This window comes from Paenibacillus wynnii (assembly GCF_030812855.1).
GTDB lineage: Bacteria > Bacillota > Bacilli > Paenibacillales > Paenibacillaceae > Paenibacillus_AQ > Paenibacillus_AQ wynnii_A.
The window spans coordinates 1-102,023 of the sequence record NZ_JAUSTK010000017.1 but is presented as its reverse complement, the minus strand read 5'-3'; the positions used below and the strand labels follow the sequence as shown (position 1 = coordinate 102,023).

The window sequence follows — 102,023 nt, the reverse complement described above, 5'->3', positions numbered from 1 at the left end:
ATGGATTGAGTAGTGAAAACAAATCATAATTATACATTTTTAGTAATTTATTTAAACTATATTTTTCATGTCAGCATTTGTGCATGTCTAGTGCAGAAAGTGCAACTATATGAGCTACAAGGTTCTAACGCGTGGATTTAGTTGTAGAAAATACACTTATAACTTGTACGAAGGAGAATCACAATTTGAGATATTTACATAAAAATAAGAACAACAATCATGAAATTACTGTATTCGAAACGAACAATCTGTATGGTGAGAAGGGCAACTTTCGAGTCTTGCAGTTTTCTAACGAGGCCGTACAAGGGGCACTGGATTTGGAGAATTTGGATCGTATCGTTTTAGAATACCCACGGGCTATCATTCACTTATTAAAGTCTAATAACCCTGAATTTGAAGATGTCTTTGTGATCGGGCATGGTATAGGGACTATTTCAGGGTATTTTGCGGATAAAAGCTTTAAAATTGCGGAGCTAGACCCGGAAGTCGTGGAGTTAAGCCGAAGGTTTTTTGTTTATAAACTAGACAATGTGACAGTAGGTGATGGACGGACTATTCTCGAAGGCGAGGACAATGAGGTTTATGATTATGTGGTATTAGATGCCTTTAACAGCAAAGGGACTCCCAAGCATTTAATATCAAGAGAATTCTTCACAATTATCACTGAAAAGCTTAACCCCCAAGGATCTCTCATCATGAATGCGATCGGGAAAAGTGAGAATGACACCTTAATCAATGCCATACATACGACTCTTAGAGAGGTTTTTCCCTATCTAAAATCTTTTGCCCTTCCGGTAGAAGGGGCCAACGACCATCAAAATATCCTGATCATGGCTAGCAAGCAGCCCTTAAAGTTCCAGGAACGGCATATGGCCGGATTCCGAGAGATCCAAGGGGGACATGGATATATCATTACAGATAAATATTAAAGAGGTTAGAAACCTGAAGCTGCATTGAAGGTATCTCCATCTACTATAGTCCTTAAAGGACGGACAATAAAAGGGACCGACAGATGAACCGCCTACCCCGCAGGCTGACTCCACACTCTCTGTATATAGTACGAGCTTTGGATTTTCATAGAATTTATTCTCTTGCTTGAAAATATCTGTCCATACTTCCTCAGCGTCAGCCAGTACAACAGATACAAAATCAGCAAGTTCTTTCTCTTGAGTAGTCTCAGTATTGGAGCCTCTCCATTGCATGGTTTAACCTCCTTTAGTCCCTGACAAATTTTACGCTTCTTTCAAAATCGTATAATTCAAATAGCTGAGGTGACAGGATCATCCTGCCACCTCAGCTATTTGAATAAGGATCAGTCTTTCAAATCAACAATCGGCGGATCGATATGTAAGTCCTCATCAGTTCGGGTACTTAACCAACGAGTAAATGCGACTTGAAACCCGGATCGTGTAGGTGCACAAAGGAAGGGACCCGCCTTTTTGCCAGTAGTGAAGGGAAAACGCGACACACGGATCGTCCGCCAAGGATGCTCTTCAGTCCGGGCACGTAAAATTACAGCATCATTGAATCGGGAAGCGCGAAGCGTAACCATTTTACCTGCCCAATCAGGTATAGGAGATAATGACCAGTCGGAGTATTCATTAGTGACTACAGCCCCTAAGTGAGGGATGCCGTCATTTATTTCGATACCCGCCTTTATCCACTGAGTTGGACTGTACCATAACATTATTCCTGCTTGATCATAGAGTTCTGTTAAGCTATCCAGCTTGAACGAAACTTCAACTCCGTCAGAATCCTCCCATGGGGCTAAAAGAGCGTGACCATTGTCGTGTTGAAATTGGTACAACGTCTTTTCCCAATAATCGCTTCCTTCCGCAGCTTCAACAATAAGTGTGTTCCCCTCAATTCGAATCGATTTGGGGTCATTACTCCAACTCCCTAAATTCCAAGGGATTGATGTAAAACTCATATTAACATCCTCCTTTTACTTAAGAGCGTCTTTCCCGCACCACCGCCGTTTGTAGCACCCCCATCTCCCCTATAACCGTTATTTACGTGACATTGCCAAGGTCCATAACGTCTTATATTCTGGAAAACGTTCTGAGCCAACATATGCGAGGGTATCATTACACTCAGCAGCAAATATTAATCTACTTCTTAATTTGGTAATCTATTCAATGTTTTAAAATTCAACAATGCTCCTTAAGTATCCTTCCTGTTTGTCTGATGATTCAACAAAATGTACATATATATCAGAAAAATTCACCTCCGAATTTTAATCATGCAGTTAATTGTTAATATTATTAATCATTGAATTTCAGCAAAAAAAAGCCCGATTTCTCAGGCTTTCTACTTCAAAGCTTAGTTCTTTATCCTTTTATTCATTACCTATTTTTTCAAATAGAATCGGCGATATCTCATTACTTTTTTATACACGGATTTATCCTTCAGCTGATTAAATATATAGGGGTCAGGGTTCATGTTCACTTCTATGATCCATGGGGTAAGAGAGCGGTCTAACCCAACATCAACGCCGATTTTATTTATTCTTGAGTAGGTCCTTTGAAGCTGAACTGCCATTCGAACTCCTAGTTCATTCAGCTCTTTGGTGAGGAGGACTATCTGACGTTCTGAGAGATGGGTAGACAGCAATTTTTCAATGGCCATCGGTTTACCACCGCTATGGTAATTGGTTACGATTTTACGTGGATGTCCTAGACGGCCAATAATCCCGGTAGCCTCCCAATTTCCCTTGGGACTTAGTTGAACCATCACACGAATGTCGAACCGGCGGTTGTTGTGCTTAAGAAGATGAATTCCTTTTTGTATCAAATAACTTCTTCCCCCCGTGCGCTTCGCAAGACTCTTACAAAAGGCATCAAAGGTATCAAAGTTTCTGATGGTCTCTTCATATTGATAAGTGAATCCGTATCGCTCCCCTCGTTCGGCACGAATAACTCCATTTCCGTAAGTTCCCCGCTCGGGTTTTACAAATACCATTCCATAGCTGTAGATCATCTGTTCCAAGTTCTTTCTGTTAAATTTACGCGTGTCCGGTATAAATCGTTTGATAAAACTGTTGCGAAGCAGCAATTTGGTCTTTATCCATTTACTTTGCACTGGGTTTACGGTTTTCACCTTCACACCTGCACTCTCCTGTCCCGATAGGATGCACTACTGCCAATAGCACCTTGCAAATTTCCAAACGTCACTGCATCCTATGCAAATTTACGAACAGAAGAGTAAAACATATGCCCTGCTTAATAAGATATATTTTCCGGTAACCTTCGCCCGTACATAAGCCAATGAATCCACATAACTTAGTGCAGACGCATAATGCGAATTTGTGCTTGGAGATGAGTATATATGTCAGCTACCTTCTTAGGCAACGCGCCTGGCAGCCCCGCCATTGATGTCCTAATCCCCGCAATCGAAAAGGACTTAGCCACATTGCCTTTTGTAATTGATAGTCTTCGCCGTTATGTTAAACATCCAATCAGTAAAATTTACATTGTTTCTCCCAATAACAGCAGAATAAAGAATCTTTGCTCCCGAAAAGGATGTACCTTTGTCGATGAAACGACCCTCCTGCCCTTTACCAAAAAAGATATTCATTATTCCTCGACCCGATGGAACCGTTCAGGATGGCTTTACCAGCAGCTGCTTAAAATGAATGGGGATAATCTATGCCGGGAGAAATATTTTCTTGTGATTGACGCAGATACAATTCTGATTCGGCCGCATCGATTCCGTTCGAACGGGAAGTCAATTTTCTACTGTAGAAATTGGAGTCAGCCCGAGTATTTTCGCACCTATCGCAAATTATTGGGCACCAAAGCCCCTTCCCCCAGATCCTTTGTCACGCATTACATGTTGTTTGAGAGAAATAAGCTGGCTCAATTAAAACGTAAAATAGAATCCAAGCACGGACTTCCCTGGTATACCGCGATTATCCGCAGCATTAATAAGAAACAACAATTTGGATTCTCAGAATTCGAAACGTATGCCAACTATATATACAGCGAGAAACCTTCAGGTGTTATTCTAAAAAACGCGCAAAATAAATCCCTTAAAACCTCTGCTTCATCCTTAAGTAAGGATAAGACCACTAAGTTGTCAAAGACATACCGCTCTCTTTCCTTTCATCAGCGTAAGGGTTACACCCGTATATCAAGACCCTAAGGAGGATGATATCCGTGCATACCTTATTACTGTGCGGCGGTTCCGGACAGCGCTTGTGGCCGTTATCAAATCCTATTCGATCTAAAATGTTTCTGGAGTTGCTTCCCGCACCGGACGGTGGGCTTGAATCCATGATTGGACGGGTATGTCGTCAGCTGTCTGGGCAAGGTCTCGGTGAATCCGCTTTATTCATCACTCATCAGGATCAGACGGGTCTAACCAAAAGATATACGAAGGATTGTTATCCGGTGATTGGGGAGCCATGGAAACGAGGTACTTTTACTGCAGCCGCTCTTGGGTCCCTTCATCTTCACTCCACGGGGAAAGCGAAGCTTAACGATACGATTTGCGTAGCACCTGCGGATATGTTTGCGGACGATAACTTTTTTGGACATTTCCATACTTTCCCCGAAGTTCTAAAAGCTTCTCAGGCAGATATCGTGCTGCTTGGGACAAGACCCACCTATCCATCGGATCAGTATGGGTATATCCTGCCCGGCGATGCTGCTTCCATGGAATATACATCGGTGAACCGGTTTGAAGAAAAACCTGATTCTGCACGGGCTAAACTTCTGATTCAACAAAATGCCTTATGGAACTGCGGGGTGTTTGCATTCTCCCTTCAATTTATGCTGTCCTACTTGAAGCAAATTGGACTGCCCGTAGACTTTGATGAATTTGTAGCTCTATACCCCCATTTGCCAATTCGCAGCTTTGATAAGGAGGTTGTGGAACGTACAGGAAAGTTGGCAGTTATCCGACATGAAGGAGATTGGCGCGATCTCGGTAGTTGGGATACCTTAACAGAACAGCTGCGGGATCCGATTGTAGGTAAGGGTGGGACATTGGGAGAAACAATCAATACCCATATTATTAACGAATTGGACGTTCCGCTGTACGTCATCGGAGTATCCAATATTGTTGCCATAGCAAGTCCAGATGGGGTTCTTATTGCTAATAAGGTTCAAGCAAACGGGATTAAAGAAATAATAGGCAGTCATTCGATGACCCCTGTATATGGAGAAACTCAATGGGGAAGTTATTGTATTCTGGATACAACGGATAACGATGAAGATATTATTGTTACGCTTAAATTAACCATACTACCCAATCACAAAACGCAAGAGCTTTGCAGCAAATATTCCAATAAAATATGGACAGTTGTAGCCGGGAGTGGAGAATTGATTTTGGATGGTTTAGTTCATCCAGCAAGGGTTGGAGATATTTTCACAGTTGCCAAAGGTGTAATCCATGAAATCCGGGCGTTTACAGCTATGGAATGGATTGAGGTTCGGATGGGTAATGGGAGCATAAATGAAGCGATTTACTCGGGATGAGAGACAATAAAGAGGTGGGGCAGCTTGAAGAATTAGCTAAATGCCCACACCTCTTCTACTTTCAAAATGCAATTATACATCCATCTCTTGGAAATCGATCTCTAGGAAACGCTCTACCTCTACGACCCAACGAGCCTGTACATACTCTACATGCAAAGGGTGATTATTATATATGTCATAATCAGCAAGGCTGGCAAATTCCATGCTAAATCCATAATCATAATCGTTCTTTACACTCATCTGGCGCAGGACCTCGAAGTTACGGACAACAGGTATAGTTACGAGAACCGATTTACTTTCCTGAAGAAACCGCTCGGCTTCCGCTGATCCTAGCTCATGCTTTAAATTAAAAATGACCATGTGTTTGATAAAGGGGCTACTCATTGTTACCCTCCTCAGAATGATTATATTTAAATTATTGGTTTGATTTAGAGAATCATCCAGTGAGACGGATGTTGGAGCGACGAGGGCACTATAGTAGTAGCATCACCCTTGGCTGAATTGAGCTGAGGCTGAGTAAGAAAGATGCTCCCGGAGAGATTGGCCCCTCGCAGGTCAGCGTCACGGAAGTCAGCACCAATGAGATCAGCCACTCTCAGGTCAGCGCCTCTGAGGTCAGCGGCAATAAGGAAAGCCCCCCGCAGGTTGACGCCTCTCAAGTCAGCTCCCTTGAGCTTGGCTCCGATAAGATCCGCACCACGGCCGTAGCTCTTTTTCGCGCGGCTTTTGGATTTTTTCTGCTCTCGTAAGGCCTCCTCTCGAACCAACTCGCTTGTGCGCAGGAGCAGTGTGTTCACTTCTGCCCGATGAGCAACCACGTCTAAACCAAGGATATCATCATGACTAAGCTGAGTAAGCCGTTCCGTATCCTCTAGTACAGAGCTAAGCTCTCTATGAATTGGGCGGGCAGCAGGCAGCGTTAACGCTTCTGTCAAATACCTAAGCAGTTCATGCAGCTGACGCATGATGCGGAATACCTCGAACATTTGCTTAGCAGACTTAGGGACTTGACGCCAGTCACGTCCGCCATAAGTGACATTGGAAACCTTTTGACCCGCCCCAAAACAGTCATATACCGTACAACCTCGAAAACCACGCTCTCTTAAGGATGTGTGTATGCCGCATCGAAAGTCCGATTGCATGTTGTGGCAAGGCTGATCAGCATCCTTGTCCATTGCGAAGTCTGCTGATGATGCGAAAGGCAAGGCGGCACAACACAAGCCGAAGCAGTTCTCGCAATCCCCTTGTAAACTTAGAAGGCTAGTCTCGTATGATGACTGTGAATACTCGTATTCGTGGTTCTCAGACAAGGAAAGACCTCCCGAAATGGTCTTGCCTTTGAATTTGGGAGATAATGACTCCAATATCCTCAACTTGATCCGCAATTTGATCAGCCCCGGCGTTGTTCAACTCACTTTCCGAACCATAACCGAAGGTTACGCCAATTGATTCAACACCACAAGCTTTAGCTCCAATAATATCATGCTCCCGATCACCAACCATTAGCGCCTGTTCAGGAAGAATATTGTTATGGTCCAGTACGTACTGAATTACCTCTTGTTTCTTGGAACGTGTTCCATCCAGATTACTTCCTGCAATATGTTGGAAATAAGAATCCAGCTTGTAATGCTTCATTATCTGCTCCGCAAAAACCGTTGGTTTTGAAGTAGCAACATACATAAGATATCCCTGATTTTGCAGATTCTCAAGTAATTGCGGTATGCCCTCTATGACTTTGTTCTCGAACATCCCTAACTCGCGGTATCGCTCACGGTAGTAACCCACTGCTTGATGAGCATTGGCTTCAGTGAAGGAACTAAGCTGAATAAAAGAATCATACAAGGGCGGCCCGATATATGGGATCAGCAGATCAAGATGTTCTACCTGAACACCAAATTTATTCAAGGCATACTCCACACTTTTGGTAATTCCCTCTTTAGGGTCAGTTAAGGTACCGTCCAAATCAAATAAAAGATATTTTAATCGATTCACTACTCTGTTTGCTCCCTTCATATATGCTTTACCAATTTTTTTCTAAAAAAGCGTCTCTACCAGACTGTTCCCGATCTTCCTTGTAGTGCTTGGGACTTTTTTTATGATAATCCTGATGATATTCTTCTGCACGGTAAAAGGTTGACGCCGGAAGAATTTCCGTCACGATAGGGCTTAAGAATCTGCGACTGATGGTGACTGCTGCCTTTGTGGCAAGTGCTGCCAATCGCTGCTCTTCCGTGTAGTAAAAGATAGCAGTACGGTACTGAGTCCCTCTATCCTGAAATTGTCCCCCATCATCCGTTGGATCAATTTGCGGCCAATATAATTCAAGCAGCTTTTCATAGGAGAAAAGTGCGGGATCATAGGTGATTTGTACAACCTCATAATGACCAGTAGTTCCTGTTTTCACTTCTTCATAAGTTGGATTGTCGGTTTGTCCACCTGTATAGCCAGATACAATTTCATGAATTCCCGGTAAATCCTCAAACGGTGTAACCATACACCAAAAGCAGCCCCCTGCAAACATAGCTTGTTCCATTGGATTTATGTCCTCTCTCTCATTTCATCTATGATCCTATTTAACACAGCTGTTGATTTAAAATAAAGTTTGATAATTTGTAAAAAAGTTCGATAATTTCGAAAAAAGATTGATAATTTGTAATAAAGTTTGATTAAAAGTCCTGTATTGATATTGTTATGCAGGATTTTTTTGTTCCGAAATCGGGCCATATTCTTGAATAACACTCCATAAAATAGATTGGATATTCATGTTAATATATAGAAGATTATGAAGGAATATACTTATGTTAACGTTGCAGGATTGTTAATCTACCAAGTCAAAAGGGGAGGGTGCTTAATGTCCAAACTACTAAATTTGTGGCACCCTTATTTTGTTTAACTTATAAACTTCTATTAATGAAAAACAATTGAGATAGCACTATATACCAATAACAATGCCATAATTATATTAAATAATTGTCTATACTTTGCTAAAAAATTTTGAAAAATAGAGCCAAATAAACTCCAACTTGATGCACTCAATAAACCAACAATCCCTAAAAAAAGTGAAAAAATAAAGTAACTAAAGTAAGAAGTATAATAAGGCAATATGAAGGTTGATACTACCATAATGCCATAAAGAATACCTTTTGGATTTATAAATTGTACCAATGCACCTATTAGGAAAAGATTTTTATCACTACTGTCATCTCTTTCATTATTATTGTCATTACTGGTAATTGTTTTAAAAGCCAAATATAACATATAACCTACACCTAAAATGGTTAAAGGTGTTTTTATCATTGGCAAGAGGTTTATAAGCAAAAGGTTAAAAAAACTACACAATAATGCAAGAACAAAAAATCCAAAGGCGACTCCTAAACAAAAATTAATTGTTTTTTTAAATCCATATTTATTTGCAAATGACATTGCCATAAAATTGTTTGGACCTGGAGTAAAACTGCTAACAAAAACAAACAACAAGAATGGAAATAAAGGCACCGTTAAAACTCCCCTTTCATATTCTGTCTGTTATAATGTATAAAGTGAACAATATAACATATTTACGTTATATTTTACGATATGTACGTTATATTGTAAATAGAGTAGAGGTGATTTTATGGAAGAAATTCAAATGATTTTGGCAAGAAATTTAAAAACTATCAGAGAGAAAGAGAAACTTAGTTTAGAGAAAGTCTCTGAACTAAGTGGTGTCAGTAAAGCTATGATCGGACAAATTGAAAGGGGAGAATCAAGTCCAACTATTACAACCATTTGGAAAATTGCTAATGGATTAAAGGTCTCCTTTACTTCTCTAATTAATGTTCCTCAACCTGATGCTAAAGTTGTTTTACGAAGTGAGATACAAGTATTAACTGAAGACAATGGAAGGTACAGGGTATTCCCCGCATTTCCCTTTCAAGAAGATAAACGATTTGAAGTTTATTCAGTTGAAATTGATACAGAAGGGCATTTAAGTTCAGTTGGACATAGAGAGGGGGCTGAGGAATTTATTACTGTTTTTGATGGAGAAATCACTGTTACAGTGAACGAATGTAAGTATAATTTAAAAAACGGCGATTCAATAAGATTTAAGGCTGATAGACCTCACACATACTATAATTCTGGGGAAGTATTAACTCGTCTGAGTATGACAATATATTACCCAGATTAATACACATTATGGAATATTAGAGCTGATAGCTTTTAGAAAAAAAGGAAAGTATAAATATGATGCTAAGATAATTTGGAATGCGTTTATTAACAACTGACGAAGCTCTATATGTTCTTTATTATGACATACACTTATTTCAGAATCGGGCGCGATTATGGAGCAACACAAGTAGAAAATGATCAATCTTTTTTATAAAACGGAATGTTCATTCAAAAAGAAAAGAATCCATTTTGATCAATCTTTTTTTCAAAATAGATTCTTTTTATTTATTTTAAAATATAGGTTTGTAGGATATTTTTGATCAAACTTTATTCCAAAGCTACAACAGCTTTGCTAGCAGAGGTCAATAGAAAGAGTGCAGCGGTTAACATAAAAACGACTTTTCGCCAAAGCGAAAGAGCCGTTAATCATTTTAAATCAAGATTCATTTGGATCTTTATTTGTTTTTTTCGGAATAACTCTGGAAGGTCTGACTACCCAATTTTCACGATTCATACGTTGAACACTATGAATCGGATTGCCGGTATTTCCGGCGTTACTGTCCACAAGCTCAGCTTCTATAGCTTCAGGATCGCTGCTTTCTATTGAACTTCCTGGTTTTTTATTTACCCCTGCTAAACCGCGGCCGTTGTGCTTCCCTTTATTCCAAACTCTGTCTTTACTCATTGATACACTCCATTTCTCTATGTGTGTTACCTAAACCATATCATACAATTTACACATAGGAAAGATAACCTACAACCTACTTAAACTTAGGCAGCCAATCCCCGTGAGCAGTAATCAGTTCATCACACATACTCACAATATCATCCATGGACAGCTCAGCTGCCGTATGCGGATCAAGCATTGCTGCGTGGTAGATATGATCTTTCTTACCCGTCATAGCCGCTTCAATCGTCAGAAGTTGGGTATTGATATTGGTCCGGTTGAGAGCCGCACATTGAGGAGGCAGGTCACCCACATATGTTGGAGTCACTCCGGTACTGTCCACAAGACACGGTACTTCGACGCAGGCTTCTTTAGGTAGATTCGTGATTAATCCTGTATTCATTACATTGCCCCCAATCTTGAAGGGTACGTTGGTTTCAATGGCTTCTAAGATGTACGAGGCATACTCATGTGAGCGATTATGTTCAAGTACCTTATTGCTGACCAGTTCATCACGCATTTTCTCCCAACCGCTAATTTGCTCTACACAACGGCGCGGATATTCATCCAAGGGGATTTGGAACCGTTCGATAAGCTCTGGATAATTCCGTTTGATAAAGTAGGGATGGTATTCTGCATTATGCTCCGAAGACTCGGTAATATAGTAACCGAACTTCAGCATCATTTCATAACGAACCATGTCCCCGTGAGGCTCCAGCTGCTTCTCCTTCGCCCGGCGTTTGATTTCTGGATACAAGTCTTTGCCGTCCTTAGTTACCTCAAGCAACCATGCCATGTGGTTAATGCCGGCGATCTTGGCTTGCACACCTGTCTGATCTATTCCAAGATGGTCAAATAAATTAGGGATACATTGCTGAACACTATGACATAACCCAATAGTCTTAATACCGCCGTAGGTATTCATTACATTCGTTAAAACAGCCATTGGATTAGTATAGTTCAGGAAGAGCGCATCCGGGCATACCTCTCTAATATCAGCTGCAAAATCAAGCATGACCGGAATCGTCCGAAGGTTACGAAAAATCCCTCCTATACCGACCGTATCTGCAATCGTTTGACGCAAGCCATATTTCTTCGGGATTTCAAAATCAGTAATTGTGCAAGGATCGTATCCGCCAACCTGAATCGCGTTAATAACATACTTAGCGCCCCGTAATGCTTCCTTACGGTCAGAGTAGGCCTTTATTGTACAGGTGCTGCCAGTGCTTCTTTTAATATTATTGAGCATATTTTCCGAATCTGAAAGACGCTGAAGATCAATATCATACAGAGCCAGTTCAAAGCCCTGAAGGGCCGGGGTTCCCATGCAATCACCCAATACGTTTTTGGCAAAAATGGAACTACCTGCTCCGATAAATGTAATTTTAGACATGTGTAATATTCCTCCTTAAGTTTGAGGCATACTGTGCTGATATAACAAATCCTCTTTCTTTAGCCGAGTGTAAAGGGAAAGAAATGCTGTAATATCAATCACTATCCGCTGCTCTCTTCACTATTCACTATAAATTAAACCAGTGATTGTGAGTATGGAGGAATACAAGAATGATATGGACATTTGTTGCATAATAACTGTTATAATAGGTTTGTTTGTATTACTATTTATGTAGGAGGCTTCTATGAACCCCGATCACTCACAATTTAGCATAGGCATTAATTTATCACCCGAAGACCATGATCCTACCGTGTTGTTCAGCGGTGAAGGTAAACCCATACACGGACATAAGATTGGACCCTCCGTACATGACTTTTTTTTAATTCACACTGTGCTGGATGGTGAAGGGCTCTTTCAAACCGGAGGATTCTCTCAGGTATGCCGAGCTGGAGATACCTTTGTTATTTTCCCTGGGTCATTATTCAGTTATCAGGCTGATAGGAATACACCTTGGCATTATGTATGGGTTGGATTACAAGGGGAAGCAACAGCGAAGCTGTTAAGCGAGATTGGAATTACGCGGGATAAGCCCTTGCTGCACTCGGAGAGCATCACTGAAATATATGCCGTGTATGAAAGGATTCGCACATCGTTTCTGCAGTCTGCTTATCCCCGACTAGAGAGTTTAGAGGCATCCGGCTGGATGAGGTTGTTATTCCATCATTTCGGGATAGCTAATCGAAGCATTTTGCCTGCATACCCCAAACAACTGCCGGAGGTGATTGACCGTCAAATTGATCAGGCCATTCGCTGGATTACACTACAGTTCCATCAACACATCAGCATAGATCAGATGGCTTCAACGCTGGGTTACCACCGGGCGCATTTATCCAAAGCCTTTAAGCAAAAAACCGGATTGTCGCCCAAGCAGTACCTAATGAAAGTGCGAATGGATAAAGCCAAGGAGCTTCTGGGAGGTACACTTACCATTGACCAAATCTCTTCCTCTGTAGGATTTAACGATGCGCTTTATTTCTCAAAGCAGTTCCATAAGTGGAGCGGAAAATCACCAAGCGAATACCGTAATCTTCTGCGTTCTTAGGCATAAAGGGTAAAGTATATAACAATGCTGGCGGCTATTCCGAAGAAAGCACCCGCTAAAACTTCGATTGGACGATGCCCCAGTAGCTCTTTCAACTCTGTTCCTGTCGAACCATGATCCTTAAGCAGAGAGGGAGTCGATCTCACTAACCGGTTTAAAAAAGAGGCATGCAACCCGGCATGTCGGCGAACTCCCGCTGCATCGTACATGGTTATGGCACTAAGCACTGCTGCTACCGCAAATGTAGATGAATCTAGGCCTTCGCTTATCCCTATGGCTGCGGTTAACGAAGTGACTGCCGCCGAATGTGAACTCGGCATTCCTCCTGTACTGAAGGCACGGGCTACATCCCAATTTTTGCTCCAGATCAGGTTAAGCGGTACTTTGATGACTTGCGCAGCAATCATTGATATCAGGGCCGCCATTAGCGGAAAATTATGAATAATCTGCATGCTGTTCTCCGCTCCTCTAGGGCCGATCTATGTATACTTGAAAAAGACAACCCGTAACATTACAGGAATGTTCTGAATTGTCCAGGTTTAACGGTGTAATCTTAGTGGTTCCCCTTTAACTAAGAAACTACTCTCTTGAATAAAATTCAACTCTTTATTTATTCCGGATCATTATTTCCCATTAGAACATTAATATATTGTTGCTGGCGGTACTCTGTAGGGGTCAAATGGTATCTTTTGCGAAACATTTGAGTGAAGTGCCGCATGTCCTGATAACCTACACGTTCGGCAATTTCCGCCAACTTTAGCTTGGGAATCAAGAGCAGCCGCTTCGCCTGCTCAAGCCGAAGAGTCGTAACATACTCCTTATATCCCTGCCCTGTCTTCTGCTTGAACAACTGACTGAAGTAGGCTGGATTCAGAAAAATGACAGATGCCATTTTTTCTAAGGTAAGGTCCTCAGAATAGTGCTCTTTAATATACTGCAGAGCAACATCGATCGCCTTCTCTCCGCTCCCTTTATTAGGTTCAGGCTCAAATGCTTGTGAAGCGGAAGCCGTCCTCATACGAATAACTACTTGCGGAACGATATTGAAATCGGAGCACTGTCCCGAAAGAATAACTTGAAAGGGTACCTTCAAAGAATGCATCAAATGCACCTTTGCGTTCTCTTGGAACTGCTCAATCTGTGTGTTTTCTTTCAGACTAATCAGACCCAGCAGACTCTGGCGATCATAACTGACGACAAATCCCCGTCCATTCCGAGCAATGAGCTCAGAGAGTACATTTTCAACAATAAAATGCTCCAAGCGAACGCTTTTATCGCCGGTATCCAGCTGCACCATAATTAAATAAAAGTTGAGGTAGTTTTGAATAAAGGGGCTTAAGTCTAAATTCCCGATATCCAGACCGGAGGCAAGCCTTTGGAATACCCCTTCACGTAAATATTTCAGGCTAGTCTTTAAGCGCTCCCCTTCAAGCGACTTTTTACTATCCTGTTGAATCTCTGCCACAAGGTTATTGATAACCTCCTGTAAACGGTATTTACCGATCGGCTTGAGCAAATAATCCCTCGCACCAAGACGAACTGCCTCCTGAGCATAAGAAAATTCACTATGCGCCGAAATAACGACCCACTTCACATGGGGATACCTGCGTTTAGAAATTTTCATAAACTCCAAGCCGTTTAAACCCGGCATAAGAATATCGGTCAGCACCATTTGGATCTGGTGTTCTTCCATCACTTTAACCGCTTCCTCCGTAGAGGATGCCAAATAAACTTCGTAGTCGGGACATATTTGTCTGATCGTGCGCTGTATGCCTTCCCGTATTACACGTTCATCATCGGCTATAAGTATGTTCACTGCGTATTTTCTCCTTCCTTTGGAATGGGTAATACAATGGCCACCTGAGTTCCTTCCCCAAGGAAGCTTTGAACCTGAAGGCCGTAAGGCTCTCCGAACATATGCTGCAATCGGCGATGCAGATTCTGGAGACCGATGCCCCCTTTGCCCATCTCCTTGGGACTCTCCCAGTTCAACGTGTGAATGAGACGATCTAATTTTGTTGCATCCATTCCGCTTCCATTATCCTCGACTATTATTTTTAGATCCGAGCCTACTACACGTGTGTAGACCTTCAGAATTCCTTGACGATTCAAAGATTCCAAGCCATGCTTTACAGCATTTTCTATAACAGGCTGTACTGTCATTTTGGGAAGACGAATATCCAACCATTTCTCATCGATGTCTGTTAGGATTTGTAGTCTTCCTTCCAGCCGGATGGATATGATTTTTAGATAGTGTCCTATCTGTTCCAATTCTTCACGCAAGGTTACCTCTACCCCGTCTTCCCAATAGCTGCTGTATCGGAACATGGATGAAAGTGAGAGTACAAGTTCTCCCAGATGATCGTTTTCCTTCTCATCAAGCATCCAATAGATCATATCCAACGTGTTATATAGAAAATGAGGATTCACTTGGGACTGTAAGGCATGAAGCTCGGCGTTTTTCTCACTGACAGAAGAGAGCTTCACCCGCTCGATCAGATCTTCAATCTGTTTAACCATTCGGTTAAAGGAAGCTACGAGAATATTGATTTCCTGATAAGAAGCTACACTAAGCATCCCGCGGAAGTTCCCAATCTCCACCTGCTTCATCTCACGAATCAGCTTCTTGAGCGGAGAGGAAATCGTCTGGGATACGATAGAAGCAATTAGAGTGGAAACAATAATAAGAATCGAAATAACGATTAACAGATACCTCTTCATTTCAATTACTTCTACATTTAAATCGCGATCTGGAGTGCTGCTAATCACCCACAAGTCTGCAAAGGACAGTTTGGAAGCAACAACAAGCCGATCGGAATCTTGTTTGACTACGACATTCTGGGAATTCTCCAAATTAGGCAATTGATCCAGAGCAGGTGCAGAATCTGTTGTTGATGATAACACTTGGCCGGTTTGGGACATCAAAGAAACCTGACTGTGCACACCAAGCTTTAAGTTGTCTAGAGCATCTAATATCGGCTGCGGGTTCGTCTCATATAGTACGATACCAATGGGTTTATGTTCATTTAAATCGTAAATTTGCCGTCCAAAGGCAAACACAGGACTATCTTCTACTTGATCAATAAGTGAATGCTCAAAGACCCCAAGCCACACCATTTTTCCTGAAGAATCCTTGATTTGCCGATACCAATCCTTAGTTTGATACTCTGGATCGACCACATTCATGTAATTTCCGTAGTTGTATATTCTCCCTTTATCGCTAATCACGTGGATACCCACCAGATCATCTCGGGAATAAAATATCGCACCAATAATATTCGTAATAGATTGCTCATTAATGTAGGTTATAGCCGGTTCCTCGCTAGTTTCATTAAGTAAACGAATCATCTCAAAGTTATTACTTAGTGATTTCGAAAGGCTGTCATAACCTTTATACAGCAAACTGAACAATCCGGCTGTCTGAGCTACATTTTTTTGAGACAAATCACTGATTTTATCATGTATTTGGTCCGTAGTTCGGTTGTAGTACAGCAGACTGACGATCAAGAGTATTCCTGACATGCAAAAAAGAAACAGCAGGAACAACCGATGATGTATGGAATGAAAGCCGCTTCGCAAAGGACTCCCCCCTTTCACATCTTGTGTGTCCTGCTGAATCCTTATTATAAATCCATACTGATTTTAATAGCAAACCTAGAACTAACCTTTTACTGCTCCAGCAACCATACCCTTAGTGATTTGGTTGGACAAGAAGAAGTAAATAAGGATAACCGGCAATGCGCCCATGACCAGAAATGCTCCAATTGCCCCGTAGTTAACGGAATATTGGCTGACGAAGGTGTAAACCCCGAATGGCAGGGTCTTCAGTTTCTCGGAAGAAATAAAAGTTGCCGCCAGGATGTATTCATTCCAAATGTTGATGAAGGTCAAGATACAAACAGTCATCATCGGCGGAACGGATACGGGAAGAATGATACTGCGGAATATACGGTATACGTTTGCCCCGTCGATAAAGGCCGATTCCTCAATTTCGTGGGGGATAGCTTTCATGAACCCACTTAGAATAAAGACAGAGACCGGTGTTGAGAAAGCGATATAAGGTAATATCAGAGACAAATGCGTGTTAAGAATATGCACGTTCTTAAAAATAATCATTAGTGGAAGTAAAGTGGCCTGCATTGGAATCATCATTCCCATCAAGAAGATGGTCATGACCAAATTACCGTACTTCCAGCGGAACCGCGAGATTGCATAAGCAACCATCGAACTAAGTAGAATAACGCAAATCATAGTTACTGCTGTTACAAATACGCTGTTTGACAAAAATTTAAGGTAGCTTCCGGATTCAAAGGCAGTCTTATAGTTGCTCCACTGCACCGCACGGGGAAAGGCGAAGAAATTACCGTCCAAGATTTCTTCATTGGTTTTCAAAGAATACATAAGCAACCATAACAGAGGATACAGTTGAGTGATAACAGGTATCGCAAAAAGAAGATACACGAGCCCTTTATTAAATTTTCGCATGATCGCGCACTCCTTTCCTAATTATATTTTTTCTCAAGCTTGTTAAAGAAGAAATTGATAAATCCGGTAAATACGAGACAAACAGCTACCAGGAATGTAGCGATGGCACTTCCGTAACCATATTTGAAGGATAGGAATGAACTGTTATACATATGTGTGGAGATAACATCAGTAGCGTGTGCCGGTCCCCCGCCAGTCATAACCATGACTAAATCGAAAGCCTGCAGTGATCCAATAAAAGCAAGTACTATCGATATTTTAAAGATTGGGACAATCAGCGGTAACGTTATGTAGCGATCCGCCTTAAATCCGTCTGCACCGTCGATTTTTGCTGCCTCATATAATTCATCAGGTATATTCTGTACTCCTGTAAATTGAATCAGCAGATGATAGCCAAAATACTGCCAAAGTGATACAAAATAGAGTGCAAACATGGCGATATTAGGTTCAGTAAGCCAGTTATGAGTCCAACTCTCCAGACCAAGTGAAGTCAAAACTCCGTTCAGCATGCCTCCCATGGAGGCCGGGTTATAAATCGTTTTCCAAAGCTGTCCAATGATTACGACCGATAGAATAACCGGTGTAAAATAGATAGACACCAAGGTATTAGCTTTTCTCAAATAACGATTTAGAAGAATTGCCATTAGCAAGCACAATGGAATTTCCAGCATGGATGCTACAGCGTAGAGCAAAGTCCTTCTTACAGAAGGCCAGAATATTGGATCATTAAAAAACATGTCTTTAAAATTGCCAAGGCCGATAAAATTTGATGGAGTCAATCCATCCCACTTCAGTAAACCTGTATATATTGAAACCACTATAGGTACAAATACGAGGCACACATACAGCAGCAGACATGGCAATACGAAGACGGCTATTGTGCGTGCTGGCACCTTCAGAACTTTCATCATTTCCGCCCCCTTAATATAAACTCGATGCGAAGAGGCTTTCAGCCACCTCGCATCGATTTGGACAATCTAATTACTTATTTATTTGCTTCAAAAGCTGTTTGGTGTTCTTTTGCAACTTGTGCAGCATCAACTTTTTGTACGAAGAGGTTTTGGATACTGCTCAAATGCACTTGTGCTGTTGCAGGGTTCATAGTGTTATCAAACGCCAGGTCGCCGCCTTTAACATTGTTGAACAATTCTGCTACTTCGATTGCCAGGTCAGAATATCCGGCAGCTTTCAGGTCGCCGTCCACTTTTTGGCCAAGACCTACAGCATTTTTCAATTCAAATTGTTTCTTAGGCAGGTTCAGTGTGAAGAAGTTCAAAAATTCTTTAGTAGCGTCAAGGTGTTCGCTGTTTGCAGAGATTGCAAAACCGCTACCTGGAGCCAACATGAATTCATTTGGATTTCCTTTGCCGTTAACTGTAGGGAATTGGAATGCTCCAACTTTACCGCCTACGGAAGAAGCATCAACTGCGCCTGTTTCCCATGATCCGATTACCCACATAGCAGCTTTACCGGTTTTGAAGATGTTACCGCCTGCAGTTGCATCGATGGAAGTTGCTCCATCAGGGAATGCTCCAGCTTGCACCAGTTGTTGGAATGCATCTACTGCTTCAATGAAAGCAGGATCTTCAAATGTTTTCTTGCCATCCATTACATCTTGCAGGAAGCCAGGGCCGCCGTTAGTACGAAGCAGGATGTTCATGAACAAGAACGAACCGGTCCAGGAATCTTTTTCGCCGATTGCCAGCGGTGTGATTCCTTTTTCTTTCAGGATCTTAACATCCGCGAGCATCTCGTCAAATGTTGTTGGCGTTTTTTCGATACCTGCTTGTTTGAACAACTCTTTGTTGTAGTAAACAACTTCGATGTTATTTCCATCCGGCAATGCGTATACGTTGTTGTCGAAGCTATAGTAATCAAGCAAACCTTCTTGGTAAGTATCTTTCAGACCATTTTGATCGAGCATATCGTTCAGTGGAGCAAATAGTCCGGCATCAACGAAAGGTTTCATTTGTGCAGCCGGGTTAACGATAGTGATATCAGGTACTTCTTTGGAAGCAGCCTGTGTTTTCAGCTTCACTTTTTGTTGGTCAGTGTTCAACGTATCCAGTTCAATGGTTACATTTGGATGAGCCGCTGTGTACTCTTCTACCAATGCTTTAAGCATTTGTGTAGAAGGTGCCGCTGGATCCGGGTAAATATTTTGGAAAGTGATTGTTACTTTTTCTTCACTAGGTGCTTTTGTTGCAGCAGCAGTATCGTTAGTTGATGCTGGTGCCTTAGTGGCTTCTGCGTCTTCTTTGTTGTTAGCGTTTCCACATGCAGCCAAACTCAGTGCAAGTGTTGCTGACATTACAAAGCTGAATGTTCTCTTCGTTTTTTTATTGATCATTTATTAAAGCCCCCTATAATGTGATAGGTCAATTATCTCCCCGTAAAGCGCTTCCATCAATACGCGAAGTTAAGAATTAAGGTTTGTTTTTTCTAGGGAATCTATTAAAGCTTAGAGATAAATGGCAACTGAAAAGTCCATCCCACACAAAAAAGGTGGATAAGAGATCCCTATGGTTCCACCTTTGTGAGACGACCTTCTATTAAGTTAGGGAGTGCGTCTGATTGGCCAAATATGAGACTACAGCCGCTTCAGCTTCATCCAAATTGTTCACTTTAAAACACACTCGCTCGGAATCTTCATACTGTGTAGATGTGTAATCGTATCTTGGATCATAATAATGTTCCAGAAGCAATGCTACGGCCTCTCCGAATTGATCAGCTTTCAAATGGCGTTCAATTTCTGCGGCTACGGGAATATGAATACGGGACTTGATACTGAGGAACGCTGAGATATATTGGTCTTTGAACTGCTCCGGTTGATAATCCTCAAGAATCTGACGCACTCTGGATTCGATAGGCATGTCAATCCAAATTTGGATGGCTCTTTCTTTCTGCTGCGCCATAAAAGGTGGCATAACAACTTTACCAATTCTTTTGCTCTCTGCTTCAAATAGTACATAAGGAGATTGCTCCAGGGTGTTCAATTCCTCCAAAAGTAGGCTGTCAAAGGTTTTTTGATTGTTGGCACGGAGTCCAATTTCCCCAAATATAGAGCCTCGATGTCCAGCCATTCCCTCCAAATCCAGAACAGGATGACCCAGAGCCTTCAGTCGATGTAAAAGACTAGTTTTGCCTGTGCCGGTATTCCCGTGAATAACGTAAGATTTCGGTTTGAAATCATAGTTCTCCAGTTCGTCTAGCACCCATTTCCGGTAAGCTTTGAAGCCGCCTACCAATCGATAAGCATGAATATCCATTAAGGAAAGTACCGTTGCCGTCGTCCGGCTGCGCATACCTCCCCTCCAGCAAAAAACAACCTTGTCCCCTTCAATCTCACCAAACTCTTTAATGAAAGCCGGCAGTTTGGCAGAGACTACCTCCAACCCGCGTTCCTTGGCAGCCTGAACACTAGTCTGCTTATATAGTGTACCAATCTCGGCCCGTTCCTGATCATCAAACAAGGGGATATTGAGGCTGTCTGGCAAAGTTGATTCTACATATTCTGAAGGAGATCGCACATCAATAACGGTTATCTTTTTCCGAGCCCTAAGTGATCTTAACTCTTCTAGTGTAATGTCCTGAAACAATGATCTCTCTCCTCTTATGTGTAGCTTTCCTATCTGTGTTTCTCCCCTGCCCTCTTATCGGGCAGCTATAACAGAAATCTGACCCGGGTGAGCATCAGTTACTTCTCCGATTTGTGCAGCTTCTACACCGGCATCCATAAGCTGATTAAGTAGTTGCTCGCTTTGATCGGCAGCAACAGAAATCAATAACCCGCCAGAGGTAACAGCGTCGCATAGGATATAGCGGTCAATCTGATCCATTTCTTCAGGATAGAGGATTGAGCCTTCCAGATGAGCAAAGTTATTTTTAGTTCCTCCGGGTACAAAACCCTTCTCAGCAAGCTCTCTAACCCGCGGCAGCATAGGTACAGCTTCTTGATGGATAACCAGTCCCAACCGGCTTCCCTTAGCCATTTCCGAGGCATGACCCAGCAGTCCAAATCCGGTTACGTCCGTGCAAGCATGTACATCATAGGAAGACATAATTTCTGCAGCCGTTTTATTGAGGGTAGACATAACGGTTGTTAAGCGAGTGGTCTCTTCTTTAGATAGCTGATCCTTTTTAATGGAAGTAGTCAAGATTCCCACACCTATCGGTTTCGTTAAAATCAGCTTGTCACCCGAGCGTGCGGCAGCGTTCGTTCTTACTTTATCAGGATGAACCAGTCCTGTTACGGCTAAACCAAATTTAGGCTCTTTATCGTCAATGGAGTGGCCCCCTACCAGAGTGGCTCCTGCTTCCTGCACCTTATCAGCGGCCCCGCGCAAAATATCGGCCAGGATGCTTTTATCCAAAACAGAAATCGGAAAAGCAACAATATTAAGAACGGTAAGAGGTTTTCCACCCATAGCATAGATATCACTTAACGCATTGGCTGCGGCGATCTGACCGAAAGAATAAGGGTCATCTACTATCGGGGTGAAAAAATCGACCGTCTGTACCAACGCCAGCTCGTCACTTAAACGATATACTCCCGCGTCGTCACTTGTATCAAGCCCTACTAGCAGATCAGGATTAGGAACAGTTGGAGGTAGGCTTCGCAGCACCTGCATGAGATCAGCAGGACCGATTTTACACCCGCAGCCCCCCTTTGAAGAAAGTGAAGTTAGCTTTATAGTTTCAGCTTGAGACATCACGGCTCAGCTCCTTGTTATGATTTGAACATCAGTATTTATCTTACACGAAGAAGCTTCCATTGTACAAAACTAAACTGACTATCCTTTTTTCCCTATGTTATAATTGTAATCTTGAAATTTATAAATTTATGGGGGTCCTCATCGACTATGTCTGCTTCTAACCATTCTTCACTTGGAAATAAGCCTCCTATAAGCTACAAAGCGCTTATCATGGCGGTAATTTTTCTACTCATTGCGCTTGCAGGTTTGTCTTATGTGAAATGGTGGCCTTACTATCACAAGGCGATCAAAGCCGCAACTGAGCACTCCATTGGTTCTTCCATTTTGACCGGAGATCAGGCTACTGGACCAGATCCTTCGATCCAGGCTGCATGGGATTATGCCGCAGGTTATTTTAAATCCGTGTGGAAAGCAGCCGTTCTTGGTATATTGCTAGGCTCATTGGTACAGGTACTTCTTCCTTCACAATGGCTCTTTCGTGTTCTTGGAAAAGCAAACTTCAAAAGCACCGCTCTTGGCGGACTCGCATCCCTTCCGGGGATGATGTGTACTTGCTGTGCTGCTCCAATTGCTGTGGGTTTGCGGAAAAAGAATGTCTCCGTAGGTGCCAGCTTAGCTTTTTGGCTTGGAAATCCCGTACTTAACCCGGCAACGCTTATCTTTATGACCTTCGTTCTATCGTGGAAGTTCACATTGATGCGATTAGGGTTTGGATTGATACTCACTTTTGCCGTTAGTTATTTCGCGGAGCGATTTGCTGGCAAGTCTGAAATCCCAGAAACCGTTGTCGAAACTGTAAATACTACTGTGGAACCGGAAGGGTCACTTCTTCTGCGCTGGATTCGTAACGTAAGGTCAATGTCACTAACGGTAATTCCAGCGTACTTCTTGAGTGTCCTCCTTCTAGGGGGAGCAAGAGCCTGGATGTTCCCAGCTCTAGGTGAAGGTGCTATGAACGGGATTCTAGCGGTTATCATATTCACGATTGCCGGTACCTTGTTTGTTATTCCAACGGCTGCGGAAATTCCGATTATTGGAACGTTCCTTTCCTTTGGATTTGGTACAGGCGTTGCAGGAGCCTTACTTGTTACCCTTCCTACGATCAGTTTGCCATCCTTGCTGATGGTTTACCGTTCCTACCCGCGCCGTGTGGTTTGGTTCGTATTTTTCTCTGTGATCTGGTTGGGTTTGCTGAGTGGTCTAGTGGGTTCATTCATTTTATAAAATGCACAGAAAAAAGGCTCTCCTTCAACAAAATGAAGAGAGCCTTTTTATTTGAGAATGCTGCATTCACTTCCTACTGAGGGCTGTCCCTTTTTGAAGGAAATCCGTTTTCTCTTGCGCGCCACGCTACTAGTAACGCAAGGATAAGTAGAATAAACAATGCCCATGGGAAGGAACCGACACCAAGTGTTTCGATAAGAATACCGCCCATCACACCGCCGCCCCCGATGGCTAGGTTCCATGCCGTCACCAGCATCGACTGGGCCACGTCTGCACTCTCGCCAGCAGCTTCAGCAACTGCTGTCTGCAGCAATGTCGCCGCGCCCCCGAACGTTAACCCCCACACAGCAACCACTAGGTATATCACGACGGGCTGACTGCTACTTATAACTAGTGCAACGGACGCCAAGGTGAAAGCAGTGAGGCTGATCAGAACCAATGGCCGCAACTTCTCGTCGATCAAAACACCGATGACCCAGATGCCAACAAACGCTGTAACACCAAAAATAAGCAGTACCAAGTCAACGCGCTGAGTAAGACCAACCTGAGCAAGATACGGTGCAATATAGGTATACAGGATGTTATGTGCTAGCACCCATGCCAGAACGACAAACAGTACCGGCCGCACCCCAGGTATATTAAAGACCTTGTAGAGAGGGAGCCGCTTATCGGCGGCCTCTCCTGGATAGTCCGGCAGCTTCCATAGCACCCAGGCAACCAGTATCAGAGCCAGCAGCGACATGATCCCGAAGACAGAACGCCAGCCCACAAGGGCACCGAAAAGTGTTCCAGCAGGGACACCAAGCGCCAGAGCGAGAGGCGTCCCGACCATCGCCACCGCCATAGCTCGTCCCTTGAGTGACTCCGGCACCATGCGCCGGGCATAACCTGCTATCATACCCCATAAGACACCAGCGGATACGCCCGCGAAGAACCGAGCTGTCAGCGTCAGTGTATAATTGGAAGAAAGAGTAGTGACGGTGTTGAATACGAGAAAACCAAGGATGCACATTAGCAGCAGTGGTCGCCGACGCCATCCGCGTGTCGCAGTGGTTAAGGGAATCGCGGCCAACAGTGAACCAAGGGCGTACAAGGTGACGAGTTGACCCGCAAGGGCCTCCGAGACTCCAAGCCCCTCACCTATCTGGAGCAACAAGCCGGCCGGAATCGTTTCGGTAAGAATACAGATAAACCCCGTCATAGCAAGGGCAAGTAATCCAGTCCATGGGAGACGTTCAAAAGAGGGAGTGCTGGAGGCACTCTGTGTGACAAAAGTTGTGTTTTGGCTCATCTCAGAAGCACCTCTCTTATATAAATTGTAGATTATATGATTCACTGCAAATCGATTAAACGCCTAATTATAGGATCCCATCATAAACGGCTTTACAGAGGTCAATAGTAAACTGACCCGACATGCCTTCCAGTGCAGTATTGGTGAACGCCACGACACTGAGCCGCTGCATGGGATCGACGAACCAAGAATGACCATAGGTGCCACCCATGCGCCATGTACCCGGGGATTCCGGAGTGACTGCTGCGACAGGATCCTTTAGAAGTGTAATACCCAGGCCGAAGCCTCTTCCTGGCCAAAAGGCCATTGGCAGATCACCGATCTGGTTGGTAGTCATCTCTCGAACCATAGACTCCGGCAGCAGAGGCGAACCGCCCTTGCGTAATGTTTCCAGCAGTTGCAAAAAGTCCCCGGCACTGCCGACCATACCGGCTCCTCCAGAGGGGTAGGCAGTCTTATCAAATGCCCGACCAGGGGCAAGCCGGAAGCCCGCTGTGCCCTCCAAAAAGTCAACGCTGTCGGGATCATGTAATCGCCGTGGCTCCGGAGCTTCATTGGCATAGGCAGTAGCAAGTCGCTCTGGGTCGGCTGCAGTAAAACCGGTGTCGCTCATGCCTAGCGGCTTTGTCACCAGCGAAAGTATGGCTTCGCTGAGTGGCATTTCTGTAGCCTTCGCAATCACTGCCCCCAGCACATCTGTCGCGATGGAATATTTCCACTCGGTGCCTGGAGCATAAAGGAGTGGAACAGAGGCGATGCGACGCAGGTTCTCTTCCAACGTAATATCGGAGTGATCCATGCCATCCGATACCCCAGCGCGCTGATATGAACCATTCTCTTCCTGAAAGAAGCGGTAAGTCAGACCCGCGGTGTGCGTCATCAAGTGACGAATTGTCAATACGGCAGATTCACCGTTTTGCAAGCGTGGCCGAAACTCTGGAAGCCAACGATCTACACGGTCGTCAAGCTTCAAGTGACCTTGCGCAACTAGTACTAGGGCAGCCGTTGTCACGATAGGTTTAGAAACCGAGGCTAACCGGAATAAAGCATTTTCTCGCATGGACAGGTTCATCTCGCGGTCGGCAAGACCGGCAGCACGGCTATATACCATTTCCCCGTCTATTGCCACTTTAATGACAGCGCCGACCAACCTCTTGTCGGCAAGCGTTCGATTGATTACTTCATCGATGCGACCTGATAAAAAGTCTGGATTAACTTTGTTTGAATACGACATACTCAACATTTTTCATCCTTTCGGAATAGTTAAAGCCTCAAACACTTTACTATTGTGAGTTTATTATATAAAATAAGTTACCTTCATTACATAAGGCAATTAAGTTATATTAGCCTTGTAACAATTAAAATCAAGCTAGTTTGTAGAAAAATCCTTATATTTAAAGGAGTCGATTTCGATGGACCATGTTGACAAGCAAATCCTTTTCCACCTTCAATCCCAAGCGAGAATTTCTATGACTGAACTAGGTAAATGTGTCGGTTTATCACAACCCGCAGTAACGGAAAGAGTTAGGCGTATGGAGGAAAAGGGGATCATCCGTGAGTATCGCACCATTGTTTCCCCGGAAAATATCGGAAAACATGCTGCTGCCTACATCCTATTTCGTTCAAGCGATTGTCACGCATTCCTTGATTTCTGCCGCTCAACACCTGATGTCGTCGAATGTTACCGTATAAGTGGAGAACACAACTACTTATTAAAAGTAATATCGGACTCAACACGATCCCTCGAGGAGTTCGGAAATCTATGTGATAAATACGGGACCTACACGATTCTAATCGTGATGTCATCGCCTATCGATCATAAATTTCTTATACCTGCGCTTGATGAAGCAAACGTAAATATACTGAACTAGTTAAAACGTTGCTCATAGGCGAAAACAAACCCAACAAAAATGAGGGGTTCGCCGCCCCTCTTTGCTCTATATCCGCCACTACATCTCAAATACTAGTTTTTTCAAACCAACAGTGCGCAGAGTCAACACAAATTAGAATGGTAGCGATTACAATTCATCCCTGCCTAAAAAACCCAGATGCCATCTATCAGCTTCAAGGTTAACATATTGATTAAATTATTGATTTGTAATATTCCGATATTTCTTACGACTTTATATCCTTTAAAGAAATACATAAACAGCGCGCACCCAATGAATATCGGCACGCGCTGTTTATGTATTTTAACACCTTACATGTTTGCGTTTGAAACCAAGTTGATTTTTATCTACTGCCTTTTGAATATTATCGGAAGCTAGCAGGAACTTGCTTTTTGCCTTATCCCGATTGACTTCTACCGGGCCTACAGCCTTGGCGGTCTCAACCGCCTTATCATGAAGTGGCAAATAGGATACACCCACTGTGTAAATAAAACTATTCATAGAAAATTTAGTTCGTTCAGGACAATCATGTATCGTATTTTCCACAAGTTCAAGCAAATTGGCTAATTTGCTTTCGGAAAACTTTATGTCTGGACGACTACCCAAAAGCCAGCAGTAACAACTCCAGCCTGCTGACATTTTAAGCTCTTCACCGCTTGCGATCCATTTATCGGCAACTTCTTGAGCAATATCAGTTTCTGCCAAGGTTACTGCAACCACAAAATCGGACAACATATAAAAATATGCCGCATCTATCCAACGCTCAAAATCCGCTTCAGTCATAGCTTTTGGATCTGCAATGATGCCGGCAAAGTACATGGCGTCATAATTCCCTGAGCTGTAAAGCTCCTCAGCCAAAGGCTGATTTATTTTAGTTTTCTTGAAGATGGGCTTCATTGCACCTGTAGCCACGCCAAAAAGCGGTTCATGCGCACCATTAGATTCGTATATTTTCTTGGTTCGTTCCTTGCCGAGAGCCTCAAGCTCCTGCATAACCATTTCAAAATTCATAATTTTAACGCTCCCTTCAACACCTCAATCAACCCAGGTACATCCAGCCCATCTAACGAATACGCCTTACGCAGCAGCTCATGAGGAATGAACTCATCATACTTGCCAAGGTAAGGCGCTTCATCCGGTGACAGCAAGGATAAGGGTTCGGTGGCAGCGGTACATTCCGCGATAATCTCTGCTTCCAGTGTTTCCGCATCTGTACTTCCGGCAACAACCATGTAATAGGGCTCCATGGGTACAATTGAACGCAATTTCAGCGGACCTTTTAGATTGTTCTTAAGCAATCTTTCCAGGGTACGGAATTGTCGACTGCCTGCCCATGGCAATATGAACATAGAATCACCGCCTGCGGGAAGAACAGATCGTTCCAGTAGACCGCTTTCCTTAGCCAATCGGCGAGCCCGTTCCAAACGTGCCGCGGCACTTGGAGCTAAATAGGGATAGAGTGCGGTTTCAGCCAAAATTTCGCGAATTTTCCGCATGATACGGGTATGCACATCTCCACCTGCTCCAAGCCATAGAGTATCTACTTTCCCGCGTGAAGTCTTGACATATACGGCCTTATGACGTGTGTCTACTTCCTCTACCTTCCAAAGCTTACCTGCCAGTGTAAAGCAATAACCTGGTGGCGGAACCGTTGTAATGGAGCCAATTTCTTCTGTACCATTGTAGACAACATGCTCCTCGTCATCCTTGAACACAGCGTAAAACCGGAAGTTGTTCACGATTTTTTCTCCAGCCATGCCAATGATTAGGCTTCCTTCATCCATCCGCTCGATTTGACCCATTCCGATCATGTAAGTCATGAAGGTCTCATAGTCTGTCTGATCAATACTCCTGAAAGACGGTAGGCTAAGTACAGCCTCTCTTAAGTCGTCAGGTTCGGCTTCCCCCATGCTTTTCAGGATACTCATGGTCTGATGATAGAGTAATCCCACGGGCAGCTTTCGAACAACTAGAGGTTCAACCCATTTCTCTCGAACGTACAGCTCGATCACCGCAATCGCCCGAAGCAGGGTCCACGGCATTCTTGCAGGCAGTTGTGCCTCCTCGTCCTCCTCTTCAGGAGTGACGAAGATCATCTCAGACGCGGCATCTCCGCGCCTTCCGGAGCGCCCCAGACGCTGTACAAAGCTGGCACAGCTATAAGGTGCGCCAAGCTGCAGCACCCGCTCCAACTCGCCGAGATCGATGCCAAGTTCCAAGGTTAAGGTTGCTGCCGCAACCGCAGGCCCTTGTCCTTGGCGAAGCGCAGCTTCGGTCTCTTCGCGCAGCATAGCGGAGATACTGCCGTGATGTACGTGAAATACATCCCGTTCCCCCCGCTTCGCTGCCGTTCGCCGCAGCTCCAGTGTAGCTGTCTCGGCATCCGAGCGACTATTCGTGAAGATCAGAGCTTTTTTAAGATGGGTATGGTCGTAGATATAATCAAAGTAAGCTTGTCGTGCACGCTCCAAATGTTCTGCCTGCACTTCATCCCGTGCATCGGGAAAGGAGAAATGCTCTACACTGAGACGAAGCTTACGTCCCCCTTGTGGTGCGGATACCTCAACCTTTTCTCTTGTTCCCGCAGCAAGCCACTCCGTAACAGAAGCGTAGTCGCTAAGTGTGGCAGAGAGGCCAATTCGGCGTGGAGAGCACCCGGACATACGGGAAATTCTCGCCAATTGACTTAGGACTTGAATGCCGCGGTCGGCTCCCATGAACGCATGGACTTCATCGACTATAATGAAGCGTAAATCATGGAATAACGCCGGAATTGCATTGGGGCGGTTCATGAGCAGGCCTTCAAGTGATTCCGGTGTAATCTGCAGGACACCCGAGGGATTCTGCATCAGCTTGGTTTTATCGGCTTGAGGTACGTCACCATGCCAATGCCAAACGGGTATCCCGCCTTCCCGAAGCAAGTCATTTAAACGGGTAAACTGATCGTTAATTAACGCTTTAAGCGGAGCAATATATAGAATTCCTACAGAAGTTGATGGACGTTCATGCAGATCGGTAAGTGCCGGAAAAAAAGCCGCTTCTGTTTTGCCGGAAGCCGTACCCGAGGCGATCAGCAAATGATGCGGCGTATCGAACAACACACGGCAAGCGTCCACCTGTGCCTCACGTAAGGTTTCCCAACGATTTTTGTAAATGAATTCCTTAATAAAAGGAGCCAGCCGGTAAAATGGATTATCGCTCATAATTCAAACTCCGCCAGGAAACCGTCTAGCTCATTTTGCTCCGGATCTACGGGCTTCGAAGTACGTTCTCCCACCAGCTTCTCGAAGGAAACTTCAGGGTGCTGGTGCAGAGTGTGTAGCAAATCCATGAAGTCGCGGATGACCTCGCGCGGAGTCAGAAGCTCTTCTGCGCCCAATCTACCGACAGCCTCTTCCATAAAGTGTACTAACTGTGTCTGGGAAAGTTTAGCCTCATAGCCGTAATGCATGGCATGAATATTCTTAAGTTTCTGCAGCAGCACTAGTATTTCTTCATGGGAGAGCATGTCCAACGCAATAATAGGTCCGGTGAAATTGTTCAGACCCGATCCGCCATAACGCCCAGCCACCAGTCTGGAGCGGAGCGCCTCATAGCTGAATAAGCCACGCCGCCCATCCTCTACGAACTGCGGTGTTCCGCCGATAAAGATTCCGAGACTTTCAGCCTTCCCCTGCATCGTATCGTTGAACATGGTGAGCAGCTTCTCATAATTGCTTTGACGGGAAATACTGTTCGTTATTTTATATAGATTTACACCTTCGTCTATAAAGAGCAGCAGCCCCTTATATCCAATGGTAGCCGTAAATTCCGCCCACAGCTTCATATAATCATACCAATTGTCATCATCGATAATAACACCCACACCCAAGGCCTTCCGTGCTTCTGTTCGGGTGGCAAATTCACCGCGAAGCCAACGAAGCGCATCCTGCTTCATATCATCGTCGGCTAGCTTATGTCCGTTCCAATAAGACGCTAATACTTTTGCAAAATCAAAGCCATGAACAAGTCCACGCATCTCGGAGGTAACCGCATAAATTCTCTGCTCCACCTCTTCTCCAAGCTGGGGATGATCCGGGCCAATGCTCTTTTCCTGCATGACATTCTGTTGTAGCGAAAAAATCCACTTTTGCAAAATAATCTCCAGTGCCCCGCCGTCCGGGCGTGTCCGTGTCGATAAATGACTCATCAACTCCCGATAAGTCCCAAGTCCCTGTCCCTTTGTTCCCACCAAACGTCTCTCAGGAGACAAATCAGCATCTGCCACCACAAAGTCCCGATCCATCGCGTAATTGCGGATCATTTGGAGCAGGAAGCTTTTGCCGCTGCCGAACTTTCCGGTAATCAGCTTGAAAACAGCACCCCCTTCAGCAATATTGTCCATATCTCGTAATATGGCTTCAACCTCTGGTCTTCGTCCGACGGCGATATGCTCCAGTCCTATACGCGGCACTACACCTGCTGTCAGTGAGTTGACGAGTGCTGTCGTCATCCGTTTGGGTATTTTAATATCATTCATCTTTCATTCACCTCATTAAGTATTGCAGCATTGGAGCATATTCCTCAGAGATTTCTTCCCCGTCTATAAGCAGGTCACCTAAAGTGTCCATGGCCAGTTCATTAATCTCATCGATTAACAATTCAGGCATAGTCCCGCTGGATACAGCCAGTTTTTGAAAAGGAAGCCAACCCTCTACTTCATTAAGCAGGAGTATTGCTTCTCGTTGCAACGGACTAAGCACTGCAGCAAATTTCTCCCACCCTGTGGCTCTCACGATCTCAAAGTCCGCATCTAGGTTGACACTTACAACAATCTCCTTCGGTTTCTCATCGTCAGTCGTGGCTGCGATCTCGTAATCATCCTCAGACATTTCATCTGGAATGACGACTTCCTCCACCATGAGCAAAGTTCGAACGATTTCGGAATCCGTCTGCAAACGTTCCAGCTTCTCTTGATCAATTACTACAACCGGACCCTTCTGCTCCTGCTCTGACTTACGGAACTCCCGATGCAGAAAGCGGGTCACAAGATCGTCCATATCCGCATCTACTTTAACGCCCTTAAGCCTTCCCCGATATCCCATTAACTCTCTAAGCTTATTCTCGGTCAGGCGAAATAATCGTGTGATAAGACTACGAAGCGGTAGAGACTTGCTGACTCGAACGACAGGAATAAGTATGGAATATCCATAGAGAGAGATGTCGTATACAGCACTGCGGAATAAGTATCGCTCCCGATTCAGCGGCGGACTTGGCGGGAACATCTGCACCAGGTTCTTGCCGTGTTTACGGGTGACATAGGCATCGATTAGAGCTACTACCTGCGGGATGTAACGTTCAGCAGCTTCTTTACCTTCACCTAGGTAGAACTTGGACTTGCTAATATCATAATCGGACATCACCGTTAATCCTGCGAAGGACAGCAGTTCACGATAGGATGACAGGCAGCGCATCAACTCAAGCTCCGCCAGATCACCCGCCAGACCGCGTGAACGGGCGACGATTGTAGATAGCGGCACTTCCAGGTGATGCACAAATGAAAAGTCTGCAATCCAGCCTCCCAGATATTGATCCAGCCGTTTATATGTATCCCGATATGCTTCCCACAATTGACACAGTTGTCTATATCCCTCAGAAGGTGTGTCCCATCCCACTCCATTAATAAGCTCGTACACATGCAAAAAGATATAAGAAAGATCTGTTTTATGATATCTACCCGACCTAACTTCATCACGCCAATAGAAATACCATCTATTCTGCGCTCCAGTCATATGACCATAGGTGGGCCAATAGCTTTTAAAGGGTACAAATAGTGCGGGTGCTTCCTTGCGATGCTCAAGCTCTCTGGCCCGTTTCACGAACTCCCCTTCTGTAGTTGTTACCGGCTCTTTAACTTCTGACTCTATATCCCAGAGCTGCAGCTGTACCGAGGTGTCAGAGGCCGCTTTAATTGATCGAATCTTATTCGGCTTCACTTCTTCAGATGAATTACGCGGAGGGATGGCTACATTCTGTTCCGTACTTTCCCAGACCAACTCCGTAAAATGAGGTTGTTTCTTGTCATTCCCCATGTTCCATCCCTCCATCCATTGTCGAAGATTACAGTTTAATACGAAAAACGGTCCTGTTCACAAACGTGAAGGAACCGTTTATTCATTATATAAGTTAGGTTCATATTAGCATTGTTGCTAGAGCAACTTCAAGTTAAAGTATACAAAGATTTGGGGATTAGATAAGCTCCGTTCCTTTGGTTTCTTTTCCAAGAAAGAGCACAGCAAGCGCACCGATAATGATGGTAACGAAAAAAATCATAAAGATAGATCCGATGCCCACAGAGCGCCCTACAAGCACCCCGACCCAAAGCGGCGCAATAATACCGCCAATTCTCCCGAAGGAAGTCGCAAGGCCTGAACCCGTGGAACGTATTGCCGTAGGGTACAACTCCGGTGTATAAGCATACATTCCACCCCATGCCCCTAGGTTAAAGAAGGACAAGCAGATCCCTGCTGCCATAAGCATACCCTCTGTCGTAGAGTTTCCGAACCACGCGGCGCTCACTGCTGTTAATAACAAATAAACCACTAATACAAACTTACGTCCAAATTTCTCAATAAAATAAGCAGCTGTAAAGTAACCTGGGAGCTGGGCAAGCGTCATAATTAACACATACTCAAAACTTCTAACCAAGCTGAAGCCTTTAAGTACCATGACGGTTGGCAGCCACAGGAACATACCATAATATGAGAATATAACTGTGAACCACAGAATCCAGAGCATAATCGTAGAACGTCTATATTCCGGAGACCAGACGATTGCTACGCGTTTCTTTAAAGACAAAGGAGCCTTTCGGATTTCCGCAAACCGTGGAGAATCATCAATCGCACGCCGCAGGTAAATGGCATACAAGGCAGGAAGCGCACCAATAGCAAAAGCCACTCGCCATCCATAATCTGGAATTACGAAGTAAGCAATTAAAGCCGATGCGATCCAACCAAGCGCCCAAAAACTCTCCAGCAGAACAACGGCTCGTCCTCTCTCCTCTGCGGGCATACTCTCCGAAACCAAAGTAGAAGCAACCGGCAGCTCTCCACCCAGACCGAATCCGGTAACGAAACGCAACACACATAATACGGCAAATCCCGTTGCAAAAGCGGATAATCCGCTCGCCGCAGAAAAAATCAACAACGTCCAGAGCAGTACCGATTTACGTCCAAAGCGGTCTGCCATGATCCCTGCCGCCGCCGCACCAACTGCCATTCCTACGGAGTTGATGCTGGTTAATATTCCAATCTGCTCCGGCCCAAGCTTCCATTCTTTTGCTAATGCTGCCACAACAAAAGAAATCATGCCAACATCCATTGCATCAAACATCCAGCTTATGCCTGCACTGAACAACAGCTTTCTTTGCTTCGGATTCCGCAGCAGTGTCATTTGATTCACCTGAAAAACCTCTCTTTCCTACATAGCGACTGTGAAACATGTTGATATAGCTTGTTTTACCTACATATATTAAAATTGAAACGCTTAAAAATCAAGGAATAACGCTGCGTGAAAGGATTGTCTGGCAAGAGACTGAAAATAACAGGTTTGAACGGAAATCGCGGCTATGAATATAGTGTTCCAGACAGCCTCGCTTTGTGTTCGTGTAAGATGAGCCAACCTTTTTATCATTCCCTCTGTAGAATCCTCTATAACACAGTCCTTCCATGACTTTTCTCCCGTAATATTCCGAGCATTCATTTGATGATTCTGGAAAGATGGATTACATTTGATGGTTTCAAAAAGACCCGCATATGCCTTATATAGCTGGGCAGGCTCTATCAGATCATCATCATCACGTTCAGGCTTCAGGAATAACTGGTGAAACAGCTGGCGAATGCTTTCGAAATCAAGGGCTGATTTTAAATCATCTATCATGAACAATAACGCCGCCTGATTCATGGAGTACTTCTTCCCCTGACGCGGCGAGCCCAAATATTCCTTGAAGTCTCGTTTTACCCAATTCTGCATGGCGGTTACGGAAAGTGTGGAATACTCTATATGGCTGCCCAATGCCGCAATGTCTCCAAGAGACAAACCTTTTGGGATTCGACCTTTCATTATTTTTTGCACAATCACTGGAAGTTCATTCTGATTCTCACTTTGATGAAATTTCGTCCATGCTTCCTGTAAAAGTTTCGATGGTTTTTGTTCCAAATTTCCGGTTAATGAGAGCAGTAGATAGGACATTTCTTTTCGGGTCAAAATAAATGATTCCATGCTTGGGATGCCTCCCCATTTGATATTTTAACGAATATTTCGTAGAATAGGTTCATAAGAACTCATAATTTGAGTATAACCTACTTATAGAATGAAAGGGATGGTAAAGATTTAATGGGTATAGGACTCAGTTTAACGTTGGTAGCTGTTTTGATTGTTTTAACTGCGTTTTTTGTAGCTACGGAATTTGCGATGGTAAAGCTAAGGAGCAGCCGAATTAGTCAAATGGTTTTGGAAGGGCGTAAGAACGCCGTAGCAGTTCAAAGGGTTGCAGCTAATCTTGATGGTTATTTATCCGCTTGCCAGCTGGGGATTACGATTACAGCGCTCGGAATCGGTGCGCTTGCTGAGCCGGCGTTTGAACAAATGCTACTTCCGTTATTTGATTGGTTAGGCATAAATGTTGATTTAAGTCATTTTCTAGCTTTCGCACTTGCTTTCTTCATTGCGACTTTCTTACATGTTGTTGTCGGGGAACTTGCTCCGAAAACCGCTGCTATTAACAAGCCGGAAGAAATCAGCCTGATGACAGCCTTACCGATCATTTGGTTCTATAAAATCCTGTATCCTCTGATTTGGCTTCTGAACGGTTCTGCGAATCTACTAGTCCGCCTATTTGGTATGAAACCTGCAAGCGAGCATGGGGACGCGCATTCCGAAGAAGAAATTCGACTCATCCTTTCTGAAAGCTATGAGAGCGGTAAGATTAATAAGGCTGAGTACGGATACGTAAACCGAATCTTTACTTTTGACGAAATGTTAGCCCGTGAAATAATGGTTCCTCGAACGGATATGGTATGTCTCTTTACGGATCATTCTTTGCAAGAAAACTTTGCTATAATCCGCAAGGAACAGTACACTCGCTTTCCCGTTGCTGAAGGCAATAAGGATAACATTATAGGGATGATTAATACAAAGCAGCTTTACTTGGAGTATGACAACAATCCTGATTTTAATTTCAAAGGTTTGATTCAACCGGTATTAACGGTCTCCGAAGTTACACCTGTTAAGACTGTCTTGACCCGTATGCAGTTGGAACGTGTTCATATTGCCCTTTTGCTTGATGAATATGGCGGAACGTCCGGCCTTATAACGATTGAAGATATATTGGAAGAAATTGTGGGAGAGATCCGTGACGAATTTGACGGTGATGAGCGTAGAAATGTAGAAAAACTGAGTGATTTCAATTATTTATTCGATGGCAAGGTATCTTTGCTTGAGATCAAGCAGTTAACGGGTCTCGATTTCGAGGATGATGAGGTAACAACAATCGGTGGATGGTTATATAGTCACCTTACCGACCCTGCGGTTGGTAAAAGTGTATTGCGTGAGCATGTGAAGGTTATTGTTCGCGAAATGAACAGACATCGAATTCGGAAGGTCGAAATCATTATAGATTCACCTAATAACCCCGAATAATCCGAGAAAAAATTTCATTATAAAGATTGAACTTAAGATTTTTATAATAAAGGATTAGTCGCACTGCGGTGAATGTTTGGACTTCCGGCCGCTGTTGTAGTAAGACTTTCTTTGATTTAACCCGCTTTTAGCGGTTGAAATCCGGATACAGCTTATGCTTTCGAAGCGAGCTTTCCTACGGAAAGCTTTCGGGCGGTCGCTACCGCTCCTCCAGTTCCAAAATTCCCCTTCGTCACTCCGTTCCTTTTTCTCTAATTTTAAAGTTCAATTTAGGCTCTTTCTCGAAATCAGTGCTTGATTTTCCGTTTACGTCACTGTGCCGGGAACGATTTCGATTTAACTTCGCCTGATGTTTCACCGGGTTTGGGGCAACTACGTCTTACAAGTAGCGAATCCGGGTTGCGGACCAGTCCTTCGGTGAATTAGAGGGGAAAATGCCTGCTAATACCGACCGAAACGCCATGAATATGAGATTAAAGGGAAAAATACCCCTATAATCTTACCCATACCGTCCCAAAGAGGTATATCCTCAAAATTAGCGGGCAAAATTCCCTCTAATTGCCCAAACGGGGTAACGGGAGCAGAAATAGAGGGAGAAAATTCCTCTATTGGGCGTAACGGATTTCTGTCTTTCTCGTCACCTGTCAAGAACTGATTTTAGTGTTGAGCCTCAATTTATATAGATTAAAAAATGACGTGCAAATTGACAATCAATTTGACACGTCATTTTTGTTGTTTAATCAAGGTTTTACAGCAAAAGTATTCACTGTTGCGTTAATTCTTCCCAAAATTGATCAAACAACTCGGGATCCATTTTGAAATACAAACTGGAAAATCCGTAATAAACATAACCATCTTTTATGATTACCAAACTTACTTTAGAACCGTCCTTTAATTGAATGGTCATTTGTCTGTACTCGTCATTATTTCTAAAATCGCCTAATTCTTTTTCAACGCTTTGACTTAAATGGGGAATCGCAGCATTTAGTTCTTCTACGAAAGTATTTAACAAATCTACATTTTCAATTGGATAAAATTGATCTACGCTATTATACCAATCACTATAAATTTGGTATTGTGCACGTACGACATTTCCAATCATGTTCAGTTTACCAAAGACATCTCCGCCGTCACGTACAGTAATTCCATTTAAGCATTCAAAAAATTCAGAATAAATAATCCCATCGTGTTCACTATACGTCATAATCCTGAAATCCTTGTCGTACCCAATAACCGCATAAACATCTGATTTTCCAATGGTCGAGGCTAGCTCAATATCAAATGCAGCCTGCTGACTCCACTCGTCAATATTTCCAATAGTCGTTCCAAGCTTTTCTCCTACAAGATCTTTTACATCTTCACTATCGATTTCTGTTGCTGTTTGTGTATATATCTTTCCGTTATACACAATAAGTCCGATCATATCCGCAATCTCATTTACTGTATTTTCAGGAAGCTTAAGGGTTGGCACTTGTACAGCCCCATTTTCAATTGCATGGATTGATTCATTATTTGGCGATGGCTCCATGTATTCTCGAATATAGTTGAAACTGACCAATAAGATAAGTAAACTGGCTGCAACTGCTAGTACATTCGACCATTTCCGTCTCGTTGAAATCTCTATTTTTGCTTTCTGAACACCCATTTTACTTCTTTCATGAAGCTCTCTTGGAATTTCAATTCTATCTATTTCTTGTTTTATTTTATTGCCCATACACATCATCTCCCTTCAATTCTTTGCGGAGTCTTTTTAAAGTTCGGTATAAGATTGTTTTGGCTGTTCCCAGTGGAATATCTAAGCATCCCGCAACTTCCTTGATGGTCATATCGTGATAAAATCTTAATACGATGACACTTTTTTCATCATCATCCAACAACTCAATTAATTCTTGAAGCGTTACTTCCAAGTCAATATCTTCTTTAACATCTTCGGAAATAAGCTCCATAACACTTGGTTTCATTTGAACAACTTTTTTTTGTTTTCGAAGCATATCAAGCGCACAACTTATCGCAATTTTAATGAGCCAAGTTTTAAAGTATTTAGGTTCGTTTAAATTTCCAATGGATTTGAATGATCGGTATGCCGTTTCTTGAACCACATCTAGTGCATCATTTTGATTTTTAACATACATAAATGCGGTTCTAAAAATATCGGCTTCATATTGTTGAAACAATTTTATAAATGCTTTATCATTGCCTTTTCTAGCTTTGTCTATTAGCCGCAGAATTTTAACCACCCCCATTGTATGGCTTACATCTATTAGACGTACAAAGTTTTAATTTGGCTTTAATTATATGTTTGAACTCATTCCCACAAAAAAAAGGCGGCAATTATGCCACCTCCTTTACGATTTCGTCTCAATTTACTGATGAGTCTTTCTTGTTTGTGTGGTCCCCTCACAGGACCCCAGATTATGTATTCAGTTTGAAGACTATTCTATAATTTTACCCATGTAATACTCATCCACCCATTGTCCATTCACTTTAAGCGACTTCACTCTTGTTCCTTCGATCGCAAAACCGCTTTTAACATATAAGGCCAAGGCTCGATCATTATGGGTCATGACTGTAAGCTCAAGACGAATAACTTGATGTTCTAAGGCCCATTCGTCCATTTCATGAAACAATGCTGTTCCAATACCTACACCCTGATATTGCTTCAGAATTCCGATTACAACGTAAGCACTATGTCGATTTCGGCGTACGGTGCCCCCTCTTAGGGATATGAATCCAACAAGCCCCCCGTCTACCTCTGCACCAACAAGGACTGAGGTCTCTGCCATCATAAAATTTTCTATCATTTCCCTAACCTGCTGCAGACCGCTCTGTCTTTCATCAGGCTCAAGCAGCATGAAGGAAGATTCCTCATCCAACTGATGCTGTAAATGTAGTAACTGCACCGAGTCCTCTGGCACCAGTTTTCTAATGGTAATCATCATTTAGAGTCATCTCCTAGGATAAATCATATCAGCAGCGGCAAATCATCAGTACATTCCCATCAGGATCCTTGAAGTTGAACCAATGGTCATGTTCGATATCCGTCAGAATCTCTGCTCCGCATGCCTTCACAAAATCATAGGCTGCATCAATATCTCTGGTGTTCAAATGAAAGGCTGGAGCATTCAACACACACTCTCTTGTAAAGATTCTACTATCAAGCACAATTCCCGGCCCTTCCATAGGAACCACGTACAAATGTCCGAATAGGACTTCTTCTTCAATCGGCAGCCCCAATAGATTGCAATACCATTGCTTGGATCTTTCTATATCACTTACAGGTATAAAAACTGCACCGATCTGATTGAGAATTGGACTTGTCACTGTATAACCTCCTATTGGAAGATCAGGCTGGCATTAGCTTAACCAATTCGATAAAAAAAGTCATTTTCCTTCTATAAAAATAGAACGAGATAATACCCGGCGACTGGTTGCCGCCGGCATGTGTTATTCCCCTTCAACTTCCTGTGCATCCAAGGCTGCGTCTAGTAACTCATTGTAGATATCATCATTAGTTTCGAGCAAAGCATCCGTCTGCAGCATCTCTTCCTCACTTCCAGGTTCACCAGCGAAGCTAAGACTGTAATCCCACTCCGTGCCTCTAGTACTGAAAAAGGTGATTTCATAGTTCGCTTTATGATTGTCCATACTGAATATGGTCTTCCCAACAAAGCTTCTATCCTCGTGACGACGCATTTCCGAACCTAATATCTTAATTGTCATACCTAATATCTTCCCTTCAAATATGATCACTTACCACTCACAGTATATCATTGAAATGATCGTAAATCCCTCCCCTTGTCCTCAATTGACTTTTTTCTTCCGGCGGTTAATAATTTAGTACAATGCTTACTATTTAGAAATTGGAGGAAACTTTCATGAGTAATTTTCAAATTCAGCTGCAAAAATATGCCGATCTAGCCATACAAATCGGTATTAATGTTCAACCGGGTCAAACACTGGTAGTGAGTGCACCGATTGTGGCTGCGGATTTCGTACGTCTAATTACTGCCAAAGCGTATGCTGTGGGAGCCAGTCTTGTGAAAGTAAATTGGAACGATGAAAGTATAACTCGCCAGCAGTTCGAGCATGCAGCCCCGGAAACGTTTACTAAAGCGCCGACCTGGTTCGCAGGTGAAATGACAGAATTGGCTGAGAACGGTGCGGCATTCCTAACTGTGCTTGCAGAGAATCCCGATGCGTTGAAAGGGATCGAACCAGAACGGATTGCTAATTTTCAAAAAACACGCGGAGCCGCTCTAACCAAATACCGTGAGATGCAAATGTCTGATAAAGTGAGCTGGTGTCTTGTTGCCATTCCATCGCAAAACTGGGCGGATAAAGTATTCCCTGATATCCCTGCAGAGGAACGTGTAGAAAAACTATGGGAGGCCATTTTCCACACCGTAAGAATTGACCGTGAAGATCCAGTGGCTGCTTGGCACGAGCATTTAATCAATCTGGAGCAAAAATCAAATGTACTCAACGCCAAAAAGTATAAAAAATTGCACTACATAGCTCCAGGTACCGATCTAAGCATTGAACTTCCGGAAGGACATCTGTGGGCCCAAGGAGATAGTATTAACGCTAAGGGGCATTCCTTTGTGGCCAACATGCCTACAGAAGAAGTATTTACGGCTCCACTCAAGACCGGTGTGAACGGCGTAGTACGAAGTACAAAACCGCTTAGCTATGGCGGAAACATCATTGACGGGTTTTCGATTACTTTCGAGAACGGCCGGATTACTCATGTAACGGCAGAGAAAGGTCAAGAAACCCTTGAGCATCTGATCAGTCTCGATGAAGGTGCTAAATATCTTGGTGAAGTAGCGCTGGTTCCTCATCGTTCACCGATCTCGGAATCTAATATTTTGTACTATAATACCCTCTTTGATGAAAATGCTTCTAATCATCTGGCTATTGGTACCGCTTATGCCTTTTGTTTGGAAGGCGGCAAGGAAATGACCCAAGAACAGTTGATTGAGCACGGTCTTAACACTAGTGTTACCCATGTAGATTTTATGATCGGTTCAGCAGAAATGAACATCTACGGCATTACAGCCGACGGTGTTGAAGAACCGGTGTTCCTTAACGGAAACTGGGCATTTTAAAATAGGAGGGTTCCTTATGTTGGATTTCAAACAAAAGCTGGAGAATTACGCATTACTGGCGGTAAAAATAGGTGTGAATATCCAACCTGGACAAAAGCTTGTTGTAAATGCCGATATAGCCTCTGCGGAGCTGGTTCGTTTAGTTGTAAGAAAAGCTTATGAAGCCGGGGCACAGCTTGTGAAGGTTAATTATAGCGATGAAATCGTTACTCGTACGCGATATGATTTGGCCCCTTCGGAGTCCTTTCTTGAGCCTCCAAAGTGGCAGGCTGATGAATTGGAGGATATGGCGCGGAATGGAGCCGCCTTTCTTACCATCATCTCTGCTGATCCGGACCTGCTAAGCGGTGTTGAATCCAGCCGGATCGCTGACCACCAGAAGACTACCGGCCAAGCTCTGTCCGGTTATCGGGAGCTGCTCATGGGCAATCATGCCAGCTGGAGCGGTCTGGCTTTCCCTTCCCCATCCTGGGCAGCCAAAGTGTTCCCTAATGCACCTAAGGAACAGCAAGTCGACCTTCTGTGGGATGCTATTTTCAAAGTTGTACGCGCCGATCAAGCAGATCCGATAGAAGCTTGGCGCCTCCATTTGGAAGGTCTGAAGCATAGATGTGATCTTCTAAATGATAAGAAATACCGCAGTCTTCATTATATTGCACCCGGTACAGATCTCACTATAGAACTTCCTGAGGGTCATATCTGGTGTCAGGCCGGGACTGTGAACGATCGCGGTATTCCTTTTCTCGCTAACATCCCTACCGAAGAGGTTTTCACTGCGCCGCTTAAGACTGGAGCCAACGGTACGGTTTCAAGCACCAAGCCGCTCAGCTATGGCGGTAATATTATTGACCGCTTTACTTTGACACTCGAGAGCGGCAAGGTTACAGCCTATACCGCAGAGGTAGGTCTAGATACGTTAACTACCCTTTTATCCATGGACGATGGAGCCTCTTATTTCGGTGAGGTTGCCCTTGTCCCCTTTCATTCCCCTATTTCGGAGAGCGGAATTCTCTACTACACGACGTTGTATGATGAAAATGCATCTTGTCACCTGGCTCTTGGAGCTGCTTATGCCTTTACCCTTCAAGAAGGCACTGCAATGAGCAAAGAGCAGTTGCTGAATAAAGGGATGAATCAAAGTCTCATTCATGTAGACTTTATGATGGGTACATCAGACATGAATATCGATGGAATTACAGATGATGGTACTGCTGAACCGATCTTCCGTAATGGGAATTGGGCCTAATCCATTCATTTGACAAATGAAAGTTAACACAAAACAACCCGTTCACGTCCCTCTTTTCTAGGGGTTGAACGGGTTGTTTTTGGCCTAAATACGTATTTCACACGCATATTAGTCCAAATTTGAACTTTTGTTCAAACTTTATTCACAAATCTGTTGAAATTTATTCACAAAAGTGTCACAATAGAGTCAAGGAATAACACTTCTAAGGAGGCGGTTGACATGATGAAAGACCCGTACAAAAATGAAGTCGAAAGAGTAGAAATGGAACGTAAGGAAGAATACCATACCACTGATTCCAGCATTGTAGCTTCCAATGCGATTAAATACACCGCCTATGTCATCCTGTTTTTTGGATTTCTGTACTTTCTGGTTCAGTATATCCTGCCCATGCTATAAGTTCATGAACAATCAACGGTTCAAATTCGAAAGCGCTTACGGCTAATCCTAGCTCTATTCGTACAGAGCAGTGAGTAGCCTTTTTTGTTTGCATTGAGCAGCCTATTTACTTACCATTTCCATGCTTTATACATCCATGTCTTAGCCGCAGGAGACCATACTTTATCCATCTCCGATTTCAGCCACTCTTTGGCTTCCGTTCGAGTCCCTTTGAAGGGCGAAATTCCGCTATCTTCCATCCAATGCGAAACTGTCTCAAAGGATGTACTGTTCCATCCGCTCTTCTCACCCTCTGCATTCTTTCGTTCATCTACACCTGATATTACAATGTCCAACGTGCCCTGGAGCTCCGTAACCGCGTTGTCGAACGCCGTTTTCTTTTCCGTGGCTTTCATGTCGGCTTCTGTACGAAGTCTCCGAGTCTCAATACCTTCATCCTCACGAATGATACGGAATAAAGTCAAGGCTTCTCTGCTGCAAAGTCCATTCTTATAACGTTCTTCAAGGGTAGATCCACTTCCTAAAGCTGCGACATAGGCAGGAAACCACTCCTTCGAGATCAGGATCGCTTTCTTCTTAATAAATTTGCCATAAGCCGCAATTCCTTCCCCAGGAAAACGAGCGCGCCAAGCCCACGGGTCCAACTCAGAGCCAGTGTGCCAGTTCTCTGCTTTTGTTAGACTATTCAGCGATGGGTGGTCCGGGAGAAGTGTAGCCAGCGGTAAAATGCCGATCTCCGATATAATATTTGCTGCCTCATCATAGGTCGTAATTCCGCCCTGTTGAGCTTCACTGTTTATCAATAGATTGTCATCTCCTTATTAACGAATATTGTGTCACTCTGACTTAGATCATTCACCTTCAGAGTTCATCCTGCCAATTCCAGCGATAAATGTGTCAATTAGGCGGGACAGGCTTACATTAGAATCCAGCGGCATGCCGAAGCCTCCCTTATGCTCAAGAGAAGCGAATCCGTGCAATATGCTCCTTAAACCTCTTACTGCATGAATCGTACCCTCTTCTCCCAAATGATAAACCTGAAGGACAAGGATTATTAACGATAAAATCTTATCACTTATGGCTGCCAGCTCTGCATTCTGTCCCTCAGGCGCTCTTAAGGTGGTCTCATATAGACCTGGATGACTCCGGGAAAAATTCACATAAGCTAGTCCCATGGCATGAACAGCCGTTGAACCGTTCGCCCCCTTGGCTGCTTCAGACATCATTTCATAGAGCTGCTCTAATCCATAAATGGCAAGCTGCGTACGCAAGCTCTGTAACCCACTGATATGATTATACAAAGATGGTGAACGAACTCCTAACTTGGCTGCAAGAGCTGCTAAGGTAACTTCCTCTATTCCAAATTCATCAGCAATTTGCGCTGCGGCACTAACTATAGTCTTTGTATCCAGACCTACGCGGGGTGACATAAGCTTTATTTCACTCCTTTTTTCATAGCTACATCAATGGCTGCCTGTAACTTCTCACGCGGCTGCTTGAGTAAATTCCCGTGTCCCACTGCAAGTAATGAGGGCGATGCGTCAAGAATCTTGAATGCACTGGCTAAAGCAGCTTCCTTATTCCACGTTGCCATTGCCGGGAAGGGAAACCAAGGGACAATCGTACCGGATACAGCCGTTCCCCGAAAGGTCTGAAAAGCATCACCAGTAATAATTGCCCCGCTTCGACTGTCTAGAAATGACATAGATCCTGGAGTATGTCCGGGAGTACTTATTGATAGTAAAGAACCTACTTTATCGCCATCGTGTAAAAGAATATCAGGTTTTGTGGTGACCTTTTTTGGAACTCCCCCCCGGATAGGAGTCGAAGGCTCACCGGGTCGAAGTGATATATCTCCTTTTAACAATGCTGAATCCCGTTCTGAAATGTACACTTTCGCTTCCGGAAATTGTTGTTTCACTCCGTCCAACGCACCTACATGGTCTTCATGTGCATGCGTTAATATGATTCTCGTAATTTCCTTATCCAAACCCTTCACCGTGCGAAGAATTCCCTTTACACTGAAGGGCAGTGCCGCATCAATAAGAGTCAACCCATCCTCTTCCTCAATAAGATAACAATTCACTGGAAAAAATCTTGGCATCCAAGTTAGCTGTAGCAAATATCCTTCACGAGTAATGCGCATTATAATCCCTCCCGTAACTAATGGTATTAGTTACAATATAAACTAATGACATTAGTTTTTCAAGAGGCAGTTAAGTAAAGCTAAGACTCATTCTTTTTATTTGAACATGTTATTCGAGCTCAAACTCAAAATTAGGAGTTGACCAAGAGACATGTCTAACTTAAAAGAGAGAACCTGGGCTTAAACGGACAGAGAAGACCCTATTTGAGCAAAATTGGACGATTAATAATTTATACGGACTCCAGGGACGCTATTGAGTAGTTTTCTTACCAAAAGAGGCTGTTTTTAATTAAATAGTGTCTCCTGAGTCCGCATAGGATTCGCATGACCCTTTAAGAATTAAATAGCGGCTATACAGTCCGCATAAAGGAGTAGGGTATTTCATCAACCACTAGTTTTGGATTTAAACCGTTATTCGAGGTTTTTATTTGCATTTTTATTAGACTTTTTGATCATAAACCACTGTAACCAGGTAAATCCAACATAAAATATAATAGCTCCAACAAGTGTTTTCATTATGATTTGTGTAGTGTTCATATTTCCACCCTCGGTAAGATCAGAAAAAAACATGATACTAGCCCATATTAAAGTTGCAACAGCCCCTCCAATATAATTACTCTTCTTCATTTTCTTGATATTTTCTTGTTTATTGGGGAGTAGATACAGACCATCTTTTATTTTACGAAATTCTACGTATAACCCTGAAATCACAAGCATAAGCATCGTGTCTACATAGTCTTCTACATCCCATTTTAAAATAAATACCTTCACAACTAAGCTGGCCATCAATAGTGCGCTAAGCAGCTGAAATCCTTGTGCTTCATAACGCTTTATACTCGCTGTAATCCGCTCATCCTTAATCCCTTTTTCCCTCATTCTTCTTCCTCCCAAAATAGATCATTTAATTTGGTGTTAAGTGTCCTGCAAATTGCAATACATAACTTGATGGAAGGATTGTAGGTTCCTGCTTCAATTAGACCGATCGTTTGCCTAGTAACACCCACTTCTTCTGCCAGCTGCTCTTGGGAGAGATCCTTCTGGATGCGTGCCAGCTTCAATTTCATATTCTTATGTTCTCCCATGTAAGGACTCCCTTTATGTATAAATTATCCATCTGAACTCATTGTAATCTATAACTACCAAAATGTACAATATATATTGCATTCTTTACTTAAAAAAACACTTTCCAAAGGGAAAGTGCTCCGTCTTCAATCTTCTACCTAACTTCAAACATCAACCGAATCGGCCCATGATATATTCCTGGGTCATTTGATTCTCCGGATTCGTAAAGACCTTGCCTGTCTTATCATACTCCACAAGTGAGCCAAGGTAGAAATAGGCTGTATAATCTGAAATCCGTGCAGCCTGCTGCATGTTATGGGTTACGATCACGATCCGCAGTTCTTCCTTGAGTTCCTTGATAAGTTCCTCAATTTTACCTGTAGAAACCGGATCAAGCGCAGAAGCAGGTTCGTCTAACAGTAGGATTTGCGGATTCACAGACAACGCTCTTGCAATACACAGACGCTGTTGCTGACCGCCGGATAGTGCCAGCGCTGAATCCTTCAGACGATCTTTGACCTCATCCCACAGCGCAGCACGTCTTAGGCTACTCTCAACTATTTCATCTAAAGCCTTTTTACCTTTTATGCCATGATATTTGGGTCCAAAAGCAATATTATCATAAATAGATTTATAAAATGGATTTGGCTTCTGCCAGACCATGCCGATCTTTTGACGAAGCTTGATAACATCAGTACCCGGTGCATTAATATCAATGCCGTCGATCCAAATGCTCCCTTTCGTTGTGGATCCGGAAATTTCATCATTCATCCGGTTCAGTGAACGGAGAAATGTTGATTTCCCGCAGCCGGACGGGCCAATTAGTGCAGTCACTGTATTCTCAGCAAAGGGTAAGCTGATCCCTTTTACCGCTTCATATGTGCCGTAATAAATACTTAAATGCTCCGTTTGAAAAGACTTCCCAACTGCCGTTGCGGTCGCTCCCATTTCATACGCCTCCTACAAATGTCTTCTAGTTCCGCAATACTTGATCTATCTTTAGTTCATTCTTTTTGAGGCCGTAAGCTTACGGTAGATATATCTGCCGAAGAATCGGGCGGCCAGATTGAATATCAATATCGTAATTACGAGAACAGCTGAGGCTCCGGCAGCAATTTGGGCAGCATCCGGTGCTAGTCCTTCACTGTTGATCTTCCAAATATGTACGGCCAGTGTTTCTGCCGGACGGAAAGGATTCAGCGGCGAAGTAGGACTAAGTGGATTCCAGTTATTAAAATTCAACCGCGGACTGCTCATTCCTGCAGTAAACATCAATGCCGCTGCTTCACCGAATACACGGCCGGCTGACAAGATGGTACCAGTGATGATGGTCGGCAGTGCAACTGGGAATAATACCGATGTTACAATTTTCCACTTGGACAGCCCTAGCGCAAAGCCGGCTTCCTTCTGCTGCTTCGGTACGGTGCGGAAAGCCTGCTCCGTAATTCGTACCATCAGAGGTAAATTGAATACCGTTAACGCCAAAGCACCTGAAACCAAGGAGAAGCCGAGATTAAAATAGTTCACGATGAGTAACAGGCCAAACAATCCGACTACAATGGACGGGAAAGAGGATAATACTTCCACAATTAAGCGGATAAACCCAGTTATTCTTCCAGGTCGTGCATATTCAGCCATATAAATTCCGGCACCTAAGCCGAGTGGCACTGTGATAAGTAAGGTTAGTACAAGTAGATAGATCGAGTTGAAGAGCTGTGGACCCACGCCTCCGCCTGCACGGATCTTCTGCGGTGGTGAGAATAAAAAGTCCAGACTCACATGACTTAAGCCCCGCATTAGAATGTATCCCAATAAGCCCAACAGAATACCTACAATGAGTAAAGCGAAGAATACGATAACGCCTGTGGCAATTTTATCAACCGTTCTGGGCTTCAAATCTTATTCCTCCTTTCAAGAAGGCGGACGAGGAAGATAAATACAAAGGTCATCAACATAAGCACAAGCGCCATACTCCATAGAGAATTATTATGTGCTGAACCCATTGTTGTATTTCCCATACCGAGTGTAATAACACTTGTTAAGGTAGAAGCCGATTCGAATAATGACCGCGGAACAAACGGTGCATTACCGATAACCATTTGTACAGCAAGAGCTTCACCGAATGCGCGTGCCATCCCCAAGACAATTCCCGTCATGATAGCAGGCAATGTTGTGGGAATAATCACACGGGATATCGTCTGCCATCGGGTGGCACCTAGTGCAAAGGAGGACTCCTTTAAGTTTTGCGGCAAAGAAGACAGCGCGTCTGCAGCCACGCTTGTAATGGTAGGTAGAATCATAACAGATAAAACAAGCGCGCCTGCAGCAACCCCGATACCCTGACCGGGAAATGTATTACGTAGAAACGGTACAATTACACTAAGACCGATGAAACCGTACACGACAGAAGGAATACCTGACAGCAGTTCGATGACCGGCTGCAGCAGTTTTTTACCCCATCCCGGAACAATTTCCGTCATAAAAAGTGCAGCGCATATACTCAGCGGACTGGCAATAAGTGCAGCTAGAAGTGTAACCAGAAAGGAGCCCGCTATGAAGGGAAATGCCCCATAAGATGCAGGTTCAGCTTCAGGAGACCATTTCGTACCGAATAAAAAGTCGGAAACGGTAACATCGCCGCTTATAAAAGTAGAAACACCCTTGGACGCTACAAAATAAACCATTGATATAATAATGACTACCAAGAGCAGCACACACAAGGACATATAAGAACGCCCGATAAAATCTTCAATATGATGTTTTTCAAAACGTGATTGTTTTAATTTACCCCTCAAGAAGGCTCCCTCTTTCTAAAGTGAAAAGAGAGGCAGAAGATTCCGCCTCTAATCACATGAAGTTCTGATGAATTTTAGCTTGGAAGTTGTATTTACTTGGTTGTTACGTTTCCTTCAAGATCCCGTGAGACCTGCATTTTCGAAGCTGGAATGTAACCTAGTTCTACAACATCGCCAGTTTGTACTTCGTCTGTCAGGAAGTAATCAAGGAAAGCTTTTACGGCTTCAGTAGGCTCACCATTTGTATACATGTGTTCGTAAGCCCAAACCGGATATTTACCAGATATAACATTATCTACTGAAGGTTCAACACCTTCATAACTGATAGCTTTTACTGAATCATCAAGATAAGACAGACCCAAGTAACCAATTGCACCCGGAGTTTCTCCAATCATTTTCTTAACGGTACCGGATGAATCTTCTTGAATGGAGCCTTGAAGATCTTCAGTTTTCATTCCCAGGGCAAAACTTTCATAAGTAGCACGTGTTCCGGAGCTGCCTGGACGGTTAATGATTTGGATCTTTTGATCTGCACCGCCAACTTCCTTCCAGTTCGTTACTTTACCTGTGAAAATATCAACCAACTGCTGCTTCGTCAATCCGTCTACACCAGCATCTGGGTGAGTTACTGTAGCAATCCCTACAACAGCTACCTGATGATCTACAAGAGCTGCGGCTTTCTCAGCATCAGCATCTTTCAATTTTTCTTCTGCGAATACATCAGAGTTACCAATATCCACTTGCTTCTCAGCAACCTGTGTTAACCCTGTTCCGCTGCCTCCGCCTTGTACTTGAATATCCACACCTGTATTAGTTTCCATGAACTTCTCTGCTACCTGTTCTACCAGCGGTTGCAAGGCTGTTGAACCGGAAGCTAGAACGGAACCACTCAGATCTGCACCGCTGCTTGCTTCTGTTGGTGCATTTGTAGCTGCTGCGTTGTTACCACCGTTATTGGTCGTTGCATTATTTCCACATGCCGCAAGTGCGACTACACTAGTTAAAGCCAAAGTCATAATCCATGATTTTCTAAATTGCATTGTTTTTTGTCTCCCCTTTAAAGTTTTGTGTCGCTTCTGACTCTTCTTATTCTAGAGCTCGTTCGTCAGATAAAAGTCATAGTTATGTAAAACGAAAGATAAATAATCTAATATAAATTGTATATTGTTATAGATATAATCTATACTCAGAAGACAATAAGTTAGTATTACGTTGATCTTATGGAGGTATGACCATGAATTACATGAAATTGCATGTCCTTGTTCTTATCGAAAAGTATAAGAAAGTTACGGATGTCGCTTCGGAATTGGGGTTGAAACAACCCACAGTAACCTTTCATATGAAAAGCTTGGAAAGTGAGCTTGGTACTCCCTTATTCCAATATAGAAGCGGCCGGGTATTGTTAACGGAAGCCGGAAGAACACTTTACCAATATGCCGTCAAAATTGTATATCTGACTGCGGAGGCCGAACGAAGTATAAAACAATTCACCTCGCCTTTCGATGGAGAATTGGAAATTGAGGCCGGTTATATTCCTGGAACTTATCTTCTGCCAAAAGCAATCTCATCATTCATGAAAATGTATCCCGGATCGAAGTTGTCTTTAACCATTCAGCCGGATGCACTGCTTCGAGAACGTTTACGTCTTCAGGAAATACATTTTGCCTTGCTCCATAGTGTGGACACTAGCGATAAATCCTTTAACTATCAGCTGTTAGATGACGAGGATGCTGTACTGATATATGCTCCCGGGCACCCTTTTGATGGAAACCATGATCTCACAGTTGAACAAGTGGCAAGTGCTCCTTGGGTACAGCATATTGAAGGTTCAACACTTCGTACGATTGCGGACAAATGGGCTCAGCTGAATCAGGTACGATTATGGAACCGGACGGAGCTCAATGCCCCGGAAACGCTCAAAGCCATAATTAGTGAGGGGGATGCGGTAGGGATTTTTTCGAAAAAAGGTATTGAAGCAGAGTTATCCTCAGGGCGATTACGTTATTCTAACTTGCCGGGGATTCAGACGGAGTTCGGCGGGTTTATGCTGGCGTGGCGGAAGGACTATGCCCTCTCTCCTCTTCAACAGGCTTTTGTGAAGATGATCTAATCCGAGAGATAATAAAACAAACATGATTAAATTAAAAAACCCGGTACGTCCACAGTCACTTCAAGCGACTTTTAGACATACCGGGTTATCCTTTTTTCTCTATTTGTTTGATAAGCTTTTCCCTGCTACTAAGGTAAATGTCTTAGGGATACCTTTGTCATATACATCGGAGGATAGATTAGGTTCCTCTACAAGCTTGCTTATAATAAGACCGCTGCCGGCTGCTGCCGTAACGATTTCGCCTAATGTCCACCGCCGCCAATACACGACACTTTGCTGCTCACCATCTCCCATTGTACCGGATGGAGGCAAGTATTTAGAATAGGATACTTTCTTTTCTTCTAGGCCGGTATCGAAGTAGTCTCCGGTGACTTTATGCTTGCGGACTTTAGCCGTAGAGCCCTTGGATGAAATAAGCTTAGTGGTTACCGGGTGGAAATCCCGTAGTACAAAGATGCCTCCAGGAGCGAGTAAACGATAGGCTGTATTCATAAACTGACTAAGATCGGTAAAATAATGAACGATCCCCTGTTCAGCAAAGACAATATCATATGACGCATTTAGAGTTACTTCCGGTAACTTCAACACATCTGATACGATGTATGTTAAAGGGATTCCAGCCTCTTTAGCCAAATCCGCAGCATAACGGGCATTGGCCTCCGAGAAATCCGCAACAGTAACTTCTGCCCCCAACAAACCAAGCGCAACAGCTTTCATACCGTTTGAACCCATCAGATTCATGATTCTTTTTCCTGATACTTCTCCAAAATAAGAAGAGATCGGAAATAGTTTATTGGCCGGATCTTTACGCAGCTTAACTGCTGCTTCGGCAGGAGTCCCGAAACGGCTAGTCCAAGCGCTGTATGTATCTTCATTCCAGAGTTCTTCACTGCTGGGGCCAGCTTCTTTCCTGAAGTCTGGTTCATTTTCTTGACTATGTTCTTTCATGGTTGTAACCCCTTTTTCTAAAATTATCTTATGAAGCATTGTCGAGCACAGGAGCGATATCTTTACCTTTTTTGCGTCCTGCATATAAATAAGCAGCCAAACCGCACATTACCAGCATACTGCCTGTCCATTGAAGACCTGTTAATTGTTCACCCAGAAGTAAGTAAGCAAGAATACTTGCACCAACAGGCTCTCCCAGAATATTCATGGAAACCGTAGTAGCCGAGACAAATTGCAGCAGCCAGTTAAATAATATATGACCAAATACAGTCGGGACCACAGCCAGCAGTATAAAGATCCCCCACTCACGAGGCGGATAGTCAAAGAAGGGGATGCCCATCGCCAAATTGTAAATCGCGAATACTAATGAAGCTGAAATAAAGACGATCAGACTGTACAGATATGAAGGCATGCGAACAACAACCTTTTGACCAATCAGCATATGGACCGCAACGGCGGCCGTTCCCCCAATAGATAATATATCACCTTTTAGGTTATTCGCAGAAATACCTATATCTCCCCAGCCGATAAATATTACCCCTGCAATGGCAATTCCCATCCCTAAGAGAGCCGAAAGAGCTGTCTTTTCTTTGAACAGGAAATAAGCACCCAGCATAATAAAGACCGGTTCCAAAGCCATAATCATGGTAGAACTGGCTACAGAAGTGAATTTCAAGGAGCCCATCCACAGCAAAAAATGCAAGGCCAGCATAATACCTGAAGCTACAAGCATGATCCAATCCTTTTTACGCAAACTAAATAATGCTCCACTGTATGGACGGGCAAAAGGCAGCATAAGCAATGAGGTGAACAATAATCGGTACATCCCTTGTATGGATGCGGGAGCAGATGACCATTTAATGAAGATAGAGGAAAAAGAGATAGCAATAATCCCAATTATCATAAGCATGGGAATAGGAATAGGTGAGGGTTTACGGTTCATTGGAATAGGGTTCCTTTCAGACATCTTTAAAGTCACTCATGATAATGTAACTCAGAAGACGAAAAAATGCAGCCCTTTTCATGAAAAATTTCAACTCTTAGTTATCTTGACTACTATGTTATAGCCCTGTTGCCTAATCCAAAAAACCCGTGATTTCGGTCCATAACGGACATTCCAAAATCACGGGCAGATTGAACTGATTTATTTCATTAGTTTTTGGATATCATCTTTGATTTGCTCGGATTTAGGGCCAAATACAATTTGTACTGCACCTTGACCCAATCTCATAACACCCGATGCACCCAGTTGTTTAAGAGCAGAATCTTTCACTGCCTTCTCATCATTAACGATCAGACGCAGACGAGTGATACAAGCATCGATATTGCGAATATTCCCTGCACCACCGATGTTTTCTAGAATTTTAGCAGCTTTAGATGCATCTGAGATTTTAACTCCGCCTGCATTCACAGTTTCAACTACATCGTCCTCATCATCTTCTCGACCCGGAGTTTTCAAGTTGAATTTCACGATGATAAAGCGGAACAGAACATAGTAGAGAACAAAGAATCCAAGACCCACAGGGAGCAGAATCCATGCATTAGTCGAAAGCTTCATATTAAGAAGGTAATCTATTAATCCTGCGGAGAATGTGAATCCGAGCTTAGCATCAAGAACATACATAAGAAGTCCAGCAAAACCGGTCAATAGAGCATGTATTAAATAAAGCACTGGTGCAAGGAACATGAAAGAGAATTCTAACGGCTCTGTAATACCCGTTAAGAAGGAAGCGATTGCAGAACCGATAAAGATGGACGCTACCATTTTCTTTTTCTCAGGTCTAGCCGTATGGATAAATGCAAGTGCCGCACCCGGTAAAGCGAACATCATTATCGGGAAGAAGCCTGTCATGAACATTCCCGCAGATTTATCTCCTCCGAAGAAACGCCACAGATCTCCATGAACTACTTCTCCAGCTGCATTAGTGAAATCACCGATTTGGAACCAAGCAATCGCATTGATAACATGGTGAAGACCGAAAGGAATCAAGAGACGGTTAGCAGTACCGAAGATAAATGCTCCAATAGCTCCGAGACTTACAACCCAGTTACCGAAGTCACTGATAACATCTTGTACAGGGCTCCAGATCATACCGACCAATACCGCAAGCACCATTGTTGTTACTGCTGTAATGATAGGCACAAAACGTTTGCCTGCGAAGAATCCGAGCCAATCCGGCATTTTAATATTGTGATATTTCTTGTAGAGGAATGCGGCCCATGCACCGGCAAAAATACCCCCGAGCACACCCATATTCAGCTTAACGTCATCGCCAATGAACGGCATTTGAGCTGGAATGACCTTAAGAACATTATCAAGAATCTGATATGCAATCAATGCTGAAAGTGCCGCAACCGCGTCGCCAGCAAAGCCGATGGCTACCCCAATCGCGAAGATTAATGCCAGGTTAGCAAATATTGCACCTGCACCCGCATTCAGAAAGGGAGAGACATAAGTATTTAAGAATCTACCCGCCGCACCCATGTGGAAATCTTTCTCATAGTTAATTAGTGCGAAGCCTTGCATAATCGCTGCTGCCGGTAATGTTGCGACCGGAAGCATAAGTGACTTGCCTAGTTTTTGCAGAAAAGCCAACATAATAAATCATCCCTTCAATTTATAATTGTGAAGCTCTATAGGGTTGTTGCTTTGAAACCGATGGTAAGAATATTGTCCTTGCTAGAAGTTACCTGACCATAATGTTCTTCCACCTCAAAGGTGAATTCCTCACTGCTGGTTACAATTACAGGTGTAATGGTACGCAGGCCCGCTGCACGAATGGCTTCCAGATCAAATTCAATCAGTATTTGCCCTGCTTTGACAATGTCTCCAGTGGCAATATGGCTGGTAAAAGCGCTTCCTTTTAAGCTTACGGTATCGATACCGATGTGAAGGAGTAGTTGTAGACCCGTTGAATGCTCAAGAATAACGGCATGACTTGTTTTGACGATATGAGCTACTGTTCCATCAAAAGGCGCAATCAATTTCCCATCTACAGGTTCTATGGCTATTCCCTTGCCCATATGTCCACCTGCAAAAGTTTCGTCTGGAACTTCTGATAGCGGCACGGATTGCCCACTCACTGGAGCTATAATCTTGATGATATATTGCTCAGCCTGTTTCTCTGCTTTTTTGGATTTCCATTTGGAAAACATAGTTGTCACTCCTAACCGCTGCTATTTGTTTTTCTCTAAGGTCTGGAATAAGCGGCGCAAATGCATGGCAAGGAAGCAAATTTCTTCTTCCGGAACATCTGCACCCAAGGTGGTTTGCATAACCTTCCCTAGCTTCTGGGCCAGCTTATATTCCTCTTTGTACTCTTTCTTAATATGTTTTACAAAAGGATTGTCGACTAGTGATCCCTGTAAGATTCGTTCGATCGAGAACCTTAGGTGAATCATTAGTCTAACGTGGTTCATACTGCCATGTTCAAAAGTGATGTTGCGTTCCTTCTGGATCATATCAAGCAGTTCACTCACTATGTTGGACGCTTTCACAAGTTGTCCTATGGGTACATTGCTGACCGCCGAGTATACATGATAGGTGAGAAAACCAACCTCGTCTTCGGGAATTTCCACCTGAAATTCTGAACTGATTTTCCCTGCTGCCTTGTAAGCGATCTCAAATTCCTTCGGGAAAGTCATTTTGGTTTCCTGCAGGAAGGGATTGACAATGTCCATACCGCTGCGCAAACGGAAAATGGTAAACTGGATATGGCTCGGGAGCGCCAAATATATTTTGTCGTTCAACTTGCCGGGAAACTCACGGGCGATATCTGTAATTATTTCATCTGTTATTCTCATGACCTTAGGATCAATGTCCTCCAGCAGAATCTGATACTGGCTCCATTCGTCCCGGTCTTCCAGACGGAACAGTTTCTCTATCCGGTGATCATTGCCTTCAATCACACCAGAACCTTTAACTGCAAAGCCAATGCCCTTGCCTATAATCACATATTCTTTTCCGTTCTTCCCGCCTTGAACCATCACAACGTTGTTTCCGATAACACGTTGCACCTGAAACTGCTCGCTTTCCCGCGCCAAGTTCTCCCTCCTTTCCATTCATTGTCATTAGATAAGTTTACACAAAAAAGAGCCAAGGCAGACTCAATTGAATGAATCGTCCCTTGGCTCATGCCCTTTACGGTAACACGCCACTAACATATAAATGATCATTTATGACATCATCATAAATCATAGAGCATAATCTCGTCAATGGTATTTTTTTAAAAGTCAAGTTTACTAAACTAAATGTTACTCGGAGTGAATATCAAACCATCTGCACATACGGGTGACCACCTCTTTGATGACTACAGGCTTGCCCATGAAGTCCGTTGCACCGGAAGCTAGACATTTCTCTCGTTCTTCCTTCATCGTTTTAGCGGAAATCGCGATAATTGGGAGCTCCACAAGCATGAGTTCTTCACGTATAATACACAGAGTATCGTATCCGTCCAAATTCGGCATCATGATATCCAAAAGAACCATATCCATATGAGGATGTTCCCTAAGAATCTGTAGGCATTCATAACCGCTCTGAGCGGTCAACAAGTTCATGTCGTACGGCTCCAAGCCTTTTTCCAAGGCGAAAATATTACGTTGATCATCATCAACGAGTAATACTGTTCTACCTTTGAGTTGTTGATAGTGAGCTTCTGTAACCGTGTTAAGATCGGAATCCATGTGCATCCCTTGAATTTCAACAGCTGACGCAGCTTCCATGTACGGCAGCAAAAGTGATGTTTCCAACTCGCTTTCGTTCTCCCGACAAGGAAGGTACAGCGTAAATGTACTGCCTTCATTAGGTATGCTCTCCAAGGTGATATGTCCACCAAGCAATTTAGCCAGCTGCAGAGATATTGAAAGTCCTAAGCCGGTACCGCCAAACTTACGTACAGTTGAACCGTCTGCTTGGCGAAATGCTTCAAAGATCAGTTCACTCTTCTCTTCAGATATACCGATACCGCTGTCTTTCACAGCGAAAGCTAAAAGCGGCATTTCTGAGATGAAATTTGCCGTTGAGAAGGAATTCAATTTCGTAACTGCCAACTCCACACTACCCTCTTCTGTAAACTTAAAAGCATTAGAAAGTAGATTACGCATAATTTGGTGAAGACGCATTTCATCTGTATAGAACAAATCCGGTACATTCCGGGCTATAGATACAGTGAATTGCAGATTCTTCTTCTGGGCTGTCTTGTCAAAATAACCGTAAAGCATGGATGGGAGCTCTGTGAGGTTCACAGCATCCATTTCCACGAGCATCTTACCGGCTTCAACCTTTGATAAGTCCAAAATATCGTTTATTAATCCTAGCAAATCAGTCCCTGAAGAATGAATAATCGCAGCATAATCCTGTTCTTCATCACTCAATGTTTCGTTCCTATTCTCAGTTAGAAGTTGTGAGAGAATAAGCATACTATTCAAAGGTGTGCGAAGCTCATGTGACATATTTGCCAAAAACTCGGATTTGTAACGGGAGCTCTGCTCCAGCTGCTCATTATATTTTTCCAGTTCGATCGCCGCATTTTCAGCTACAAATTTTTGAGATTCCAGCTCACTGTTAAGAACAATCAGTTCATTGGTATGGTTTTGAAGTTCTTCAGATTGTACTTGAAGCTCTTCGGATTGCACTTGGAGCTCTTCATTCATAACTTGGGATTCCCCGTACAGCTTCTGAATTTCCATTCGTGTCATTACAGAATTAATTGAAACCGCCATCATTTTCATCAACTGATTTAGTAGTTCATAATGGTAGGAAGCCCACTTGTTAAGCGAAGCTATTTCTATAACAGCAACGACACCATTCTCAAAAACAACCGGTGCGATCACAGCATACCTAGGTGCAGTTTGTCCCAAACCTGACTTAATACTGATATAGTCCGTTGGCAACTCCTCAACTACAATAATTTGTTTATCGAGAGCACACTGTCCTACCAGACCTTCACCAAGCTTTATTGGGGCGGATAGATCACTCTTGTCTCGATCCCCATTGCCTGCATAAGAATAAATATGTTCCAGTTCTTCCTCATTAGTTAAAACAAATACAGCTCCGTACTGCATTTCAAGTATCGAGGCTAGCTTATTCATAAAAATCCGGCACAGTGAAGAAATATCTGCGGTTTCCTGCAAAGCGATAGACATATAGTTAATTTGATCCTTGCTCCACTGCTCCCTTTCTATCGTATCCAAAAGGAGATTGGTAGCCTTTCCAAGATCATAAATTTCATCTCGAGTCCTAACTTCTATTCGTTCTCTCATATTCCCACCGACGGCAATATTGTTAATGGCCTTGGTTACAAGGCTGAGAGTACCGACAATGCTCTTAGAGATAAGAACAGAGGCCCCGGTAGCTGCAAGAGCAACCAAGCCCCACAAGACATACATTGTGATGAAGAGTTTTTGATTGCTTTGCGTAAGATCGTCTATCCGATTCATAGTCAAAGCCTTTTCATTGCTGCGAAAATATTCTGATTGGTCACGGATTAAATCAAATATGGCTTTACCCGTACCGTTCTTGAAGTATGTACTTAACGCTTCCTCTTGACCCGTTCTTTTAAGGTCGACAGCGTGTTGTCCGCCTTGGGAAATCCACTTTTCGATCGTAGCTTTTATATTACTCAAGTTCTGAGTCTGGACAGGGTTATCTTGAATTAAGTTGTAGAGCTTAGCATAATTAAGGCGCCATTTAACGATCCCGTCATTATATGGAGCGAGATAGTCCAAATTACCAGTAAGGGCATAACCTCTCATTCCTGTCTCCATATCAAGTAAATTTTTCTCAATGAGGTAGGTAAGCTCGTGAACCTGCATATCGTGGTCGCTTAGATAGCGTGTTTCTTGTTCCAAATCCACAACTCTACCAGAAACCATGAGGAGGAAAACACCTAATAGGAATAAAATGACAAAGTAACCGAGTGCGATTTTCCCGCGAATTTTCAGGCTCCATTTGTTGTCCGTCAAAGTCCTACCTCCATAACTGTCTAATCTACAACGCATACCATTAATACTAGATGTTGGTATTTGAGTTAGCAAGTGGGCTTTAGAACTATAGAATCGGGACTCATTAATATTTAAATTCTTCGGTTTCCAGAAGCTTTTCCTTTAGTTGTTTCACATTCATCTCCAGCTTCAGAATTGATTCTTCTAGAATTTTGGGATCAATGCCTTTGACTGAAGGTACTATATTCTTAGCGGCTTTCAAATCCCGCAGCTCCAGCTGCTGCTCCTGCCATTTATCCATAAGATCAGCAATTGTCGCATAAAATCTTTCATAATCTTTGATCACACTATCCAGAAATGTATCTACTTCCTCCGGATCATAACCACGTAGCTTTAAGGAAAATTCCTTCTCATGAATCGTCAGGGCATCAAGACCAATACCTAGCTGGCTAAAGAGTTTTTTCTGCTTATCTAATCTGCGTTTCATGTGTTCATCCATCTTCAATACCCCCATATGTATGCTAGTTCCCGTTAGTTGTATCCATTATAACAGTACGCAAAGAACCTGAAAATATCATATTAACTATTAAAAGATAAAATGAAACCCGAGACACCATTAGAAAGGCATTCCGGGATTTGGGGTTGCATTTAAAAATTGTCAGAGACAGCCTTATTTAACATCCCCAGACATCGGTCCAGGTCAGTCTTCACCTGCTTCTTATACAGCTTCGCCTTTTCGGCCCCGTCTGGTGTGAAATGATAGAGGACAATTTCTTGAAAATCGACTTTGGGATCATTCCCTTTCAACTGCTTCGTCCGATATAAAATGCCCTGTTGTACTAATTCATGCAGTGCGCGGTAAATTTCGCTTTGTGGAGGTGAGTAGCCGTGACTTCTGAAATCGCGTCGTAAATCCTCAAGCATTTGATAACCATAACCACGATGCTTTTCCACCATTGTAATAAGATACACCTTGATAAAAGCCCGCTGGGCAATCATAAACGCCATATGGCACCTCCTTGGATATTTCTACCTTTAACCTCATCATACTCTAGTAATTCACTATTTTTCAAGTTTCACAATATGAAATTTTGATAGAGTAGCACCCATTTTTCCTGATTGATTTGTTACTTGGAAGAGTATACAGATGAATATTTGTGAGTGTAAATGAGTATGTAATTTTGATTTTCTATTATGAATTTTTCATATGATGAAAGATTGTACTCTTTCCTGATTATGGTTGGAAATAAAACGGGCCATGGCTAAACGCGGTACAAAAAGAAAAGACAACATCTCTGTTGGTACCAGAAATGTTGTCTTTCTTTTGGCTCAAAACCATACGGACACCAAAGCACTTATTTGCTTTAAAAAGGTTAAATTTAGATAATAACGGACTCCAATGACGCTATTGTCCACTTTCTTCCTCACCGTTCCACTGATCAATTACGGATGAATACTCAAATAGCGGCGATACGGTCTGTTAGAGGCTAGATCCAAGCTAACTTTCTTTTAAGAAATTCAGGCTCAACACCAAAATCAGTGCTTGACAGGTGACGGGAAGGACAGAAAGCCGTTATATCCAAATAGAGGGATTTTCCCCCTCTATTTCTGTGCCCGGCACCCCGTTTGGGTAATTAGAAGGGATTTCGCCCGCTAATTTTGAGGATTTACCTCGTTTGGGCGGCATGGCTAAGATTAGAGGGATATTTTCCCTTTTATCTCAAAATAAAGTCGTTTCGGTCGGTATTAGCGGGAATTTTCCCCTCTAATTCGCCGAAGGACTGGTCCGCAACCCCGAATCGGCTACTGTAAGGCGTAATTCCCCAAACCCGGTGAGCATCAGGCGAAGTTAGATCGAAATCGTCCCCGGTACAGTGAAGCAAACGGAAAGCCTAGCACTGATTTTGAGAAAGAGCCGAAACTCATATATGAAAGGATTATTTTTTAGTATTTATCACGGTTATATAGGTCTTGATCCGTATCAGCGTTCATGGAACCACGGTTACCCATTGCATTTCCGACTGTTGTCTCATCGGCGATGACATCCGGATTTGTTGCTCCTCTATCCATTGAAGTTGTATATCTATGGGCATTGAGCGAGCGGTTACTGCGGAATACATCATATATATCATTTCCACGGCCATTATCATCTACCAGCACAAGGATCTTGCCACTCTCTACGTACCTTTCATATTCTTTGGCTTCGTCTTCCGGAATTCCCAGTCCGATTAATCCGCCAACCAGTCCACCGGCACCTGCGCCAATGGCTGCTCCTGTCAATGTGGCCACAATGGGCCCCGCTGCTAAAATAGGTCCTATACCTGGGATGGCCAACGCGCCGATACCTGCCAACAAGCCGGTAACACCACCTAATACTCCGCCTGTCGCCGCACCAGTAGCTACACCCTCGGGCGCCATGGTTCCGGTCTCATCTGAAATATTTCTCAGTTCATCCCGATCACGTGTAATTACTGAAATCTCTTGATTAGTAAAGCCCTGATTTTGTAGTCCTTCAATTGCTCTGGTTGCCTCATGTTCTGAATCGAAGATTCCTACGATTTTTTTGTTCACTTGAAGCCCTCCTTCGTAATTGTGGTACGCTACATTATTACCCCTTAAGCGCAGGACAAAACATCAGGAGGAAATTATATAAAATTTAAGGGATTTCAAACCCTTCAGTTACTTCTTTGGTCGAGTTCGATTTGTGGGTGCAGCTTGCAGCGGATCATCAGGCCAATAATGCTTAGGATATCGCCCTTTCAGGTCTTTTTTCACCTCAAAATAAGTACTTCGCCAAAAGCTGGCTAAATCAGAGGTGACCTGCATAGGACGTCTAGCCGGTGATAATAAATGAAGAACAACTGCGATACGACCGCCGCCCAACATAGGGGTATCCACCTGCCCGAACATTTCCTGAAGTCGTACGGCCAGAACTGGTGCTTCCGGATTCTCGTAATCTACAGGAACTCTTGACCCGCTAGGTACTGTAATATGTGTTGGAGCTTCCTTGTCCAGAATTTGCCGCTGGTTCCAGTCCAACATACCCTCTAACGCGCGGTTTAGAGGGATACGGTTGAGATCCCGCATGCTTCTCATACTCTGAAGATAGGGCTTCAACCACGTATCAAGTGATCCGATAAGCGCCTCATCAGACATCTCCGGCCAATCTTTTCGAAAAGCCTGCATAAACATCATCCGTTGGCGTAACTGAAGAACACCTTTCTCCCAAGGAAGCACATCTAGACCTTTCTCAGCTATAACCGTCAAGAGAACCTCTTCTGTTTCTTCCGGCGTGGGCCGATTGTGGCTCGTTTCTTTTAGAATAAGATTTCCAAACATAGTACGGCTGCGTGCTTTCACACTGCTGCTCTCCGAATCCCAGTAGACCTCTGTTGCTTCCGTAATGTTCTCGGCGTGAAACTCCAACAGTTGTGTCTCCTCCATAGCTGCCGCAAGTATGATTTTGCCTTGTACTACTCTATCGTCAACCGCTGCGGCAACAATATAGGGAGAACGCTCCATCGGCTGTCCTTTGCTCATCGCAGCTCCGCGACCACCGGAGAGAACAAAAGCACCCTCGTCGCGTTTCTGCCCTATTCTGTCGGGGTAGGCAAAGGAAAGGAGCAGCCCGGTTAGCGAGAAATCAACCGGTGAGGACATAGAGAGCCGATCCGCCTGTGACGGCGTGTGCCGATCTGGGGGAGACGGTGAGTGTCGATCCTGGGAAGACGGCGATTGCCGTTCCGGGGAAGGCAGCGAAAGGTGCTCCGGGGAGGACAAGGCATAAGTTGCTGCTGCGGACCCAACGGACAGCAGCTGCTGAAGATAATTGCGGCTCTCGCGCTGAATCACGCGCAGAGCTGCAGGGTCCACTCCGCCCGCGTCGGCGGCGGAGTGCTCAAAGCGCAGCAGCGACTCTACGCGCAGCGTGAGGTCGCAGTCCAGCGCGGCGGGACCCCGGAACGGGTCCCGCTCGCCGAGCAGCGCCGCCAGCCGGCAGGCGAGCGGCGCTGCACCAAGCTCTAGCGCACGCAGCAGCATGTGCGCGATGCGCGGGTGTGCCCCGAGCGCGGCCATGCTGCGGCCGTGCGGGGTGATGGCGCCGCGGGCATCCAAGGCGCCAAGCTGGCGCAGCAGCGCAGCGCCCTGCGCAAAGGGCGCCGCGGGCGGCGCGTCCAACCATTGCAGCGCGGCGGGGTCGCGCACCCCCCAGACCGCCAGCTCTAATGCCAGCTGTGCGAGGTCGGTCTCCATCATCTCCGGAATATTATCATCCGGAAGACGATGGTGCTCCTCCTGGCTCCACAACCTGTAGCATACACCGGGTGCTGTCCGACCCGCTCGTCCTCGCCGCTGGTCTGCCGATGCCTTCGATACCGGCACCGTTTCCAGACGCGGCATCCCGGTTCGTGGTGAGAATACCTGCGTCCTGCGTAAGCCTGTATCTATTACCGTACGTACACCTTGAATGGTTAAGCTTGTCTCTGCTATGGAAGTAGCAAGTACCACTTTGCGTTGTCCTTGGATAGCTGCTGCTACTGCTAAATCCTGCAGTTCCTGTGAAAGTTGACCGTACAAGGGGCGCAGCACAGTCCTCTCGGGAAGTATGCTCAACTCCAGCTCCCGCTGCGTACGGCGTATTTCACGCTCTCCAGGCAGGAACAACAGGATGTCTCCTGACTGCTCGGCTAACGCTCGGCGGACAGCAGCTGAAGCATGTTTCTCCAGCGGCAGGTTCCCTGATGTAGGCGCATAAATCGTCTCCACGGGGTAGCTTCTACCCGGACAATCCACAACCGGAACACCACCCAGGAAGGCTGATACTCTATCACCATCCAGAGTTGCGGACATTATGAGAATCCGCAAATCTTCGCGAAGTACCGATTGGGCCTCAAGTGCAAGAGCAAGCCCCAAATCAGCATGCAAACTGCGTTCATGAAACTCATCAAAGATAAGCAGACCCACATCGCCCAAGGAAGGATCACTTTGCAGCATACGGGTCAGAACGCCTTCTGTGACCACAATAATTCGTGTGTTTTTGCTCACTTTACTATCCATACGCATGCGGTAACCTACGGTTTGCCCTACACGTTCACCCAGAGCAGCCGACATAAATACGGCCGCCGAACGAGCTGCCAGTCTCCTTGGCTCAAGCATAAGTATGGTTTTACCTTCTAACCAAGGTTCATTTAAAAATGCCGGCGGGGTTGCAGTTGTTTTCCCGGCACCGGGTTCAGCTATTAGAACTGCGGCCCGGGAGGAACGCAGAATATGAATTAATTCAGGAAGTACTTGCATAATCGGAAGGTTATCCATCTATTTCTCTCCATCAACGGTTAATTTAGTTCAGTCATCCTGTAATCATGGTCGAAACCTTCGCAAAGATCAAGAAACTTCGTATAGGAACAACAAAAAAGGGTATCCTCTCAGTCTTTTCAGACTTTGAAGGCCCCTAGTCACCTAAACATTTTTTCTATTCCCGCTCGAACTACCTTAGTTTATGATAACCTTGTTCACCATAAGGGGACAACTTCTCCATCCACTTTTCCTCCAGATCAGGCAGCACTTTTTTATATTTCTCAAGATCAGATACATCTAGTACAAAATCTTCCTGCGGCTTAATTAGCTCTAAGACTTCATACCGAAATGCATCCTTCCCATACTTCTTCCAGTCTTCCTGCAGCTCCTTATTCATATGTCCGCCCATATCCAGCATGAATATATGCTTGTTCCAGACTCCATTCAAATTCATAGCGCTTCCTACAAAAGATTTGCCATTCAGAGTATTTAAAAGCCGGTAGACTCCCATCTCCCTGTGGGAATGTACATAATTATACGAAAGTTCCTTACGTCTTGATTTCTCCATGTTCCCTATTCTCTCCTTTATCATTCTGTCTTCTATAATCCTGCACTCTATAATTTCACCCAATAATAGCTTCCATCTTCCTCGCGTTCCAACAACCCGTAATCGATCAGATACCTGCGCAGAGTTATATAATCCGAAAAGGCCTCGCTGAGAATCTGATTGACCTCCTTCTCGTTGTATTCCCGGCCCGGTTCAAAACGCTTGATTAATTGGCGCAGTATCGCTGCCTTCCGCTTTTGCTTCTTAGGAAATTCGAATATTGGACCCTCTGGACCTTGTTTGAAGTACGCGTTAATAATCTCAGCATTTTCTTCCTCAGTGATGGCGAATCGTTCATCAACCATTGAGGCCGAGCGCGGTATAGTGACAAAAGAGGAGGATACCATAGGTTTCTCTTCTACAAGATCCATCACAGCCAAAAATAGCTTCGCCTGCTTAGCCTTTTCACGGAGAGAGAACCGGTGATTTCGAACAGTGGAAGTACTGCCGATTCCTAGCCCCTTTGCGACTTCGCCGTCATTTTGACTCTGATGAAAAGCATTCAAGAGCCCTTTCTGCAGGTCGGTCAACCCTGTTAGCTTCTTATCCAATCCGAGCAGCCATTTGAACATCCCGCCGTGAACACGTTCCACATGAACAGAAGCAGATTTCTCCGCGTCATAGAAGATGCTTCCTTCCTTATAGATAACTCCCTTTTCAAAAGCTTCTCCGCACACCAGACATACAAAATAGCCGGACTGTTCCCGAACCTCATATATAAAACCAGTCTTTAATTCTTCTATGGAAGCATTCCAAAACTTCTCCGAAATGCTGATTGCTTCGATCCCCTCTGACATTCAACCACCCACTCTTCGTTTATATAGACATATTATCATTTTGTTTACTTATTTACAACCGTTTCATAAATTCGTTTACCTTTTTCATCAATTCTAAATGAAAAAACACCACCAAAAGGCAGTGTTCTCCATCCATATTGAACTTACAGTTCCTCATGTATTACCTCGATTGCAAATATATTTCAGAGTTAGGCGAAGAACCCCGGTCAGCATATCCCGTAAAATACGCGCAAGCACCATACTATATACGAGCCCATTATCACCGTATGCATTAAGGAAAGTACAGCGGGGAAATTCGTCATAGATTCCGAGGATAGGCAAACCATCATGAGTCCCCCCGTAAAAGGCACCCAAATAAAATTCCGCCTCCACCTGAATATTAGGAAAACGCCGATTGAGCTCTATGAGAAGTTGATCTTTTTTGCTGTGAAGATGCTTATCCCGTTCCTCTGCTATGGTAGTCGCCTCATCTAACCCTCCGATAATAATTCGATGGTCTGGAGTGGTTCGCAGATAAATATAAGGACGGGCAGTCTCCCAGATCAGTATTCGATTCGGCCATGATGAAAAGTCAGCAACGGGTTTTGTAACTATATTATAACTACTGGTTAGAACAGCATTCTTATCCGGCTTTATGGACTGATTGGCGTACCCGCCCGCAAAAATGATATGATGGGCTTTAATCGAATGATGATTTTTGGTGTAAAAAATAACGGTATCCTTTTCTTGTTTATGTCCCTTCCATTCGGTTTGCTCGTATAAGCGAACTTTTCGGGTATACGCCGATTCAAGTAGTCCCAGTGTGTTGTATAACCTGTTCACCCGTCCAATAATCCGCCTTAAAGCCGTGCTTTTGAAGAAGCGTTAACTCCTTCTGCAGAGTCGAAACATCCTCTTTAGAGCTGGCATAATATAGACTGTCCCTACGCAAAAAATCAGCAGAGAACGGTAGCGTGCCGCAAACAGTTTCAATAATAAAAGGGGGATTGTTCCTATTTGATTTTGGCCAGTGTAGCGATATCTTGGTTTTCCAAATGAGTTTGCGGGTAACCCTGGATTACCGAGTGAATCATTGCAAGCCCCACTTCATGTAAAGTAGTCACATGTTTGGGGAATAGTGATCTTAATAAGGGGTACATCCAATTTATTGCATAATAATAGTTATGGGTTTGGGTCAGTCCCTTAATGGGTTTAATGAAGCCTGGACGGAACATATAAGCTCTCTTGAAAGGCAGCTTCAGTAAATCATTTTCCGTCTTCCCCTTAACTCTTGCCCACATACTTCGTCCCTTTTCTGTACTGTCTGTACCTTCTCCAGTTACATAACAGAATACCATTTCCGGATTTTTCCTAGCTAGTATTTCTGCCATATGAAGTGTAAGATCGTAAGTTAAGTGTCTATAGGCTTCTTCTTTCATTCCGGCAGAAGATACCCCTAGACAAAAATAACAGGCATTATAACCTTTTAACTGCTCCTCTATAGCTGACAAATCGAAAAAATCATTGTGCAGGATTTCAATCAACTTGGGATGCGTAACTCCACAAGGCTTTCTGTTTATTACCAATACTTGTTCAACCTCGGGATGTTGAAGACACTCATGAAGAACCCCTTCCCCGACCATACCCGTAGATCCTGTAATAATCGTTCTAACTTTTCCTTGCAGGGTAGCATGCTTTGGTGACATATTCAAACCTCCTGGTTACCATCATAGGAATTAAACTTTTGCTGTAAGAAATTGAAGTGACTATGCTGTTATATTAAATGATCGTTCGTTTATTGTCAAGGAAAAACATCTGTATCCAAACTACCTCGATCTTTGAATACAGATGTTTGCTTAACCATACCCTTATGCTCTTTCCCTTAGCTTAATAAAGACTCTGCTCCATCAATTACGATTTGCGCTCCCGTAATATGAATGGATTCATCAGAAGCAAGGAAAGAGACCAGCTCTGCCACATTCTCCGGTTTACCTGGACCTTCTGCCAGCGGCTGAGCCCCATCCGGGAATTCAATCGGAATAACGATTGCTCCCATGTCTTCACTCATCTCTGTACTCTCATCAATATTAGTAGAAATGGCACCCGGGCAGATCACATTTACTCGAATCTTAAATTTGGCTAATTCCAGTGCGGCCATTTTGGCAAACGCCACTTGTCCAGCCTTTGTCGTACTGTAAGGAGACCAGCCGAAACTGGCAAACCTTGTGTTTCCGTTAATGGAGCTGGTGATAATAATGCTGCCTTTCCCTTTGCTTTTCAAATGAGGAATACTATACTTCAAGGTCAAGAACATTCCAGTTAAATTGACGTTTATCGTATGCTGCCAGTCACTGAGACTTAACTCCTCAATAGGACCAACCGCACCATTTATTCCCGCATTAGCAAAAACAATATCCAGTCCTCCAAAATGCTCCACCGTTTTACGAACGGCTTCCTCCATCCGCTTCTCATCTGATGTATCCACATCAATGGCAAATGCACAATCCTTGCGAAGCTTGTTCAACTTCTGCTCCAAGGCAAAGGTGCGATCATTCACCAGATCAAATAAAGCAACGTTGGCACCTTCTCGAGCCATCTGGATGGCTGTTGCTCGGCCGATCCCGGAGCCCGCACCTGTAATAATGGCTGTTTTTCCTATGAAGCGCTGTTTCTTAGCTATGTTTGGGCTCATATGTTAGCTCTCCTTTCACATCCATGCTAATGGCTATGCTTCAAGATTACCCCAAAGACCCTTCATTTTAATCATTGGATAACAAATTTGTATGGAATTTGTGACTCCTGCACGAATTTAAACCCCCTGATAAAGTTATCAGAGGGCTGTGGTTTGGTCCTAGCTTTAATTGTCTAACTGCCGCACATCTACCTTCACTGTAAGCTTCCCGGGACCACCGCGATAGACCCCTTTTACAGGAACAATATCCTTATAATCCCGTCCATGGCCCAGCTTAATATAACGCCAGTTCACTTCAACATTATTAGTAGGGTCAAAACCGAGCCAGCCGGTCCCGGGAATGTGAGTCTCCACCCAAGCATGGGAAGCCTGTTCGAAATTCGCATTCCCTCCTTGAAGATCCCCTACAAAGTGATAACCGCTTACGTATCGGGACGGTAATCCGACACTTCGGCAGACAGCGATCATTAAGTGGGCGTAATCCTGACAGACACCGCGCTTAAGCTTGAGTGCTCTTTTGACAGTTGTGTTGACACTTGTAGCCTCAGGATCGTAAGTAAATTGTTCATAAATGGTCGAGGATAACCGCTTCGTCCATTCGTACATATCTTCTGCCTCGTCAAAAGGATGCTGTGAAGCAAATTCGACCAGTTCACGGGTTACCTCCGTGTATCGTGTTGGAAGGATGAATTCGATATAACGGTTTTGAAACTTCTCGTCATTTAGTGTAGAGACCTGCTTCTCCAAGGGGAGGCGCGGCAGATCCACACCCTGTTCCTTATCCAACGTTACTACTGTCGCTTTGGTGTGAATGATCATTTCCTTATGCGGCTTGTTCACCGAATAGGCATGCACTCTGTTGCCAAAGAAGTCCTCATACGTAAGAAGATTAGCTGGCGGATACACCTCCACCTCATGATGATAGCAGGATTGCCTGTAGTTAGTCCGCGGCGTAAGCCGGATCTCATTGACACTGTCTGTAACAGGTTCCGGATAGCTGTAAGTGGTTGTGTGATTGATTTCGATCTTCATGCCGAGATTCCTTCGCGTCGAAAAAAGGCGCCTTCCATCGTTTTACCCAATCTTAAACAGGATTCCATTAACGACTTCAACACTTCTTCTACTGAATCTTCAGACATATCTTCCTTTTCCATATAATCCAGATCAGCCTTGATCTTACCCGCCTGACGGATAACCTTCTCATGTCCGGAACCTTTCTCCGAGGAGTCCAGCTCCAGCTTCGCCAGATGCTCCTCCAGCTTATGGAAGGAGAATCTCACCGAACGCGGGAAAGATGAATTCGCAATCAGGAACTCCAAGATACCCTCCGGAGCAAAGGCATCCGCATAATAATAACGAAAGGCTTGATACCCGCTGACCGATTTTAATACGGCTTGCAGTTGAATATAGATACCGGGATAATCTTTATTTTTGCATGATGAAGTTACAGCCTGTAGAATCCTTGTTGTATTCTCCGCCCGCTCCAGAAAACGTCCGCTCTCAATAAAATGCCACTCATTTCCACGCAGCATAACAGATTGTTCAGTCCCAAGGAACATAGCTGCCCGGTCCTTAATCTGACGGTAGAATTGATGAGGTCCCTTCATTATATCGGCTACAGAGCATTCCCCAAGCCATAGATTGAAGCTGCTGGCAATGTCCCACAACTCACTTGGCAAATGCTGACGCAAGGTTCTGAGATTGTTGCGGGCTTGGTGCACACAGGAGAATATGGAGTTTGAGTTCCCAAGGTCCAACGTAATGAAGGATAACACATCCCCTTCCGAGAAATTCTCGAACTGCTGCATATATTCTTGTCTAACCCCTAGAGCATCAATCAGTCTGGACCACTTATTACCTTCCTCTCGAAAGTCCTCTTCCTGCTGAATATGATAATGAACATCTATCAAACGAGCGTGATTCTCTGCCCGTTCAATATACCGGCCTATCCAAAACAAAGCTTCCGCATTGCGATTCAGCATCGTCAGCCACTCCCTTATCCTACATAGTGATGCTTCAAGTCATAACCCAGGTATCCTTGACACCACCACCCTGAGAGGAATTTACAACAAGTGATCCTTCTCTCATCGCAACACGGGTGAGTCCACCGGGGACAACATGAGGCCTGCGGTCTGCTCCCATAAGCACGAATGCTCTAAGATCAATATGACGAGGAGTCAAAGTTCCTCCTGAAAGTACAGGCGCTCGAGACAGCGACATAATTGGCTGTGCGATGTATCGTTCAGGCTCGGCTAGAATTTTCAACCGGAACATATCCTGTTCTTCTTTTGTCGCTTCGGAACCAATCAACATGCCGTATCCTCCGGATAGCGAGGTTTCTTTAATTACCATCTCAGGCAGATGATCCAGAACATACTGACGTTCCTCAGGCCTTGACATCAGGTAGGTTGGGACATTGTTCAGGATGGGCTCTTCATTCATATAGTAACGAATCATATCCGGTACATATACATACATTGCCTTATCGTCAGCAACACCTGTACCTGGCGCATTAGCTATCGCTATATTACCTGCCCGGTAGGCATTCATAAGCCCCGCAACACCCAATAAGGAATCAGGCTGAAAGGCTAGCGGATCAATAAAATCATCATCCAGACGACGGTAGAGCACGTCCACACGGCGCAGCCCCTTCATTTCCTTCAGATAAATCTTATGATCCTTTGCAACCAAATCTCGTCCTTCTACGAGATGTATACCCATCTGCTGTGCCAGAAAGGCATGCTCATAATATGCAGAGTTGTATTCTCCAGGAGTCAACAGAGCTATGACCGGGTCCTGCTTACGCGAAGGGGACAAGCTTCTTAATACGGATAAAAAGCGGTTTAAGCTGTGGTCCACATCGCGAATCGAGTTGGCAAAAGAAATTTCAGGAAACAACTGGTTCATCAATGTTCTACCTTTAAATAAATAAGAGAACCCGGAAGGGGTACGTAAATTATCTTCAAGTACGTAGTATTCACCGTCATGATGACGTATAAGATCTATTCCTGAGGTTGATATATAGGCTCCACCGGGAACTCGAAGTCCTGTCATTTCAGGCCGGAAATAGCAGTTGGAAATGATCATTCTCCGCGGGACAATGCCATCCTTCACAATATACTGCTCATGGTAGATGTCATGAATGAATAGATTCAGGGCGGTGATACGCTGGACAATTCCTGCCTCAAGCTTCTCCCATTCTCCTTTGGGGATAATACGCGGGATCATATCAAAGGGAATGGTGCGTTCCATGGGTTGATCCTGAGCAGGGTTATACAGTGTAAAGGTTATTCCCTCTTCCATCATCCGACGCTGCATCAATTTTTGCTTGCCTTGCAGCTCTTCGGGGCTCATCCCGGAAAACATACGGTTCACATGTTTGTAATGAGGCCGGATACTTCGTTCATCAGCATACATTTCATCAAAGTAATGATGAAGCGGATACGGAGACAGACCGGGCAATGGATCTAGTTTGGACATGAGCCCGACTCCCTTTCATCTAAATGTAATGTTTATTAACAAATCATTCGTATAGATTAGGAAAAAGATCCAAATAATATTGGTTTACAACATCATCATACGTAAATGCTCCTACGCATGTCAATATATATAACAGGGAAAAGGTACCTTTTAATCATTTCCCGTTTATGGAATCGCTTCCTTTCTCTATTAGGTGTAAATATGGAGCTTGGACATAGATCACACATCAATTGTATGCAGAAGCGAAGACAAGCATTACTATTATGAATTTTTCATGTAATGTTTTATTTATATGTATGTTTATAGTAAGGATGGACATAGCAAAACGCCGGTAGTTTCACCGGCGTCATGTTGTAGTTCTCAGCTGTTATAGCGCTATTGTGTTATTGTTTCTCTTGATCCTCAGCTAATTCCTCGTCAATTAATCCCGCAAACAAAGCATGAACAAATTGCTGGGAATCAAAAGGCTGTAAATCCTCCATTTTTTCACCTAAACCTACCATCTTCACAGGAATGTTCAATTCCTGACGGATCGCTACCACAATTCCGCCTTTAGCCGTTCCATCCAGTTTAGTCAGAACCAAACCGGTAACTCCACTCTTTTCCCCGAAAAGCTTGGCTTGACTGAGTGCGTTTTGTCCTGTTGTTGCATCCAGAACCATGAGAACCTCGTGTGGAGCGCTCGGGATCTCCCGTTGAATTACGCGAAAGATCTTATTCAGCTCTTCCATAAGATTGTTCTTATTCTGCAATCGACCAGCGGTGTCACAGATTAAGACGTCAACGCCTCGCTGCTTGGCAGCTTGTACCGCATCAAACATCACAGCGGCTGGGTCAGATCCGGATTGCTGCTTGATCACATCTACACCGGCCCGAGCTCCCCATACCTCAAGCTGCTCAATCGCTCCGGCGCGGAAAGTATCTCCTGCGGCCAAAAGCACCTTTTTGCCTTCTTGCTTGTAACGGTGAGCCAGCTTGCCAATAGTAGTCGTCTTACCGACACCATTCACACCCACGAACAGAATGACAGTGATTCCATCCTTGTTCTCATTGAGAGAGTTATCATCATCTCCACGCAGCAATTCCATTAACTTACGGGACAATATGGGCTGCAGTTCGCTAGCATCTTCAATCCGCTGCTTCTTCACCTCAGCACGTAACTCTTCGACGAGCTTCATTACCGTATTCACTCCAACGTCAGCACCAATTAAGATTTCTTCCAGTTCCTCGTAGAATTCTTCATCAATTTTCTTACGGCGGATAATCAGATCCGATACCTTTTCAACGAAGCCTTTACGTGTTTTTTCTAACCCGTCGCGGAACTGTTTTGTCACGCTTTCCGTTTTTCCTGAAATACTCTCTTTTATCTTTTTAAAGAAGCTCATAATCGTTCCCTCCACTCCAAAAAAATCAATTATAATACACTATGCAATCTCTGCTTCATCATCCTCAAGCCGTACGGAGACGAGCTTCGATACACCGCCTTCTTCCATAGTTACCCCATACAGAACATCCGCTTCTTCCATAGTCCCTTTACGGTGCGTAACCACGATGAATTGCGTTTGTTCAGAAAACTCACGCAAATATTGGGCAAAACGAACCACATTCGCCTCATCGAGCGCCGCTTCTACTTCATCAAGCACACAGAACGGAACCGGCTTCACCTGCAAGATAGCAAACAACAAGGCCATGGCCGTAAGCGCCCGTTCTCCACCGGATAACAGCTGCAGGTTTTGCAGCTTTTTGCCCGGAGGCTGAGCGACAATATCAATACCGGTATCCAGCATATTGTCTGGATCCAGCAGCATAAGATCCGCTCTGCCACCGCCAAACAGCTTGGAGAATACCGTCCCAAATTCGCGGCGGATAGCATCAAATGTCTGCTTAAAGCGTTTGGACATTTCTTCTTCCATTTCACGGATAACGTGATACAACGTTGTTTTAGCTTCTACCAAGTCATTCTTCTGCTCACTGAGGAAAGTAAAACGCTCATGTACACGCTGGTACTCCTCTATAGCACCGAGATTGACCTCGCCGAGCGCGGAGATACTGCGTTTCAACCTTTGAACGTCTGCTTGAGCCGCAGGAACATCCTCAGGAACAGGATATCTTTGCTTGGCTAATTCATAGCTCAATTCGTAATCATCGCTGAGCTTGCGCAAAATATTATCCAGCTCCACGTCCAGTCTCCCTACAGATACTTCTGTACTGCGCAGCCGGTCTTCAACGGATCTCAAAGCTTGACGTTGATCCTTTGTTTCGCCTTCTTCCAATTCCAGCTTGCGTGACAGTGCAGCTCTTTCTGCCCGACTATAGTCAAGAGTGCTGGCCGTTCCTTCTTTTTTGAGAAGATAACTGTTCAAGTCTTCCTTCTGCTTAACCGCCTCAGCAGCATTGGTTGCCAGATCCTGTTCAATCGTATTCAACAGATTGCGGCTCTGACGAAGCTCCTTATCCTGCGACCCCGCATCCTGACGCATACGCCGCAGCTGTTCTTCCAGTGAAAAGATCTCCTGATCCAGCTTGCCCTCAGCAACCATCATGCTAGTTAGCTTGCCCTGGAGCTCTTCTTTCTCATTTTCACTGGCCTTCCGTGCGGATTCAGCATTTCGGATATCTTCGTGCGCTTTTTTCTCTTCACTTTCCAGACGCGCAAGCTCTGCAACTGCCTGAGAGCGTGCTTCTTCAAGTCCGCGAACTTCACTCTCGAAGCCGCTACGTGCCAATCCTGCGCTTTCGACTTGTTCAAGAACGTGACGAAGTTCCTGTTCAAGCTGCTTCAGATCTCCGGTTACCCGCTGCTCTTCGAGGCGTTTCTCATCCCCGTCACGACGCAGTTGTTCCATCTTCTCTGCAGCGCTCTCTTGTTCTTCACGAAGCTTGACCATTCCTTGCTTCAGCTTAGCGATTTGACGTTCACTCTCTGCAATTTCACTACTCAGTTGATCCAGCTGGCGTTTACGGCTTAAAAGACTATTATTCTTCTTGTGTTGGCTACCGCCGGTCATCGAACCCCCAGCATTAACAACATCGCCTTCCAGTGTGACAACCCGGAACCTGTACTGGCATCTCGCAGCTATCTTATTCGCTTGCTCCAGACTTTCCGCAATAACAACATTGCCCAGCAAACTGCCTATAATACCCGAATATTTATCTTCATAACTAACGAGTTCTGAACCAATACCTACAAAACCGTCCGCACCTTCAACCAATCCCCGATCACTACCGGTAATCTGTCTAGGACGAATAACGTCCAACGGAAGGAAGGTAGCTCGTCCTAGCTGACGCTGCTTCAAGAAAGCAATCGCTTGCCGGGATACGGACTCGTTATCCATAACTACATGCTGTAGAGCTGCCCCTAATGCCGTTTCTACCGCCATCTCCAGTTTTTCCGGAACGGCAATCAATTCGGCAACTGCACCATGTACACCTTGAAGCTGACCTTTGCGCGAACCCTTTAAGACTTCCTTAACGCCTAGCATGAAGCCGTCAAAGTCATCCTGCATTTCCTTCATGGTCTCATGCCGGGACACCTGTGCTTCCCGCTTCTGTTCCCACTTGCGGAGACCTGACTGGGTTTCTTCCAATAGTTTTTGCCGGGTACTTGATTGTCCGCTTTCTGTGATATAGCCGTTACGTAATTCACTAAGCTCTTGACCCAATAAAGTGATCTTGTCCTTAAGTGACTTCTGGGCAGCTAACAGCTCCGCTTGACGCAATGTCCATTTGTCGCCTTCTTCTTCGCTGCGGCTCATTCTTCGTTCGAGGGTTTCCTTCTGCTGATCTGCATAACGAATTTCATTACGCGCCTGGGCCATGAGATTCATAAGCTCTAAGAGCGCACTCTTCAGCTTCTCTTCACGGCTTTGGCTAATTCCGTCTGCTACGCCTTCTAATCGGGTCTCTTCCTGAGCTAATTGTTCCCTAAGCATCTTCAATGCTGATTGTGACTGCTCAAGTTTGGACTCCAGTTCCGTTAGCTCCCGCAGCCGATCTGCTGACCGTTCCCCAACAGAGCCGAGAGTCTGCAGCAGTTGCTCCCGATTATTCTCCAGATTTCGCCGACGTTCTTTCAGCAGCTCTCCATAGCCCTCGCTTTTCTCGTAGGACTCACTGTATCGCAGCAACTCTTCCTGCAGCTTCTCAATTTGTTCCTCAAGCTGACGCAGGGCAGATCTGCCGCTTTCCAGTTTGGCATCATGAGCAGATACCACCGTTGACAGCTCCAGCTGTTCATTACGCAGAGTTTCAAGTTGAGCGTTGCCCGACTGCCACGCGGTATGAATGCCTTCAATCTGATGAACATATACCGAAATCTCCTGGTGCTTCAGCTGTTCACGCAGCTCCTTGTATCGGACTGCTTTCTCGGATTGCTCCTTCAACGGTCCTACCTGATCCTCAAGCTCTGTTATGAGATCATGAATACGAAGCAGGTTCTGCTCCGTATCATCCAGCTTGCGCCCGGCCTCTTTTTTACGTGATTTATATTTTACAATCCCGGAGGCCTCTTCAAATATACCTCGCCGGTCCTCAGAGCGGGTACTCAGTATTTCTTCGATCCGTCCTTGTCCAATAATGGAATAAGCTTCACGCCCGATACCCGTATCCATAAACAGCTCTGTGATATCTTTCAGACGGCAGGATTGTTTATTGATCAAATATTCACTATCTCCACTTCGATGAACACGACGAGTCACAGTCACTTCACTAAAATCAAGTGGCAATGCATGATCCTCATTATCCAATGTCAGTGAGACTTCACCATAATTCACCGCTTTACGGGAATCGCTTCCGGCAAAAATAATATCCTCCATTTTGCCGCCCCGCAGCGACTTGGCGCTTTGTTCGCCGAGTACCCAGCGTATGCCGTCAGAAATATTGCTTTTGCCGCTGCCATTAGGCCCTACTACTGCTGTAATGCCGCGCACAAATTCCATTTCCGTTTTGTCGGCAAATGATTTAAAGCCTGCTAGCTCGATCCGTTTTAAAAACATAACTCGTCACTCACCTCTGACCACATTATACCATAGCGTTAAGTCTCATTGGCATGCAAGAAAGCACAGTGTTATCTGCCATTTGTATGCATTTAATCTAGGCTTACTCATTTAAAAAAAGAGCAGCAGCAGTCAAGATTCCGCCCATACGCCGGCACCTTGACCATTGTTGCTCTTCTCTTCAATCCTTCTGCCTTAACTATCATATGTTCTCAAACTCCATCTTCCTTCAGGTGCAATAACGCCGCAGCAGCCGCCTGCTGTTCAGCTTCTTTCTTCGATCGACCGCTGCCGCGTCCTAAAGAACGACTAGCCATATACACCTCTGACACGAATTCACGCTCGTGCGCGGGTCCTCGTTCTTCAATGATCCGGTATTCCAGAGTACCCAAGCCGTGATGCTGAACCAGCTCCTGCAGCTCTGTCTTGAAATCAGTCATCTGCATTTGCAGCTTACCGTCCGTTTCTACAAGCGGGAATACATGGTTGTTCAGGAACCTGCGTGCTGCTTCCAGACCCTGATCCAGATAAAGCGCTCCCACGAAAGATTCGAACACATCAGCTAGCAGGGCAGGGCGGGTACGTCCGCCCGTTAGTTCTTCCCCTTTGCCCAGCAGTACATATTGGCCGAAACCCAACGTTTCAGCGAATTTGACCAATGAGGGCTCGCACACAATGGCAGCCCGCAGCTTGGTTAATTCGCCTTCCGGGCGATCCGGTAACAGATTGTACAAATATTCAGAAACCGTTAGCTCCAGGACAGCGTCACCTAGAAACTCTAAGCGTTCATTGTCCTGATGCTGGTTAAAACGGTGTTCGTTCACATAAGATGCATGGGTAAAGGCCTGCTTCAGCAACACAGAATCGTGAAATTGGATTTGAAGTTGAATTTGTAATTGCTTCAGATCTCCATTCAAAAGCACGGTCCCCTTACTGAATAAATTTTTTCAAAATAACAGTTGCGTTATGTCCCCCAAAGCCAAAGGAGTTGGACATCACAATGTTCAAGTCTGCTTTACGCGGAACATTCGGAACATAATCAAGGTCACACTCCGGATCCTGGTTGTCCAAGTTGATCGTTGGTGCGATCATACCCTTTTGCAACGACAATCCACAGATGATGGCTTCCACACCGCCTGCTGCTCCAAGTAAATGTCCTGTCATAGACTTTGTGGAGCTAATGGCTACTTTGTACGCATGATCGCCCAGCGCCTTCTTAACGGCAGTCGTTTCTGATCTGTCGCCTACAGGTGTTGAAGTTCCGTGCGCATTAATATAATCGATCTCTTCTGGAGCAATTCCAGCATCTCGAATGGCCATCTTCATACAACGTGCAGCTCCATCCGGATCTGGTTCTGTCATGTGATGAGCATCACCACTAAGACCATATCCAATAACCTCGGCATAAATTCGCGCACCGCGTTTCACCGCGTGTTCCAGCGATTCCAGCACCAGAATACCGGCACCTTCTCCCATTACAAAACCGTCACGGTCAACGTCAAACGGACGACTGGCCTTTTCAGGCTCCTCATTGCGTGTTGACATGGCTCTCATTGCACAGAATCCTGCCATACCTGTAGGACGAATCGTTGCTTCTGCTCCACCGCAGATCATAGCGTCTGCATCTCCGCGTTGGATAAAACGATAGGATTCGCCAATGGAATGACTTCCTGTTGCACAGGCCGTTACTTGTGTTGTGTTAGGACCTTTAGCGCCCAGGTTAATGGACAGTTGGCCAGAACCCATATTCGCAATCATCATTGGAATGAAGAACGGGCTGACACGCTTAGGACCCTTTTCCAAAAGCAGATTATGCTGGTCTTCCCAAGTTCCAAGTCCACCGATACCAGAACCGACCGATACTCCGATTCTCTCCGCATCAATATCTTCACCGATCGTAAGACCGCTGTCTTTCAAGGCTTCTTCACCAGCAGCAACTGCGAACTGTACAAAACGGTCCATCTTGCGGGCTTCCTTGCGTCCGAAACGCTCCTCGGCATCAAAATCCTTAACGGAAGATGCGATTCGTGTTGTATAGTCGCTGACATCGAAGGCTTCAACTAAGGATACGCCAGACTTCCCATTCATCAGGTTGTCCCAAAACGTTTCCAAATCTTTACCCAGCGAAGTCACCACTCCCATACCTGTAACAACCACTCTATGACTCAATGACATTCACCCCACCTATAAGCTTTAAATTCTTATACTTAAATTGTTGTGTAAAGTACTACTATATAATATTCAGTCACCACGTTATCCTAGCTGACCGCGGTTCTGTTATTTCCCCTAGAAAGGTGCGCGAACGCACCTCTTGGTATATCGGTATCACTGTAAAAATGTGGAGAAAGCCCCGCCCTTGCAGGTACGGGACTTTAATCACAACTTAGGTATGAGATTGTACATACTTCACAACTTCACCTACGGTAGTAATCTTCTCTGCATCTTCATCAGAGATTTCCATATCGAATTCATCTTCCAATTCCATAACCAATTCTACTACATCAAGAGAATCAGCACCTAAATCATCTTTGAAAGACGCTTCTAATGTTACCTCAGCTTCATCGGCGCCTAAGCGGTCGATGACAATGCGTGTTACACGCTCCAATACATCGGACATCCGGTTCACCTCCTCCTTTGGTATTATACGAGATATGGGGTCAAAATACCATAGAGCGTAAAAAACGCTTTCTAGCTAACCTCAACCCCTGTTAAATCCCGCTTAAATCACAGCAATAATAATTACATGTACATGCCGCCATCCACGTGAAGTGTCTGGCCGGTCATGTAGGCGGCTCCGTCAGAAGCAAGGAACACGGCTGACATTGCAATATCTTCCGGGCGCCCTAATCTGGCCAAAGGAATCCCCTGTACCAGTCCGGCGCGAACTTCCTCGGACAACTCACGCGTCATATCGGTATCGATAAAGCCAGGAGCAATACAATTCACTGTAATGCCGCGTGAAGATAGTTCACGAGCCGCCGATTTGGTTAAACCGATAATCCCCGCTTTAGCTGCCGAATAGTTCGACTGACCCGGATTACCTGTTACACCTACAACAGAGGAAATGTTGATAATACGGCCATAACGCTGCTTCATCATAGGGCGTGTGACAGACTTCAAACAATTAAACACGCCTTTCAGATTAGTCTCGATAACCTGATCAAATTCTTCCTCTTTCATACGCATAATTAGATTATCACGGGTAATTCCGGCGTTATTTACGAGTATGTCGATTCGGCCCCAAGCATTCAAGGTCTCTTTTACGAGATTCTCCGCCTGATCACTTTTACCGACATTTCCCCGAAGTGCGATACCCTCCGAGCCAAGCTCCACAATACGCGCTACGGTTTCCTGTGCTGCTTCTTCACTGCCGGCATAGTTAACGGCTACCTTAACACCGTGCTTGGCCAATTCCAAAGCAATACTACGGCCAATGCCGCGGGAAGCTCCGGTAACAAGAGCCGTTTGGCCCCGTAATCCTGAGAACATTGTTTAATCCCCTTTCATAATCATGTCTATAGTAACTAGACATCGAGCTTCAAGCCCTACAAAGCCGTTTGGGCACTTTCCAGACTGTTGATGTTGATCAGCTTAACACTTTTGTCAATTTTGCGTATAAGGCCCGTAAGGACGCTTCCGGAGCCAATCTCAACAAAAGTGTCCACACCGTTAGCAATCAACCACTCTACACTATCCTGCCACAATACAGGTGAATAGACCTGACGCACCAGAAGCTCACGAATCTCTTCAGGATTAGTGACCGGTGCTGCCGTTACATTCACCACAACAGGTACTGCAGGCGCATGGAAGGTTACTTTCTTAAGCTCTTCTGCAAGGCGATCCGCCGCTTCCTTCATCAATGAGGAATGAAAGGGTCCGCTGACTTCAAGCGGAATGGCGCGTTTGCCGCCAGCTTCTTTCACACGCGACACGACACCGTTAACACCGTCCTGTGAACCGGAGACCACGATTTGACCGGGGCAGTTGACGTTAGCCAATTCCACGGGACCGCTGGTCTCGGAAACACTACGGCATAACTCAGCAAGTGCTTCCCGCTCCGCACCCAGAACAGCAGCCATCGCTCCTCCGCCGCCCGGTACAGCTTCCTCCATAAAGCGGCCGCGCAGACGCACAAGACTCACCGCGTCCTCGTAAGACAGCACCCCAGCCGCTACAAGCGCACTATATTCACCCAGACTGTGACCAGCCACATAATCCGGTTTAATCCCGAGATCGTGCAAAGCTGTTAAATAAGCTGTACTTGTTGTGAGCAGTGCCGGTTGTGTGTTTACCGTTTGTTTCAAATCACCTTCAGGTCCTTCAAAGATAAGGGTGCTCAGTGGAAAACCGAGTACTTCATCACCCTTCTCAAATACCGCACGGCACTGCGGCAATGCATCAAAAATATCCTTACCCATGCCGACTGCTTGAGCCCCTTGCCCGGGAAAGACAAATGCTATTTTACCCATGACTATATATTCCCCTTTGCTGCAAGTGAGTTATTCTACCAGATCAGTACAGTGGCGCCCCAAGTGAGTCCGCCGCCGAAGCCAACCATCAGAATGGTGTCGCCTTCCTTCGTGCGACCCTGTTCCACTGCTTCAACCAGTGCAAGCGGAATGGAAGCTGCCGAAGTGTTGGCGTATTTGTCCACATTGATTACGCATTTTTCCGGAGAAAGATTAAGCCGCTGCATAGCGGATTGAATAATGCGAATGTTCGCTTGGTGAGGTACAAACAAATCAATATCTTCTTTACCGATACCGGCTTTCGTAAGCACTTTCTCGGTTGCCGTACCCATAACCCGGACTGCGAACTTAAATACTTCGGTGCCGTTCATGTTTATGTAGTGCTTCTTACCTTCAACAGTCTCCTGAGAAGCAGGGAGACGTGATCCACCGGCTTCTACTTTTAGGAGGTTACCGCCAGCACCTTCAGCTCCGAGATCAAAGGACTGAAATCCGCGTCCTTCCGGCACTTCACCAATGACGACAGCCCCAGCACCGTCGCCGAATAGAACACAGGTGTTGCGGTCGGTGTAGTCAGTAATACGCGACAAAGTATCCGCACCGATGATTAGCGCGTTTCTGTACATGCCGTTTTGGATAAAGCCAACTGCAGTCGCCAGACCGTATACAAAGCCCGAGCAGGCTGCGGACAAGTCAAACGCAGCAGCCCCCTTTGCTCCCAGCTTATCTTGCAGGATGCAGGCTGTAGAAGGAACCGTACTATCAGGTGTAACTGTCGCTATAATAATAAGATCCAAATCCTCAGGTTTCATACCTGCAGACTCCAACGCTTTGAGCGAAGCTTCATAACAAAGATCAGAGGTCGCTTCATGTGGAGCTGCGATATGGCGTTCCCGAATACCAGTTCGGCTTACTATCCATTCATCATTTGTATCCACCATTTTTTCTAGATCAGCATTGGTTAAAATTCGCTCAGGCACGTATTTTCCTGTACCGATGATACCAACCGGTATTAATTGTTGTTTCATATTGTCACTCACTTCCCGCTAATTTCCTTGGATATGCTTGCTACCAGGTTTGCTTGAAGCGCAATTCGCGCTTGTCTGACCGCATTTTTAACGGCATTGCCGTCTGAGGAACCGTGACCCTTCACTACTAAACCGCTAAGCCCAAGCAGTGGCGCTCCTCCATGCTCTTTGTAATCCATCTTGCCCTTTAAAGCTCTTAGTTGAGGCATAAGCATTGCTGCACCAAGCTTTGTCTTAAGCGACATACTGAATTGTTCTTTCAGCAAAGCAAACATTGCTCCGGCGGTACCTTCCAGCGTCTTAAGCAGAATGTTGCCTGCAAAGCCGTCACATACCAGTACATCACAGTTACCTGTCAGTACATCCCGGGCTTCTACATTACCGACAAAATGAATGCCCGGCAAAGCTTCCAAAAGCGGGTAGGCTTCCTTAGTCAGCTCATTGCCCTTACCAGGCTCCGTGCCGACGTTAAGCAATCCCACACGAGGTTTGGCTATGCCATGCACCTTATTACGGTAGATGCTGCCCATCAGCGCATATTGTGCCAAGTGCTGGGGCTTTGCATCCATATTAGCACCCAGATCAAGTGCCAGCACGCCTACGTCATCCAGTGTCGGAATCATCGGGGATAGAGCCGGACGTTCTATCCCCTCCATTCTGCCGACAATAAGTAATCCCGTCGTCATCAAGGCGCCCGTATTTCCGGAGGATATCATCGCATCCGCCTCACCTTCACGTACCATACGTCCGGCGACAACCATGGATGAATCCTTCTTACGGCGTACCGCCTTTACAGGTTCTTCATCTGAACTGATAACATCCCCTGCATGACGCACCGTCACATTAGACGGTTTATTCTTTAGAAGCGGCTCTAATCTTGCTTCGTCACCGACGAGCACAATATGTGTATCTTTCCATTCCGCGGCCGCGGACAACGCACCCTCTACGTTGCATTCAGGAGCGTTGTCCCCGCCCATGGCATCAATGACGATCCGCACTTCGCTCTCCCCCTTCGCTGTATTCTTCTATTGCAGACCGATAGACTATAAAATGGCCCTGAAATACCATTTCCTCACCAACATATGTAAATACGTCTACCTCCGCCTTACCTTTACGGCCCGCAAGTGTGCGAACATAGGCTTTGGAGATGCATTTCTCTCCCAGACGGACCATACGTACGAAACGAATGTCGGCAGAAGCCGTCAGAGCAATCTCAGCATCGATCACGGCTACCGCAAGCGAATTGGCTTGAGCGAACACATAGTGCCCCCGGGCAATGCCGTTTCTGGAGAATACATGCTCCTCACGCATTTCAAATATGGATATTCCGCTCTTGTCGAGCTGTAAATCTACTATATCACCAATAACTTCATCTGCTGGCAGGGAACGTACCTGATCATAGGAATGCTCCGCCATTTGTTTCATACGTTCACGCAGCTCTGGAATGCCAAGCTCCATCCGATCCAACCGAATCGTCTGAATACTGACCTTCAACTGCCGGGTCAACTCACGATCCGTAACAAAAGGATTACCCTCAATGATTAGCAGCAGATGCTGCTGACGCTCTTTTTTGGACACCCGCTCGATAGCGGTTCACCTCCTGGCCCATACTGAATTGGCCGCAGATGGCCGCTGCCGCCCAAGTTATAAGATCAGATTAATTATTTTAGAACCAGGTACTAATATGTAGTATAAAGCATGCCGTGTCAAAAATAAAGCATTGACACCACTTCGCCTAGAAAATGAATAAAGTTGACAAAAAAAATAGCACCTCACCAATGATGAAGTACTACTTTTACTAAAACTATTGTTTGATGATTTCTCTAGCTTTGTAAGTTCCGCAAACTTTGCATACGTGGTGAGCCAATTTAAGCTCTCCGCATTGTTCACATTTCACCATGCCCGGCACAACCAACTTAAAGTGGGTGCGACGTTTGTCACGGCGAGTCTTGGATGTTCTCCGTTGAGGTACTGCCATTTGTGATACACCTCCTAATTAATTTCTGTTTCAACCCGCGCAAACGGCGGGATGTCGGTCTCATTCATGCTCATTTGAAAAAGTTTTTCAACCCAGCGAGTCGAGGATCGATCACTGTGTTGTCGCAACTGCAGGTGCCTTCGTTCAAGTTCTGTCCGCATTTCTGACAAAGACCAAGACAGTCTGCCTTGCACAATACCGCATCCGGTAAGTGCAGTACGAAATTTTCTTCCACGTACGGGATAAGGTCCACACTCTCATCCTTGATGTAAATGAGTTCATCATCTCCATCTTCTGGAAGAACCGGCTGCTTAAGCCACTTGAAAGTCTCAGCGAAAGGAATGTTCAAAACACTCTTGACCTCATTGAGACAGCGTGAACATAACATGTCCACATCTCCACTCAGCTTCCCCACCACGTTCACACAATCGGTACCCGCGGGCAGCGCTTTAAGTTCCACTGAGAGCGGTGCAACAGCCAGAATATCCTTGCGCCCTTTGACAACCTTACTTACATCCACAGTCTCATGGATTTGTTGAGGCTCGTCGGCATTCGCTAATTTGCGAAAGTGAATTTCCATTACCATATCACTCCAAACAAACAAAATTTATTATACCTATCAAAGCAGAGCTTTGTCAACCATTTTCCCTTTATATTGTTTCAGATAAGGGTGCAATTTATGATATAACTAATAATAAATAATTAAAACACTCTATTATCAGCATAAAAGGAGCGAATCCACTGTGACCACTCTAGGAATTATAGCAGAATATAATCCTTTACATAACGGGCATGTCCATCATTTCATGGAATCCAAAAAACTGGCCGGCGCAGAAAGCACCATTGTGATCATGAGTGGGCCTTTCACACAGCGTGGAGAACCGGCGGCGGTGAGTAAGTATGCTCGAACTGAAATGGCGCTTCACATGGGAGCCGATGTCGTCATTGAGCTTCCCGTGGCTTACGCGGTACAACCCGCCGAATGGTTCGCATTCGGTGCAGTTTCACTGCTGGAAGCAACGGGTGTTGTGGACAGCCTTTGTTTTGGCTCCGAAGCGGGGGCCCTGGAGCAACTGCTCCCTTTAGCTGACTATCTTGCTGAAGAAAGCAGCGAGCTGCAGAGTGCCATTCGCCACAGATTGTCACTCGGCGAGAGTTTCCCCGCCGCTTTCAGCGCTGCAACCGCTTCTATGTGGAGCGAGAATCTACGTGGGCAGCAGCCCGCCCAGATGAGCAGCCCATTAGACCACTCTGAAGTCTTCAGCCCTTTAGAGTCTACTGGCTCAGATTCTATAGGAGAGTTACTTCGCCAGCCAAACAACAGCTTAGGGCTCCATTACCTCATCGCTCTGCGGCGGCTTCACAGCCAGATTAAGCCTTTGACCGTACCACGTACAGGCGCCGGATTCCATGACCCCTTACAGACAGACTCAGCTATTGCCAGTGCGACTGCAATCCGTTCACTGCTTCAAGAAGGGGGTGCTCCCAACTCCTTCATGCCGGATTACAGCTTACGCATTATGGAACGGGAAAAAGCCGCCGGCCGCGGCCCCATCACTTTAGAGAACTTCTCCATTACGCTACGCCACCTGCTCTCCACACATACCTCTGCGGAGCTGGAGACTTTTCAGGACATGAATGAGGGACTGGAGAATAGACTGCTGCGTGTTATGACGGAGCTAGATCACTTCAGTGTGTCCAGTCTGCTGGATGTTCTAAAGAGTAAACGCTACACGCGGACACGGCTTCAGCGTATGCTGGTGCATACGCTGCTGAATCATCCCAAGAATGAATTCTCTCCTTCCATTCTGGGACAAGGCCCAGGATATATCCGCGTGCTTGGTTTTAGAGAGAGCGGCAGGCCGCTTTTGAAAAAGATGAAAAAAAGCGCCACCCTCCCGATTGTTATGCGGCCCGCACTTTGCTCTCATCCCCAGTTGGTACGCGACCTGCAGGCCTCTGCCGCGTATGCAGGCGCCTTTCGCTCTCCGCTACGGAGCGATTTGTACCGCGATTATTTAGAGCCGCCGGTCAGGGTTTGACCGGAAGGCTTTTCATATAATCCAGTGCATCGCTCAATGCGGATACAGAAACCAGCTTCATTGTAGTACCAATTTTGTCCGCTTTTGCCTTTGCTTCCTTATAGTTGCCAGCAGGTACGAAGAAAATTTCCGCTTTTTCACGGTCTGCAGCCACAATTTTGTGCTTCACGCCCCCGATGGGACCCACTTTCCCCTCCGGATCAATGGTACCCGTGCCTGCTACCTTGTACCCTTTTGTCAAATCCCCGGGGGTCAGCTGGCTTAAGATTTCCATAGTAAACATTAACCCTGCTGAGGGTCCGCCTACATCCTTTACTGTGAAGCTCACCTTTTTGCCGGATTCCTTCGCTTCCACCTTCTGCACCGCTGCAATTATGACCCCAAGTCCCGGACGCCCTGCGGCATCTTTGCTGTCTTTAACTTCAATTAGCTGGACTTCCTCTGTCAGCTTTTTACCGTCCCGCAGCAAAGTAACAGTAACCTTATCGCCGATACTTTTGGCAGCCAGCAGAGAGGTCAAAGCTTCCGAATCCGGCATTCTGTTACCGGCAACACTGATAATCCTGTCTCCCGGCTGAAATTGCACACGGTTCCCTTCAGCAGGGACGGAGTAAACAAATAAATAATCCGGTTCATTCTTATAAGGAATGTCTGCAGCATGGTAGGCTGCCTGCACAGCATAGGATTGGGAACTGTCCATGTTAAAAACTTGGACCGCTGCATATTCTTCCTCACTTTTTTCTCCAAGTCTCGTCTCTTTCGGGACAACTTCCGCATTGGAATTAAACACAGAGGCAACTAACAGAGCTACATTAGCATAGCTCGCGGACACCGTAGTCATCATGAACGTTCCCTTTTCAGCAGCATCCCCGTTTTCCACCTTAATTAAAGGGGCTACTTCTGATGCGCTTCCGGGTTGATACACGATATATGGCGTTCCCATAAACACAAATACATAAGTAAGCACAATTAGCGTAAACAAGTATACTGTGGTGCGAAAACCTGTCCGCTGTCTCATCTGTTTCACCATTTGTCCCTTCTTTCCTGTGACACTCTAGCTTTGCAGACTTCTTAATGTGATTCGATGTTCACAGCTTGGCATGATGGTTGTCTCACTTGCATAAAGTGATATCATACAAACCCTGCCTTTAAGATATGAAGAGGTGAATATATAATGAACGTTAAAATACGCCGGATCGCTTCAGACACGGCCCCCTACCTCTCGGGAGCCTTCGCCATTCTGCTGGCTGTAGCCATTGTGTCCAGCCCCGAAACTTCCTTCCAGGCTTCCTTGCGGGGCTTGAAGCTATGGTGGAATTTGGTATTCCCAGCGTTGCTGCCCTTCCTGATTCTATCTGAAATGCTGACAGCATCCGGTTTCACACACGGCTTAGGTGTAATGCTCGAACCCTTAATGCGTCGTGTATTCCGTTTGCCAGGTGCCGGAGGCTGGACTTTGTGGATGGGATTAACCACAGGTTTCCCCGGAGGCGCTCAGGGGGTGCTTCAGTTGCACAAGCAGGGCAGCATTACGGACAAGGAGGCTGGAAGACTGGCAGCACTGGTACACTTCGCCAGCCCCGTTACACTCCTGATCGTAGTGGGTGTAGCGTTCCTACACAGCCCTGCAGCAGGATATGGGTTGCTTGTTATACATTGGCTCTCTGGGTTGCTCGCAGGCTTTACCGTAACCCTGTTGAGGGGATCACCGCAGATTCCAGACCAGAAAAGCCCTATTCAATCGAATTCACCTAATAAAAAACCACTGTTTACACAAGTGGTTCACGCTGCCACTGAAGCCCGCTTGCAGGACGGCCGCAGCTTCGGCAAGCTGCTCGGAGATTCTGTTGGCAGCTCTGTACAGAGCTTGATGATTGTAGGTGGATATATGATCATGTTCGCTGTAGTTATCAGCATTGTGCAAGGACTATTGCCGGAGCTGCCAGAAACACTTACTTCCGGGCTGCTGGAAATTCATCTCGGTGCCCGTACACTAAGTGAGGTTAGTATTACAGCTCCGGCTGCATCAGCAGGAATGTTCAGCGTAGCTTTACTGTCTGCCGCAATCGGATGGAGCGGACTCTGTGCCCATCTTCAGGTTATGACAGTGCTAAAACCGGCACAAATCCGTTTCCTTCCCTTTGCCGCAGTTCGTCTATTGCACGGCCTATATGCATTCATGTTGACCATGGTGCTCTGGAGACCCTTCATGTCCATCCAAGAGGCGGTGTTGCCCACCTTTGCAAGTCCTGAGACCGCTCAAGCAGGGTGGATCCGCTTTTCAACGTTATGGAGCTCTATTCCGAATCTGTTCGGTTTGCAACTCCTGCTTATGCTGTCGCTGTTGATGCTCTCGGCGATTGTAGCTGCAGTTACTTTTTTCCGGCGCCGTTTTGACTGAATTTCCGCTTCATGGCCTGTTCAACCTCTGGGGTCACGAAATCATTCACATTTCCGCCAAAGTGAGCAATTTCCTTAACTACACTGGAGCTAAGATAGGAATATCTAGGATTGGTCATCATAAATATCGTTTCTGCATCAGGGTCAAGGTTATGATTAATAGAAGCATTTTGCAATTCGTATTCAAAGTCGGTAACCGTGCGGATGCCGCGTACAATCACTTGAGCATCTTTTTGCCGAACGTAGTTGACTAACAGATCCCGAAAGCTGTCGATTTCCACATTAGGGATATTAATAGTAGCCTGACGCAGCAAATCTGTACGTTCCTCCACCGAAAACAAAGGGTTTTTGCTTAAATTATTGAGAACAGCTACGATCAGACGATCGAATTGTTTGGCTGCCCGATGAATAATATCCATATGTCCCATAGTTACCGGATCAAAGGTTCCCGGGTATATTGCGACACGCTCTTTTCTAATTTGCAGACTCATCTTGGTCCTCCTCGCCGTTCTCAGCTACATTCTCGCCCGCGGCTTCATACTGATAAATAGAAATCGTTGTCTCCCCATATGCTGCCTGCCGCAGCCTATAAAACCCCGGAATATGCTCAGGATAAGCATAGCTGGATTCATGTTCAAGAACGACCAGCGCCTCGGCCTGCAGCAAGCCTTTGGCCGCCATACTGCACATAAGCTCATCTCCATGTTTAAGACGGTAAGGCGGATCCAAAAAAACAAGATCAAAGGACCGCTCACGTTTCTCCATGGCACTTAGCGCTCTTCCGGCATCATTGCGGTACACTTCCGCCCGTGACTCCAGGCCAGTAGCCTTCAGGTTGGCACGTATCGTGTCGATACTTTTGGGTTCCATGTCTACAAACACTGCACTTTCCATGCCTCTACTAAGTGCTTCGATACCGAGGCCTCCTGTACCGGCGAATAAATCCAGTGCTGCTCCACCCTCAAAATAAGGGCCGATCATACTAAATAACGCTTCTTTGACCTTGTCGGTCGTGGGACGCGTCCCGCTCCCAGGCACACTTTTCAAGGGTCTCCCCTTGGCACTGCCCGATACAACTCTCACTGTCATCCACCCGCTCTATATCTCTGTTTTATTATGCCAAACAGGCCATAAGTCCACGCCTATCGTACCACATTCAAGCCATTAAATAAAAATGATTGTGCGTCTTAGGCGGCGCAAAGATGTAATTAATGAAAAAGGTATGTATAAGACTTCCTCTACCGGGACATCATGTAATTATCGACATCGCAAAATGTCGTAGACAACCGCGGAGCAAGCTTACGTTTCCCCATAAGCTCTTCGTCCGGTTTCTCCTCTCCCATGAAAGGGCGCTCCGAAAGGGGCGCCCGATTTTTATGTACATTTATACATATGCATTAATAATATCGCCGATGGGTATCCAATCCCAATGTTCATCAGACCAACGTAATTTTATCCTCATTAAATGCCGGTCTACGGACATTACGATTCCCCGGTACTCTTGATCCCTCTCCGGCCGGAATAAGGTTAGGGTAACCGCACTGTGATCCTCTATTGATTTTGCTAAGATCTGCTCAATGCTTCCTATCTCCTGTTCGTCTAGTTCAGGTTTCGTACGCATCTCCCGATCGCGGTTATCATACTGTATCCGCCGTTCATGCTCGGGGAGCATAAACCTGCTGCACTCCCAAATGTTATCCAGCTTTTTGCTTCTCACAAGATCCCTCCTTAATAATAGAGCCAGTAATCCGTATTCCCCGTCGTTCTCGTCTGCTGGTGGATCTGCCCCTCACCCTGTTGCTTCGCCGAAGGATCAGGTCTTTCCCAATCTTCAATGATTACAGCCTTCTCTACAGGCATCTTCCGATTCCATTCAATATAGTTTTGTTCGGCTAAGGTCTGCATGCCCTCTCTAATCTTAATGTTCGACCTTCCACTTAACCTCCCAAGCTCCGATAAGGTAGGCATTCGCTTGTAATGACTAGAGAAGTGATACAGGATACGCAGCAGCTTTCGCGGAGTATCATCCAGCACACTCACACCTCCGATAAATAGGAACGTACGTTTGTATTATATCCAGGACTGCATGTATTAAGCAATGTTAAAAAAAGGAGCTTACGGTTTCCCGTAAGACTCCTTCAAAACTACTTACCTGTATACAAAGTTTAGATTTAAACCAGAAAGGATTTAGAAATGATGACCAGCAAGATGAAGAGCACCAGAATGGCACCTGTAGATGTAAATGCTCCTCCAACTCCACCGTATCCGCCAATATTTTCACTCATGAATGATTCCTCCTTTTAGTAAAGTACAACCACAGGATATGTAGGGATCTGGCATGTCGATTGGGTTTAATTTATTTTTTTCATAAAATAGCGTAAAATAGACCCAAAAACCAGGGAGGACAACTCACAAATGTGTGGACGTTACACCATCACTGTCTCCATGGAAGAACTGATGTATAGATATTTAATAAACGACTCCACAATCATCCACTATGCACCAAAATACAATATGGCTCCTACGCAGCAGGTTCCTGCAATTATTCATGACGGTAAGAAGAACCGATTGGGCGAACTCCGCTGGGGCCTTGTCCCTTCTTGGGCTAAGGATGATAAAAGTGGCAGTAAGATGATTAATGCCCGCGCGGAAACACTACTGGAAAAAACATCCTTCAAGCGCCTCCTAAGCACCCGGCGTTGTATTATTCCATCTGACGGGTTCTACGAATGGCAGCAGCAAAACAGCAGGAAACAACCCATGAGAATTGTCTTGAGGAACGGGGGGATTTTTTCGATGGCTGGACTTTATGATATCTGGGTAAATACAGAAGGCAAGAAATTAAGCACCTGCACCATAATAACCACTTCACCGAACCAGCTTATGGCAGATATCCACAACCGTATGCCGGTTATCCTGCGAACTGAAGATGAGGAAGAATGGCTTAGACGTGATAATCAAGAGACTTCGGCTCTAAAGAAGCTATTAATTCCATATGATGCAGATCAAATGAGAGCCTATCCTGTTGCAGCTACTGTAGGAAATGTGCGAAATGATTCATGCGAGCTTATTCAGGAGATCAATATATAGCCATCAAAAAAAGGCTCAACACCAAAATCAGTGCTTGACAGGTGACGGGAAGGACAGAAAGCCGTTATATCCAAATAGAGGGATTTTCCCCCTCTATTTCTGTGCCCGGCACCCCGTTTGGATAATTAGAAGGGATTTCGCCCGCTAATTTTGAGGATTTACCTCGTTGGGGCGGCATGGCTAAGATTAGAGGGATATTTTCCCTTTCATCTCAAAATAAAGTCGTTTCGGTCGGTATTAGCGGGCATTTTCCCCTCTAATTCGCCGAAGGACTCGTCCGCAACCCCGAATCGGCTACTGTAAGGCGTAATTCCCCAAACCCGGTGAGCATCAGGCGAAGTTAGATCGAAATCGTCTCCAGTACAGTGAAGCAAACGGAAAGTCTAGCACTGATTTTGAGAAAGAGCCCAAAAAAACCCGTCAAACTTTAGTCCTGGCGGGTTTCCTTCATGAATTATTCAGTAACAAGAATACCGTCTCCTACTAATCATCCTTCTTGGTGCCATCCCTCTTGTTGAAAGCTAATTCAAACAAACCTGTAGCCGATAATCCGGCGAGCCCCCCAGACCATAGACGAAGCACAAGGTCCATCGGAGTAAATGGATAAGCAAGAACACCGACCAACAGTCCAATCACCAGCCCCACGACAGGAACAATATTACGCGGAAGATTTACTGTGTTTTTCACAAGCTGCACCAGTGCAAGTACGAACACCGCCAATACTGAAGCAAAGGCCAGAACTCCATTTAAAGCCTCATTGTTCATGGTTGTTTATCCCTCCTTATCTTTTACTAATAGACCGGCGCGATTCAGAACAGTTAGAGTTCGATAAAAGTCATAGCTGCCCCCTTCCGGTGTACCCAGAAGCCCCGCTGAAAGAGCTGCTTTTACTGCAGGCTCTGCCCAAGAAGGAATGCTCATAGCAGATCGGCTTTCCATTAAAGACATATGTTGTTCTAGCTTAATCAATGCCTGTCTCATTTCCTGTAACTCTGCTTTTAAATCCGCAAGCTCTTTCTTGTCTTCAGCTGACATTTCATCCTCCCCCTCTAGTTGATTGTCATATTGATAAAGATTGTACATGTCCATGATGTCGATCAGCTTCGCTGCATAGTTAGGGTCTGTAGCATATCCGGCTGCTGCAACCTCTCTGGCCGCTATTTTACCTGTTGCCCCAATTACCTTGCTGTACAAATTACGATTCCAGGAAACTCCTTTTACAAGAATCTCAGAATGGTCCGAAATAGATTCACCCCAATGGTTATAAGCACGAAAAGCGGCATTCACTTTAACTGCCTTCCCTTTCACATATTCGGTAGTCTGAGCTGTTACACTACCAGCTGAGCCGCTACCTTTGATTCCAAATAAATTGTTAGCTTTAACCGTTAAACCGCTGTTCCCCCAAGCCGATTCCAGAGCACCTTGGGCTATGATCAGCGATGCAGGAACTTTACTCCGCTGCATACTTTGTATAGCTAACGGAGTGATAGTCGCTATAAACTCCGCCTTGGTCATATCATCACATCCTCTCTCTATATTAAATGCTCTCTCTTTTCTGAATGCTTGTGCTGCTTATAGGAATAGACAACAAAAAGCACCCTTGATTGTATCCAGATAGATACAGCCAAATGGTGCTTTATTGCAGTGATAGATTATCCAATTTGAGATCTTGCCTCAACTTCTATTTTCAACAGCTGTTCTCTCACCTTTACCACTTCACCAATTATAATAAGCGCAGGATTGCCTATTTTAGTAGCAGAAAGCAGCTTTTCAATATTGTTAAGTGTTCCGGTAAGCGTGCGTTGACGAGTGGTTGTGCCGTTCTCAATTACAGCTACAGGAGTGAGCCCACTCTTTCCATGCAGAAGTAGCTGCTCCCGAATTTCACTAAACTGACTGATACCCATATAGACGACGATTGTATCGGAACTCCGTACAAGTTGGTCCCATTGTACAGGAGACTCATGGTCGCTGCAGCGGCTGCCAGTCACGATCGTGAAGGAAGCCGCCAGGCCACGGTGAGTCAAGGGAATACCTGCGGAGGCTGCTGCGCCAATTGCAGAGGTTATCCCAGGCACAACCTCATAAGCAATACCGGCTTCAGCCATAGCCAACGCCTCCTCGCCTCCTCTCCCAAATACGAAAGGATCGCCTCCCTTAAGTCTCACAACCTTCTTCCCCTCACGGGCGTATCGAACCATATATTGCTCTATTTTCCGCTGGGGCATCGAATGATTTCCCGGCGATTTGCCACAGTAGATGAGTACAGCATCCGGCTTAGCATAGTTGAGCAATTCTTCATTAACTAACCGATCATAAAGGATGACTTCTGCCTCTTGAATACGATACACGGCTTTAAGGGTAATGAGCTCGGGATCTCCAGGGCCGGCACCTACAATTGCCACACTCCCCGGCTTCATAATCTTTTATCCAGAGCAGCATTTTTGAAAACGACCGTCTCTTTGCGTCCTTCAGCAGTGTTATCACTTGGTTTCACATAGTCCATAAGCGCTCCCCCTAATTATCCCGATTTTTCACACCGTTAAATACACAGAACCGCTGTTCGGATCCACTTCTACATCGAAGGTTATAACGCAACCAGTGTCCGGTTCCTGTACAACTCCGCTGTGAAGGTCAATTTTCCAGTCATGCAATGGACAATGAACCTTTGTTCCGCATACCATCCCTTCGGACAACGCTCCTCCTTTATGAGGGCATTTATTTTCTACGGCTAACACCTGACCATCAGATAGACGGAACAAAGCAATTTCAATGTCGTTGTATTTGAAGGTACGTGATCCCTTGCGGTCAATATCCGTTACGTTTCCTACCAGCATCTTGGTCATAGTCATGGCTCGCTTCCCCCTATTTATATATTTCTATTGGTGCAATGGGCTCGAAATTTTTGCGCAGCTCCGGTTCATTAACGATTTCCTTCCAAGGATCCGTAGTCAGGTTGAGTGTAGTCTGAATTCTTTCCTGCAGCGCAAGGCGTTCCTCACGGTTCTCAAGCGCCTTCTTCACGCTCTCAACCCCAACACGTTCTACCCAGATCGATGTACGCTCATTCCAACCGGCATTCTCACGATAATATTGAAGGAAGGCGCTAGCCCATTCTACTACTTCATCCTCAGTCTTCACTACGCAGAGCAGGTCAGTGGCACGTACATGTACACCGCCATTACCTCCAATATGAAGCTCCCAGCCTCCATCAATGGCTACGACACCAAAGTCCTTAATTGTTGCTTCCGCACAGTTCCGCGGGCAGCCCGATACGGCAAGCTTCACCTTCGCCGGAGCCGTCAGACGTTCAAATTCTTTCTCCAGACGTATTCCCATCGCTATGGCATCCTGAGTCCCGAAGCGGCAGAAGGTCGATCCTACACAGGTTTTTACAGTCCGCAATGTTTTGCCGTAAGCATGACCGGAAGGCATATCAAGTTCCTCCCACATCTTAGGCAGATCTTCTTTCTTCACACCAAGCAGATCCAATCGTTGTCCACCTGTGAATTTCACCAGCGGCACATCGAATTTTTCAGCGATTTCAGCGATCTTTTTCAGCTCGGTTGGAGAAGTAACTCCTCCATAAATGCGGGGAACTACAGAGTACGTTCCATCCTTCTGAATATTAGCGTGGTAGCGTTCGTTCGTGAACCGCGATTCCTTCTCATCCACGTACTCTTCAGGCCACAGCATCCCAAGGTAATAATTGAGGGACGGACGGCACTTCGCACAGCCTTCATCATTCGTCCATTCCAGCACATTCATTACTTCTTTAACGGTCTTAAGCTCCATCCTTTTAATCTCAGAGACAATCTCATCACGGTTCAATGTTGTACAGCCGCAAATTCCTTCTTTGACTGATACAGCCGCATCTCCCGCATATAATTGAAGCAGTCCCTCGACTAACGGTTTGCAACCGCCGCAGGATGCAGAGGCTTTGGTACAGGCTTTGATCTCCCCAACACTGGTGCAGCCCCCGGATTGAATGGCTTCAGCAATCGCACCCTTGGATACACCGTTACATCCACAGATGATCTCATCATCGGCCATTCCTTCCAGACGATTATTCGGTGAAGAGGACAGAGCATCGGCAGATATTCCAAGCAACAGTTCCTTTTCTCTGCCTTTAATATCTTCTCCCTTCTTAATCATTGAGAAGAACTGAGCACCGTCACTGGTATCTCCGAATAATACGGCACCGATCAGCTTATCGTCTTGAATTACGAGCTTTTTATATACACCGTCGATTTCATCCTGATAACGGAGTGCCCGCGAACCCTCAGGTTCAATAAATTGTCCTGCTGAAAATACATTAACTCCGGATACTTTAAGCTTGGTAGAAGTAACAGATCCTGCATAGCCCTCTGTAGGTGCACCCGCTAATCTTTTGGCAAGCACAGCGCCTTGCTCATATAGAGGAGCAACAAGTCCATAAGCGATCCCCCGATGCTCTGCGCATTCTCCGAGAGCGTAGACGCCGGGAATATTTGTTTCCAGATAATCGTTCACCACAATACCGCGATTGATCTCAATCCCTGACTTTTGCGCCAATCCAACGTTCGGTTTAATCCCTACCGCCATAACAAGCAGATCTGCTTCAACCATACTTCCATCCGCGAAAAGCAAACTCTTCACACGCTTCTTACCTAAGATAGCTTCTGATTGTTTGGCTAGCAGGAACTTCATCCCTTGATGCTCCAGTTCCTTCCTAAGCATGGTAGATGCGGCCTCGTCCAACTGACGTTCCATAATATATTCGTTGATGTGAACAACGGAAACTTCCATCCCCAGATGCAGCAAACCTCTTGCTGCTTCCAATCCCAGCAGTCCTCCACCGATAACCACAGCTTTTTTATAAGATTTAGCTGTCTCTTGCATAATCCGGCAGTCGTTAATATCGCGAAAAGCAATAACGCCTTCTTTATCAGCCCCCGGAAGCGGCAGCATAAATGGATTAGAGCCTGTTGCCAATATCAGCTCGTCATAGCCGGCTTCTATTCCTCCATCTGAATAGACTTTACGAGCCTTCGTATCTATTCGGGTCACCGTATGTCCGATATGAAGATTAATATTATGACTCCGGTACCACTCCAGATCATTTATAATGATTTCATCCATATCCGCTCCGCCGGCAAGTACCGAGGACAGCATGATACGGTTGTAGTTAGGATGTGGTTCTGCACCAAAAATTGTAATCTCGTAAGCATCAGGGGCTAATTTCAATAAATGCTCAATGGCCCATACCCCCGCCATTCCGTTACCAACCATCACCAATTTTTTACGGTTCGTTACCATATCTATATCTCTCCTCTCCTTGTTTAAAACAGAAAAGCCCGCTTCACTCCGCACGGAAACATAAGTTTCCCAATTGCGATCAGTGTAAGCAGGCGCCATTGCCGCTTCATCCGAATACATCGTTGTATCCGTGATTGATTAATTTGTTAAAACGACTATACAACATGTTTTTATGATACGTCAACAATTATGACATTAAAAATTTAATATTCTTAATTTTGTCGACAAACAAGCCTTTTTTGTGTTATATAATATAACATCATAAACACCTTTCCTTATCCATATGCTTATTTCAGAATAAAGGGGCGTCAAACTATGCATTCCCTGTTGGTCATTTATAACAGCAAGACTAAAAGAGAAACCATAGAAGACTCCTCCCAGTGCATTTTACCTGAGTTTATTCTCCGATCCAGCGGTTATTTAGTAGAAGTGGCTTACTCTGAAAAGGAAGCCCTGACGGGGATTAAAGAGGCGGATGCTTCCATCCTTCATGTACCCATCTCAGCGATTAGTGAGTGGGGAACCCTACTAATGAAGCAAAAGACCGCTCCGGTGATTTGGTGGTGTACCGATGAAACTGCCAACTTGTCCTTAGCCGCTTGCGAAGATCACATTATAGTAGATGGAATATTGGGACCTTCAATGCAGCCGCAGGAGATTCATTGGAGTCTTCATTTCAGTGCCAAGCAATGCTTCGAAAGGCAGCAATGGCTTAAGGAACGTGAGCAGCTTCTATCTAAGATCGAGGAGCGTAAATGGATAGATATGGCGAAGGGGATCCTGTCCAAGGTGAAGAATATTTCTGAATCAGAGGCCTATGACCTACTCCGCAAGCAAGCAATGAACGAGCGTAAGAGAATTGTGGATGTCGCTACATCTATTGTTAAGGTGTATCAACTGCTGCAGGATCAAACACAAGGGGGATCCAAGACATGATTAACCTATTAAAAGAAGTTGCCCGAGGGAAAAGGGGCGCCCGCGATTTAACCTATGAGGAATCTACTCTGGCTGCCGAATCCATTCTGGGACTAAAAGCCACTCCCGCCCAGATCGGAGCCTTTCTGATTGCGGAACGTATCAAGCTGGAAAGTGTCGAGGAGCTTGAAGCCTTCGTCACAGCCTGTCGTAAATATGCACACCGAGAGCCCATTCTTGAAGGTCTGGATTGTGCAGGTCCTTACGATGGAAGAACATCCTCCTTCATCGCCACGTTTCCCGTTTCCTTTCTGTTAGCAGCAGCAGGCTTACCGGTAACCTTACATGGAACATCATCATTGCCACCCAAGTGGGGAGTTACTCTACTAGATATTATATCTGCGGCAGGAGTAGATATCCGAAACCTGTCACGGGCGGATGCTATTATTGCCGCTAAACGAAGCGGAGTGCTGTTCGCAGACGCAGAACAATGGTGTCCTCCGCTTGGAGATATTCGCAGCATCCGCGAAGAAATCGGCATGCGTTCTATTTTTAATACAGCGGAAAAACTGATTGATTATAGTTATTCCCCCTTTATCGTATTCGGTATTTATCACAACACCGTCTTTGATCGGTTATCACGGTTAATCATCAAACTTGGATACAAAAGAGCCCTTGTGGTTCAGGGGGCAGAAGGCTCAGAGGATCTTTTTATTGATCGTCCTACCCGTGTCTATTCTGTTCAGAACGGTATTTCTGAATTGGGCATCATCGATCCTGAATCCATGGGACTGGATACACCTGTCCCTGAAATGCAATGGACATCCCGCCAGCAGCTTATTACAGCCGAGGCTGTTATGCAGGGTGGGGGACATATGGCATTTTATAATCAGACGCTGCTAAACGGAGCTGTTAGGCTTCACCTTGCAGGAAAGGTGAACTCGGTTGAAGAAGGGCTGTACGTCTGCAAAGACCTGCTGGATAATGGCGAGGCTTGGAATGTATATCATAATTGGAAAAACGCACTTCTGCACAGCGGGGAAACCGTCAATAATCCTGCTTAATCTCAGAAAAAACCTTATGAGTTTAAGGGGGCTGACCCAAAAGCCATGCAAATGGCTTTTGGGTCAGCCCTTTCTTATGAGTAAGACTAAGTTGTTGTCAGCGACGCTCCGCAAACGGACCGTTGCGTAAGTAGTCTCCGATATTATCGTGTCCGTTAATCTACAATATCCGAGACCCAACAGTTTTCAAAATATGACTTAATTCTTCCCAATCCCAAACCTGAAAAACAATACGCTTACCCTTACCAAAAATGCGTGGTTCTGTAACTCTCGGCTCTTCTTTTACCAGCTCATCGTAATCCCTCATTCTAATGAGAATAACACCGTCATTGGAACATCTATTTCTAACAAGCGAAAATCAGCTACCCCAAAATTTATTTCAACCCCGAAAGTTGCTGCTTCTTTTGTTGCTCTTTCTATTGATACTGGACTCAAATCAGTTCCAATTACTCACCTCCTATTTTTAATCTTTAACTGGACCATGAATCTTCGTTGTCCGGCTAGCTTTAACATGTTTAAGCTGGGCAACAATAATGACGCTAATGATTACCAGAAGGAACCACGAACTGATCTTACTGAAACTAACCAGTTGCCAGGCTTGGTACTGGTCAGGATATTTCCAAGCACTAAAAAATGTAGCTATATTTTCGGCTAACCAGATGAAAAAACCTACTATGAAAAAAGCCAGTGTCAAGGGCATTCGATAAGTAATGGTCCGTACCCGATATATGATCCATGTTCTCCAAAAAACAATGAGCACGAGTGCCGTCAGCCACCAACGAAAGTCAGGAATAAAATGATGTGTGAAAAAGTTCAGATAGATGGCTCCTCCTAGTAATCCCGCAGAAGTTAGCCCCGGCCAGCCGGTCATGTCCATCTTCAGTCTACGCCATACCTGACACATAAAGCTTGCAACACTTGCATACATGAATCCGCTATAGAGCGGTACACCGAGTAACTTCGTAAGCCCGGGCTCAGGGTATGCCCACGATCCCATCCTTACCTTATATATTTCCAGCAACAAACCAATACAGTGAAATATACAAATAACTTTAATTTCATCGCGTGTCTCTAATCCACTGCGGTACATGAGGTACTGCACTGTAATCAGTATAAAAAGAATGGCATCATAACGGTAAACGAAAGGCACCTCTATTACGCTAGAAAGAGCTAAAGTCCCAAAGATCGCAATAGGAAATATGCAACACATCGCCTGATGATAGCCAAAATGCAGTAGTTGGATTATTGATTTCAATGATGTTATCTCCTCGCCAGGTAGCTTTAGCTTTTTCATTCTTCAGAGTCGATAAGATTAATCTTACTTAACGACACGTATCGAGGGAAATCCTTCTCCCAATCCTTCCTATAAATGATGTCTTCCCAGTTCGTATACGTTTATTGCACAGCTAAGTTACGTAAAACTGCCCGTTCGCTCAAAAATTAATTGTATAACTCCATATCATTAACGATTCGCTGGTAACTGAGTCGAAAGTACGAATTTGAGCTAAAATGTATTCTGCACCTCTAGGAAAGGGTAAAAGATTCTATTCACTCTGGAAATGAGGTTCAGCTATGAAAAAAATCATCGGCGTAGCAGCATGCATTGCGTACATATTCGTTATTTTTGAACTACGACCGGCTACAGTAAATGCGAAAGCGGCCTATAGAGCCAAAATATATGCGACCTTCTTGAACGTACGCAGCGAGCCCGCCACAAATGCTGCCGTAACAGGCTCTTTAAAAAAGGGCGCAATGGTTACCGTTACCGATGAAAAGTATGGTTGGATGAAGGTGCAGGCTGGTAGGAGCTCCGGCTGGGTTGCGGGATATTACCTAAAAAAAGTCAGCAGCTTTACAGGCAGTGCCGGATCAACCTCCACTGGTTCAATCGTAGAGATTAATTATATTGCCGATGGTAACAGAACTGCGGCAGCCACTGTAATAGCGGATTCACTGCGAATCAGGAGCGGTCCTGGTACTACCTATAGTATAGAGGGGTCATTAAAGGCTGGTGATTCCGTAACACCCCTTCTTCGTCAGAACGAATGGATGAAGATTCATACAAATAATGGTGAAATGGGTTGGGTGGCAGCACAATATGTCCGCAGCGGAATCTCACAGGGCAGCGCAATACAATCTGTAAAGTCCTCGGGTAGTGTACGAGGAAAACTGATTGTCATTGATCCCGGGCATGGCGGTAGCGATCCAGGAATGCTAGGCACTACCTATAACACAATGGAAAAAGACTTGAATCTGGAAACAGCCCTTTACGTCCGGGACTATTTAAAGGCTGAGGGCGCACGTGTAGAAATGACCCGAACTGCTGACCGGAAGGTCGCCTTATCCCGGCGTGTAGGGGTTAGCGAATCACTGAACGCCGATGCTTTCGTGAGTATTCATTACAACTCATCACCTAAAAAGGTATCGGGTACGTTAACATTCTATTATTCAGAGTCAGAAGATCTGTTGTTGGCCCGCGCTATTGAAACCCGCCTTGGACAAGGCATAGGCCTGAAGAGCAACGGATTGTCCTTTGGAGACTACCACATCCTGAGAGAGAACAGCACGCCATCAGCTCTAATAGAGCTTGGGTTTCTATCAAATCCAAATGACGAAGGCATCGTCCGAAATTCCTCCTATCAGAGAAAAGCAGCCAAGGCTATCGCAGTTGGACTGGCCGATTATTTCAAACGTTAGTTCAGCTATAATATGGCCGTGAAGATATGCAGCCATACTTAGCGCCTTCCATTTCTTGAGCATTTCCGATTCCGATTTGTGCGTCCACGATAAGCACTTCGCTCTCATTAACTAATACTATTTCCCTTGGTCCTTATGCAATGCAAATACCGCTGGAATGAAACCCTCCGGCGGTATTTGCAGCTTATATGGTGTAGAATAGTTGTTCCTAAAATATACGTAAAATAATAACTATATAAATTGTACTAAAGATTTACTCCTTGGGAATTGGGAGTGTAGTAGTAACTATGGAGTATGTTAGGCTTTGAGTTTCCAACCGTGAGAGGCCTTACGAAGATGTTTAGGAGTTCATATAGGACCAAGCGGTGA

The 102,023-nt window shown here is 44.9% G+C and carries 100 protein-coding genes; 18 read left to right on the top strand and 82 right to left on the bottom strand.

What is annotated here, in order from left to right; all coding sequences use genetic code 11:
• Positions 1-185: 185 nt before the first annotated feature.
• The gene (locus J2T20_RS16580) at positions 186-929 is read left to right on the top strand and encodes a spermidine synthase (RefSeq protein ID WP_307590188.1); all 744 of its coding nucleotides are present in this window, start codon (positions 186-188) and stop codon (positions 927-929) included.
• Here the strand turns inward: J2T20_RS16580 and J2T20_RS25795 are convergent.
• The 3 genes from J2T20_RS25795 to J2T20_RS16565 all read right to left on the bottom strand — a co-directional run bounded on the left by J2T20_RS25795 (position 849) and on the right by J2T20_RS16565 (position 3,105).
• Entirely contained in the window at positions 849-1,202 is a 354-nt protein-coding gene (locus J2T20_RS25795) for a neutral zinc metallopeptidase (RefSeq protein ID WP_373457816.1), read from the bottom strand. The genes J2T20_RS16580 and J2T20_RS25795 overlap by 81 nt on opposite strands.
• 110 nt (positions 1,203-1,312) lie before the next feature.
• Entirely contained in the window at positions 1,313-1,930 is a 618-nt protein-coding gene (locus J2T20_RS16570) for a DUF1349 domain-containing protein (RefSeq protein WP_307590187.1), read from the bottom strand.
• A 419-nt stretch (positions 1,931-2,349) separates the two neighbouring features.
• Positions 2,350-3,105, bottom strand: a complete 756-nt coding sequence (locus tag J2T20_RS16565) for a YheC/YheD family protein (RefSeq protein WP_307590185.1) — start codon at positions 3,103-3,105, stop codon at positions 2,350-2,352.
• A gap of 222 nt (positions 3,106-3,327) precedes the next feature.
• On the opposite strand from J2T20_RS16565, the gene J2T20_RS16560 reads away from it, so the two are divergent.
• Together J2T20_RS16560 and J2T20_RS16555 are read left to right on the top strand one after the other, a co-directional pair.
• Positions 3,328-4,143 carry a DUF6492 family protein gene (locus J2T20_RS16560; RefSeq protein WP_307590184.1) on the top strand — a complete coding sequence of 272 codons (816 nt, stop codon included), beginning with the start codon at positions 3,328-3,330 and terminating at the stop codon, positions 4,141-4,143.
• A gap of 14 nt (positions 4,144-4,157) precedes the next feature.
• Positions 4,158-5,480 (top strand): sugar phosphate nucleotidyltransferase, encoded by a 1,323-nt coding sequence (locus tag J2T20_RS16555; protein ID WP_307590182.1) that lies wholly within the window; start codon positions 4,158-4,160, stop codon positions 5,478-5,480.
• A 72-nt stretch (positions 5,481-5,552) separates the two neighbouring features.
• On the opposite strand, the gene J2T20_RS16550 is transcribed toward J2T20_RS16555, so the two are convergent.
• From J2T20_RS16550 to J2T20_RS16530, 5 genes are all read right to left on the bottom strand, one after another.
• Positions 5,553-5,864, bottom strand: a complete 312-nt coding sequence (locus J2T20_RS16550; protein WP_307590180.1) for a Dabb family protein — start codon at positions 5,862-5,864, stop codon at positions 5,553-5,555.
• Between the two features lie 44 nt (positions 5,865-5,908).
• A complete protein-coding gene (locus J2T20_RS16545) occupies positions 5,909-6,790 on the bottom strand; it encodes a pentapeptide repeat-containing protein (protein ID WP_307590178.1) in 882 nt (293 codons plus the stop codon).
• Entirely contained in the window at positions 6,783-7,472 is a 690-nt protein-coding gene (locus J2T20_RS16540) for an HAD family hydrolase (protein ID WP_307590176.1), read from the bottom strand. Before J2T20_RS16540 ends, J2T20_RS16545 begins: the two co-directional genes overlap by 8 nt.
• Positions 7,473-7,500: 28 nt before the next feature.
• Positions 7,501-8,013, bottom strand: coding sequence for a peptide-methionine (S)-S-oxide reductase MsrA (msrA, locus tag J2T20_RS16535; RefSeq protein WP_307590174.1), 513 nt, complete (start codon positions 8,011-8,013; stop codon positions 7,501-7,503).
• Between the two features lie 374 nt (positions 8,014-8,387).
• Positions 8,388-8,975 (bottom strand): LysE family translocator, encoded by a 588-nt coding sequence (locus tag J2T20_RS16530; RefSeq protein WP_307590173.1) that lies wholly within the window; start codon positions 8,973-8,975, stop codon positions 8,388-8,390.
• Positions 8,976-9,093: 118 nt separating this feature from the next.
• Here J2T20_RS16530 and J2T20_RS16525 point away from each other — a divergent pair, with 118 nt between their 5' ends.
• Positions 9,094-9,648: a helix-turn-helix domain-containing protein gene (locus tag J2T20_RS16525; RefSeq protein ID WP_307590171.1), complete on the top strand. Its 555-nt coding sequence runs from the start codon at positions 9,094-9,096 to the stop codon at positions 9,646-9,648.
• A gap of 417 nt (positions 9,649-10,065) precedes the next feature.
• Here the strand turns inward: J2T20_RS16525 and J2T20_RS16520 are convergent, their stop codons facing one another.
• Positions 10,066-10,314, bottom strand: a complete 249-nt coding sequence (locus J2T20_RS16520; RefSeq protein ID WP_307590170.1) for a hypothetical protein — start codon at positions 10,312-10,314, stop codon at positions 10,066-10,068.
• Positions 10,315-10,390: 76 nt separating this feature from the next.
• Positions 10,391-11,689 (bottom strand): alpha-glucosidase/alpha-galactosidase, encoded by a 1,299-nt coding sequence (locus J2T20_RS16515; RefSeq protein ID WP_307590168.1) that lies wholly within the window; start codon positions 11,687-11,689, stop codon positions 10,391-10,393.
• Between the two features lie 244 nt (positions 11,690-11,933).
• Between J2T20_RS16515 and J2T20_RS16510 the strand changes: the two genes are divergently transcribed.
• Positions 11,934-12,791 carry a helix-turn-helix domain-containing protein gene (locus J2T20_RS16510; protein WP_307590166.1) on the top strand — a complete coding sequence of 286 codons (858 nt, stop codon included), beginning with the start codon at positions 11,934-11,936 and terminating at the stop codon, positions 12,789-12,791.
• On the opposite strand, the gene J2T20_RS16505 is transcribed toward J2T20_RS16510, so the two are convergent.
• The 8 genes from J2T20_RS16505 to selD form a co-directional block, all read right to left on the bottom strand.
• The gene (locus J2T20_RS16505; protein ID WP_307590164.1) at positions 12,788-13,243 is read right to left on the bottom strand and encodes a divergent PAP2 family protein; all 456 of its coding nucleotides are present in this window, start codon (positions 13,241-13,243) and stop codon (positions 12,788-12,790) included. The genes J2T20_RS16510 and J2T20_RS16505 overlap by 4 nt on opposite strands.
• A 158-nt stretch (positions 13,244-13,401) precedes the next feature.
• A complete protein-coding gene (locus J2T20_RS16500) occupies positions 13,402-14,607 on the bottom strand; it encodes a response regulator (RefSeq protein ID WP_307590162.1) in 1,206 nt (401 codons plus the stop codon).
• The gene (locus J2T20_RS16495) at positions 14,604-16,370 is read right to left on the bottom strand and encodes a sensor histidine kinase (RefSeq protein ID WP_307590160.1); all 1,767 of its coding nucleotides are present in this window, start codon (positions 16,368-16,370) and stop codon (positions 14,604-14,606) included. Before J2T20_RS16495 ends, J2T20_RS16500 begins: the two co-directional genes overlap by 4 nt.
• An 81-nt stretch (positions 16,371-16,451) precedes the next feature.
• Positions 16,452-17,276, bottom strand: a complete 825-nt coding sequence (locus J2T20_RS16490) for a carbohydrate ABC transporter permease (RefSeq protein ID WP_307590159.1) — start codon at positions 17,274-17,276, stop codon at positions 16,452-16,454.
• A gap of 17 nt (positions 17,277-17,293) precedes the next feature.
• Complete coding sequence (locus tag J2T20_RS16485; protein ID WP_307590197.1) at positions 17,294-18,184, bottom strand: carbohydrate ABC transporter permease; 891 nt, start codon at positions 18,182-18,184, stop codon at positions 17,294-17,296.
• A gap of 77 nt (positions 18,185-18,261) precedes the next feature.
• Positions 18,262-19,626, bottom strand: coding sequence for an extracellular solute-binding protein (locus tag J2T20_RS16480; protein WP_373457815.1), 1,365 nt, complete (start codon positions 19,624-19,626; stop codon positions 18,262-18,264).
• Between the two features lie 202 nt (positions 19,627-19,828).
• Positions 19,829-20,875: a tRNA 2-selenouridine(34) synthase MnmH gene (gene mnmH / locus J2T20_RS16475; protein WP_307590157.1), complete on the bottom strand. Its 1,047-nt coding sequence runs from the start codon at positions 20,873-20,875 to the stop codon at positions 19,829-19,831.
• A 54-nt stretch (positions 20,876-20,929) separates the two neighbouring features.
• Entirely contained in the window at positions 20,930-21,988 is a 1,059-nt protein-coding gene (gene selD, locus J2T20_RS16470; RefSeq protein WP_307590156.1) for a selenide, water dikinase SelD, read from the bottom strand.
• A gap of 150 nt (positions 21,989-22,138) precedes the next feature.
• Here selD and J2T20_RS16465 point away from each other — a divergent pair, with 150 nt between their 5' ends.
• On the top strand, positions 22,139-23,215 hold the full coding sequence (locus J2T20_RS16465) for a permease (protein ID WP_307590154.1): 1,077 nt from the start codon (positions 22,139-22,141) through the stop codon (positions 23,213-23,215).
• 73 nt (positions 23,216-23,288) lie between these two features.
• Here the strand turns inward: J2T20_RS16465 and J2T20_RS16460 are convergent, their stop codons facing one another.
• Together J2T20_RS16460 and J2T20_RS16455 are read right to left on the bottom strand one after the other, a co-directional pair.
• Positions 23,289-24,506 carry an MFS transporter gene (locus J2T20_RS16460; protein ID WP_307590153.1) on the bottom strand — a complete coding sequence of 406 codons (1,218 nt, stop codon included), beginning with the start codon at positions 24,504-24,506 and terminating at the stop codon, positions 23,289-23,291.
• A gap of 67 nt (positions 24,507-24,573) precedes the next feature.
• Positions 24,574-25,740, bottom strand: coding sequence for a serine hydrolase domain-containing protein (locus tag J2T20_RS16455; RefSeq protein WP_307590151.1), 1,167 nt, complete (start codon positions 25,738-25,740; stop codon positions 24,574-24,576).
• A gap of 178 nt (positions 25,741-25,918) precedes the next feature.
• Here J2T20_RS16455 and J2T20_RS16450 point away from each other — a divergent pair, with 178 nt between their 5' ends.
• Complete coding sequence (locus J2T20_RS16450; RefSeq protein WP_307590149.1) at positions 25,919-26,377, top strand: Lrp/AsnC family transcriptional regulator; 459 nt, start codon at positions 25,919-25,921, stop codon at positions 26,375-26,377.
• A gap of 321 nt (positions 26,378-26,698) precedes the next feature.
• Here the strand turns inward: J2T20_RS16450 and J2T20_RS16445 are convergent, their stop codons facing one another.
• The 6 genes from J2T20_RS16445 to J2T20_RS16420 form a co-directional block, all read right to left on the bottom strand.
• Entirely contained in the window at positions 26,699-27,406 is a 708-nt protein-coding gene (locus tag J2T20_RS16445) for a DNA alkylation repair protein (protein WP_307590147.1), read from the bottom strand.
• Positions 27,403-29,598 (bottom strand): DEAD/DEAH box helicase, encoded by a 2,196-nt coding sequence (locus J2T20_RS16440; protein ID WP_307590145.1) that lies wholly within the window; start codon positions 29,596-29,598, stop codon positions 27,403-27,405. Before J2T20_RS16440 ends, J2T20_RS16445 begins: the two co-directional genes overlap by 4 nt.
• The gene (locus tag J2T20_RS16435) at positions 29,595-30,914 is read right to left on the bottom strand and encodes an ATP-binding protein (protein ID WP_307590142.1); all 1,320 of its coding nucleotides are present in this window, start codon (positions 30,912-30,914) and stop codon (positions 29,595-29,597) included. The genes J2T20_RS16440 and J2T20_RS16435 overlap by 4 nt, the downstream gene beginning before the upstream one ends.
• A 7-nt stretch (positions 30,915-30,921) precedes the next feature.
• A complete protein-coding gene (locus J2T20_RS16430) occupies positions 30,922-32,466 on the bottom strand; it encodes a TerB N-terminal domain-containing protein (RefSeq protein WP_307590140.1) in 1,545 nt (514 codons plus the stop codon).
• A 157-nt stretch (positions 32,467-32,623) separates the two neighbouring features.
• Entirely contained in the window at positions 32,624-33,826 is a 1,203-nt protein-coding gene (locus tag J2T20_RS16425; protein WP_373457817.1) for an MFS transporter, read from the bottom strand.
• A 93-nt stretch (positions 33,827-33,919) separates the two neighbouring features.
• The gene (locus J2T20_RS16420) at positions 33,920-34,654 is read right to left on the bottom strand and encodes a DUF1836 domain-containing protein (RefSeq protein ID WP_307590136.1); all 735 of its coding nucleotides are present in this window, start codon (positions 34,652-34,654) and stop codon (positions 33,920-33,922) included.
• 114 nt (positions 34,655-34,768) lie between these two features.
• On the opposite strand from J2T20_RS16420, the gene J2T20_RS16415 reads away from it, so the two are divergent.
• Positions 34,769-36,073 (top strand): hemolysin family protein, encoded by a 1,305-nt coding sequence (locus tag J2T20_RS16415; RefSeq protein ID WP_307590134.1) that lies wholly within the window; start codon positions 34,769-34,771, stop codon positions 36,071-36,073.
• Positions 36,074-36,836: 763 nt separating this feature from the next.
• On the opposite strand, the gene J2T20_RS16410 is transcribed toward J2T20_RS16415, so the two are convergent.
• The 5 genes from J2T20_RS16410 to J2T20_RS16390 all read right to left on the bottom strand — a co-directional run bounded on the left by J2T20_RS16410 (position 36,837) and on the right by J2T20_RS16390 (position 39,793).
• Positions 36,837-37,787: a hypothetical protein gene (locus tag J2T20_RS16410; protein WP_307590132.1), complete on the bottom strand. Its 951-nt coding sequence runs from the start codon at positions 37,785-37,787 to the stop codon at positions 36,837-36,839.
• The gene (locus J2T20_RS16405; protein ID WP_307590130.1) at positions 37,777-38,316 is read right to left on the bottom strand and encodes a sigma-70 family RNA polymerase sigma factor; all 540 of its coding nucleotides are present in this window, start codon (positions 38,314-38,316) and stop codon (positions 37,777-37,779) included. Before J2T20_RS16405 ends, J2T20_RS16410 begins: the two co-directional genes overlap by 11 nt.
• A gap of 189 nt (positions 38,317-38,505) precedes the next feature.
• Complete coding sequence (locus J2T20_RS16400; protein ID WP_307590128.1) at positions 38,506-39,012, bottom strand: GNAT family N-acetyltransferase; 507 nt, start codon at positions 39,010-39,012, stop codon at positions 38,506-38,508.
• A 28-nt stretch (positions 39,013-39,040) separates the two neighbouring features.
• Positions 39,041-39,394: a VOC family protein gene (locus tag J2T20_RS16395; protein WP_307590125.1), complete on the bottom strand. Its 354-nt coding sequence runs from the start codon at positions 39,392-39,394 to the stop codon at positions 39,041-39,043.
• A 123-nt stretch (positions 39,395-39,517) separates the two neighbouring features.
• Positions 39,518-39,793: a hypothetical protein gene (locus J2T20_RS16390; RefSeq protein ID WP_307590123.1), complete on the bottom strand. Its 276-nt coding sequence runs from the start codon at positions 39,791-39,793 to the stop codon at positions 39,518-39,520.
• Between the two features lie 155 nt (positions 39,794-39,948).
• Between J2T20_RS16390 and J2T20_RS16385 the strand changes: the two genes are divergently transcribed.
• The 3 genes from J2T20_RS16385 to J2T20_RS16375 all read left to right on the top strand — a co-directional run bounded on the left by J2T20_RS16385 (position 39,949) and on the right by J2T20_RS16375 (position 42,823).
• Positions 39,949-41,181 carry an aminopeptidase gene (locus J2T20_RS16385; protein WP_307590121.1) on the top strand — a complete coding sequence of 411 codons (1,233 nt, stop codon included), beginning with the start codon at positions 39,949-39,951 and terminating at the stop codon, positions 41,179-41,181.
• Between the two features lie 16 nt (positions 41,182-41,197).
• Positions 41,198-42,427, top strand: coding sequence for an aminopeptidase (locus J2T20_RS16380; RefSeq protein ID WP_307590119.1), 1,230 nt, complete (start codon positions 41,198-41,200; stop codon positions 42,425-42,427).
• Positions 42,428-42,646: 219 nt separating this feature from the next.
• Positions 42,647-42,823, top strand: a complete 177-nt coding sequence (locus J2T20_RS16375) for a hypothetical protein (protein ID WP_307590199.1) — start codon at positions 42,647-42,649, stop codon at positions 42,821-42,823.
• Positions 42,824-42,933: 110 nt separating this feature from the next.
• On the opposite strand, the gene J2T20_RS16370 is transcribed toward J2T20_RS16375, so the two are convergent.
• The 9 genes from J2T20_RS16370 to J2T20_RS16330 all read right to left on the bottom strand — a co-directional run bounded on the left by J2T20_RS16370 (position 42,934) and on the right by J2T20_RS16330 (position 49,866).
• The gene (locus tag J2T20_RS16370; RefSeq protein WP_307590116.1) at positions 42,934-43,626 is read right to left on the bottom strand and encodes an AlkZ-related protein; all 693 of its coding nucleotides are present in this window, start codon (positions 43,624-43,626) and stop codon (positions 42,934-42,936) included.
• 48 nt (positions 43,627-43,674) lie between these two features.
• A complete protein-coding gene (locus J2T20_RS16365; RefSeq protein ID WP_307590114.1) occupies positions 43,675-44,253 on the bottom strand; it encodes a TetR/AcrR family transcriptional regulator in 579 nt (192 codons plus the stop codon).
• Positions 44,254-44,258: 5 nt separating this feature from the next.
• Entirely contained in the window at positions 44,259-44,969 is a 711-nt protein-coding gene (locus J2T20_RS16360; RefSeq protein WP_307590112.1) for an MBL fold metallo-hydrolase, read from the bottom strand.
• A 411-nt stretch (positions 44,970-45,380) separates the two neighbouring features.
• Complete coding sequence (locus tag J2T20_RS16355) at positions 45,381-45,845, bottom strand: DUF6773 family protein (RefSeq protein WP_307590110.1); 465 nt, start codon at positions 45,843-45,845, stop codon at positions 45,381-45,383.
• Positions 45,842-46,051 carry a helix-turn-helix transcriptional regulator gene (locus J2T20_RS16350; RefSeq protein ID WP_307590108.1) on the bottom strand — a complete coding sequence of 70 codons (210 nt, stop codon included), beginning with the start codon at positions 46,049-46,051 and terminating at the stop codon, positions 45,842-45,844. Before J2T20_RS16350 ends, J2T20_RS16355 begins: the two co-directional genes overlap by 4 nt.
• A 151-nt stretch (positions 46,052-46,202) precedes the next feature.
• The gene (pstB, locus tag J2T20_RS16345; RefSeq protein WP_307590106.1) at positions 46,203-46,979 is read right to left on the bottom strand and encodes a phosphate ABC transporter ATP-binding protein PstB; all 777 of its coding nucleotides are present in this window, start codon (positions 46,977-46,979) and stop codon (positions 46,203-46,205) included.
• A 51-nt stretch (positions 46,980-47,030) separates the two neighbouring features.
• Positions 47,031-47,927 carry a phosphate ABC transporter permease PstA gene (pstA, locus tag J2T20_RS16340; RefSeq protein WP_307590104.1) on the bottom strand — a complete coding sequence of 299 codons (897 nt, stop codon included), beginning with the start codon at positions 47,925-47,927 and terminating at the stop codon, positions 47,031-47,033.
• Positions 47,924-48,826, bottom strand: a complete 903-nt coding sequence (pstC, locus tag J2T20_RS16335) for a phosphate ABC transporter permease subunit PstC (protein WP_307590101.1) — start codon at positions 48,824-48,826, stop codon at positions 47,924-47,926. Before pstC ends, pstA begins: the two co-directional genes overlap by 4 nt.
• 92 nt (positions 48,827-48,918) lie before the next feature.
• Complete coding sequence (locus J2T20_RS16330) at positions 48,919-49,866, bottom strand: phosphate ABC transporter substrate-binding protein (RefSeq protein ID WP_307590099.1); 948 nt, start codon at positions 49,864-49,866, stop codon at positions 48,919-48,921.
• 194 nt (positions 49,867-50,060) lie between these two features.
• Here J2T20_RS16330 and J2T20_RS16325 point away from each other — a divergent pair, with 194 nt between their 5' ends.
• On the top strand, positions 50,061-50,936 hold the full coding sequence (locus J2T20_RS16325) for a LysR family transcriptional regulator (RefSeq protein ID WP_307590097.1): 876 nt from the start codon (positions 50,061-50,063) through the stop codon (positions 50,934-50,936).
• 99 nt (positions 50,937-51,035) lie between these two features.
• Here the strand turns inward: J2T20_RS16325 and J2T20_RS16320 are convergent, their stop codons facing one another.
• From J2T20_RS16320 to J2T20_RS16175, 30 genes are all read right to left on the bottom strand, one after another.
• Entirely contained in the window at positions 51,036-51,884 is an 849-nt protein-coding gene (locus J2T20_RS16320) for a class I SAM-dependent methyltransferase (protein WP_307590095.1), read from the bottom strand.
• A gap of 28 nt (positions 51,885-51,912) precedes the next feature.
• Complete coding sequence (locus tag J2T20_RS16315) at positions 51,913-52,827, bottom strand: DMT family transporter (RefSeq protein WP_307590093.1); 915 nt, start codon at positions 52,825-52,827, stop codon at positions 51,913-51,915.
• Positions 52,828-53,028: 201 nt separating this feature from the next.
• Positions 53,029-54,483 carry an N-acetylglucosamine-specific PTS transporter subunit IIBC gene (nagE, locus tag J2T20_RS16310; RefSeq protein ID WP_307590090.1) on the bottom strand — a complete coding sequence of 485 codons (1,455 nt, stop codon included), beginning with the start codon at positions 54,481-54,483 and terminating at the stop codon, positions 53,029-53,031.
• A gap of 35 nt (positions 54,484-54,518) precedes the next feature.
• Positions 54,519-55,040 carry a PTS sugar transporter subunit IIA gene (locus J2T20_RS16305; RefSeq protein WP_307590088.1) on the bottom strand — a complete coding sequence of 174 codons (522 nt, stop codon included), beginning with the start codon at positions 55,038-55,040 and terminating at the stop codon, positions 54,519-54,521.
• A gap of 21 nt (positions 55,041-55,061) precedes the next feature.
• Positions 55,062-55,928, bottom strand: a complete 867-nt coding sequence (locus J2T20_RS16300) for a PRD domain-containing protein (RefSeq protein ID WP_307590086.1) — start codon at positions 55,926-55,928, stop codon at positions 55,062-55,064.
• Positions 55,929-56,138: 210 nt separating this feature from the next.
• Positions 56,139-58,847: a CHASE3 domain-containing protein gene (locus J2T20_RS16295; RefSeq protein ID WP_307590084.1), complete on the bottom strand. Its 2,709-nt coding sequence runs from the start codon at positions 58,845-58,847 to the stop codon at positions 56,139-56,141.
• 103 nt (positions 58,848-58,950) lie between these two features.
• Entirely contained in the window at positions 58,951-59,325 is a 375-nt protein-coding gene (locus tag J2T20_RS16290; RefSeq protein ID WP_307590082.1) for a DivIVA domain-containing protein, read from the bottom strand.
• 149 nt (positions 59,326-59,474) lie between these two features.
• The gene (locus J2T20_RS16285; protein WP_307590080.1) at positions 59,475-59,834 is read right to left on the bottom strand and encodes a helix-turn-helix transcriptional regulator; all 360 of its coding nucleotides are present in this window, start codon (positions 59,832-59,834) and stop codon (positions 59,475-59,477) included.
• A gap of 936 nt (positions 59,835-60,770) precedes the next feature.
• Positions 60,771-61,397 carry a general stress protein gene (locus tag J2T20_RS16280; protein ID WP_307590078.1) on the bottom strand — a complete coding sequence of 209 codons (627 nt, stop codon included), beginning with the start codon at positions 61,395-61,397 and terminating at the stop codon, positions 60,771-60,773.
• A gap of 108 nt (positions 61,398-61,505) precedes the next feature.
• Entirely contained in the window at positions 61,506-64,142 is a 2,637-nt protein-coding gene (hrpB, locus tag J2T20_RS16275) for an ATP-dependent helicase HrpB (protein ID WP_307590076.1), read from the bottom strand.
• 172 nt (positions 64,143-64,314) lie between these two features.
• Complete coding sequence (locus J2T20_RS16270) at positions 64,315-64,692, bottom strand: GIY-YIG nuclease family protein (RefSeq protein ID WP_307590075.1); 378 nt, start codon at positions 64,690-64,692, stop codon at positions 64,315-64,317.
• Between the two features lie 47 nt (positions 64,693-64,739).
• On the bottom strand, positions 64,740-65,528 hold the full coding sequence (locus tag J2T20_RS16265) for a DUF2087 domain-containing protein (protein ID WP_307590073.1): 789 nt from the start codon (positions 65,526-65,528) through the stop codon (positions 64,740-64,742).
• A 153-nt stretch (positions 65,529-65,681) separates the two neighbouring features.
• Positions 65,682-66,350: an NAD(P)/FAD-dependent oxidoreductase gene (locus tag J2T20_RS16260; RefSeq protein ID WP_307590071.1), complete on the bottom strand. Its 669-nt coding sequence runs from the start codon at positions 66,348-66,350 to the stop codon at positions 65,682-65,684.
• 170 nt (positions 66,351-66,520) lie between these two features.
• A complete protein-coding gene (locus tag J2T20_RS16255; protein ID WP_307590069.1) occupies positions 66,521-67,213 on the bottom strand; it encodes an NAD-dependent epimerase/dehydratase family protein in 693 nt (230 codons plus the stop codon).
• A 176-nt stretch (positions 67,214-67,389) separates the two neighbouring features.
• Entirely contained in the window at positions 67,390-68,199 is an 810-nt protein-coding gene (locus J2T20_RS16250; RefSeq protein WP_307590067.1) for an SDR family oxidoreductase, read from the bottom strand.
• 165 nt (positions 68,200-68,364) lie between these two features.
• A complete protein-coding gene (locus J2T20_RS16245) occupies positions 68,365-69,231 on the bottom strand; it encodes a transglutaminase family protein (RefSeq protein ID WP_307590065.1) in 867 nt (288 codons plus the stop codon).
• Positions 69,228-70,181, bottom strand: coding sequence for an alpha-E domain-containing protein (locus tag J2T20_RS16240; protein WP_307590063.1), 954 nt, complete (start codon positions 70,179-70,181; stop codon positions 69,228-69,230). The genes J2T20_RS16245 and J2T20_RS16240 overlap by 4 nt, the downstream gene beginning before the upstream one ends.
• Before the next feature lie 34 nt (positions 70,182-70,215).
• Positions 70,216-71,679 carry a circularly permuted type 2 ATP-grasp protein gene (locus J2T20_RS16235; RefSeq protein WP_307590061.1) on the bottom strand — a complete coding sequence of 488 codons (1,464 nt, stop codon included), beginning with the start codon at positions 71,677-71,679 and terminating at the stop codon, positions 70,216-70,218.
• Between the two features lie 383 nt (positions 71,680-72,062).
• The gene (gene ftsY / locus J2T20_RS16230) at positions 72,063-73,064 is read right to left on the bottom strand and encodes a signal recognition particle-docking protein FtsY (RefSeq protein ID WP_307590059.1); all 1,002 of its coding nucleotides are present in this window, start codon (positions 73,062-73,064) and stop codon (positions 72,063-72,065) included.
• A 39-nt stretch (positions 73,065-73,103) separates the two neighbouring features.
• The gene (smc, locus tag J2T20_RS16225) at positions 73,104-76,673 is read right to left on the bottom strand and encodes a chromosome segregation protein SMC (RefSeq protein WP_307590057.1); all 3,570 of its coding nucleotides are present in this window, start codon (positions 76,671-76,673) and stop codon (positions 73,104-73,106) included.
• Positions 76,674-76,885: 212 nt separating this feature from the next.
• Positions 76,886-77,590, bottom strand: coding sequence for a ribonuclease III (gene rnc, locus J2T20_RS16220; protein WP_036655285.1), 705 nt, complete (start codon positions 77,588-77,590; stop codon positions 76,886-76,888).
• A gap of 13 nt (positions 77,591-77,603) precedes the next feature.
• Positions 77,604-78,842 carry a beta-ketoacyl-ACP synthase II gene (gene fabF, locus J2T20_RS16215; RefSeq protein ID WP_307590194.1) on the bottom strand — a complete coding sequence of 413 codons (1,239 nt, stop codon included), beginning with the start codon at positions 78,840-78,842 and terminating at the stop codon, positions 77,604-77,606.
• Positions 78,843-79,056: 214 nt separating this feature from the next.
• Positions 79,057-79,290 (bottom strand): acyl carrier protein, encoded by a 234-nt coding sequence (gene acpP / locus J2T20_RS16210; protein ID WP_036655282.1) that lies wholly within the window; start codon positions 79,288-79,290, stop codon positions 79,057-79,059.
• Between the two features lie 122 nt (positions 79,291-79,412).
• Entirely contained in the window at positions 79,413-80,162 is a 750-nt protein-coding gene (gene fabG / locus J2T20_RS16205) for a 3-oxoacyl-[acyl-carrier-protein] reductase (RefSeq protein WP_307590055.1), read from the bottom strand.
• A gap of 56 nt (positions 80,163-80,218) precedes the next feature.
• A complete protein-coding gene (gene fabD, locus J2T20_RS16200) occupies positions 80,219-81,142 on the bottom strand; it encodes an ACP S-malonyltransferase (RefSeq protein ID WP_307590053.1) in 924 nt (307 codons plus the stop codon).
• Positions 81,143-81,177: 35 nt separating this feature from the next.
• Positions 81,178-82,170 (bottom strand): beta-ketoacyl-ACP synthase III, encoded by a 993-nt coding sequence (locus J2T20_RS16195; RefSeq protein WP_307590051.1) that lies wholly within the window; start codon positions 82,168-82,170, stop codon positions 81,178-81,180.
• A gap of 8 nt (positions 82,171-82,178) precedes the next feature.
• Entirely contained in the window at positions 82,179-83,168 is a 990-nt protein-coding gene (gene plsX, locus J2T20_RS16190) for a phosphate acyltransferase PlsX (RefSeq protein ID WP_307590049.1), read from the bottom strand.
• On the bottom strand, positions 83,152-83,748 hold the full coding sequence (fapR, locus tag J2T20_RS16185; protein ID WP_307590047.1) for a transcription factor FapR: 597 nt from the start codon (positions 83,746-83,748) through the stop codon (positions 83,152-83,154). The genes plsX and fapR overlap by 17 nt, the downstream gene beginning before the upstream one ends.
• 226 nt (positions 83,749-83,974) lie before the next feature.
• Complete coding sequence (gene rpmF / locus J2T20_RS16180; RefSeq protein WP_019911234.1) at positions 83,975-84,148, bottom strand: 50S ribosomal protein L32; 174 nt, start codon at positions 84,146-84,148, stop codon at positions 83,975-83,977.
• Between the two features lie 70 nt (positions 84,149-84,218).
• A complete protein-coding gene (locus tag J2T20_RS16175) occupies positions 84,219-84,728 on the bottom strand; it encodes a YceD family protein (RefSeq protein WP_307590020.1) in 510 nt (169 codons plus the stop codon).
• 163 nt (positions 84,729-84,891) lie between these two features.
• Between J2T20_RS16175 and J2T20_RS16170 the strand changes: the two genes are divergently transcribed.
• On the top strand, positions 84,892-86,190 hold the full coding sequence (locus J2T20_RS16170) for a nucleotidyltransferase (protein WP_307590018.1): 1,299 nt from the start codon (positions 84,892-84,894) through the stop codon (positions 86,188-86,190).
• On the opposite strand, the gene J2T20_RS16165 is transcribed toward J2T20_RS16170, so the two are convergent.
• The gene (locus J2T20_RS16165) at positions 86,180-87,217 is read right to left on the bottom strand and encodes a SepM family pheromone-processing serine protease (protein ID WP_307590192.1); all 1,038 of its coding nucleotides are present in this window, start codon (positions 87,215-87,217) and stop codon (positions 86,180-86,182) included. The two genes, J2T20_RS16170 and J2T20_RS16165, sit on opposite strands and share 11 nt — an antisense overlap.
• A gap of 147 nt (positions 87,218-87,364) precedes the next feature.
• On the opposite strand from J2T20_RS16165, the gene J2T20_RS16160 reads away from it, so the two are divergent.
• Complete coding sequence (locus J2T20_RS16160) at positions 87,365-88,591, top strand: nucleoside recognition domain-containing protein (RefSeq protein WP_307590016.1); 1,227 nt, start codon at positions 87,365-87,367, stop codon at positions 88,589-88,591.
• Here the strand turns inward: J2T20_RS16160 and coaD are convergent.
• The 5 genes from coaD to J2T20_RS16135 all read right to left on the bottom strand — a co-directional run bounded on the left by coaD (position 88,563) and on the right by J2T20_RS16135 (position 90,875).
• Positions 88,563-89,081 carry a pantetheine-phosphate adenylyltransferase gene (coaD, locus tag J2T20_RS16155; RefSeq protein ID WP_307590014.1) on the bottom strand — a complete coding sequence of 173 codons (519 nt, stop codon included), beginning with the start codon at positions 89,079-89,081 and terminating at the stop codon, positions 88,563-88,565. The genes J2T20_RS16160 and coaD overlap by 29 nt on opposite strands.
• Entirely contained in the window at positions 89,065-89,673 is a 609-nt protein-coding gene (gene rsmD, locus J2T20_RS16150) for a 16S rRNA (guanine(966)-N(2))-methyltransferase RsmD (RefSeq protein WP_307590012.1), read from the bottom strand. Before rsmD ends, coaD begins: the two co-directional genes overlap by 17 nt.
• Before the next feature lie 301 nt (positions 89,674-89,974).
• On the bottom strand, positions 89,975-90,307 hold the full coding sequence (locus J2T20_RS16145; RefSeq protein WP_307590010.1) for a YolD-like family protein: 333 nt from the start codon (positions 90,305-90,307) through the stop codon (positions 89,975-89,977).
• A gap of 11 nt (positions 90,308-90,318) precedes the next feature.
• On the bottom strand, positions 90,319-90,624 hold the full coding sequence (locus tag J2T20_RS16140; protein WP_307590008.1) for a hypothetical protein: 306 nt from the start codon (positions 90,622-90,624) through the stop codon (positions 90,319-90,321).
• A 137-nt stretch (positions 90,625-90,761) separates the two neighbouring features.
• Positions 90,762-90,875, bottom strand: a complete 114-nt coding sequence (locus tag J2T20_RS16135) for a YjcZ family sporulation protein (RefSeq protein WP_307590006.1) — start codon at positions 90,873-90,875, stop codon at positions 90,762-90,764.
• A 130-nt stretch (positions 90,876-91,005) separates the two neighbouring features.
• Here J2T20_RS16135 and J2T20_RS16130 point away from each other — a divergent pair, with 130 nt between their 5' ends.
• Positions 91,006-91,680: an SOS response-associated peptidase gene (locus J2T20_RS16130; protein WP_307590004.1), complete on the top strand. Its 675-nt coding sequence runs from the start codon at positions 91,006-91,008 to the stop codon at positions 91,678-91,680.
• Between the two features lie 483 nt (positions 91,681-92,163).
• Here J2T20_RS16130 and J2T20_RS16125 read toward each other — a convergent pair whose 3' ends face one another.
• From J2T20_RS16125 to nirB, 5 genes are all read right to left on the bottom strand, one after another.
• A complete protein-coding gene (locus tag J2T20_RS16125) occupies positions 92,164-92,445 on the bottom strand; it encodes a holin (RefSeq protein WP_307590002.1) in 282 nt (93 codons plus the stop codon).
• Positions 92,446-92,451: 6 nt separating this feature from the next.
• The gene (locus J2T20_RS16120; protein ID WP_307590000.1) at positions 92,452-93,195 is read right to left on the bottom strand and encodes a glycoside hydrolase family 73 protein; all 744 of its coding nucleotides are present in this window, start codon (positions 93,193-93,195) and stop codon (positions 92,452-92,454) included.
• Positions 93,196-93,332: 137 nt separating this feature from the next.
• A complete protein-coding gene (gene cobA, locus J2T20_RS16115; protein ID WP_307589998.1) occupies positions 93,333-94,100 on the bottom strand; it encodes a uroporphyrinogen-III C-methyltransferase in 768 nt (255 codons plus the stop codon).
• Between the two features lie 114 nt (positions 94,101-94,214).
• Positions 94,215-94,526 (bottom strand): nitrite reductase small subunit NirD, encoded by a 312-nt coding sequence (nirD, locus tag J2T20_RS16110; RefSeq protein ID WP_307590190.1) that lies wholly within the window; start codon positions 94,524-94,526, stop codon positions 94,215-94,217.
• A 19-nt stretch (positions 94,527-94,545) separates the two neighbouring features.
• Positions 94,546-96,978, bottom strand: a complete 2,433-nt coding sequence (gene nirB / locus J2T20_RS16105; RefSeq protein WP_307589996.1) for a nitrite reductase large subunit NirB — start codon at positions 96,976-96,978, stop codon at positions 94,546-94,548.
• 315 nt (positions 96,979-97,293) lie between these two features.
• Here nirB and J2T20_RS16100 point away from each other — a divergent pair, with 315 nt between their 5' ends.
• The gene (locus J2T20_RS16100) at positions 97,294-97,914 is read left to right on the top strand and encodes an ANTAR domain-containing response regulator (RefSeq protein WP_307589994.1); all 621 of its coding nucleotides are present in this window, start codon (positions 97,294-97,296) and stop codon (positions 97,912-97,914) included.
• Positions 97,911-98,957, top strand: coding sequence for an anthranilate phosphoribosyltransferase (locus J2T20_RS16095; protein WP_307589992.1), 1,047 nt, complete (start codon positions 97,911-97,913; stop codon positions 98,955-98,957). The genes J2T20_RS16100 and J2T20_RS16095 overlap by 4 nt, the downstream gene beginning before the upstream one ends.
• A gap of 463 nt (positions 98,958-99,420) precedes the next feature.
• Here the strand turns inward: J2T20_RS16095 and J2T20_RS16090 are convergent, their stop codons facing one another.
• Positions 99,421-100,251: a DUF817 domain-containing protein gene (locus J2T20_RS16090; RefSeq protein WP_373457814.1), complete on the bottom strand. Its 831-nt coding sequence runs from the start codon at positions 100,249-100,251 to the stop codon at positions 99,421-99,423.
• A gap of 278 nt (positions 100,252-100,529) precedes the next feature.
• Between J2T20_RS16090 and J2T20_RS16085 the strand changes: the two genes are divergently transcribed.
• A complete protein-coding gene (locus tag J2T20_RS16085; protein WP_307589988.1) occupies positions 100,530-101,654 on the top strand; it encodes an N-acetylmuramoyl-L-alanine amidase in 1,125 nt (374 codons plus the stop codon).
• The last annotated feature ends 369 nt before the right edge of the window (positions 101,655-102,023 follow it).

Coding starts and splice junctions, on each gene's coding strand:
- J2T20_RS25795 (WP_373457816.1), bottom strand. CDS start 1,202: ATGCAATGGAGAGGCTCCAATACTGAGACTACTCAAGAGAAAGAACTT.
- J2T20_RS16570 (WP_307590187.1), bottom strand. CDS start 1,930: ATGAGTTTTACATCAATCCCTTGGAATTTAGGGAGTTGGAGTAATGAC.
- J2T20_RS16560 (WP_307590184.1), top strand. CDS start 3,328: ATGTCAGCTACCTTCTTAGGCAACGCGCCTGGCAGCCCCGCCATTGAT.
- J2T20_RS16550 (WP_307590180.1), bottom strand. CDS start 5,864: ATGAGTAGCCCCTTTATCAAACACATGGTCATTTTTAATTTAAAGCAT.
- msrA (WP_307590174.1), bottom strand. CDS start 8,013: ATGGAACAAGCTATGTTTGCAGGGGGCTGCTTTTGGTGTATGGTTACA.
- J2T20_RS16525 (WP_307590171.1), top strand. CDS start 9,094: ATGGAAGAAATTCAAATGATTTTGGCAAGAAATTTAAAAACTATCAGA.
- J2T20_RS16520 (WP_307590170.1), bottom strand. CDS start 10,314: ATGAGTAAAGACAGAGTTTGGAATAAAGGGAAGCACAACGGCCGCGGT.
- J2T20_RS16515 (WP_307590168.1), bottom strand. CDS start 11,689: ATGTCTAAAATTACATTTATCGGAGCAGGTAGTTCCATTTTTGCCAAA.
- J2T20_RS16510 (WP_307590166.1), top strand. CDS start 11,934: ATGAACCCCGATCACTCACAATTTAGCATAGGCATTAATTTATCACCC.
- J2T20_RS16505 (WP_307590164.1), bottom strand. CDS start 13,243: ATGCAGATTATTCATAATTTTCCGCTAATGGCGGCCCTGATATCAATG.
- J2T20_RS16490 (WP_307590159.1), bottom strand. CDS start 17,276: ATGCGAAAATTTAATAAAGGGCTCGTGTATCTTCTTTTTGCGATACCT.
- J2T20_RS16485 (WP_307590197.1), bottom strand. CDS start 18,184: ATGAAAGTTCTGAAGGTGCCAGCACGCACAATAGCCGTCTTCGTATTG.
- J2T20_RS16480 (WP_373457815.1), bottom strand. CDS start 19,626: ATGATCAATAAAAAAACGAAGAGAACATTCAGCTTTGTAATGTCAGCA.
- selD (WP_307590156.1), bottom strand. CDS start 21,988: ATGTCTCAAGCTGAAACTATAAAGCTAACTTCACTTTCTTCAAAGGGG.
- J2T20_RS16465 (WP_307590154.1), top strand. CDS start 22,139: ATGTCTGCTTCTAACCATTCTTCACTTGGAAATAAGCCTCCTATAAGC.
- J2T20_RS16460 (WP_307590153.1), bottom strand. CDS start 24,506: ATGAGCCAAAACACAACTTTTGTCACACAGAGTGCCTCCAGCACTCCC.
- J2T20_RS16455 (WP_307590151.1), bottom strand. CDS start 25,740: ATGTCGTATTCAAACAAAGTTAATCCAGACTTTTTATCAGGTCGCATC.
- J2T20_RS16450 (WP_307590149.1), top strand. CDS start 25,919: ATGGACCATGTTGACAAGCAAATCCTTTTCCACCTTCAATCCCAAGCG.
- J2T20_RS16445 (WP_307590147.1), bottom strand. CDS start 27,406: ATGAATTTTGAAATGGTTATGCAGGAGCTTGAGGCTCTCGGCAAGGAA.
- J2T20_RS16440 (WP_307590145.1), bottom strand. CDS start 29,598: ATGAGCGATAATCCATTTTACCGGCTGGCTCCTTTTATTAAGGAATTC.
- J2T20_RS16435 (WP_307590142.1), bottom strand. CDS start 30,914: ATGAATGATATTAAAATACCCAAACGGATGACGACAGCACTCGTCAAC.
- J2T20_RS16430 (WP_307590140.1), bottom strand. CDS start 32,466: ATGGGGAATGACAAGAAACAACCTCATTTTACGGAGTTGGTCTGGGAA.
- J2T20_RS16425 (WP_373457817.1), bottom strand. CDS start 33,826: ATGACACTGCTGCGGAATCCGAAGCAAAGAAAGCTGTTGTTCAGTGCA.
- J2T20_RS16420 (WP_307590136.1), bottom strand. CDS start 34,654: ATGGAATCATTTATTTTGACCCGAAAAGAAATGTCCTATCTACTGCTC.
- J2T20_RS16415 (WP_307590134.1), top strand. CDS start 34,769: ATGGGTATAGGACTCAGTTTAACGTTGGTAGCTGTTTTGATTGTTTTA.
- J2T20_RS16410 (WP_307590132.1), bottom strand. CDS start 37,787: ATGGGCAATAAAATAAAACAAGAAATAGATAGAATTGAAATTCCAAGA.
- J2T20_RS16405 (WP_307590130.1), bottom strand. CDS start 38,316: ATGGGGGTGGTTAAAATTCTGCGGCTAATAGACAAAGCTAGAAAAGGC.
- J2T20_RS16400 (WP_307590128.1), bottom strand. CDS start 39,012: ATGATGATTACCATTAGAAAACTGGTGCCAGAGGACTCGGTGCAGTTA.
- J2T20_RS16390 (WP_307590123.1), bottom strand. CDS start 39,793: ATGACAATTAAGATATTAGGTTCGGAAATGCGTCGTCACGAGGATAGA.
- J2T20_RS16385 (WP_307590121.1), top strand. CDS start 39,949: ATGAGTAATTTTCAAATTCAGCTGCAAAAATATGCCGATCTAGCCATA.
- J2T20_RS16380 (WP_307590119.1), top strand. CDS start 41,198: ATGTTGGATTTCAAACAAAAGCTGGAGAATTACGCATTACTGGCGGTA.
- J2T20_RS16375 (WP_307590199.1), top strand. CDS start 42,647: ATGATGAAAGACCCGTACAAAAATGAAGTCGAAAGAGTAGAAATGGAA.
- J2T20_RS16365 (WP_307590114.1), bottom strand. CDS start 44,253: ATGTCACCCCGCGTAGGTCTGGATACAAAGACTATAGTTAGTGCCGCA.
- J2T20_RS16360 (WP_307590112.1), bottom strand. CDS start 44,969: ATGCGCATTACTCGTGAAGGATATTTGCTACAGCTAACTTGGATGCCA.
- J2T20_RS16355 (WP_307590110.1), bottom strand. CDS start 45,845: ATGAGGGAAAAAGGGATTAAGGATGAGCGGATTACAGCGAGTATAAAG.
- J2T20_RS16350 (WP_307590108.1), bottom strand. CDS start 46,051: ATGGGAGAACATAAGAATATGAAATTGAAGCTGGCACGCATCCAGAAG.
- pstB (WP_307590106.1), bottom strand. CDS start 46,979: ATGGGAGCGACCGCAACGGCAGTTGGGAAGTCTTTTCAAACGGAGCAT.
- J2T20_RS16330 (WP_307590099.1), bottom strand. CDS start 49,866: ATGCAATTTAGAAAATCATGGATTATGACTTTGGCTTTAACTAGTGTA.
- J2T20_RS16325 (WP_307590097.1), top strand. CDS start 50,061: ATGAATTACATGAAATTGCATGTCCTTGTTCTTATCGAAAAGTATAAG.
- J2T20_RS16320 (WP_307590095.1), bottom strand. CDS start 51,884: ATGAAAGAACATAGTCAAGAAAATGAACCAGACTTCAGGAAAGAAGCT.
- J2T20_RS16315 (WP_307590093.1), bottom strand. CDS start 52,827: ATGAACCGTAAACCCTCACCTATTCCTATTCCCATGCTTATGATAATT.
- nagE (WP_307590090.1), bottom strand. CDS start 54,483: ATGTTGGCTTTTCTGCAAAAACTAGGCAAGTCACTTATGCTTCCGGTC.
- J2T20_RS16305 (WP_307590088.1), bottom strand. CDS start 55,040: ATGTTTTCCAAATGGAAATCCAAAAAAGCAGAGAAACAGGCTGAGCAA.
- J2T20_RS16290 (WP_307590082.1), bottom strand. CDS start 59,325: ATGGATGAACACATGAAACGCAGATTAGATAAGCAGAAAAAACTCTTT.
- J2T20_RS16285 (WP_307590080.1), bottom strand. CDS start 59,834: ATGGCGTTTATGATTGCCCAGCGGGCTTTTATCAAGGTGTATCTTATT.
- hrpB (WP_307590076.1), bottom strand. CDS start 64,142: ATGGATAACCTTCCGATTATGCAAGTACTTCCTGAATTAATTCATATT.
- J2T20_RS16270 (WP_307590075.1), bottom strand. CDS start 64,692: ATGGAGAAATCAAGACGTAAGGAACTTTCGTATAATTATGTACATTCC.
- J2T20_RS16265 (WP_307590073.1), bottom strand. CDS start 65,528: ATGTCAGAGGGGATCGAAGCAATCAGCATTTCGGAGAAGTTTTGGAAT.
- J2T20_RS16255 (WP_307590069.1), bottom strand. CDS start 67,213: ATGTCACCAAAGCATGCTACCCTGCAAGGAAAAGTTAGAACGATTATT.
- J2T20_RS16250 (WP_307590067.1), bottom strand. CDS start 68,199: ATGAGCCCAAACATAGCTAAGAAACAGCGCTTCATAGGAAAAACAGCC.
- J2T20_RS16245 (WP_307590065.1), bottom strand. CDS start 69,231: ATGAAGATCGAAATCAATCACACAACCACTTACAGCTATCCGGAACCT.
- J2T20_RS16240 (WP_307590063.1), bottom strand. CDS start 70,181: ATGCTGAATCGCAATGCGGAAGCTTTGTTTTGGATAGGCCGGTATATT.
- J2T20_RS16235 (WP_307590061.1), bottom strand. CDS start 71,679: ATGTCCAAACTAGATCCATTGCCCGGTCTGTCTCCGTATCCGCTTCAT.
- ftsY (WP_307590059.1), bottom strand. CDS start 73,064: ATGAGCTTCTTTAAAAAGATAAAAGAGAGTATTTCAGGAAAAACGGAA.
- smc (WP_307590057.1), bottom strand. CDS start 76,673: ATGTTTTTAAAACGGATCGAGCTAGCAGGCTTTAAATCATTTGCCGAC.
- acpP (WP_036655282.1), bottom strand. CDS start 79,290: ATGTCCGATGTATTGGAGCGTGTAACACGCATTGTCATCGACCGCTTA.
- fabG (WP_307590055.1), bottom strand. CDS start 80,162: ATGTTCTCAGGATTACGGGGCCAAACGGCTCTTGTTACCGGAGCTTCC.
- fabD (WP_307590053.1), bottom strand. CDS start 81,142: ATGGGTAAAATAGCATTTGTCTTTCCCGGGCAAGGGGCTCAAGCAGTC.
- J2T20_RS16195 (WP_307590051.1), bottom strand. CDS start 82,170: ATGAAACAACAATTAATACCGGTTGGTATCATCGGTACAGGAAAATAC.
- rpmF (WP_019911234.1), bottom strand. CDS start 84,148: ATGGCAGTACCTCAACGGAGAACATCCAAGACTCGCCGTGACAAACGT.
- J2T20_RS16175 (WP_307590020.1), bottom strand. CDS start 84,728: ATGGAAATTCACTTTCGCAAATTAGCGAATGCCGACGAGCCTCAACAA.
- J2T20_RS16160 (WP_307590016.1), top strand. CDS start 87,365: ATGAACGTTAAAATACGCCGGATCGCTTCAGACACGGCCCCCTACCTC.
- coaD (WP_307590014.1), bottom strand. CDS start 89,081: ATGAGTCTGCAAATTAGAAAAGAGCGTGTCGCAATATACCCGGGAACC.
- J2T20_RS16135 (WP_307590006.1), bottom strand. CDS start 90,875: ATGAGTGAAAATATTGGCGGATACGGTGGAGTTGGAGGAGCATTTACA.
- J2T20_RS16130 (WP_307590004.1), top strand. CDS start 91,006: ATGTGTGGACGTTACACCATCACTGTCTCCATGGAAGAACTGATGTAT.
- J2T20_RS16125 (WP_307590002.1), bottom strand. CDS start 92,445: ATGAACAATGAGGCTTTAAATGGAGTTCTGGCCTTTGCTTCAGTATTG.
- J2T20_RS16120 (WP_307590000.1), bottom strand. CDS start 93,195: ATGACCAAGGCGGAGTTTATAGCGACTATCACTCCGTTAGCTATACAA.
- cobA (WP_307589998.1), bottom strand. CDS start 94,100: ATGAAGCCGGGGAGTGTGGCAATTGTAGGTGCCGGCCCTGGAGATCCC.
- nirD (WP_307590190.1), bottom strand. CDS start 94,526: ATGACCAAGATGCTGGTAGGAAACGTAACGGATATTGACCGCAAGGGA.
- nirB (WP_307589996.1), bottom strand. CDS start 96,978: ATGGTAACGAACCGTAAAAAATTGGTGATGGTTGGTAACGGAATGGCG.
- J2T20_RS16100 (WP_307589994.1), top strand. CDS start 97,294: ATGCATTCCCTGTTGGTCATTTATAACAGCAAGACTAAAAGAGAAACC.
- J2T20_RS16095 (WP_307589992.1), top strand. CDS start 97,911: ATGATTAACCTATTAAAAGAAGTTGCCCGAGGGAAAAGGGGCGCCCGC.
- J2T20_RS16090 (WP_373457814.1), bottom strand. CDS start 100,251: ATGAAAAAGCTAAAGCTACCTGGCGAGGAGATAACATCATTGAAATCA.
- J2T20_RS16085 (WP_307589988.1), top strand. CDS start 100,530: ATGAAAAAAATCATCGGCGTAGCAGCATGCATTGCGTACATATTCGTT.